The organism is Enterococcus sp. PLH-Efm8 (genome assembly GCF_053011625.1).
Window position 1 is genome coordinate 1 of the sequence record NZ_CP172568.1, and the last position, 115,343, is coordinate 115,343.

At 39.1% G+C, this 115,343-nt stretch carries 117 protein-coding genes (1 of these 117 running past the window's edge); 100 read left to right on the forward strand and 17 right to left on the reverse strand.

Going from position 1 to position 115,343, the window contains the following annotated elements; translation table 11 throughout:
- From dnaA to ACIFUW_RS00070, 14 genes are all read left to right on the forward strand, one after another.
- Entirely contained in the window at positions 1–1,335 is a 1,335-nt protein-coding gene (gene dnaA / locus ACIFUW_RS00005; RefSeq protein WP_002288360.1) for a chromosomal replication initiator protein DnaA, read from the forward strand.
- Between the two features lie 197 nt (positions 1,336–1,532).
- On the forward strand, positions 1,533–2,663 hold the full coding sequence (gene dnaN / locus ACIFUW_RS00010; RefSeq protein ID WP_002288361.1) for a DNA polymerase III subunit beta: 1,131 nt from the start codon (positions 1,533–1,535) through the stop codon (positions 2,661–2,663).
- A gap of 228 nt (positions 2,664–2,891) precedes the next feature.
- Positions 2,892–3,134 (forward strand): S4 domain-containing protein YaaA, encoded by a 243-nt coding sequence (gene yaaA / locus ACIFUW_RS00015; RefSeq protein ID WP_002295251.1) that lies wholly within the window; start codon positions 2,892–2,894, stop codon positions 3,132–3,134.
- Complete coding sequence (gene recF, locus ACIFUW_RS00020) at positions 3,121–4,245, forward strand: DNA replication/repair protein RecF (RefSeq protein WP_002288363.1); 1,125 nt, start codon at positions 3,121–3,123, stop codon at positions 4,243–4,245. The genes yaaA and recF overlap by 14 nt, the downstream gene beginning before the upstream one ends.
- Positions 4,242–6,188 (forward strand): DNA topoisomerase (ATP-hydrolyzing) subunit B, encoded by a 1,947-nt coding sequence (gyrB, locus tag ACIFUW_RS00025; RefSeq protein WP_002288364.1) that lies wholly within the window; start codon positions 4,242–4,244, stop codon positions 6,186–6,188. Before recF ends, gyrB begins: the two co-directional genes overlap by 4 nt.
- A 19-nt stretch (positions 6,189–6,207) precedes the next feature.
- Positions 6,208–8,679 carry a DNA gyrase subunit A gene (gyrA, locus tag ACIFUW_RS00030; protein ID WP_002321575.1) on the forward strand — a complete coding sequence of 824 codons (2,472 nt, stop codon included), beginning with the start codon at positions 6,208–6,210 and terminating at the stop codon, positions 8,677–8,679.
- 235 nt (positions 8,680–8,914) lie between these two features.
- Positions 8,915–9,214, forward strand: a complete 300-nt coding sequence (gene rpsF / locus ACIFUW_RS00035) for a 30S ribosomal protein S6 (protein ID WP_002288366.1) — start codon at positions 8,915–8,917, stop codon at positions 9,212–9,214.
- Positions 9,215–9,263: 49 nt separating this feature from the next.
- Complete coding sequence (gene ssb / locus ACIFUW_RS00040; RefSeq protein ID WP_002288368.1) at positions 9,264–9,776, forward strand: single-stranded DNA-binding protein; 513 nt, start codon at positions 9,264–9,266, stop codon at positions 9,774–9,776.
- A 25-nt stretch (positions 9,777–9,801) separates the two neighbouring features.
- Complete coding sequence (gene rpsR, locus ACIFUW_RS00045; protein ID WP_002288370.1) at positions 9,802–10,038, forward strand: 30S ribosomal protein S18; 237 nt, start codon at positions 9,802–9,804, stop codon at positions 10,036–10,038.
- 142 nt (positions 10,039–10,180) lie between these two features.
- Complete coding sequence (locus ACIFUW_RS00050; RefSeq protein WP_002288371.1) at positions 10,181–12,154, forward strand: DHH family phosphoesterase; 1,974 nt, start codon at positions 10,181–10,183, stop codon at positions 12,152–12,154.
- Between the two features lie 5 nt (positions 12,155–12,159).
- Positions 12,160–12,612: a 50S ribosomal protein L9 gene (gene rplI, locus ACIFUW_RS00055; RefSeq protein WP_002288372.1), complete on the forward strand. Its 453-nt coding sequence runs from the start codon at positions 12,160–12,162 to the stop codon at positions 12,610–12,612.
- 273 nt (positions 12,613–12,885) lie between these two features.
- Positions 12,886–14,253, forward strand: coding sequence for a replicative DNA helicase (dnaB, locus tag ACIFUW_RS00060; protein ID WP_002288373.1), 1,368 nt, complete (start codon positions 12,886–12,888; stop codon positions 14,251–14,253).
- Between the two features lie 779 nt (positions 14,254–15,032).
- Positions 15,033–16,325 (forward strand): adenylosuccinate synthase, encoded by a 1,293-nt coding sequence (locus ACIFUW_RS00065; RefSeq protein WP_002288375.1) that lies wholly within the window; start codon positions 15,033–15,035, stop codon positions 16,323–16,325.
- A gap of 786 nt (positions 16,326–17,111) precedes the next feature.
- Complete coding sequence (locus ACIFUW_RS00070; protein ID WP_002288377.1) at positions 17,112–17,975, forward strand: DegV family protein; 864 nt, start codon at positions 17,112–17,114, stop codon at positions 17,973–17,975.
- A gap of 128 nt (positions 17,976–18,103) precedes the next feature.
- Here the strand turns inward: ACIFUW_RS00070 and ACIFUW_RS00075 are convergent, their stop codons facing one another.
- Positions 18,104–19,726, reverse strand: coding sequence for an ABC-F family ATP-binding cassette domain-containing protein (locus ACIFUW_RS00075; RefSeq protein ID WP_002288381.1), 1,623 nt, complete (start codon positions 19,724–19,726; stop codon positions 18,104–18,106).
- A gap of 248 nt (positions 19,727–19,974) precedes the next feature.
- Between ACIFUW_RS00075 and ACIFUW_RS00080 the strand changes: the two genes are divergently transcribed.
- Positions 19,975–20,496, forward strand: a complete 522-nt coding sequence (locus ACIFUW_RS00080) for an HdeD family acid-resistance protein (protein ID WP_169040268.1) — start codon at positions 19,975–19,977, stop codon at positions 20,494–20,496.
- A gap of 185 nt (positions 20,497–20,681) precedes the next feature.
- Here the strand turns inward: ACIFUW_RS00080 and spxB are convergent, their stop codons facing one another.
- Positions 20,682–22,412, reverse strand: a complete 1,731-nt coding sequence (gene spxB, locus ACIFUW_RS00085; protein ID WP_002288384.1) for a pyruvate oxidase — start codon at positions 22,410–22,412, stop codon at positions 20,682–20,684.
- Positions 22,413–22,576: 164 nt separating this feature from the next.
- On the opposite strand from spxB, the gene ACIFUW_RS00090 reads away from it, so the two are divergent.
- Positions 22,577–23,395, forward strand: coding sequence for a ZIP family metal transporter (locus ACIFUW_RS00090; RefSeq protein WP_002294342.1), 819 nt, complete (start codon positions 22,577–22,579; stop codon positions 23,393–23,395).
- 102 nt (positions 23,396–23,497) lie between these two features.
- Here ACIFUW_RS00090 and ACIFUW_RS00095 read toward each other — a convergent pair whose 3' ends face one another.
- Positions 23,498–23,695: a hypothetical protein gene (locus ACIFUW_RS00095; RefSeq protein WP_002294340.1), complete on the reverse strand. Its 198-nt coding sequence runs from the start codon at positions 23,693–23,695 to the stop codon at positions 23,498–23,500.
- A gap of 168 nt (positions 23,696–23,863) precedes the next feature.
- Here ACIFUW_RS00095 and ACIFUW_RS00100 point away from each other — a divergent pair, with 168 nt between their 5' ends.
- Both ACIFUW_RS00100 and ACIFUW_RS00105 read left to right on the forward strand, forming a co-directional pair.
- Positions 23,864–24,442, forward strand: a complete 579-nt coding sequence (locus ACIFUW_RS00100) for a TMEM175 family protein (protein WP_002288651.1) — start codon at positions 23,864–23,866, stop codon at positions 24,440–24,442.
- 94 nt (positions 24,443–24,536) lie between these two features.
- Complete coding sequence (locus ACIFUW_RS00105; RefSeq protein ID WP_002294338.1) at positions 24,537–24,674, forward strand: hypothetical protein; 138 nt, start codon at positions 24,537–24,539, stop codon at positions 24,672–24,674.
- An 811-nt stretch (positions 24,675–25,485) separates the two neighbouring features.
- On the opposite strand, the gene ACIFUW_RS00110 is transcribed toward ACIFUW_RS00105, so the two are convergent.
- Positions 25,486–25,989, reverse strand: a complete 504-nt coding sequence (locus tag ACIFUW_RS00110) for a VanZ family protein (RefSeq protein ID WP_002288650.1) — start codon at positions 25,987–25,989, stop codon at positions 25,486–25,488.
- A gap of 358 nt (positions 25,990–26,347) precedes the next feature.
- On the opposite strand from ACIFUW_RS00110, the gene ACIFUW_RS00115 reads away from it, so the two are divergent.
- From ACIFUW_RS00115 to ACIFUW_RS00140, 6 genes are all read left to right on the forward strand, one after another.
- Positions 26,348–27,373: an FUSC family protein gene (locus ACIFUW_RS00115; RefSeq protein WP_002288649.1), complete on the forward strand. Its 1,026-nt coding sequence runs from the start codon at positions 26,348–26,350 to the stop codon at positions 27,371–27,373.
- A 322-nt stretch (positions 27,374–27,695) separates the two neighbouring features.
- Complete coding sequence (locus ACIFUW_RS00120) at positions 27,696–28,574, forward strand: acyltransferase domain-containing protein (protein WP_002321472.1); 879 nt, start codon at positions 27,696–27,698, stop codon at positions 28,572–28,574.
- 475 nt (positions 28,575–29,049) lie between these two features.
- Positions 29,050–29,166, forward strand: a complete 117-nt coding sequence (locus ACIFUW_RS00125; RefSeq protein WP_002288644.1) for a putative metal homeostasis protein — start codon at positions 29,050–29,052, stop codon at positions 29,164–29,166.
- A gap of 927 nt (positions 29,167–30,093) precedes the next feature.
- Positions 30,094–30,432: a hypothetical protein gene (locus tag ACIFUW_RS00130; RefSeq protein WP_002288643.1), complete on the forward strand. Its 339-nt coding sequence runs from the start codon at positions 30,094–30,096 to the stop codon at positions 30,430–30,432.
- Positions 30,433–30,525: 93 nt separating this feature from the next.
- Positions 30,526–30,756, forward strand: coding sequence for a DUF6568 family protein (locus tag ACIFUW_RS00135; protein ID WP_002288642.1), 231 nt, complete (start codon positions 30,526–30,528; stop codon positions 30,754–30,756).
- Positions 30,757–31,155: 399 nt separating this feature from the next.
- On the forward strand, positions 31,156–31,527 hold the full coding sequence (locus ACIFUW_RS00140) for a hypothetical protein (RefSeq protein ID WP_002288640.1): 372 nt from the start codon (positions 31,156–31,158) through the stop codon (positions 31,525–31,527).
- Between the two features lie 273 nt (positions 31,528–31,800).
- Here ACIFUW_RS00140 and ACIFUW_RS00145 read toward each other — a convergent pair whose 3' ends face one another.
- Positions 31,801–32,493, reverse strand: coding sequence for an HAD family hydrolase (locus ACIFUW_RS00145; RefSeq protein WP_002288638.1), 693 nt, complete (start codon positions 32,491–32,493; stop codon positions 31,801–31,803).
- Between the two features lie 2 nt (positions 32,494–32,495).
- A complete protein-coding gene (locus tag ACIFUW_RS00150; RefSeq protein WP_002288637.1) occupies positions 32,496–33,281 on the reverse strand; it encodes a DeoR/GlpR family DNA-binding transcription regulator in 786 nt (261 codons plus the stop codon).
- Positions 33,282–33,517: 236 nt separating this feature from the next.
- On the opposite strand from ACIFUW_RS00150, the gene lacG reads away from it, so the two are divergent.
- The 4 genes from lacG to ACIFUW_RS00170 are packed head-to-tail and all read left to right on the forward strand — an operon-like array spanning position 33,518 to position 38,591.
- The gene (gene lacG / locus ACIFUW_RS00155; RefSeq protein WP_002288636.1) at positions 33,518–34,918 is read left to right on the forward strand and encodes a 6-phospho-beta-galactosidase; all 1,401 of its coding nucleotides are present in this window, start codon (positions 33,518–33,520) and stop codon (positions 34,916–34,918) included.
- A 24-nt stretch (positions 34,919–34,942) separates the two neighbouring features.
- Positions 34,943–35,260 carry a PTS lactose/cellobiose transporter subunit IIA gene (locus tag ACIFUW_RS00160; protein WP_002288635.1) on the forward strand — a complete coding sequence of 106 codons (318 nt, stop codon included), beginning with the start codon at positions 34,943–34,945 and terminating at the stop codon, positions 35,258–35,260.
- A gap of 12 nt (positions 35,261–35,272) precedes the next feature.
- The gene (locus ACIFUW_RS00165) at positions 35,273–36,946 is read left to right on the forward strand and encodes a PTS lactose transporter subunit IIBC (protein WP_125278137.1); all 1,674 of its coding nucleotides are present in this window, start codon (positions 35,273–35,275) and stop codon (positions 36,944–36,946) included.
- Between the two features lie 13 nt (positions 36,947–36,959).
- Positions 36,960–38,591, forward strand: a complete 1,632-nt coding sequence (locus ACIFUW_RS00170) for a glycoside hydrolase family 53 protein (protein WP_002288633.1) — start codon at positions 36,960–36,962, stop codon at positions 38,589–38,591.
- Positions 38,592–39,081: 490 nt separating this feature from the next.
- On the opposite strand, the gene guaA is transcribed toward ACIFUW_RS00170, so the two are convergent.
- Positions 39,082–40,647 carry a glutamine-hydrolyzing GMP synthase gene (gene guaA / locus ACIFUW_RS00175; protein WP_002288629.1) on the reverse strand — a complete coding sequence of 522 codons (1,566 nt, stop codon included), beginning with the start codon at positions 40,645–40,647 and terminating at the stop codon, positions 39,082–39,084.
- Between the two features lie 58 nt (positions 40,648–40,705).
- Complete coding sequence (gene coaA / locus ACIFUW_RS00180) at positions 40,706–41,629, reverse strand: type I pantothenate kinase (protein ID WP_002288627.1); 924 nt, start codon at positions 41,627–41,629, stop codon at positions 40,706–40,708.
- 195 nt (positions 41,630–41,824) lie between these two features.
- Here coaA and ACIFUW_RS00185 point away from each other — a divergent pair, with 195 nt between their 5' ends.
- From ACIFUW_RS00185 to deoD, 12 genes are all read left to right on the forward strand, one after another.
- A complete protein-coding gene (locus ACIFUW_RS00185; RefSeq protein ID WP_002304012.1) occupies positions 41,825–42,430 on the forward strand; it encodes a class I SAM-dependent methyltransferase in 606 nt (201 codons plus the stop codon).
- Positions 42,431–42,737: 307 nt separating this feature from the next.
- Positions 42,738–43,754, forward strand: a complete 1,017-nt coding sequence (locus tag ACIFUW_RS00190) for a LacI family DNA-binding transcriptional regulator (RefSeq protein WP_002294322.1) — start codon at positions 42,738–42,740, stop codon at positions 43,752–43,754.
- A 140-nt stretch (positions 43,755–43,894) separates the two neighbouring features.
- Positions 43,895–45,196: a pyrimidine-nucleoside phosphorylase gene (locus ACIFUW_RS00195; protein WP_002289207.1), complete on the forward strand. Its 1,302-nt coding sequence runs from the start codon at positions 43,895–43,897 to the stop codon at positions 45,194–45,196.
- A 45-nt stretch (positions 45,197–45,241) separates the two neighbouring features.
- Complete coding sequence (deoC, locus tag ACIFUW_RS00200; protein ID WP_002289206.1) at positions 45,242–45,904, forward strand: deoxyribose-phosphate aldolase; 663 nt, start codon at positions 45,242–45,244, stop codon at positions 45,902–45,904.
- 20 nt (positions 45,905–45,924) lie between these two features.
- Complete coding sequence (locus tag ACIFUW_RS00205; RefSeq protein WP_002289205.1) at positions 45,925–46,323, forward strand: cytidine deaminase; 399 nt, start codon at positions 45,925–45,927, stop codon at positions 46,321–46,323.
- Between the two features lie 65 nt (positions 46,324–46,388).
- The gene (locus tag ACIFUW_RS00210; RefSeq protein WP_002289203.1) at positions 46,389–47,471 is read left to right on the forward strand and encodes a BMP family lipoprotein; all 1,083 of its coding nucleotides are present in this window, start codon (positions 46,389–46,391) and stop codon (positions 47,469–47,471) included.
- 211 nt (positions 47,472–47,682) lie between these two features.
- Positions 47,683–49,245: an ABC transporter ATP-binding protein gene (locus tag ACIFUW_RS00215; protein ID WP_002289202.1), complete on the forward strand. Its 1,563-nt coding sequence runs from the start codon at positions 47,683–47,685 to the stop codon at positions 49,243–49,245.
- Entirely contained in the window at positions 49,238–50,371 is a 1,134-nt protein-coding gene (locus ACIFUW_RS00220) for an ABC transporter permease (protein ID WP_002289201.1), read from the forward strand. The genes ACIFUW_RS00215 and ACIFUW_RS00220 overlap by 8 nt, the downstream gene beginning before the upstream one ends.
- Positions 50,371–51,327 (forward strand): ABC transporter permease, encoded by a 957-nt coding sequence (locus ACIFUW_RS00225; protein WP_002289200.1) that lies wholly within the window; start codon positions 50,371–50,373, stop codon positions 51,325–51,327. The genes ACIFUW_RS00220 and ACIFUW_RS00225 overlap by 1 nt, the downstream gene beginning before the upstream one ends.
- A 98-nt stretch (positions 51,328–51,425) precedes the next feature.
- Positions 51,426–52,592, forward strand: coding sequence for a phosphopentomutase (gene deoB / locus ACIFUW_RS00230; RefSeq protein WP_002289199.1), 1,167 nt, complete (start codon positions 51,426–51,428; stop codon positions 52,590–52,592).
- A gap of 23 nt (positions 52,593–52,615) precedes the next feature.
- On the forward strand, positions 52,616–53,434 hold the full coding sequence (locus ACIFUW_RS00235) for a purine-nucleoside phosphorylase (RefSeq protein ID WP_002289198.1): 819 nt from the start codon (positions 52,616–52,618) through the stop codon (positions 53,432–53,434).
- Between the two features lie 16 nt (positions 53,435–53,450).
- Positions 53,451–54,158, forward strand: coding sequence for a purine-nucleoside phosphorylase (gene deoD, locus ACIFUW_RS00240; protein WP_002289197.1), 708 nt, complete (start codon positions 53,451–53,453; stop codon positions 54,156–54,158).
- Between the two features lie 297 nt (positions 54,159–54,455).
- Here the strand turns inward: deoD and gpmA are convergent, their stop codons facing one another.
- From gpmA to rpiA, 3 genes are all read right to left on the reverse strand, one after another.
- Positions 54,456–55,142: a 2,3-diphosphoglycerate-dependent phosphoglycerate mutase gene (gene gpmA, locus ACIFUW_RS00245; protein ID WP_002294321.1), complete on the reverse strand. Its 687-nt coding sequence runs from the start codon at positions 55,140–55,142 to the stop codon at positions 54,456–54,458.
- Between the two features lie 171 nt (positions 55,143–55,313).
- Positions 55,314–55,895 (reverse strand): recombinase family protein, encoded by a 582-nt coding sequence (locus ACIFUW_RS00250; RefSeq protein WP_002294320.1) that lies wholly within the window; start codon positions 55,893–55,895, stop codon positions 55,314–55,316.
- A gap of 132 nt (positions 55,896–56,027) precedes the next feature.
- Complete coding sequence (rpiA, locus tag ACIFUW_RS00255) at positions 56,028–56,711, reverse strand: ribose-5-phosphate isomerase RpiA (RefSeq protein ID WP_002296865.1); 684 nt, start codon at positions 56,709–56,711, stop codon at positions 56,028–56,030.
- A 318-nt stretch (positions 56,712–57,029) separates the two neighbouring features.
- Here rpiA and rpsL point away from each other — a divergent pair, with 318 nt between their 5' ends.
- The 37 genes from rpsL (at position 57,030) to truA (ending at position 79,732) form a co-directional block, all read left to right on the forward strand.
- Positions 57,030–57,443 (forward strand): 30S ribosomal protein S12, encoded by a 414-nt coding sequence (rpsL, locus tag ACIFUW_RS00260; RefSeq protein ID WP_002294318.1) that lies wholly within the window; start codon positions 57,030–57,032, stop codon positions 57,441–57,443.
- 83 nt (positions 57,444–57,526) lie between these two features.
- A complete protein-coding gene (gene rpsG, locus ACIFUW_RS00265) occupies positions 57,527–57,997 on the forward strand; it encodes a 30S ribosomal protein S7 (RefSeq protein ID WP_002290440.1) in 471 nt (156 codons plus the stop codon).
- Between the two features lie 93 nt (positions 57,998–58,090).
- Entirely contained in the window at positions 58,091–60,178 is a 2,088-nt protein-coding gene (fusA, locus tag ACIFUW_RS00270) for an elongation factor G (RefSeq protein ID WP_002294317.1), read from the forward strand.
- Positions 60,179–60,349: 171 nt separating this feature from the next.
- Entirely contained in the window at positions 60,350–61,537 is a 1,188-nt protein-coding gene (gene tuf, locus ACIFUW_RS00275; RefSeq protein ID WP_002290442.1) for an elongation factor Tu, read from the forward strand.
- A gap of 406 nt (positions 61,538–61,943) precedes the next feature.
- The gene (gene rpsJ / locus ACIFUW_RS00280; protein ID WP_002290443.1) at positions 61,944–62,252 is read left to right on the forward strand and encodes a 30S ribosomal protein S10; all 309 of its coding nucleotides are present in this window, start codon (positions 61,944–61,946) and stop codon (positions 62,250–62,252) included.
- Positions 62,253–62,282: 30 nt separating this feature from the next.
- The gene (rplC, locus tag ACIFUW_RS00285; protein WP_002290445.1) at positions 62,283–62,912 is read left to right on the forward strand and encodes a 50S ribosomal protein L3; all 630 of its coding nucleotides are present in this window, start codon (positions 62,283–62,285) and stop codon (positions 62,910–62,912) included.
- A gap of 27 nt (positions 62,913–62,939) precedes the next feature.
- Positions 62,940–63,563, forward strand: a complete 624-nt coding sequence (gene rplD / locus ACIFUW_RS00290; RefSeq protein WP_002290446.1) for a 50S ribosomal protein L4 — start codon at positions 62,940–62,942, stop codon at positions 63,561–63,563.
- Positions 63,563–63,853 carry a 50S ribosomal protein L23 gene (gene rplW, locus ACIFUW_RS00295; RefSeq protein WP_002290449.1) on the forward strand — a complete coding sequence of 97 codons (291 nt, stop codon included), beginning with the start codon at positions 63,563–63,565 and terminating at the stop codon, positions 63,851–63,853. Before rplD ends, rplW begins: the two co-directional genes overlap by 1 nt.
- 38 nt (positions 63,854–63,891) lie before the next feature.
- The gene (gene rplB, locus ACIFUW_RS00300) at positions 63,892–64,725 is read left to right on the forward strand and encodes a 50S ribosomal protein L2 (RefSeq protein ID WP_002290451.1); all 834 of its coding nucleotides are present in this window, start codon (positions 63,892–63,894) and stop codon (positions 64,723–64,725) included.
- 42 nt (positions 64,726–64,767) lie between these two features.
- Positions 64,768–65,046 carry a 30S ribosomal protein S19 gene (gene rpsS / locus ACIFUW_RS00305; protein WP_002288655.1) on the forward strand — a complete coding sequence of 93 codons (279 nt, stop codon included), beginning with the start codon at positions 64,768–64,770 and terminating at the stop codon, positions 65,044–65,046.
- A 22-nt stretch (positions 65,047–65,068) separates the two neighbouring features.
- Complete coding sequence (gene rplV, locus ACIFUW_RS00310; protein ID WP_002288657.1) at positions 65,069–65,416, forward strand: 50S ribosomal protein L22; 348 nt, start codon at positions 65,069–65,071, stop codon at positions 65,414–65,416.
- Positions 65,417–65,429: 13 nt separating this feature from the next.
- Entirely contained in the window at positions 65,430–66,086 is a 657-nt protein-coding gene (gene rpsC / locus ACIFUW_RS00315) for a 30S ribosomal protein S3 (RefSeq protein ID WP_002288659.1), read from the forward strand.
- Positions 66,087–66,088: 2 nt separating this feature from the next.
- Complete coding sequence (gene rplP / locus ACIFUW_RS00320; RefSeq protein WP_002288661.1) at positions 66,089–66,523, forward strand: 50S ribosomal protein L16; 435 nt, start codon at positions 66,089–66,091, stop codon at positions 66,521–66,523.
- A complete protein-coding gene (gene rpmC, locus ACIFUW_RS00325) occupies positions 66,513–66,701 on the forward strand; it encodes a 50S ribosomal protein L29 (RefSeq protein WP_002288664.1) in 189 nt (62 codons plus the stop codon). Before rplP ends, rpmC begins: the two co-directional genes overlap by 11 nt.
- Positions 66,702–66,725: 24 nt before the next feature.
- A complete protein-coding gene (gene rpsQ / locus ACIFUW_RS00330) occupies positions 66,726–66,992 on the forward strand; it encodes a 30S ribosomal protein S17 (RefSeq protein WP_002288668.1) in 267 nt (88 codons plus the stop codon).
- Between the two features lie 57 nt (positions 66,993–67,049).
- On the forward strand, positions 67,050–67,418 hold the full coding sequence (rplN, locus tag ACIFUW_RS00335; protein ID WP_002288669.1) for a 50S ribosomal protein L14: 369 nt from the start codon (positions 67,050–67,052) through the stop codon (positions 67,416–67,418).
- A gap of 36 nt (positions 67,419–67,454) precedes the next feature.
- On the forward strand, positions 67,455–67,763 hold the full coding sequence (rplX, locus tag ACIFUW_RS00340) for a 50S ribosomal protein L24 (protein ID WP_002288670.1): 309 nt from the start codon (positions 67,455–67,457) through the stop codon (positions 67,761–67,763).
- Positions 67,764–67,790: 27 nt separating this feature from the next.
- The gene (rplE, locus tag ACIFUW_RS00345; protein ID WP_002288671.1) at positions 67,791–68,330 is read left to right on the forward strand and encodes a 50S ribosomal protein L5; all 540 of its coding nucleotides are present in this window, start codon (positions 67,791–67,793) and stop codon (positions 68,328–68,330) included.
- Positions 68,331–68,348: 18 nt separating this feature from the next.
- Entirely contained in the window at positions 68,349–68,534 is a 186-nt protein-coding gene (locus ACIFUW_RS00350; protein ID WP_002288673.1) for a type Z 30S ribosomal protein S14, read from the forward strand.
- 35 nt (positions 68,535–68,569) lie between these two features.
- A complete protein-coding gene (gene rpsH, locus ACIFUW_RS00355; protein ID WP_002288675.1) occupies positions 68,570–68,968 on the forward strand; it encodes a 30S ribosomal protein S8 in 399 nt (132 codons plus the stop codon).
- 31 nt (positions 68,969–68,999) lie between these two features.
- Positions 69,000–69,536: a 50S ribosomal protein L6 gene (rplF, locus tag ACIFUW_RS00360; protein ID WP_002288677.1), complete on the forward strand. Its 537-nt coding sequence runs from the start codon at positions 69,000–69,002 to the stop codon at positions 69,534–69,536.
- 160 nt (positions 69,537–69,696) lie between these two features.
- Positions 69,697–70,053, forward strand: coding sequence for a 50S ribosomal protein L18 (gene rplR / locus ACIFUW_RS00365; protein ID WP_002288679.1), 357 nt, complete (start codon positions 69,697–69,699; stop codon positions 70,051–70,053).
- Positions 70,054–70,073: 20 nt separating this feature from the next.
- A complete protein-coding gene (gene rpsE / locus ACIFUW_RS00370; protein ID WP_002288681.1) occupies positions 70,074–70,574 on the forward strand; it encodes a 30S ribosomal protein S5 in 501 nt (166 codons plus the stop codon).
- A gap of 14 nt (positions 70,575–70,588) precedes the next feature.
- Complete coding sequence (gene rpmD, locus ACIFUW_RS00375) at positions 70,589–70,768, forward strand: 50S ribosomal protein L30 (protein WP_002288686.1); 180 nt, start codon at positions 70,589–70,591, stop codon at positions 70,766–70,768.
- Positions 70,769–70,811: 43 nt separating this feature from the next.
- Positions 70,812–71,252 carry a 50S ribosomal protein L15 gene (gene rplO, locus ACIFUW_RS00380; RefSeq protein ID WP_002288687.1) on the forward strand — a complete coding sequence of 147 codons (441 nt, stop codon included), beginning with the start codon at positions 70,812–70,814 and terminating at the stop codon, positions 71,250–71,252.
- Positions 71,252–72,547, forward strand: a complete 1,296-nt coding sequence (gene secY / locus ACIFUW_RS00385; protein ID WP_002288688.1) for a preprotein translocase subunit SecY — start codon at positions 71,252–71,254, stop codon at positions 72,545–72,547. Before rplO ends, secY begins: the two co-directional genes overlap by 1 nt.
- Before the next feature lie 61 nt (positions 72,548–72,608).
- Entirely contained in the window at positions 72,609–73,256 is a 648-nt protein-coding gene (locus tag ACIFUW_RS00390) for an adenylate kinase (RefSeq protein WP_002288690.1), read from the forward strand.
- Positions 73,257–73,446: 190 nt separating this feature from the next.
- Positions 73,447–73,665, forward strand: coding sequence for a translation initiation factor IF-1 (gene infA, locus ACIFUW_RS00395; RefSeq protein WP_002288695.1), 219 nt, complete (start codon positions 73,447–73,449; stop codon positions 73,663–73,665).
- Between the two features lie 32 nt (positions 73,666–73,697).
- Positions 73,698–73,814, forward strand: coding sequence for a 50S ribosomal protein L36 (gene rpmJ / locus ACIFUW_RS00400; protein WP_002288710.1), 117 nt, complete (start codon positions 73,698–73,700; stop codon positions 73,812–73,814).
- Positions 73,815–73,831: 17 nt separating this feature from the next.
- A complete protein-coding gene (gene rpsM, locus ACIFUW_RS00405) occupies positions 73,832–74,197 on the forward strand; it encodes a 30S ribosomal protein S13 (protein ID WP_002288713.1) in 366 nt (121 codons plus the stop codon).
- A 27-nt stretch (positions 74,198–74,224) separates the two neighbouring features.
- Positions 74,225–74,614 carry a 30S ribosomal protein S11 gene (rpsK, locus tag ACIFUW_RS00410; protein ID WP_002288714.1) on the forward strand — a complete coding sequence of 130 codons (390 nt, stop codon included), beginning with the start codon at positions 74,225–74,227 and terminating at the stop codon, positions 74,612–74,614.
- Positions 74,615–74,693: 79 nt separating this feature from the next.
- On the forward strand, positions 74,694–75,632 hold the full coding sequence (locus tag ACIFUW_RS00415; protein WP_002288715.1) for a DNA-directed RNA polymerase subunit alpha: 939 nt from the start codon (positions 74,694–74,696) through the stop codon (positions 75,630–75,632).
- A 27-nt stretch (positions 75,633–75,659) separates the two neighbouring features.
- Positions 75,660–76,040: a 50S ribosomal protein L17 gene (gene rplQ / locus ACIFUW_RS00420; protein WP_002288716.1), complete on the forward strand. Its 381-nt coding sequence runs from the start codon at positions 75,660–75,662 to the stop codon at positions 76,038–76,040.
- 271 nt (positions 76,041–76,311) lie between these two features.
- Positions 76,312–77,151: an energy-coupling factor ABC transporter ATP-binding protein gene (locus ACIFUW_RS00425; RefSeq protein ID WP_002288720.1), complete on the forward strand. Its 840-nt coding sequence runs from the start codon at positions 76,312–76,314 to the stop codon at positions 77,149–77,151.
- Complete coding sequence (locus tag ACIFUW_RS00430; RefSeq protein WP_002288722.1) at positions 77,127–77,996, forward strand: energy-coupling factor ABC transporter ATP-binding protein; 870 nt, start codon at positions 77,127–77,129, stop codon at positions 77,994–77,996. Before ACIFUW_RS00425 ends, ACIFUW_RS00430 begins: the two co-directional genes overlap by 25 nt.
- Entirely contained in the window at positions 77,986–78,783 is a 798-nt protein-coding gene (locus ACIFUW_RS00435) for an energy-coupling factor transporter transmembrane component T family protein (protein ID WP_002288724.1), read from the forward strand. The genes ACIFUW_RS00430 and ACIFUW_RS00435 overlap by 11 nt, the downstream gene beginning before the upstream one ends.
- A gap of 202 nt (positions 78,784–78,985) precedes the next feature.
- Positions 78,986–79,732, forward strand: coding sequence for a tRNA pseudouridine(38-40) synthase TruA (truA, locus tag ACIFUW_RS00440; protein WP_002288727.1), 747 nt, complete (start codon positions 78,986–78,988; stop codon positions 79,730–79,732).
- A gap of 454 nt (positions 79,733–80,186) precedes the next feature.
- Here truA and ACIFUW_RS00445 read toward each other — a convergent pair whose 3' ends face one another.
- Together ACIFUW_RS00445 and rpmB are read right to left on the reverse strand one after the other, a co-directional pair.
- The gene (locus tag ACIFUW_RS00445) at positions 80,187–82,856 is read right to left on the reverse strand and encodes a YfhO family protein (protein ID WP_002288728.1); all 2,670 of its coding nucleotides are present in this window, start codon (positions 82,854–82,856) and stop codon (positions 80,187–80,189) included.
- A gap of 237 nt (positions 82,857–83,093) precedes the next feature.
- Positions 83,094–83,282 carry a 50S ribosomal protein L28 gene (gene rpmB / locus ACIFUW_RS00450; protein WP_002290463.1) on the reverse strand — a complete coding sequence of 63 codons (189 nt, stop codon included), beginning with the start codon at positions 83,280–83,282 and terminating at the stop codon, positions 83,094–83,096.
- A gap of 269 nt (positions 83,283–83,551) precedes the next feature.
- On the opposite strand from rpmB, the gene ACIFUW_RS00455 reads away from it, so the two are divergent.
- The 15 genes from ACIFUW_RS00455 (at position 83,552) to gshAB (ending at position 104,058) form a co-directional block, all read left to right on the forward strand.
- Entirely contained in the window at positions 83,552–83,914 is a 363-nt protein-coding gene (locus tag ACIFUW_RS00455; protein ID WP_002294298.1) for an Asp23/Gls24 family envelope stress response protein, read from the forward strand.
- Between the two features lie 51 nt (positions 83,915–83,965).
- Positions 83,966–85,648: a DAK2 domain-containing protein gene (locus tag ACIFUW_RS00460; RefSeq protein WP_002289723.1), complete on the forward strand. Its 1,683-nt coding sequence runs from the start codon at positions 83,966–83,968 to the stop codon at positions 85,646–85,648.
- A gap of 116 nt (positions 85,649–85,764) precedes the next feature.
- Positions 85,765–87,801 carry an ATP-dependent DNA helicase RecG gene (gene recG, locus ACIFUW_RS00465; RefSeq protein ID WP_002289722.1) on the forward strand — a complete coding sequence of 679 codons (2,037 nt, stop codon included), beginning with the start codon at positions 85,765–85,767 and terminating at the stop codon, positions 87,799–87,801.
- 48 nt (positions 87,802–87,849) lie between these two features.
- Positions 87,850–88,851, forward strand: a complete 1,002-nt coding sequence (gene plsX, locus ACIFUW_RS00470) for a phosphate acyltransferase PlsX (protein ID WP_002289721.1) — start codon at positions 87,850–87,852, stop codon at positions 88,849–88,851.
- 121 nt (positions 88,852–88,972) lie between these two features.
- A complete protein-coding gene (gene acpP, locus ACIFUW_RS00475) occupies positions 88,973–89,215 on the forward strand; it encodes an acyl carrier protein (protein WP_002294295.1) in 243 nt (80 codons plus the stop codon).
- 267 nt (positions 89,216–89,482) lie between these two features.
- Positions 89,483–90,487 (forward strand): ABC transporter ATP-binding protein, encoded by a 1,005-nt coding sequence (locus ACIFUW_RS00480; protein ID WP_002287889.1) that lies wholly within the window; start codon positions 89,483–89,485, stop codon positions 90,485–90,487.
- Positions 90,488–91,432, forward strand: coding sequence for an ABC transporter ATP-binding protein (locus ACIFUW_RS00485; RefSeq protein ID WP_002287891.1), 945 nt, complete (start codon positions 90,488–90,490; stop codon positions 91,430–91,432).
- Positions 91,432–92,394 carry an oligopeptide ABC transporter permease gene (gene opp4B, locus ACIFUW_RS00490; RefSeq protein WP_002287892.1) on the forward strand — a complete coding sequence of 321 codons (963 nt, stop codon included), beginning with the start codon at positions 91,432–91,434 and terminating at the stop codon, positions 92,392–92,394. The genes ACIFUW_RS00485 and opp4B overlap by 1 nt, the downstream gene beginning before the upstream one ends.
- A 26-nt stretch (positions 92,395–92,420) precedes the next feature.
- On the forward strand, positions 92,421–93,335 hold the full coding sequence (locus ACIFUW_RS00495) for an ABC transporter permease (RefSeq protein ID WP_002287893.1): 915 nt from the start codon (positions 92,421–92,423) through the stop codon (positions 93,333–93,335).
- A 25-nt stretch (positions 93,336–93,360) separates the two neighbouring features.
- On the forward strand, positions 93,361–95,142 hold the full coding sequence (locus ACIFUW_RS00500) for an oligopeptide ABC transporter substrate-binding protein (RefSeq protein WP_002287894.1): 1,782 nt from the start codon (positions 93,361–93,363) through the stop codon (positions 95,140–95,142).
- Positions 95,143–95,489: 347 nt separating this feature from the next.
- Complete coding sequence (rnc, locus tag ACIFUW_RS00505) at positions 95,490–96,176, forward strand: ribonuclease III (RefSeq protein WP_002287896.1); 687 nt, start codon at positions 95,490–95,492, stop codon at positions 96,174–96,176.
- Between the two features lie 19 nt (positions 96,177–96,195).
- Positions 96,196–99,777: a chromosome segregation protein SMC gene (gene smc, locus ACIFUW_RS00510; protein WP_002296872.1), complete on the forward strand. Its 3,582-nt coding sequence runs from the start codon at positions 96,196–96,198 to the stop codon at positions 99,775–99,777.
- Between the two features lie 8 nt (positions 99,778–99,785).
- Positions 99,786–100,595: a Cof-type HAD-IIB family hydrolase gene (locus ACIFUW_RS00515; RefSeq protein ID WP_002287898.1), complete on the forward strand. Its 810-nt coding sequence runs from the start codon at positions 99,786–99,788 to the stop codon at positions 100,593–100,595.
- Positions 100,596–100,605: 10 nt separating this feature from the next.
- The gene (gene ftsY, locus ACIFUW_RS00520; RefSeq protein WP_002287900.1) at positions 100,606–101,604 is read left to right on the forward strand and encodes a signal recognition particle-docking protein FtsY; all 999 of its coding nucleotides are present in this window, start codon (positions 100,606–100,608) and stop codon (positions 101,602–101,604) included.
- A 186-nt stretch (positions 101,605–101,790) separates the two neighbouring features.
- Positions 101,791–104,058, forward strand: a complete 2,268-nt coding sequence (gene gshAB / locus ACIFUW_RS00525) for a bifunctional glutamate--cysteine ligase GshA/glutathione synthetase GshB (RefSeq protein WP_002287901.1) — start codon at positions 101,791–101,793, stop codon at positions 104,056–104,058.
- A gap of 88 nt (positions 104,059–104,146) precedes the next feature.
- Here the strand turns inward: gshAB and ACIFUW_RS00530 are convergent, their stop codons facing one another.
- Positions 104,147–104,599, reverse strand: coding sequence for a YueI family protein (locus tag ACIFUW_RS00530; RefSeq protein ID WP_002287902.1), 453 nt, complete (start codon positions 104,597–104,599; stop codon positions 104,147–104,149).
- A 149-nt stretch (positions 104,600–104,748) separates the two neighbouring features.
- Here ACIFUW_RS00530 and ACIFUW_RS00535 point away from each other — a divergent pair, with 149 nt between their 5' ends.
- From ACIFUW_RS00535 to ACIFUW_RS00550, 4 genes are read left to right on the forward strand one after another with little or no spacing between them, the layout of a single operon-like run.
- A complete protein-coding gene (locus tag ACIFUW_RS00535) occupies positions 104,749–105,699 on the forward strand; it encodes an ABC transporter permease (protein WP_002287905.1) in 951 nt (316 codons plus the stop codon).
- Positions 105,692–106,651, forward strand: coding sequence for an iron chelate uptake ABC transporter family permease subunit (locus ACIFUW_RS00540; protein ID WP_002287906.1), 960 nt, complete (start codon positions 105,692–105,694; stop codon positions 106,649–106,651). Before ACIFUW_RS00535 ends, ACIFUW_RS00540 begins: the two co-directional genes overlap by 8 nt.
- Entirely contained in the window at positions 106,648–107,403 is a 756-nt protein-coding gene (locus ACIFUW_RS00545; RefSeq protein ID WP_002303137.1) for an iron ABC transporter ATP-binding protein, read from the forward strand. Before ACIFUW_RS00540 ends, ACIFUW_RS00545 begins: the two co-directional genes overlap by 4 nt.
- A 22-nt stretch (positions 107,404–107,425) precedes the next feature.
- The gene (locus tag ACIFUW_RS00550; protein ID WP_002287908.1) at positions 107,426–108,379 is read left to right on the forward strand and encodes a siderophore ABC transporter substrate-binding protein; all 954 of its coding nucleotides are present in this window, start codon (positions 107,426–107,428) and stop codon (positions 108,377–108,379) included.
- Positions 108,380–109,022: 643 nt separating this feature from the next.
- Here ACIFUW_RS00550 and ACIFUW_RS00555 read toward each other — a convergent pair.
- A complete protein-coding gene (locus ACIFUW_RS00555; RefSeq protein WP_002287909.1) occupies positions 109,023–109,319 on the reverse strand; it encodes a phenylalanyl-tRNA synthetase subunit alpha in 297 nt (98 codons plus the stop codon).
- 354 nt (positions 109,320–109,673) lie between these two features.
- Here ACIFUW_RS00555 and ACIFUW_RS00560 point away from each other — a divergent pair, with 354 nt between their 5' ends.
- From ACIFUW_RS00560 to ACIFUW_RS00575, 4 genes are all read left to right on the forward strand, one after another.
- On the forward strand, positions 109,674–110,030 hold the full coding sequence (locus ACIFUW_RS00560; protein WP_002287910.1) for an iron-sulfur cluster biosynthesis family protein: 357 nt from the start codon (positions 109,674–109,676) through the stop codon (positions 110,028–110,030).
- Between the two features lie 9 nt (positions 110,031–110,039).
- The gene (locus ACIFUW_RS00565; protein ID WP_002287911.1) at positions 110,040–110,939 is read left to right on the forward strand and encodes a metallophosphoesterase; all 900 of its coding nucleotides are present in this window, start codon (positions 110,040–110,042) and stop codon (positions 110,937–110,939) included.
- Positions 110,940–111,306: 367 nt separating this feature from the next.
- A complete protein-coding gene (locus tag ACIFUW_RS00570) occupies positions 111,307–112,485 on the forward strand; it encodes an IS256-like element ISEf1 family transposase (protein ID WP_000997695.1) in 1,179 nt (392 codons plus the stop codon).
- 124 nt (positions 112,486–112,609) lie between these two features.
- A complete protein-coding gene (locus tag ACIFUW_RS00575) occupies positions 112,610–113,566 on the forward strand; it encodes a hypothetical protein (RefSeq protein ID WP_002326835.1) in 957 nt (318 codons plus the stop codon).
- Between the two features lie 53 nt (positions 113,567–113,619).
- Here ACIFUW_RS00575 and ACIFUW_RS00580 read toward each other — a convergent pair whose 3' ends face one another.
- Together ACIFUW_RS00580 and ACIFUW_RS00585 are read right to left on the reverse strand one after the other, a co-directional pair.
- Positions 113,620–114,573: an IS30 family transposase gene (locus ACIFUW_RS00580; RefSeq protein ID WP_000222572.1), complete on the reverse strand. Its 954-nt coding sequence runs from the start codon at positions 114,571–114,573 to the stop codon at positions 113,620–113,622.
- Positions 114,574–114,725: 152 nt separating this feature from the next.
- A protein-coding gene (locus ACIFUW_RS00585) for an MIP/aquaporin family protein (protein WP_002290500.1) crosses the window boundary here: on the reverse strand, positions 114,726–115,343 show its 3' portion. The gene runs 117 nt beyond the window's last position; only the last 618 of its 735 coding nucleotides appear in the window; its start codon lies beyond the right edge, outside the window — the gene reads right to left on this strand; it ends in the stop codon at positions 114,726–114,728.

A 115,343-nucleotide genomic window follows, 5' to 3' on the forward strand; every position in this document is an offset into this window, starting at 1 on the left:
ATGGTATCCCTCGATGCTTTATGGAATGAATTAAAAGCAACATACCAAAAGGATTTATCGCCTGCTAGCTATAATACATGGATCGAAACAGCGAACCCTCGAACCCTTGATCAAAACCAGCTCGTTGTTGAGGTTCCTAGCAAGATTCATAAAGAATATTGGGAAAAAAACCTGGCGACAAAAATCGTTGAAGTCGGTTATATGTTATCAGGAAATGAGATTATCCCTCGCTTTATTACTGGCGAAGAAGCAGAGCAAGAAGAAGTTATAGAAGAAAAAAATCCAAAAGTTGTGGCACCTAGTCCGCTAAAAAAAGCCATGCTGAACCCTAAATATACCTTTGATACGTTTGTCATTGGTAAAGGAAACCAGATGGCTCATGCAGCAGCGCTCGTTGTAGCAGAAGATCCAGGTTCTATTTATAACCCGCTCTTCTTTTATGGAGGCGTGGGACTTGGTAAGACTCACTTGATGCATGCAATTGGTCATCAAATGCTGCAAAGTCAGCCTAATGCCAAAGTAAAATATGTAAGCAGTGAAACTTTTGCTAATGATTTCATCAATTCGATCCAAAACAAAACAGCAGAAGAGTTCCGTCAAGAATATCGAAATGTTGATTTACTGCTAGTGGATGACATTCAATTTTTTGCAGAAAAAGAAGCTACGCAAGAAGAGTTTTTCCATACTTTCAATGCCTTGTACAATGAAGGGAAACAAATCGTACTAACCAGTGATCGGTTGCCAAACGAGATTCCGAAACTGCAAGAACGCCTTGTTTCTCGCTTTGCATGGGGGCTGTCTGTTGATATTACACCGCCGGATCTTGAAACAAGAACAGCGATTTTACGTAAAAAAGCGGCGGCTGAACGTCTAGAGATCCCAGATGACACACTAAGCTACATCGCAGGACAAATTGATTCTAACATTCGTGAATTAGAAGGTGCGCTTGTTCGAGTGCAAGCTTTTGCTGCGATGAATAGTGAAGATATTTCGACTAGTCTAGCTGCAGACGCACTGAAAACGTTAAAATCAGGAAAAGGACATCCTCAATTGTCAATCCTGCAGATCCAAGAAGAAGTGGCAAAGTATTATCACATCCAATTGAAAGATCTCAAAGGAAAGAAACGCGTCAAATCTATTGTTGTTCCTAGACAAATCGCTATGTATTTGGCACGTGAGCTCACAGATAATTCTTTACCGAAAATCGGAGCTGAATTCGGTGGCAAGGATCATACAACGGTTATCCATGCTCATGAAAAAATCCAGCAGCTGATGGATTCTAGTGTCAGTATGCAAAATGAAGTATCAGAAATCAAAAACTTTTTACTAAATTAATTTGTCGATTCTATCAACTGAAAATAGCATGTGGATAAAAGAAAAAAACGTTCAAAAGTTATACACACTTTTTCCACAGCTGTTTTTTCGTTTCTCTCTTACGTTTTTTGAGTTTTCCACAGAATCAACATGCCCTATTACTTTTATTATTCTTTTTAACTAATAATAAATAAACAAACATTCAAAGGAGATACATCATGAAAGTTACTTTAAACCGAGCTAGCTTTATGCAGGAATTGCAAACTGTTCAACGAGCTATTTCAAGCAAAACCACGATCCCTATTTTGACAGGTGTAAAAATCACACTGACACAAGAAGGTTTGACTTTGACGGGGAGCAACGCTGATATATCAATTGAAACTTTTTTGTCTGTTGAAAACGAAAAAGCAAATATGCAAATCGAATCTACTGGTTCCATTGTTTTACAAGCACGTTTCTTTAGCGAAATCATTCGGAGACTTCCTGAAGAAACATTTACTTTAGAAGTTTTAGAAAATAAACAAGTAGCGATCACTTCTGGAAAAGCGAATTTTATCGTAAATGGATTAGATGCAGATAACTATCCTCATCTTCCTGTTGTCGAAAGCCATAACCAGATGAAATTACCTGTACACGTATTGACTAAACTAATCAACGAAACAGTTTTTGCTGTCTCACAACATGAGAGTCGTCCAATCTTGACAGGTGTGCATTTCATTTTATCTGATAATTCTTTATTAGCTGTAGCTACTGATTCTCACCGTCTAAGTCAACGCGTGATTCCAGTAGAACAAGCGGCTGATCATTTTGATATTGTTATTCCTGGAAAAAGTTTGATCGAATTATCTCGCTCATTAACAAATGAAGAAGAAATCGTCGAAATCAGCATTATGGAAAACCAAGTGTTGTTCAAAACAGAAACGATGTATTTCTATTCCCGTTTGCTAGAAGGAAACTATCCAGATACCAATCGTTTGATTCCTTCAAGTTTTAATACAGAGGTTGAATTTTCTGTTCCTAGCTTTTTAGCGGCGATCGAACGGGCTTCTTTACTTTCTCATGAAGGCCGTAACAACATCGTTCGTTTATCTATTCGTCCAGATGCGGTTGTTTTATACGGAAATTCGCCAGAAATCGGGAAAGTAGAAGAAAGCTTGAGTTATACAGCAAGCAGTGGCGATCCATTAGATATTTCTTTCAATCCGGATTATATGAAAGCAGCGTTGCGTGCATTTGGAGATATGAGCATCAAAGTGAAATTTATCTCTGCTATTCGTCCATTTACATTGGAACCAACGGAAGATGGCGTTCAATTTATTCAGCTGATTACTCCTGTACGTACAAATTAACAATGATTTTCAATGTTCTTGAAAATTTAATTGAAAAGAAATAGAAAAAATAAAATTTTAAACAGAAGGCCCTAAAATCTCTTTTAAGGCTTTCTGTTTATTTTTGTTTAAATCACCTTTTTTAGATTAAATCGTCTTATATGGAAAAATATATGGATAAATTTGTTTTATTGCGAAAAAAAAGGTATAATAGAGTATACTTTTAATAATGAAAATGAGGGATGGGCATTGAAACAACAAGTCATTCTAAATACGGAATTCATGACGTTGGGCCAAATGTTGAAAGAAGTCACAGTTATCGGTAGTGGCGGACAAGCAAAATGGTATTTGGCAGAAAACACTGTGTTAGTCGATGGCGAACCAGAAAATCGTCGTGGACGCAAACTTTATCCCGGCATGATGGTTGAAGTTCCAGAAGTAGGAACTTTTTTTATGGTAAAAAAAGGAAACGACGATAATGAGGCTGAATAAGCTGTATTTAAAAAATTATCGAAATTACGAAGAGCTGAACATCGAATTTTCCAAGAACCTCGTCATCTTTTTAGGAGAAAATGCGCAAGGAAAAACGAATCTTTTGGAAAGTATCTACGTATTAGCTATGACGCGAAGTCATCGGACAAGTAGTGAGCAGGAATTGATTGGCTGGACTGACGATCAGGCGATGATTCAAGGAGAGATCACAAAAGGTTCATCCACTCTTCCATTAGAAATCTTATTATCTAAAAAAGGCCGAAAAACCAAGATCAACCATATCGAACAGAAAAAGTTAAGTACTTACGTGGGACAAATGAATGTCATTTTATTTGCACCAGAAGATCTTTCTTTAGTAAAAGGCAGCCCGCAGATCAGGCGGAAGTTTTTAGATATGGAATTAGGCCAGATCAATCCAATCTATCTTTATGATCTTGTCCAATACCAAGCAATTTTGAAACAAAGAAACCAGTACTTGAAGCAATTGAATGAAAAAAAACAAACTGATTTGCTTTATTTGGATATTTTGTCCGAACAACTAGCAGCGTTTGGCAGCAAAGTATTGAAAGCAAGAGCACAGTTCGTCAAGCGATTGGAGTTTTGGGCTAATTCTTTGCATCAGCAAATCACCCATCAAAAAGAGCAGCTGGAAATCGAGTATCTCACCGCAGTCGATTCTTTAGAAACACATACGCAAGAGCAAATCCAAGAACAATTTCTCGCACTTTTGAACCAAAATAAAAAGAAAGACCTTTTTCGGGGAACAACGACAGTTGGTCCTCATCGTGACGATCTTTCCTTTTTTATTAATCAGAAAAATGTGCAGACTTATGGATCGCAAGGACAGCAAAGAACAACTGCACTAAGTGTCAAATTAGCAGAAATCGATTTGATTAAAGAAGAGACAGGGGAATATCCAATCCTTTTGTTAGATGATGTGATGAGCGAGCTGGATGATAATCGTCAACTCCATCTGCTAGAAACAATCGAAGGAAAAGTTCAAACGTTCTTAACAACAACGACACTTGACCATGTAAAAAATAAAATGACTGTTGAACCTGAGATTTTTTATGTTCAACAAGGGAAACTAAAAGGAGAAGAAACTGAATGACAGAAGAAAGAAGTTTAGTAGAACGCGCTAAAGAGTATGATGCCAGTCAGATTCAAGTACTTGAAGGACTTGAAGCCGTTCGTAAACGACCTGGCATGTATATCGGTTCGACTAGTTCTGAGGGTCTGCATCACCTTGTTTGGGAAATTGTCGATAATTCGATCGATGAAGTATTAGCAGGTTTTGCAACGAAAATCCATGTGATTATTGAAAAAGACAACAGTATCACCGTTATTGACGACGGTCGGGGGATACCTGTAGATATCCAGGCAAAAACTGGACGTCCTGCAGTTGAAACGGTCTTTACTGTTTTACATGCTGGAGGAAAATTCGGCGGTGGTGGGTACAAAGTTTCTGGTGGACTTCACGGAGTAGGATCTTCTGTTGTAAACGCGCTTTCTACACAGCTTGATGTCAAAGTATACAAAGAAGGAAATGTGTACTATCAAGAATATCGTCGTGGAGCTGTAGTGGACGACTTAAAGATTATCGAACAAACGGATCGCCATGGAACAACGGTTCACTTTACGCCAGACCCTGAAATTTTTACAGAGACAACTGAGTTTGATTTTTCAAAATTGGCTACCCGGATCCGTGAACTTGCTTTCTTGAACCGCGGGATGCGTATATCGATTGAAGACAAACGAGAAGAAGAACCAGTCATCAATGAATACCATTATGACGGCGGGATCAAAAGTTATGTCGAATACTTGAATGCAAACAAAACCGTGATTTTTCCAGAACCTGTATATTTGGAAGGTGAACAGCAAGATATCGCAGTTGAAGTCTCTATGCAATATACAGACGGCTACCATTCCAATATCATGAGTTTTGCCAACAATATCCATACGTATGAAGGTGGAACACATGAATCAGGATTCAAGACTGCTTTAACTCGTGTGATAAATGATTATGCCCGAAAACAAAAGCTGATGAAAGAAAATGACGACAACTTGACCGGTGAAGACGTGCGAGAAGGATTGACAGCTGTTATTTCTATCAAGCATCCTGACCCTCAATTCGAAGGACAAACAAAAACAAAATTGGGCAATTCCGAAGTACGGACAGTCACTGATCGGTTATTTAGCGAACATTTCATGAAATTCTTGCTGGAAAACCCAAGTGTGGGCCGGCAAATTGTTGAAAAAGGATTACTAGCTTCCAGAGCTCGTCTAGCAGCGAAACGTGCGCGTGAAGTAACGAGACGTAAAGGTGCTTTAGAGATTAGTAATCTGCCAGGAAAATTAGCGGACTGCTCTAGCAACGATCCTGAAAAATGCGAATTGTTCATCGTCGAAGGAGATTCGGCCGGCGGATCAGCTAAGCAAGGTCGTAATCGAGAGTTTCAAGCCATCTTGCCTATTCGTGGGAAAATCTTGAATGTTGAAAAAGCAAGCATGGACAAGATCTTGGCAAATGAAGAGATCCGGTCTTTATTTACTGCTATGGGTACAGGGTTTGGAGAAGATTTTGATGTATCGAAAGCTCGCTACCACAAATTAGTTATCATGACTGATGCCGATGTCGACGGCGCGCATATCCGTACATTGCTGCTGACTCTTTTTTATCGTTACATGCGTCCTATTGTTGAAGCTGGATACGTCTATATTGCTCAGCCACCTTTATACGGGGTAAAACAAGGGAAGAATATTACGTATGTACAACCAGGAAAAAATGCAGAAGAAGAGTTGAAACAAGTCGTTGCTTCACTTCCTGCCTCACCAAAACCAAGCGTTCAGCGTTATAAAGGACTTGGAGAAATGGATGATCATCAACTATGGGAAACAACTATGGACCCAAGCAATCGGATGATGGCCCGCGTCAGTGTGGACGATGCTATTGCAGCAGATCAGATATTTGAAATGTTGATGGGGGATCGAGTAGAACCCCGTCGTGCATTCATCGAGGAAAATGCACACTATGTGAAGAACTTAGATATTTAATCATGAAGGAGGAAAAAGAATGAGTGAAGAAATCAGAGAAAACATCCATGATGTCAATCTAACCAGCGAAATGAAAGACTCCTTCATCGATTATGCGATGAGTGTTATTGTCGCACGTGCACTTCCTGATGTCAGAGATGGTCTGAAACCCGTTCATCGCCGTATTTTATACGGCATGAACGAATTAGGTGTAACACCGGATAAAGCCCATAAAAAATCTGCCAGAATCGTCGGAGATGTCATGGGTAAATACCATCCTCATGGAGACATTGCGATCTATGAGTCAATGGTACGGATGGCACAGCCATTCAGCTACCGTTATATGCTAGTGGATGGTCATGGAAACTTTGGTTCTGTTGACGGTGACGGTGCCGCCGCTATGCGTTATACCGAAGCACGGATGAGCAAAATCGCTACAGAAATGCTGCGTGATATCAATAAGAACACTGTTGATTTCCAAAGCAACTATGATGATACAGAAAAAGAACCAGTTGTACTACCTGCTCGCTTCCCGAATCTTTTAGTGAACGGAACAACGGGGATCGCCGTAGGTATGGCCACGAATATCCCACCTCATAACTTGTCTGAGGTAGTAGCGGCTATCGATTTGCTGATGGATAATCCTGATGTGACGACCAATGAATTGATGGAAGTATTACCTGGACCAGATTTTCCAACAGGTGGTTTGGTTATGGGGAAATCAGGAATCCGAAGAGCGTATGAAACAGGTAAGGGTTCTATTACCGTACGTGCAAAAGTTGAGATTACTGAGATGCCAAATGGTAAAGAACGGATCATCGTGACAGAATTGCCTTATATGGTCAATAAAGCAAAATTGATCGAACGGATTTCTGAACTGCACAGAGACAAGCGTATCGAAGGGATCACAGATTTGCGGGACGAATCTTCCCGTGAAGGTATGCGGATCGTCATTGACATCCGTCGTGACGCCAGCGCATCCGTTATCTTGAATAACTTATATAAATTGACATCCTTGCAAAATTCATTTGGATTCAATATGTTGGCGATCGAAAAAGGTGTGCCGAAAGTTTTGAGCTTGAAACAAATCCTTGAAAACTATATCGAACATCAACGCGAAGTCATCACACGACGGACGGTCTTTGAAAAAGAAAAAGCAGAAGCAAGAGCACACATCTTAGAAGGTTTGCGTATTGCTTTGGATCATATCGATGAAATCATTGCGATTATCCGCGGGTCTAAATCAGATGACGAGGCAAAAGCAACAATGATCGAACGGTTCGATTTATCCGATCGCCAGTCTCAAGCTATTTTAGATATGCGTTTACGCCGATTGACCGGTTTGGAACGGGAAAAAATCGAAAATGAATACCAAGAACTCTTAAAACTGATTGAAGATTTAACTGACATTCTGGCAAGACCAGAACGTGTTACAGAAATCATCAAGAATGAATTAGCAGACTTGAATCAACGATTTGGTGATAAACGACGCACAGAATTACTAGTCGGTGAGGTCTTAAGTCTGGAAGATGAAGATTTAATCGAAGAAGAAGAAATCGTTATTACATTGACAAACAATGGTTACATCAAACGTTTGGCAAATAATGAATTCAGAGCTCAACGAAGGGGTGGACGTGGTGTCCAAGGAATGGGTATCCACAATGACGACTTCGTCAAAAATCTGGTTTCTTGTTCTACCCATGATACATTGTTATTCTTTACGAATAACGGAAAAGTGTATCGGGCAAAAGGATACGAAATTCCAGAATACGGGCGTACAGCCAAAGGAATCCCAATCATCAATTTACTAGGTATCGATTCGAGTGAAAGCATCCAGGCAATCATTGCGGTGACGGGAGAAGCAGAAGAAGGCCACTATCTCTTCTTTACGACGCGTCAAGGTACAGTAAAACGTACTTCTGTCACTGCTTTTGCTAACATCCGAAGTAATGGTCTGATCGCAATTGGTTTGAAAGAAGACGATGAGCTCGTCAATGTGCTACTGACAGATGGTCAATCTAATATCATTATTGGAACACATAACGGCTACTCTGTCACTTTCAAAGAAGAAGCAGTCCGCGATATGGGACGTACAGCTTCCGGGGTCAGAGGGATACGCCTGCGTGAGGAAGATTATGTCGTTGGGGCAGCCTTAATGAAGGAAAATCAAGAAGTATTAGTGATCACAGAAAAAGGTTACGGAAAACGGACAAAAGTATCGGAATATCCAGTGAAAGGCCGCGGAGGTAAAGGGATCAAAACGGCGAACATCACTGAAAAAAATGGTCCACTAGCTGGATTGACCACTGTTTCTGGAGATGAAGACATCATGCTGATTACAGATAAAGGTGTCATTATCCGTTTCAACGTATCGACTGTTTCTCAAACTGGACGTTCAACATTAGGCGTACGTTTGATGAAGATGGAAGCTGATACGAAAGTTGTCACGATGGCAGCAGTCGAACCAGAAGCTGCAGAACAAACAGTTGAAGAACAAGGATCAGAAGAATAACCATCAAGACTAAGTGTGTAAGCTAGCAAGAATAACCGATTAAAAAATCTGGTTATTCCTGCTGGCTTTTTTGATTAGTTGAATTTCTCTTAAAATATTCGAAACTGTTCATTCTGTATTGCTTTTGACCAAAATAGAGTGTATAATTAGAGCTTGTGAGTAGTCTAATTAATTAGATAACTCTCCTTGCTCTTAGGAACCTAAGAGCCGAAAGTCCACAGGGAGGTGAATATCAATGGAAAACACGAAATATGAAATCATGTACATTATTCGTCCAAACATTGATGAAGAAGCAAAAACTGCTTTAATCGAACGTTTCGATGCAATCTTGAAAGATAACGGAGCAGAAGTTATCGAATCAAAAGATTGGGAAAAACGCCGTTTCGCTTATGAAATGAACGGTTACCGTGAAGGTATCTATCACATCGTTAAAGTATCTTCTCCATCATCAGCAAATGCTGTCAATGAATTTGACCGTCTTGCTAAAATCAACGACGATATCATTCGTCACATGATTGTTAAAGAAGAAGCTTAATTGTTGTTTCATGTGAAACAATAGAAAACGATGAGAGGAGATGACTATTTTGATTAATAATGTTGTATTAGTTGGACGTCTGACGAAAGATCCAGATTTGCGTTACACAGCAAGTGGTACGGCAGTCGCAACATTTACTTTGGCTGTGAATCGTAATTTTACAAACCAAAGCGGCAATCGCGAGGCTGATTTTATCAACTGTGTGATTTGGCGCAAATCAGCAGAAACTTTAGCAAACTATGCTCGTAAAGGAACACTTTTAGGTGTTACTGGACGTATCCAAACTCGTTCTTATGATAATCAGCAAGGACAACGTGTATACGTGACAGAAGTAGTAGCTGACAACTTCCAATTGCTGGAAAGTCGTTCTGCATCTGAAAATCGCCAACAAAGCGGCGGATTCCAAAGTTCTGGTCAATCAGCTGGCGGATTTGGCGGAAACAATAACTCTAATCAAACATCTCAATCATCCAACGGTATGCCTGATTTCGACCGTGATACTTCTGACCCATTCGGCTCAAGTTCAACGATCGACATTTCAGACGATGATTTACCATTCTAAACGAATTTGATAGGAGGGAAATAGAATGGCACAACAAAGAAGAGGCGGACGTAAACGTCGTAAAGTAGACTACATTGCTGCTAACCATATTGAATATATCGATTATAAAGATATCGAATTACTAAAAAGATTTATTTCAGAACGCGGTAAAATCTTGCCACGTCGTGTAACTGGTACAGGCGCTAAAAACCAACGTAAAATTACTGTTGCAATCAAACGCGCTCGTATCATGGGCTTGCTACCTTTCGTTAGCGAAGACTAATAAATCCTAGGAATTGAATGACTGATCCTTTTGATCAGCTATTCAATTCCTTTTTTTCTGTAAAAATAACCTCTATTCGTTTAGTCGCTCGAATGACGAAAGTTATGGTAAAATCAAATTAGTCATATATGGGAGGAAAATTATGGAAAATAAAAACAATCATTTATCCCCGAAACCTCTCTTCCTTATCCTGTTTATATTAATCGAAGTATTGGTAGTCTTAATTTTACCATTTCGTTTTGTTAGCGCTTCGGTCATTCTATTGATGAATTTATGGGGTGTTCGCTATTGGTTGAAAATGAAACGTTGGCTTATTTTAAATAAACGTGAAAAAATCCAGCAGGCTTCGACTGTAGCTGAAACCAATCTAGCTTATGTCTCAGAAGTCATGCCTGTAGGAGTGATTGCTTATCAGCCATCAAGCCAAAAAATCGAATGGCTCAATCCATTAGCATTGAAAATCAAAGATCAAAGTGGATTAACAGAGGAAGAATTGCTAGATACTTTTTTTACTGCAAAAGAAAAAAAGAAAAACCAAGTCTATCTAGCAGATAAAACATTTCAGTTTGATATGGATACAGTAAAGGGTGTTGTTTATTTTAATGATATTACCCAAAACCAGTTGTTAAAACTCCATCAGACGAACAGTCAGCCGGTGATTGGTATTTTATCTATTGATAACTATGCAGATGCCATTGATAAATTAGATGACAAAGAGATTTCTTATTTGAACTCTTTCGTCACTACACTAGTTTCTGACTGGATGAATGAATACCATGTCTTTTTCAAAAGAATCAACGCAGAACGGTTTTTCTTCGTAGCACAGATGATCGATCTGAAAAAGATGATGGATAAAAAATTTGATTTGCTGGATCGCTTTCGAGCAGAAGCTGAAAAACAGAGCTCGCCTATCACCCTTAGTATGGGGATTGCTTATGGCTCAAGAACCCTCGATGAAATCGGTGGAGAAGCTCAGAATAATTTAGATGTTGCTTTAGTCCGTGGAGGCGACCAAGTTGTCGTGAAAGAGGTAAAAGAAGGAGCAAAACCTGTTTATTATGGGGGGAAATCTGCTAAGAATGTCAAACGCACGCGTGTTCGTTCTCGAGCGATGAGTACCGCTTTGCGTCGGATTTTTGATGAAACAGGCGATGTGTTTATCATGGGGCACAAGTTTCCGGATATGGATGCTTTAGGCTCTGCTTTTGGTGTCAGTTGTCTGGCACGCTTCAACCAGAAAAAAGCTTACATCGTTATCAATGAGAACGAGATCATTCCAGATGTAGAACGGTGTCTTGAAGAAATCCATAAGCATCCTGAATTAGAAATGCAACTAATCTCTCCAGAACGTGCCATAGAGCTGAAAAAAGAAGAGGACCTCCTCGTGATGGTGGATTACCATAAACCTTCTCTATCGATCTCTCAGGGCCTATATGAGCAATTTGATAAGATTGTGATCATTGATCACCATCGTCGTGGGGAAGAGTTTCCAAGTAAACCTCTGCTGACTTATATTGAATCTTCAGCTTCTTCAGCTTCAGAGCTAGTTTCTGAGCTGATCCAATACCAAAGCAGCAAAACAAATCGCTTAGATCGTTTTGAGGCCACATTATTGCTTGCAGGGATGGTTGTAGATACAAATAGTTTCAATGTCCGTACAACTGCACGAACTTTTGACGTTGCCAGCTATTTAAGGTCTTGTGGAGCAGACGCATCCTTAGTACAATATTTATTGAGCTCGGATTTAGCGACATACTTGGAGATCAGCAATTTGATTGCTGGAAGCGACTATGTGACTTCTGATATTGTTGTGGCGGCAGGGACAGACGAAAAAGAGTATAATAGTGTTATAGCAGCAAAAACAGCAGATACATTGCTTTCGATGATCAATATCAATGCAGCTTTCGTCATTACAAAGCGGACAGACGGCTTGATTGGGATCAGTGCCAGAAGTACCGGCACGATCAACGTCCAAATCATCATGGAATCCTTAGGTGGCGGAGGACACTTCACAAACGCAGCTACTCAACTGGAAAATACGACAGTTGAGGAAACAAAACAGAAGCTATTTGCTGCAATCAAAGAAAATATGAATCAAATATATGATAAGGAGTAATCCAAATGAAAGTAATTTTTTTACAAGATGTAAAAGGAAAAGGTAAAAAAGGGGACATCAAAGAAGTTCCAGCAGGTTATGCACAAAATTATCTAATCAAAAATAACTTGGCAAAAGAAGCAACGAAAAGCAGTATCAGTCAGTTAGCAGGACAAAAGAAAGCACAAGAAAAACACGAAGCTGAAATCTTGGAAGAAGCTAAAAAGTTAAAAGAATTCTTGGAAAAAGAAGATACTGTAGTCGAATTGAAGGCGAAAGCAGGGGAAGACAGCCGTTTGTTTGGTTCGATCCCTTCAAAACAAATTGCTGAAGGGTTAAACAAACAATACAAAATCAAATTAGATAAACGAAAAATCGAATTAGAAAATCCGATCCGTTCACTAGGCTACACAAACGTACCTGTTAAGCTTCATCATGAGGTGACGGCTACGATCAAAGTTCATGTCGTACAAGAATAACAAATCTTGATAGCGATGTTCAGCTGGTAAGTATAACCAGAAGGAAAAAAGACAAACCGAAATTTATCTGAGAAAACAGCTGCAGCAATGAAAGCAAAAGCTGCAAATCGATTTCAGATTGATTTCGGTTTCTTTTTTGGGAACAGCAAAATAGCATAAAGAAAACGAGTATAATAAAAGAGAACTATTTTTTTATTACACTTTCGGTACGAATGATGACTTTTCTCTCATTTTCTTGTAAAATGAAGCAATTGAAGACAAGGAGCGATACGTATGAATGAAGTGTGGCAGGATCGAATCCCACCGCAAAATATTGAAGCTGAACAAGCGGTTTTAGGCTCTGTTTTTCTTGACGCAGAAACGATCATTGATGCCATGGAGTACATAGAGCCAAAAGACTTTTATCGTCGTGGCCATCAAATTATTTTTGAGACAATGATCGAGTTAAATGATCGTAATGAAGCGATTGACGTGGTTACTGTCAAAGACCGGCTGGAACAAGCCAATTTGTTAGAAGATGCCGGTGGTTTAAGTTATCTCTCAGACTTGGCATTAGCAGTTCCGACAGCAGCAAATATCGTCTACTATGCGAAAATCGTTGAAGAAAAATCATTGCTGCGTACATTGATCCAGACAGCAACAGGAATCGTTACGAAAGGATTCGAGCAAGGAGAAGAAGTTCAAACAATTTTAGATGATGCCGAACGCAGTATCTTGGAGGTTTCGGAAAAAAGAAATCGAAGCGGCTTTTTATCTATTGCTGAAGTACTGAACTCCACGATTGAAAATATCGATCGACTAGCTCAAAACAATGAAGAAATCACAGGTCTACCAACTGGCTATCAAGGTCTGGATAAAATGACAGCAGGTTTCCAGCCCGAAGAACTAATCATTCTTGCTGCACGTCCAGCGGTAGGTAAAACAGCGTTTGCATTGAATATTGCTCAAAATGTAGGAACAAAAACAGATCGTTCTGTTGCGATATTTAGTTTGGAAATGGGGGCAGAATCTCTTGTAAATCGGATGCTTTGTGCAGAAGGTTCGATTGAGGCCAGCCATTTACGTACAGGTCAGCTTTCGGAAGAAGAATGGTCGAATCTGATCGTTGCGATGGGGAGTCTTTCTCGAGCAAATATTTTTATCGATGATACACCAGGGATCAAAATCTCTGAAATCCGTGCGAAATGTCGGAAACTAGCGCAAGAAAAAGGCAATCTAGGCTTGATATTGATCGATTATTTGCAGTTGATTGAAGGTAACGGTAAAGAGAACCGTCAACAAGAAGTATCAGATATCTCTCGCCAACTGAAAAAACTGGCGAAAGAGCTGAAAGTACCTGTCATTGCTCTTTCACAGTTATCTCGTGGAGTAGAACAGCGACAAGACAAACGACCAGTGCTAAGTGATATTCGTGAATCCGGATCAATTGAACAAGATGCGGACATCGTAGCCTTCTTGTATCGAGATGATTATTATGAAAGAGAAGGCGGAGATGACGATGATGGAAACGAGCCAAAAAATGACAACGTCATCGAAGTCATCATCGAGAAGAACCGAAGCGGTGCACGAGGAACAGTTGAACTACTGTTTATCAAAGAATACAATAAGTTTTCGTCGCTTTCGCCAAGAGAAGAATTTTAAAGAAGAGGTTGTGAGCCTTGAGCAATCCCGAGAGCTCTCGTAAGAAGATGCAAGGAGTAACCGCAGGAACGACTAGAGTACTTAATTTAAACAGATCTCCAAAGGGATTGTGACAAAAGTCTTGTCACAGTCCCTTTTTCCGAATAAACGGTGTTCAATCAGCTGACCCTTGGTATTAGCTCAGCAAACGTCAAAATATGAGGAACTATTTTGACGTTTGTTTCTCTAATACTCAGGTCAAAACGCTGATCTTACGACCTCTTTTCCTTAAACGGTGTTCTCCTGCCAACTCCTCGGTCACAAGTCACAATATCATCAAACATGAGAAGCAGTTTTTTGAAATTGCTCCTTGTGACTCAGAGTTAAACGGCAGGCTCACAACCTCTTTCTTAAACGGTGTTCAAAAGCTTGCATCTGCGGTAATACGCCCAATCAAACGAAAAATATGAGAAGCTATTTTTGTTTGGCTGTTCTTATTACTTGATGCAGGACAGCTTTTTCACAACCTCTGATTCACGGTGTTCCAAAAGTAGCTTCTTCGAAAAATAAGTCGAAATTTCACAAAAATTTGAGAAGCAATTTTCGTACATTCCTTCTTATTTCTTGAAGCTGACCACTTCTGTTACAACCTCTTTTTTAATAACCATTCTAAAAAGATAAAGTTCGTTTTTTAAGCGTTTTTATAAAATAAAAATAAAAATCATTCGATTTTATTTGAAATATGTATCTATTATTGATACAATGGTTCAGGATTAAATAATATAGAACGAGGTGTTCACATGTCATCTGTAGTAGTAGTAGGTACGCAATGGGGCGATGAAGGGAAAGGAAAAATCACAGACTTTCTCAGTGAAAATGCTGAAGTGATTGCACGGTACCAAGGTGGCGACAATGCAGGGCACACAATTAAGTTTAACGGTGTGACTTATAAACTGCATTTGATTCCTTCTGGGATTTTTTATAAAGACAAGATCAGTGTGATCGGAAACGGCGTTGTAGTCAATCCTAAATCATTGGTTAAAGAATTAGCTTATTTACATGAAAAAGGTGTAGAAACAAGTAATTTGCGTATTTCTGACCGCGCGCACGTAATCTTGCCTTATCATATCAAATTGGACCAATTACAAGAAGATGCTAAGGGCGAAAATAAGATTGGTACAACGATTAAAGGAATCGGACCTGCCTATATGGATAAAGCAGCTCGTGTAGGTATCCGTATTGCAGACTTATTAGATAAAGAAATTTTTGAAGAACGTCTTCGTTTGAATCTAGATGACAAAAACCGTCAATTTGTAAAAATGTTTGATTCAGAACCACTTGATTTTGACGATATTTTTGAAGAATATTATGAATACGGACAACAAATCAAACAATACGTCACAGATACTTCCGTTATCTTGAATGATGCTTTGGATGCAGGCAAACGCGTGTTGTTTGAAGGCGCACAAGGTGTAATGCTGGATATCGACCAGGGAACTTATCCTTTTGTTACTTCTTCTAACCCAGTAGCCGGTGGGGTAACAATCGGAAGCGGTGTAGGGCCTTCAAAAATCAATAAAGTTGTCGGCGTCTGCAAAGCCTATACGTCACGTGTCGGTGATGGACCATTTCCAACTGAATTATTTGATGAAACAGGAGAACAAATCCGCGAAGTAGGACGAGAATACGGTACGACAACTGGTCGTCCGCGTCGTGTAGGCTGGTTTGATTCTGTAGTTATGCGCCATTCTAAACGAGTTTCAGGTATTACCAACCTATCTTTAAACTCGATCGATGTATTAAGTGGATTGGAAACAGTAAAAATTTGTACGGCTTATGAATTAGATGGCGAACTAATCTACCACTATCCAGCAAGCTTGAAAGAGTTGAACCGCTGCAAACCAATCTATGAAGAATTGCCAGGCTGGTCAGAAGACATTACAGGATGCAAAACACTTGCAGAACTGCCAGAAAACGCACGTAACTATGTACGTCGTATCTCAGAGCTTGTTGGTGTACGTATCTCAACATTTTCTGTCGGACCTGATAGAACACAAACAAACATCTTAGAAAGCGTCTGGGCGCAAATCTAAGGATAAAAACGACGACTGAATCAGGACGTTCTTACCAGAGCGAGTCGAAGTGTTTATCTATACGATAATAATAACTTGAAGAGGTAGTGAAAGAGACGTTTAGCCTTATTGCCGATAGGCTGTCTCTTGAACACTGTTTATTCAGAATAAGGGACTGTGACAAAAACCGTGTCACAGTCCCTTTTTCCGAACAAACGGTGTTCAAAAGCTTGCATCTACGGCACTAAGCCCAATCAGATGAAAAATATGGAGTGCTATTTTTATCTGATTGTTCTTACTGCTTGATGCAGAGCAGCTTTTTCACAACCTCTCCACTAAACGGTGTTCTCCTGCCAACTCCTCGGTCACAAGTCACAATATTCAACAAACATGAGAAGCTGTTTTTTGAAATTGTTCCTTGTGACTCGGAGCTAAACGGCAGGCTCACAACCTCTTGGTAAACGGTGTTCAATCAGCTGACCCTCGGTATTAGCTCAAAAAACGGCAAAATATGAGGAACTATTTTTTCCGTTTTTTTCTCTAATACTCAGGTCAAAACGCTGATTTCACAACCTCTGATTCACGGTGTTCCAGAAGTAGCTTCTACGGAAATAAGCCGAAATTTCACAAAAATTTGAGAAGCAATTTTCGTAAATTCCTTCTTATTTCTTGAAGCTGACCACTTCTGTCACAACCTCTTATTTTGATTAGAACTTGCGAAAATAAACCGGTTAAAGTGTGTCTAGCGCAAGAGATTTGCTATAATAGACGATAAGGGTAAAATGTAACGAGAAGGGGTTGAAAAATGTGTATCAAATTGTAACAGATTCTTGTTGTGATCTGCCATACCATGTATTAGCAAAAGAAAAAGTTGATTTTTTATCAATGAATCTCCAATTGAATGATCAAGAGTTAGTAGATGACCTCGGAAAGACATTCAATTATGACCGCTACATGAATCAGCTGAAAAATGGTGCGATGCCTACGACATCACAAATCAATGTTGGCCGATATTTAGAATTTTTCCGTTCTTATGCGGAAAAACAGATTCCTGTTTTATATGTGGCTTTTTCCAGTGGATTAAGCGGCTCTTACAGTAGTGCGCTTCAAGCGGTTGAATTGCTGAAGGAAGAATATGAAGACCCTGAGATCTATGTTTTTGATACAAAAGCTGCAAGTATTGGGGAAGGGCTTTTAGTATTGGAAGCTGTAAGATTGAAAAAAGAAGGTAAAAGCATCGAAGAAACCCTAGAGTGGCTGGAAAGTAATTATTTGAAAGTCCATTCATGGGTAACAGTAGACGATCTGAAATATCTAGAACGAGGCGGTAGGATTTCCAAAGCAAGTGCTACTCTTGGCAGTCTATTGAGTGTAAAGCCTATTATTACGGTGGATAAAGAAGGAAGGCTGACGAATGTTGACAAAGTTCGAGGAAGAAACAAGTCGATCCAGACAATCGTCAATGAGACGGTAAAAACAATCGTTGCACCACTTGATCAAATCGTTTATGTGGCTTACGCTGGGGATCTAGAGAGCGCGGAGAAGGCAAAACGGCTTTTGGAAGAGCAGATAAAGATGAAAGATGTGAAGCTTTATCCCTTAGGACCAACGATCGCCAGTCACACAGGCTATGGCTGTATCGCGATTTTTTCGATGGGAATCAGTCGATAAAAGCAGTAACTCATTCTGTAAAAAAGCCCAGAAATTGATTGTAACAAAAACAGCGACTCTTAAAAGATAGATGAGCATCCTATCTCTTAGAGGTCGCTGTTTTTTTATTTTTTAAGCTAAATAGGCCATTATGCCCATAACTCGTTCAATTGTTTTTGAATATCTGCATTTTCCAAAAATTCATCATATGTCGTATCAGCTCGATCGATCACACCTTTATCCGAAACGGCAATGATGCGGTTTGCCAATGTTTGGATAAATTGATGGTCATGTGACGCAAATAAGATTGAGCCAGTAAATGCCATCAAGCCGTCATTCAATGCTGTGATTGATTCTAAGTCTAAATGGTTCGTTGGATCATCTAATACAAGTACGTTAGCTTTCGAAAGCATCATTTTTGAAAGCATGCAACGGACTTTCTCTCCACCAGATAAAACATTCACTGGTTTCAATACTTCTTCACCAGAAAACAACATTCTTCCTAAGAAGCTTCTTAAGAAGGTGTTATCATCTTCTTCTTTACTTGCATATTGACGCAACCAGTCTAAAATCGTTAGATCAGTATCGAATTCTTTCGTTGTATCCTTTGGTAAATAAGAATTACTTGTTGTCACACCCCAACGTACTGTTCCAGTATCTGGCGTAATTTCACCCATGATAACTTTGAATAGCGTTGTTGTTGTTATATCATTTTCTGCGACGAAAGCGACCTTGTCTTCTTTGCTCAAATTAAAAGATATATCATCTAAAATTTTCTTTCCATCAATCGTTACACTTACATTTTCTACCTGCAATAAGTCGTTTCCAATCTCACGTTCAGGTTTGAATCCAACGAATGGATAACGTCTAGAAGAAGGTTGGATATCGTCTAAAGTAATTTTTTCAAGCATTTTTTTACGTGAAGTTGCTTGTTTTGATTTTGATGCATTCGCACTAAAGCGGGCAATAAATTCTTGGAGTTCTTTGATTTGTTCTTCTTTTTTGGCATTTGCGTTTGCTTGAAGTTTAGCCGCTAGTTGACTAGATTCCAACCAAAAATCATAATTTCCTACATAAAGTTTGATTTTACCAAAATCTAGATCCGCCATATGTGTACATACTTTGTTCAAAAAGTGACGGTCATGGGATACAACGATCACAGTATTTTCAAAATTGATCAAAAATTCTTCCAGCCAATTGATCGATTGGATATCCAGACCGTTTGTTGGTTCGTCTAGCAAAAGAACATCAGGTTTACCAAATAGTGTTTGTGCTAATAACACTTTTACCTTTTGTCCACCAGTTAATTCACTCATTTGCTGATGGTGCAATTCTTCAGGGATGTTCAGACCTTGCAGTAAAACAGCTGCTTCTGGTTCAGCTTCCCATCCATTAAGCTCAGCAAATTCTCCTTCTAATTCAGCTGCTCGAATACCATCTTCGTCAGTGAAATCCTCTTTCATGTAAATCGCATCTTTTTCTTTCAGCACTTCATACAGACGCTTGTGTCCCATGATGACTGTTTCAAGTACAGTATAGTCTTCATAGTCGTAATGGTTCTGTTTCAATACGGCCATCCGTTCATCTGGTCCCATAGTAACGGAACCTGTGGAAGGCTGCAGATCCCCTGATAACACTTTAAGGAACGTTGATTTACCTGCACCATTTGCACCAATCAAGCCATAGCAGTTTCCGGGGGTAAATTTAATATTCACATCATCAAATAGTTTGCGGTCTGAAAAGTGCAAACTCACATCATTTACAGTAATCAATTTTTTTCCTCACTTTTATCATTATTAGTTTTGACAAGTCTTATAGAATTATATAGGGGAAAGGTAAAAGATTCAAGGCAATCGAACATTCTTTGTGTTTCACGTGAAACAGAATGAAAAAAATAAAAATAAAAGCGGAGCGAAAATAGCTACTATAGGATTTATTAGTTTGCAACAGCATAATTTTTGACGTTATTTATAAGAGGGAGTACTATAAAACTGTAAAAGAAATGAAAGAAGGATTGAAAATGGATGAAAAAAGAACCATCGACTGGGGCTCATTGATTTTGGGAATTTTATTTGTACTTGTCTCATTGTTATCATTTCAAGACCCTGTCGGAAATTTAGTTGCAATTGTAGTAGTCTTTGCGATTTTTGCCTTTATTAAAGGGATATTTGAACTGTTTGTACGGAACAGATTAAAAGAGCTAACAGGATATAAAGGAAAGATGCCCTTAATAATCGGGATCATCGATATTCTAGTTGGCGTCTTTTTCTTATTCAATATTGGTGCAGGAGTCGCAGCATTGCCTTTTGTTTTTGCAGTATGGTTTATTGCTGATTCAGTTTTAGCGTTATTTACTGCTGACTTGGCAAGAGGAGTAAGTGAAGGATATTATTGGTTTACGATCATCGTCAATATTTTAGGAATTTTATTAGGAATTTTCTTATTGTTTAATCCAATTTCTTCTGTGTTGACATTAAGCTTTTTAGTTGGATTCTATTTTATGTTATTTGGTATCACACATATCGTCTATGCATTTAGATAAGTAAAATCAAACAAATAAAAAAGCCGGCTTCCGATTACAGTTTTACTGTTGTAATTGGAAGCCGGCTTTTTTATCATGGACAAATATGCACGAGGTGATTTTTAGGTGTCGAGACAAATTTATGCAAAAATGTGAGAAGCTATATACACAAATTTTATCTTAATACTCGAAGCATAGCGCAGTTGTCACAACCTCTTTTCATATAATTCATTCAATACTGGCAAATCATGGACTTCATATTTTTCTTTGAATGCTTGGATTTCTTCTTCAGAATATTTTCTTGGATCTAAATGCAGATCTTCTACTGGCAATGGGCGCTTGTTATTGATCTTCACATCGATTACTACAGGACGATCTGATTTTGCAGCTGCATCAAAGGCAAATCGAAGTTGCGAGTATTCTGTGACTGTAAAGCTATTTGCCCCGAGCGCTTCTCCAACTTTACCGAAATCTGCATCTTCTAAAAATACACCAAATTTCTTTTGTTCCGTATCTTCTTGTTCTGCTTCGATGAAACCAAAAGAATCATTCGAAAAGACAACATTAATAATTGGAAGCTGATATTTGACTTGTGTAATGATATCTTGCATGACCATAGCAAACCCGCCATCACCACTTAAGGTAAATACTTGTTTTTCTGGGTAGCTTAGTTGTGCGGCAATTCCTCCTGGCACACCATTACCCATAGTTGCGAACCATCCAGATGTCGTATGTTTTTGTTTACCGTTCATATTCAATAAACGAATAGAATGGATAGTCGTGTTACCGACATCTGTGACGAAAATCGCATCGTCTTCAGCAATACGATTGATTTCTTTATAGACAGCCTCTGGACGAATCGGTTCTTCCTCTCGATCTTCAAAAGATTTCAACCAATTTACCCATTTTTCTTTATTTTCTTGATTTGCTAGGTACCAGCTATCAGCAGGGCGAGCATCCCCTAACTCGACAAGTCTTTGCAAAGCTGTGTTTGCATCACCGAGGATCGACAAAGATGTTTCATGGCGTCGTCCAAATTTTGACGCATCGATATCGATTTGGATAAATTCAGCAGTTGGATTAAAAAATGCACGTCCAAATGGGAAGTCGCTACCGACAAATAAGATCAGATCGGCTTCTGCCAATGCTTCATTTCCGGGTTTAGTAGCGACACGTCCAGCAAAACCAAGAAAGTTTTCATAATCATCAGGAATAATTCCTTTTGCTAGAACGGAAGCGACAACAGGAACTGAAAAATGTTCTGAGAATTCTTTGATTTGCGGAAATCCGTTTCGCGTTCCTTGACCAACATAAAGAACTGGTTTTTTTGCTTTTTCAAGATAAGGCAAAGCAGCTAGCAAATCTTTTTCTTCTGGTAATATCACACTTGTTTTGTGAGTGTGAGCGGTGGAGAAAGGTTGTTCGTCAATTTCTTCAAAACCAAGATCAACAGGGATAGTCACGATAGCCACGCCTTTATGCTCATAGGCGGCTTTAATGGCTTCATCTACTACATGCGGAAGACTTTGTGGTGTCATGACTGTACGATTGTATACGCTAACATCTGCGAAAATAGGATTTTCATTTAGTTCCTGGAAAGAGTTATAGTTCATGGATGTAGAAGCAACTTGTCCTAAGAACGCTACTAGAGGCACATGGTCCATCTGTGCATCATACAAACCATTGATCAAATGTGTCGCACCAGGTCCTGCAGAGCCGAAGACAGCGCCGACTTTCCCCGTTAATTTTGCATCTGCAGCGGCTGCGAGTGCGCCGACTTCTTCATGACGAACTTGAATGTAGTTGATTTCGGTTTTTTCTTGATATAGCGCATCCATAATTGAATTGAAAGATCCTCCGGGAATGCCGTAAATATGGTCGATACCCCAGCTTTCAAGAACTTTTACCATTGCGATTCCTGCATTGATTTTTGACATGGTGTTTCACTCCTTTAGCAATGATGATACATAAATTTTTTGTATCTAGAGTATAGAACTTTTTATCGAAAATCCCAACTAATTCGTCTTTTCACAAAAATGTAGTCATGTTTTTGGGAATATGCTAGAGTAGTACATAGATAGATTCAAGAGAGGGGAATGGCATGGTTGAATGGCTATTGAGACTTGAACCTTGGCAGCAAGCACTTGCTGGGACAGCTTTTACTTATTTTATGACAGCTCTTGGTGCCGGGTTGGTTTTTTTCTTTAAAGAAATCAAAAAAGAAGTGCTAAACTTGATGTTAGGATTTGCTTCTGGTGTCATGATTGCTGCAAGTTTTTGGTCTTTGTTAGATCCGGCTATTACAAAAGCAGAAGAAAATGGAGATATTGCTTGGCTAGTTGTAAGTATTGGGTTTGGTTTAGGCGGTGTGTTTTTATATATGGCAGATAAAACACTGCCCCATATGCATTTTGGACCACAACATGAAGCAGAAGGATTGCCTACCCATTTAAAACGGACGATCTTGCTTGTTTTTTCTATTACATTGCATAACATTCCTGAAGGTTTAGCCGTGGGGGTAGCATTCGGTGCAGCAGCAACTGCGGATAATCCGACAGCCGCTATATTAGCCGCTGTTTCGGTGGCGCTAGGTATTGGTATCCAAAACTTCCCAGAAGGAGCAGCTGTATCAATCCCGTTGCGACAAGAAGGTCTGAGTCGTAAAAAGGCCTTTGTTTACGGACAAGCTTCTGGAATCGTTGAACCAATTGCTGGAGTGATTGGAGCGCTACTAGTAACGAAAGTGGAGCTGCTGCTTCCTTATGCACTTGCTTTTGCCGCAGGAGCAATGATTTATGTCGTGGTGGAAGAATTGATCCCTGAAGCACAGCAGACATTGTCCAGCAAACGTCATTTTGCAGTTTTTGGCGTCATGAGTGGATTTATCATTATGATGATTTTGGATGTGGCATTAGGATAAATAAAAAAAATATATATGATATATCAAATAGGGCCGCGAACTTATATCGCGACCCTATTTTTTTAGTAAGTTATATCATAATGAAGTGAATGGTATCATACATTAATAATAGTTTTTTCTATGTGTATTTCCTTTGATCCAGCGAACAAGCCAGATGATAAGTGCGATTGGGATTAGAACTTTGACCGCAAACCATAAAAGCCCGCTTAGGACACTGACAAAAAGACTGATGACGAAGCTAGCTGCAATTAGCACTAAAAGAACCATGAAGATATTTAAGAACATATTTTTTTGACGCATACAAAACCCTCCTCTTGTTCATTCTTTACTATAGAAAAAGTATAACAGGGATTGTTTAAAAACACCTCCAACTGAAGACTGATTTTTACTTCATCTACTTAAATGATCAAACAATTGCTTTTTCTCTGGTTTATCATCTAAAATAGAGCGGAAAAGGAGGAGAATATCATGCCTAAAAATCGTCTTGAAGCATTTACAGATGCTGTAATCGCGATTATCATGACTATTTTAGTTTTAGAACTTCATGAACCTAACGGAGACACGTGGGAGGCGCTCGCTGCATTAGGTTACCGATTTTTTATCTATATTGTCAGTTTTATCATTTTAGCGATTTATTGGAACAATCATCATCATTTATTTCAAGTTGTACATAAGATAAATGGACGGGTCTTATGGGCGAACAGTTTCTTTGTTTTTGCGCTTTCGCTTTTTCCGTTTGCAACTTCATGGATCAGTGAGTACATCAATAGCCTGGCTCCAGAAATGACTTATGGTTTTGTTACCTTGACCGCTAATATTGCGTATTATATCTTGGCAAAAGAACTTGTCAAAGCAAATAAAGGCCACGAGAAAGCATTGAAGGCGATGTTGAATAATTACAAGAAATCGTATCTATCGATTGGTTTGAATGTGTTAGGAATTGTCTTAGGGTATTTAGTAGCGCCAGTAGCCGTGCTGATCGCAAACATCGTGATTCTAGCTGCTTGGATCATCCCAAGTCGTACCATCGAATCACAATATCGGTAAAATGATCCGTGTTTAAAATTTAAGAGAAAAATATAGAAAAAATAAATAAACGATCAAATATCCGAGTGATACTAGTATTCAAAGAGGGATGCAGATGGATCAAAAAAGAATTCATGTAGGACTGATTACTAGTTTTGTCACGATGCTTATTTATTTGGATCAAGGTCATTTGACTTGGACAGTAGTTGGTGTCGTAGGATTTTTGACATTATTCACAGCAATAAAAAAATAAACATCTTTATGTAATCTGATGTTCTATCTATTTAAGAAAAGCATGTTTACAGCAGTATGATTCTGTTGTAAACGTGTTTTTATTTGTGGAAAATTTAATTTTTAGAAAAGTGTATCGAAAAATAGATAGTTAGTTTTTCCACAGTGGATAACTTCGTAAGAGATAAAAATAAAAAATTAGTCAAAGAAGGGCGTATAGATTTCTTTTGATAGGAGATATACAACAGAAATGAATAAATATTAACGTGTTTTCAAACAGTATAAAACGGTGTGGTTTTTGGAATAAAAAAATAACATATCTCATTTTACACTTTTGTTATTTTATACTTAAAAAATAACGACACAGAAAATACCGTGTCTCAGATTTCTCTACTACTTCTAAAAACTACTGTTTTTTTCCTTTGAAATGCCTTCAAAAAGTAGGATCAGGCAGAATATACTGGCAGAATCAAGGAGAAGGGAGCCTAAATAAGGAGAAAAACCATAGAAAATATAAAGTAATTACTTATAAAACAAGCTTTTTATAGAAAAATAATATACCTGAGTAGGGTATAAATTAAGACGGAATTCCTTTCTAGATTGAGATATTGACTAGGAAGAATGTTAAGATTTTAAGCCTTTAAGCTAAAAAAAACCCTTTTTGTTAAATAAGGGGAATATAGCCTGTCAGTTTCAAACTGCAAGTCGTCCTGCTGCAATAATATAGTAGATTAGAGATGAAAATAGATTTTTTTAAACCAATGACTGAATAAAAAGACCGTCATAGATACACATTGGAATGTGTCTATTACGGTCTTTTTTTACGAACGATTTTATTGAAGACGGACAGTTCGGGTCAAAAATAAAAAAGCTACGATCAGAAATAAGAATAAAATGTATCCCAAAATAATGGCTAGACGGTCTAACTTATTTGTCGATAGATGTTTGTTTAGAAGTTGATAGGCCCATAAACCTATCAGTCCTCCTGTTGTATTAGTTATCAAATCAGTGATGTCCGCTACGCCAATACCGAATAGGAATTGAATCAATTCTGCCAAGAAGCTTACAAGGAAAATAATCCCTAATTTTTTAGAAAAAGAAAGTCTCTTGAAATTGACATTCAAAAGCACCCCAAAAGGAAAAAAGACAATCAAGTTATAAGTGGTCTCACGTAATACCGTCGTATTTTCAAAAGAAAAAGTAGAAAAAGGGACGAGATTGACATTGCTGTAAGAATAAGTGAGAAATTGTGGAAGATTAAATGATAGCTTGAATAAAATCAACCATAATAGAAAGAATAAATAAATCCCTAATAAAAATTTTGATACATACCGCATAGACATCTCCTCCATTTAAAAAGTATACCATCGAAAACCGCTGAAAAATCATAAAAAAGTATGAAGTTTAAGGACCAACGTAGTTATCGTACGAAAATTAGAAGCTTTTTTTTGTTGGGAATCCGGTTTCTTTAACAAAGCTAAGATAGCGAGTTGCTTGGAAAAGTTGCTATCTTTTTTCTGTCAAAACGACTCGGAATGTTCGTTTTTTGTTCTAATTTCTCCAAGTTGTTTACTTTTTGATACTAAGTTTATGAAAAATCAAGAAATAGTTGTTATACTAGGTAATGCTGACAAACGGGATTGGCATTTCATCTTGGTTCAGCTTTTTTTCCAATTACTAGGAAGGAGGGATAGATTGTTCAAGACTTATTTTCGTTTCAATAAAATACAAGATAATCCTTTTCGTATCATGAATCTGATGCTACTTATCTTTATTGTATTATGGTTAGGTTACATAAATCATGATTTTTTGATTTCAAGTTTTTCATCATTAGGGATCTTTACTTTTTTCTATTATCAAAACATACCGATGAAATATTTGCTGAAACGTATGTTTCTGATCGGTTGCGGACTGTTGGTTGCTTTCGTTTTGGGGATCTTATCGACTTATGTTTTATGGCTTGAACCATTTGCCGTAGCTTTGGTTGCTTTTTCCAGCAGATTCGTGTTGCGATTATTCCATATTTCTAAACCAGGTGGCTTGTTTTTTGCGATGCTTTCTGCCATGGGAACGAGCATGCAGCTGCCAATCGCTCAATTACCGATCGTCTCACTTTATTTTTTTATGGGTGTCGTTTTTGCCCTGATTGCGGCAGTGATTACAAAATTACTGGATTCACGGCCTGAGCAGACAATTGAAAAAGCAACTTTAAAAGAAAGATTTCACGAAGAGCCTTTAGTGATCATTGATTCTGTTTTCTACAGCGCTGCCTTATTTCTTTCCGTTTATGTCAGTCACGGCTTGAATCTGCATAATCCTTATTGGTTGACCTTGTCATGTGCATCGATTTTGCTAGCAGAAAACTTGGATGCGATGAAGCATCGACAAGTCCAATATCTGATTGGATCGATGGGTGGGTTATGTGTGTCGGCATTCTTGTCATTTGTGCCGTTTACGCAGTTGCAGACCATTTTTCTGATCACTTTTCTATATGGAATCGCACAATTTCTAGTTGCTAGAAATTATGCAGTTGCTAATATTTTTCTTAATCCGATGGCGTTGATGCTATCTACACTTATTCGTGGAGCATACTTGATTTCTTTGATCGAATATCGTTTTTTAGGGATCGTCATAGGAAGTTTCATCGGTTTAGGTGTTGCGTGGGTAATGACGGTTGGTTTGCAACATTATTTAACGGTTGTTCGTCAAAAATTAGAATAGAAGGACAAATATATGTGCCAAAAGAGGTTATGACAAGATTTTTGTCACAACCTCTAATTCAAGGTGTTCAAAAGCCAGATTCTCAGCATTAAGTCAAATTCACACAAAAATGTGGAAAGGAACTTTCAAAAAAATTTTATATTTATTCTATCAAAAAATTTTGTTTATGATGGTAACTGAATAAACTTTCCTGAGATGGTCAATGCTTTCCTTGAAAGTCTTACAGATATTCTTTCTTCATAGAAAGTTTAAGTTTTATAGTTAGTGTACAATAAAAGTATGTTTATACCATATGGTGTCCGGATAATCAGTCATTTAAACAATGAGGTTCAAAGATATGAAAAGGGGAAATTTGATGAAGAAAATAAGCAATGAAATCCAAATTCTGGCAGAAACTTTAACTCTTCCCAAAGTCGTTATAGAGCAAATGATTGTACAAGCAAAAAACATCCTTGATGAGGTGTTTGAGCAATATAGTCATGAACTAATGGATCCTAATAAAGCAAAGGCGACTGCAAAGAAAATAGACAAAGTCTATGAAGAGGAACCTTTTGCAGCATTAGCTATTTATCTATATGCAGCTTCTCAAAGTTGGAAAAAAATTTATCAACCATTGAAGATTCCAAGAACTATCTATTTGGCAACAATGAATGCTTTTACTAGATTTATTCATGAACATTTCCAAGTAACAGGAAGCTATCGCTTTGACCGTGGTTTTTGGATTTGGCATTACACTAGTGGCTTGATCTTTCGGATTGGTGAATTGGAGTACGAAATGACATATTTTCCGAAAGGGTACACGGATCTAAGATTAGAAGGAAAGCAGTGCCTTTCTCTTCATATTCCTTCCGATGCAGATTTATCTCAGAATAAGATAAGAGATAGTTACGAAAGTGCCATTCGTTTTTTTGAACTTTATTTTCCTGATTACCATTACCAAGTGATGTACACAGATACTTGGTTACTATCACCCAATCTTACTAAATGGTTGAAAAAAGAGTCAAAAATCTGTCTTTTTGCAGCCGATTATCGATTATTATCAGTTGATGAACAGGACGATAGTGGAGTCCCTTGGATCTTTGGACGAGTAGATGCCCAAATACATGATTATCCAGAAAGTACGAGTTTACAGCGACAAGCAAAAGAGCAATTGCTTGCAGGCGAGCACATTGGCTCTGGCTTAGGTATTCTTACTTCATAAGTTTAGTACTTCGAAATAGTTTAAAAGAGCGTGAGACAAAAGTAAAGAACACTTTTGTCTCACGCTCTAAACACGTATAAACGGCGGAAGCAGAAGCAACTCCTTCGGAAATAAGCTGAAATTCACAAAAATTTGAAAAGCAATTTTCGTGAATTTCTTCTTGTTTCTTGGAGTTAAACGCTTCTGTCCCAGCCTCTTTTTTAGTGTTCTATCGAACACACAGTACGTTCAATAGGTAAACTAGCTATAACAATAGATATTAAAGTTAACGGACAAGAGGGCCTTTTTTAGGTAGCTAAAACGTAATAATGAAAATTTATTTCCAGAGATAGGAGTCAATCAGCTAGTCTGATCGACTGTTTTAACAAGTTGACTTTCATTTTAACTTTTGATACCATTTAAAACACAAATCGTAATTGTTTCGATTTGTGTTTTTTAGCATGACTACAATCAAAGAAGAAAGTGGGTCGTCCATATGGAAAAAACAGATATCTCAAGTGCATACCGCCGCTTGAAAAGCCCAAATATCAAAACACGAAAACGTGCGCTGAAGATCATCAAAGATGTGAAACGGAATAGTGGGAAAAGGTAAGAAGAAGGAAACTTAATTAAAAAAATAGCCGAAAAACGTTTTTCGGCTATTTTCAATAATCGGTTTTTGTGTAAGGTTTCCGAAAGAACTGCTGTTGATTTTCCATTTTTAACATATGATAAATTGGTAGAATCTTTCTTTTCAAATTGATACCATTCCCTAATTCCAGTTATATAGTTAACTACAGAACCACAAAGCACGTACGTTTATAAAAGTATTATCTGTAGTTATTTTTCAATTCCCTTTCAACCTCTTATTTTGACCAGTAGTATTGATCACTTTACCTTTTAACACCTTTGTTCGTTTTTGAAACATTTTTAGTCAAGAATGGAAACGTAACTACATAATCAAAGGTTTTGCGAAATATTTCATGAAATATTTCATGTAGAAGCGAGCAATACGGTTGCAAATAACCATTATCGTTTAATAAGCAGTTACGAAAGCTCCCAATATCTCTAACGTTCAGCTCACTCCATTTCTTTTCTTCAAAAAAATCAGTGATTCGTATCTCTTTCTATTTGTCGAAAAAGTTAACTTTAAAAAGTAACGCCGAAAAAATATGCAAAAAAATAAAAAAGCAGTTACTATTGCTAGAATAACATCAAGGAATAATAAGTTTTGGTTTTCAGATAATAGTCGATAAGTTGTGTATTGGAATTTTAGATACAGTAATAAAGTATTTTTCATGAAATTTTGTGAGAATCACTATTACAAGTATCTTTAATAAAATTAATGGTTAAGGAGGAACTTAAAGTAGAATGTAAATGAATAGTTGTAGTCAGTCGATTGTGATACTAGACTCAAAGTTGCAGGAATAAGTTTTTCAATTTGTGATTGGAAGATAAAAAATGAAAAAGAAGGGCTTTTTTTTATACTTTGTTGATTGTAGTGTTTATTTTCCCTCTGTTTAGCCAAGTAACATTTTCTATGACTCAACCAGTTTCAAGTGAGGAACATGATAACCTTTTTCGTGCTACAGAAGAGTTTAAGAAATATCAGGAAAATATTGTTCCGGAGACTCCATTAGCTAGTGAGCCAATTACTGATATTGATGGAAACCAAATAGGATGGTATATACAGTACGAAGTTATGGTGGTAAATAATGACTCAATAGTAAAAAATACAGTAGGCTTAGAGCTAACACCGATTGAAAAGGTGAGTTCATTGTTAACGTATATTTATACTGATGAAAGTGACGAGACTGAGATCATTTTAACGGATTACTCAAAAATTGCTACTGATAAAAAGTATATATTGTGGATGTAGACACTAGTGAAATACTTTATGATATAGAAATTGATGAAAATTTACTAGATGTAGCACAAGAAATCGATCATCAAAAGCAGGAAGCTATTCGATATGCTGGTAGAAAAGGGAAAAGAAAATATTTATTACGTGAATGTAGCAAAAGTTAGAGAAGATGAAAATGAGTGGAAAGAATTCAAGAGTCGCTACTCAATTAACTCGACTCCGACATTTACAGTTTACAGAGAAGGATCGATAGAAAAAACTGTTTTTTGGACTAAAGAAAGTGGAATGTCTTTAGCTGAAGTAGAAGAGTTTTTGGATTATGTTAGTATGCAACAGTAAGGGAGTTCTTATTATGAAAAATTTTGACACATATTATGTTATTGTTTTTTCGATATCTTTGCTGTTAATATTACTAACTTTAATGCAGTATAAAGAGTATCCAGAGTATTTTATTTTAACTTTTGTATATTTAGTAAGTAGCTACACACTTCTATATAAATTCAGAAGTTCTTCTAGAGTTTCTAAAGTTTGTTTCTTAATTAGCTTATTGATTCTATAATATTTTTGATTTATATAGGAAATTAAAAATATTATAGAATCAACACTCAGAGAACGGGTTGGTTTTTAATAGATTTAATAAGTACTGATAATGAAATTTCTCCTGGTTGGGAAAACGAAGTTGGTTACCCTGTAGAAGAATTTTTTCAAGATTACTTTGCGGAGTATGCCGATAGGATAATGAGAGATTACGTAACAGATAAAACTCAAGAAGTCATCAATCAATCCCAGTCATTAAATGAATTATCTGATAAGGCGAAAGAAGAAGCAGTTGCCATTATTTCTTCAGGGATTAGTGACTATATTGATATGAGTGGTGAAATCAATTATGGCGATAAAGACAAAATTGTACGCATGATAAAAGCTTTTATCAAAACTTTTGATGTGAAGGCAGATCTTAAGTTTAATGATACTTACCTAGTAGGAAAATTAATTAATATCCTTGGGACAGAGAAAGATACGGAAACGTTTATTTCCTCTTTGTCTATGTTGTTTACAGATAAGCATTTTTCAACTCAGCTTGGTGGAGAGGAACTAGTGGAAATCTTTTAACCATTACGCCCAGCATTAATAAAAGTATATCAAAAAAGTACTCCTGATGATTTTTAAGATTGGTTTGAGAAATAATGTGAAAACACTATTTTTAATGTTAATTATAGATAGAGATGAACGCGTCATATGGTTAAAAGAATGAAAAAGTCAAAGATACACTGCTATATTTCACTAAGGATATAGCAGTGTATCTTTCATGTCGTTTCACTGGCAGTTTTTTATAAAAGGAGGTGTGCATTTCAGTTGCTTTTCTTTGGTAGTTAGTTGAATCGTTTAAGAATTAACGGATGTGGCAGACAGGTGCTCTGTCCAAAAACCAGTAAAATCTTTGATGGTTCCATCTTTATTTAGCTGTGCCTGTTCAAATACTGTTTTGTTTTTACCGAATGGATCAATTGCAATAATTGTTCCGATCCCCGCACGTTTGGCAGCAAGTAATCCTGAGTAAGCATCTTCGATAACAAGACAATCAGCCGGAGCTAAGCTCAGTTTGTCTGCCGCTTTAAGAAAAATATCCGGTTGCGGTTTCCCAGGGAAAGAGCCGTCGTCATAGACAATCTTGTCCCAGTCAAACCAGCGGGCTAAATCGAAAATATCAAAATAAAAAGCAACATTCTCTTTGACAGTAGCCGTGGCAATCGTTAATGGAATCTGTTGGTCAGTCAGCTGGTCAAGAGTCGCTTCAAGCCCTTTTGTCAACTGAAGCTCGTTTTCATTTTGCAAGCAAAGCATACGATAATAGCTTTCTTTTTCTTCTGACAATACGGCGATCTCAGAGGCGGTCAAATGCTCTGAAATGAAATGTTTCAAAATCTCCGTATTCGTCCGACCATGAATATTTTTTAAAATATCCTCGTCTGATAAACCATCTTTTGTATGATCATGTATCATATGCAGCCAAGCAGCTTCATGCAGATGAGAGTCCAAAAACATTGTTCCGTTGAAATCAAATATAATCCCTTTCATAGTTACGCTCCTATAGTGGTATTTTCGGTTGAATCAGCAATTTGCAGATCGACATATTGTGCATAGTGCTCTTGAACCTCCCGCGAGATCTGGCGATCCGTAATGAGCAGATCGAAATCATGCAAATTATAAAACACATAAAAATCATCTCGATTGAATTTTTTATTATCAACGAGTAGATATTTCTTACGGGAATTATTTAGAGCGATCTGCTGTGCTTCTCCTTCTTCGGTACTGTAAGTAGAGATCGCTTCGTTGTGAACGCCATTTGAACTGATAAATGCTTTTGTAAACTTTAGTCTTCTTAAATTGTCGTTGGTGATCGGTCCGACAAATGCGCCGGTATTTTTCCGGAAATCACCGCCAATCAGTAGAATTTCTGGTCCATCTGCTTGAGCAAGAATATCAAAAACTGGATAATTATTTGTAATGATCCGAATTTTCTTGTTCAGTAAATGCGTCGCCAATAGTTCGATTGTTGTACCTGGTCCTAAGAAAATCGTTTCTCCCTCGTGAATCAAGGAGGCTGCTGTGGCAGCAATTTCTTTTTTTTCTTGAATCTGCAGAGTGGCTTTTTCAGTGTGAGAAAGTTCTTGATCTAAAGTGTAGGAAAGACTTTGAGCCCCTCCATGGACACGCAGCAGCTTGCCCGATTTTTCTAATTCATCTAAATCTCTGCGAACGGTCATATCAGAAACATCTAATTGATTGATGATTTCATTAACGGTAAGGATTCCTTTTTTATTGACCATTTCTACGATAGTAAGCAATCTTTCTTTTTTCAACATTGTCTTCACCTCTAATTTAAGGATAATCTATCATATAAACGGACAACAGTCAATCTAATTCGAACAAAAGTAAACATTTAGGGTGGTTTTTATGTTTGTTACAATAGATTTTATTGCTGTTTTCTGGTTTTTATGATTATTTGTGTTTGTTTTTGTTGACAAATGTTTTGGATGCGTTTACAATGCAATCAGTTAGAAAGAGCGAAAACTGATTATAGATTTGAGGAGAGATGTACATGCTTAAATTACCAGAAGATTTTATTTTTGGCGGAGCCACAGCAGCCTATCAGGTTGAAGGAGCCACTAAGGAAGGTGGCAAAGGCGCTGTTGCTTGGGATGACTTTTTAGAGGAACAAGGGCGATTCAGTCCCGATCCGGCAAGTGATTTTTATCATCAATATGCAAAGGACATTGAATTGTGTGAACGTTTTGGTGTAAATGGTCTAAGATTATCCATTGCTTGGAGCCGCATTTTTCCTGATGGAGCTGGGAAACCAAATCCAGAAGGAATCGCTTTTTATCATCGTGTGTTCGAAGAATGTAAGAAAAGAAACGTAACGCCGTTTGTGACGTTGCATCATTTTGATACCCCTAAACGTTTGTTTGACCATGGAGATTTTTTGAATCGAGAAACAATAGAAGCATTTGTTTCCTATGCCATTTTTTGTTTTCATGAATTCAAAGAAGTCAAGGTGTGGAGTACCTTTAATGAAATCTATCCAGTTGCAACCAATCAATATTTGTTAGGTGTTTTCCCACCAGGAATCAAATATGATTTTACAAAGATCGTCGCCTGTCTTCATAATATGATGGTTGCTCATGCCCGTGTAGTGAACTATTTCAAAGAAAACGAACTTCCGGGTGAAATTGGTGTAGTTCACTCATTAGAGACGAAATATGCGGCAACAGACGCGCCGGAAGATAAGCATGCTGCCTTTTTAGACGATGCATTGTCGATCCGTTTCTTATTAGATGCTACCTATTTAGGCTATTATTCAACTGAAACCTTGACTGCTCTTGATGAGATATGTGAAGCAAATCAGGCCAGCTATCATTTTCCTGAAGAAGATTTCGTTGAATTGAAAAAAGCATCCACGCGTAATGACTACTTAGGGATCAATCACTACCAATGCCATTTTGTCAAAGCTTACGATGGAGAAAATGCAATCCATCATAACGGTACGGGTGAAAAAGGGACCTCTGTTTATAAAGTGAAGGGAATCGGAGAACGTATTTATAAAGAAGGAATTCCTCGAACTGATTGGGACTGGCTGATTTATCCAGAAGGTCTATATGACTTGTTGCTGCGAATTAAAAGCGATTACCCACATTACAACAAAATCTATATCACTGAGAACGGGATGGGGTATAAAGATCAGTTTGAAGATGGCATTATTATGGATCAGCCGAGAATCGACTATTTGAGAGTCTATTTGGAATCCTTAAGCAAGGCGATAACAGCCGGGGTAAATGTGAAGGGGTATTTTTTGTGGTCGCTTATGGATCTTTTCTCATGGACAAATGGGTATAACAAAAGGTATGGCTTGTTTTATGTTGATTTTGAAACCCAGAAGCGTTACCCAAAAGAATCAGCTTACTGGTACAAGTTGGTCAGTGAAACCAAAACGATTATTTAATAAGTGATAATGGAGGAAGAAAAGATGAATAAAGAGGAATTACAAATGCTTGGTTTTGAGATCGTTGCATATTCAGGCGACGCTCGCAGTACATTATTGAAATTATTGAAAGAAGTAAGACAAGGAAACTTTGAACATGTTGATTCGGCGTTGAAAGAAGCCGACGAAAATTTAACCCTTGCACATAATTCGCAAACAAAAATTTTAGCGGAAGAAGCATCTGGGAAAGAGATGGAGATGGGATTCATTTTTATCCATGGGCAGGATCATTTAATGACCACTTTATTGCTGAGAGATCTGATTCAAGACTTTATTGTACTGTACAGACAGAATCAAGGATAGGAGAAGAACGCTATGGATGGAATCATTAAACAAATCGAAAAAGGGAAAGCATTTTTTGAAAAAATCTCACGTAATAGTTATTTAGGAGCCGTTCGTGACGGATTTTTAACAGCGATGCCAGCTATTTTATTTTCAAGCATTTTCATTTTGATTGCTGCGGTTCCTGAGATTTTTGGTTACCAATGGCCTGAATCTGTCTCCACATGGCTATGGAAAGTCTATAATTATTCGATGGGTGTTGTAGGGTTACTCGTTTCAGCAACCACTGCTCGCTGCTTGGCTGATTCGATGAATCGTCGCTTACCGAAAAACAAAGTAATCAACACCACCTCTGTGATGCTGGCCTCTGTGGTAAGTTTCCTGTTGTTAAGCGTCTCTCCGATTGAAGGTGGATTTTCAACGGAATATATGGGGACAAAGGGACTACTGGCTTCCTTTGTCGCTGCATTTTTAACAGTTAATTTATATAAGTTTTGTGTGCTGAAAGATATTACCATTAAAATGCCTAAAGAAGTTCCTGGAACGATTTCGCAAACCTTCCGAGATATTTTTCCTTTCTCTTTTTCAGTATTTGCGGCCGTTTTAATTGATTTAGGCATTCGACAAATCTTCCAAATCTCATTTGCAGAAGCAATCATTACGGTGCTGCAGCCGCTATTTACAGCAGCTGACGGGTACTTAGGAATCGCTATTATCTGGGGAGCGATGGCGCTGTTTTGGTTTGTCGGTGTTCATGGACCGTCGATCGTGGAGCCGGCAATTGCGGCAATTATCTATGCCAATGTGGAAACCAATCTGCAATTGTTCAATTCCGGTGAACAAGCTTCTAAAGTACTGACGGTGGGTTTAGGGAATTTTGTAGGAACTATGGGAGGAACTGGGGCAACATTGGTTGTTCCTTTTATCTTCCTACTCTTTGCTAAGTCTAAGCAGTTGAAGGCAGTTGGGAAAGCTTCCTTTATTCCAGTAAGTTTCGCTGTCAACGAACCATTGCTATTTGCGGCACCCATGATTTTGAACCCTTATTTTTTTATTCCATTTTTGTTAACACCTGTTGTAAACGTTTGCCTGTTCAAGTTTTTTGTCGATGTATTGGGCATGAACAGCTTTATGTACGTTTTGCCTTGGGCAACTCCAGCACCGATCGGTTTGGTTCTAGGAACGGGCATGGGTATCTTAGCTTTTGTTCTAGCAGCGGTTCTAATCGTCGTTGACTTCCTGATCTATCTACCATTTTGCAAAGCATACGATGCTGTCTTAGTAGAGAAAGAAGCACAAAAAGCAGAGGTGATCGCAACCGAGGAAGGTGCTTCTGCCGATGTACGTGAGGAAGTACCTGTGGCAGCGAGTCAAGTTATCAGCGATGCAAATAAAGAAATCAATGTGTTGGTACTTTGTGCTGGCGCAGGGACAAGTGCGATGTTAGCTAATGCTTTAAAAAAAGGTGCATCTGAATCGAAAGCACCGATCAGTGCAATGGCGGGTGCTTATGGTTCTCATTACGAAATGCTGCAGGATTTTGATATGGTGGTCTTAGCACCGCAAGTCAATTCTTACTATGATGATATCAAAGAAGACACCGATCGCTTAGGAATCAAGCTGGTTGCGACAAAAGGAGCAGAATATATCGGATTAACGAGAGATCCTGAAAAAGCTGTTCAGTTTATTCTGAACCAATTTCAATAAAGGAGGAGCCATAATGAAAATGGGAATTTGGTTGCGTAAAGCTGTTTTATTTGCAGCTGTGTTAGGGGCTTTGGGGGCTGTTTCAAAAACTGTTGAAGCATCTGCCAGCGAATTTATTCGCGGAGCAGATATTTCGATCCTGTCAGATATGGAAAAATCTGGTGCAAAATATTATGAAGACGATATTTCAAAAGATGCCTTAGAGATTTTAAAAAATAATGGTGTCAACTATGTTCGACTGCGTTTGTGGCAGGATCCTTATAATAGTAATGGAGAAAGTTATGGAGCAGGGACAAATGATCTGGAAACGACGATTGACCTTGCAAAACGAGCAAAAAATCTGGGACTTAAGGTGCTGCTGGATTTTCACTACAGTGATTTTTGGGTTGATCCTGGGAAACAGAATCTTCCTAAAGCATGGCAAGGTCTGACCTTTGAAGAAATGAATACGGCATTGTACGACTATACAAAGAACGTTCTGTCGGAAATGAAGCAGCTGGACGTTTATCCTGATATGGTTCAGATCGGCAATGAACTGAATAGCGGAATGCTCTGGCCTTATGGCAAGTCTTGGGGAGAAGGCGGGGGAGAATTTGATCGATTGGCTGCTTTTTTGAAGTCTGGTATCCAAGCTGTTCGAGACACTCAACCTAAAACAACTCCAGTAATGCTCCACTTAGCTGATGGTGGCGATACAGGAGCATTTACTTGGTGGTTTGATGAAATCACGAGTCGAGGTGTGTCATTTGATTTAATTGGAGTGTCGTATTATCCGTATTGGCACGGTTCAATGAATGAACTTCAAACCAATATGAATGCGATCAGCCAACGGTATGGTAAAGAAGTGATCGTAGTTGAAACAGCTTATGGGCATACAACAGCGAATGCCGATACTATGCCAAATGCTTTTGGTGAAGCCGAAGCAGCTGCGGGGGGATATGAACCAACACCGACAGGACAAGCAGAGTATTTGCTGGATCTTGCCGATCGGATTCAGGCAGTACCGAATAATCGCGGGGCGGGCTTCTTCTATTGGGAACCTCTTTGGTACAACGGAAATGTGAGTTGGGCAACACAAGCAGGTATGAATTATCTCAGTGTTCAATCCACTATGGGAAACGAATGGGACAACCAAGCGATGTTTGATTTTGCTGGAAACGCCTTGCCAAGCTTGCGTGCGTTTAAACAAGCAGGGGCGCAAATAAATCTAGTTAAAAATGCAAGTTTCGAAAGCGATGGACCAACGACCAGTCCTTCCAATTGGCAAACCTGGTTTCAACAAGGAACCGCTAAGGGTACGATCAAAACGGAAGCGGGCACTTTTTTTGGGGACTACAAACTAACTTTTTGGCAGGATCAAGCATACGAGGCATCAGCTTATCAAAATGTTAGTGGCATAAGCAAAGGAACTTACACATTGAGTGCCTATGTAATGTCTGGGGGAGAGTTTGATACTAATCAGTTATATATCAAAAATTATGGTGGAGCGGAACTAAATACTGCGGTTGTTAAAACAAGTGAATGGACAAAAATTACAATCAAAGACATTCCAATTACAACAGGTGTTTGTGAAATTGGGGTTTATAGCAAGGCTTCAGGAAATGCTTGGACGAACGTTGATTTTGTTTCATTGGTGAAACAATAGACTGCGGATCGTTTCGATTCAAGATCGGAGGTTCCCTTCAGCCACATCGTTAGCGTAGAAGGCAGGAATCGAACCTGCACCTCGCCTTTGCCAAAAATAACCAGAAACGATTTCCAGTCATTTTTACCAAAACGAGTAAAGCACCAGACTTCATCTACACTTTGTATTATGCTAAAGAGAGTTCAACGATTTCGTAAGAAGCAATGAAAAAATTGCAAAAAGTTGTGCAGATAACATAAAGTTTGTTTAAGAAAGGGTAACCTTAGAATTCCGTCGTGAATATGATTTGAGCACTTAGATGGATAGAAAAAAGTTCTCGGAAAACAGTTCGTTTTTCGAGAACTTCTTTTTATGATAAGAATGAAACAAATTAACTTATATTATAGTCTCTTTTGGTAGGGAACCATCTTATTTTTAATGAAAATCAAGCATTTTAGCTATTGAAGAATGTTGATTTATAGGGATTCCCCCTCCATATTATGTTGGCTCTTTATTCCCACTCCACTGTTGCTGGTGGTTTAGAAGTGATGTCATACACGATACGGTTGACGTGGGCTACTTCGTTTACGATACGTACAGAGATTTTTTGCAAGACTTCCCATGGGATACGGGCAAAGTCAGCGGTCATTCCGTCGATTGAAGTTACAGCACGGATACCGACTGTGTAGTCGTAAGTACGTCCGTCACCCATAACACCGACAGAGCGGATCCCTGGAAGAACAGTGAAATATTGCCAGATATCACGGTCAAGTCCAGCAGCTGCGATTTCTTCACGCAAGATAGCATCAGATTCGCGTACGATTTCTAGCTTGTCTTCAGTGATTTCGCCAAGAACACGAATACCAAGACCAGGACCAGGGAATGGCTGACGCCAAACGATTGAATCAGGCATGCCTAACTGAGTCCCTAATTCACGGACTTCGTCTTTGAATAATGTGTTTAATGGTTCGATCAATTCAAATTGCATATCTTCTGGCAGTCCACCTACATTATGGTGAGATTTGATCGTCTGTGCTGTTTCTGTACCAGATTCGATAACGTCAGTATACAACGTTCCTTGTGCTAGGAAAGAGACGCCTTCTTCACCAGCAAGTTTTGTTGCTTCGTCATCAAAAACATATACGAATTCATTCCCAATGATTTTACGTTTTTGTTCTGGGTCAGATACACCTTTCAACTTGTCTAAGAAGCGATCTCTTGCATTGACTTTGATGATGTTCAAGCCGAATTTTCCGCCTAGACTTTCCATTACTTGTTCCGCTTCGCCTTTGCGTAGCAGACCGTGGTCAACAAAGATAGATGTCAATTGGTCACCGATCGCTTTTTGTAAAAGAACCCCAACGACACTAGAATCAACGCCACCTGAAAGACCAAGCAAGACTTTTTTGTCACCAACTTGTTCACGGATTTTTTCTACTTGCATATCGATAAAGTTATCCATTGTCCAGTTACCTTCACAGTGACAAACATCAAAGGCAAAGTGGCGCAGCAATTCGATTCCGTATTCGGAATGACGTACTTCTGCATGGAATTGGATACCATAAAAATTACGTGTTGTGTCTTGGATAGAAGCAATCGGACAATCTTTGCTTGTTCCGACTGTTTCAAAGCCTTCAGGAACTTTAGTTACCAAGTCACCATGGCTCATCCATACTGTTTGTTGTTTTGGTGTTTCTTTAAACAAGACAGCTTGATCGCTTGTTACTTCTAACAAGGCTTTCCCATATTCGCGGTTTTTAGCAGGCTCTACGGAACCGCCAAGTTTGTACGTGATCAATTGCATACCATAGCAAATCCCTAATACAGGAATACCTAAATTGAAGATCTCAGGATCGATCCCAAATGCATTCTCATCATATACACTGTTTGGTCCGCCAGAAAGAATGATTCCCTTTGGATTCATCGCTTTTACTTCTTCTGCAGTAATGCGGTGGCTCAATAATTCGGAAAAGACTCCAAGATCACGAATACGTCTTGTGATCAATTGGTTATACTGACTACCGTAGTCTAATACGATAATCTTTTCAACGTTCGTCATATCGGCAACGTTTGTCAAATTTATTACCCCTATCCCTTTAAATTTTATCTCAAAATAGTCAAACTATTTTAAAATGCTAATATTTTCGCATGAAAATCGAATCGATGATATGATTTTCAGTTTTATGGAGAATTATATCGGCTCTTCCTCGTGTAGGCAAGATATATTCCTGTAAATTTTTCAAATTCACATTTTTCCATACATCTTTTGCCATTTTAAAGGCTTCTTCACGATCTCCGATAGCAAAACGATAATAATAATTCTCTGGATTTTGGAAAGCCGTATCCAGTAACGCACCAAAACGATCCAAATACCATTTTTCGATCAGCACGGGATCGGCATCGACATAGACAGAAAAATCAAAAAAGTCGCTGACGTAGATTTGCTGATTCGCAGGTAATTGAAGCGTATTGATCCCCTCAACGATCAAGATATCAGGCTGCTGGATCAATTCGTACTTGTCTGGAATGATATCATACACATCATGTGAGTAAACAGGTACTTTTATCTCTTCCTGACCAGATTTTACACGGTTCAAGAAATCGATCAGCATCTCCATATCATAACTTTCAGGAAATCCTTTACGGTCCATGATTCCACGCTCTTTTAATATACGATTTGGATAAAGAAATCCGTCAGTCGTGATCAGCTGAACGTTTCTTCGTTTGAAGGTACGAGACAAAATCGTCTGCAGCAGTCTGGCTGTTGTACTTTTTCCAACGGCTACACTTCCGGCGATCCCGATAATAAAAGGCGGTACTTCTACGTATTTATGAAGAAATAAACCTTTACTCAAGAACAAAGATTCAAATTCTTTCATATAAAGATAAATCAGATGAGCAAGAGGTACATAGATATCTCGAACATCCTGCATGGAAATGCGGTCATTCAAACTTTTGATATTATCTAGTTCATCTTGTGTCAAAGGTGCTTGCCCATTACGATAAAATTCTCGCCATTCTTCTCTTGCCACACGGTAGTAGTTCATTGGATCATTCATATTAGCCTCCTGCGTTCTCCCATCAATGGAACTATTTTAACACAAAATAAACGCAAACCCCACCACTTAAGAGAGATTGCCGATCTTTTTGTATAATCTTTATAATAGAAAGAAACGGAGTCTTATTCTTGACTTGCGCACGGATACATAAAAGGATAGACTGTTGTCATGAAAGAAATGAGAAGGATGGAAGACATGACAAATCATTACTATTCTGAACGCCCAGATACGGCGCACGATTTTGAACAATGGGCTTTTGAGTTAAAAGGCAGAACCTTTCAATTTGTAACAGATTCTGGTGTATTTTCACGTGAAACAGTGGATTATGGTTCACGTGTCCTGATTGATGCTTTCGATTGGGAAGAGTTACCTGATGAAGGAAAGATCTTAGATGTGGGATGCGGGTATGGACCGATTGGGTTAGCTTTGGCATTTGCGACACAGCGGTTTGTTGAAATGGTCGACATTAATGAACGAGCGGTAAGTCTAGCGCAAGGAAACGCAAAGCGTAACCAAATCGAACATGTTGATATCCATCAATCGAATATCTATGAAGCAGTTCATGAAGAAACCTATGCAGCTATCGTAAGCAATCCGCCGATCCGTGCTGGAAAAAAAGTTGTACATGAAATTTTGACAGGCGCATATCCTCGGTTGAAGAAGGGCGGTACACTGACAATTGTGATCCAGAAGAAACAAGGAGCGCCGAGTGCGCAAAAGAAAATGGAAGAAACATTTGGTAATGCAGAAATCGTCACAAAAGATAAAGGATATTATATCATCAAAAGTGTGAAAGAATAACTAGCTGAAAAATAGTGGAGCGACGAAAGAGTGGAACTGGGCGTGCATGTACGGGTACGTATCAGTTCTTTTTTTGTTGAGAAGTTTTTAAAAACAAAGAACTATTTTTTCTTCAAAAAGAAATAGTAGGAACAGAGTCGTTGTTTTTTACGATAAAATAAATAAGATACAGAACTTGTATAGAAGGCTGCCAAGTCGGTAGATAAAGGAGGTTTTTATCAAAAAACATACTTTCCTTTTTTCTCTATTCTTTTCTTGGGGGTTTTGGTACACTGATAGGGAATTTAGATAGAAGGGAGCCAATAGGATGAAGCTGACCATCAGAGATATCGCAGAAATGGCAGGCGTATCAGTAACAACTGTCTCACAGATTTTGAATAACAAAGGAAGCAGATTTAGTGATAAGACAAGAAAAAAAGTGTTGTCGATCGTGAATGAACATCATTATAAGCCCGATTATTTCGCTTCAAATGTGATCAATCGACATTCAAAGACCATCGGAATGATCGTCCCTGATGTCACTGATTTCTTCTTCTCCAAACTGATCGAAGGTGTAGAGAGCTATTTGAATCCTTTGGGCTATGTGATCATGTTATGCAATTCTCGTCATAGCCAAGAAAATGAGATCAAGTATTTACAAGAGCTTTCCCACCGCTCAGTGGACGGAATCTTGCTGGCCACACCAAATATTTTACCTGAGAAATATGCATTAGACAGCGGTTTTTATCAAAAAATGCCAATCATTTTAATCGATCGCGGATTGAATCGTCGGGATAACGGACGGCTTATCGTAAAGGAATATGAGGGCGCCTATCAAGCTGTTTCGCTGTTTATTGAAAATGGCCATACGAAGATCGGCATGCTGAAGGAAACCACTGGATACTATCAATTAGAAGAACGTTTCAACGGATATCGTCATGCGCTGAAAGATCATGGCCTGCCTTTTAATGGGAAATTTGTTGAACATGGAGAGTTGACTGTCCAAGGTGGATATACTGCATCAAAAAAATTACTCAAACATAAAGATATCACGGCTATTTTTTGCGGGAATGATGCCATGGCGATCGGATGCTATCAGGCGATCGATGAATTGGGCAAAAAAATCCCAGAAGATATCTCAGTCATAGGATTCGATGGATTAAAGCTGTCAGAATACATGATTCCGCAATTGACGACAGTGCAGCAGCCAAGTTTTGATATTGGATTTTATGCTGCACGTTTCCTGATCGATACGATCGAATTTCCTCAAAGAAAAGTTCCGAACAAAGTGTTCGAAACAAAATTAATTATTCGTGAGAGCGTAAAAGTATTGACAAAGGGCTAACTCGGCGGTATATTGCTTATGTAAGCATTTACAAAGGCTAGTTAGTGCTTTTTTTATTTTTAGTAAACCAGTTTACTAAAGTGGTTTACCTTTCCTAAAAATAATGTATAATACCGAATGAAGACAAGGAGGATCAGGCAATGCGAATGGTGGATCTGATTGAAAAAAAGAGGGATGGAAACGAGCTGTCGAAAGAGGAAATCGAGTACATCGTCACGAACTATACGAATGGAAAGATTCCAGATTATCAAGTCAGTGCATTATTGATGGCAATTTTTTATCAAGACATGACAAATGAAGAAATCACGAACTTAACATTGGCGATTGCTAATTCTGGTGATGTCATCGATTTGAGTTCTCTTGAAGGAATAAAGGTAGATAAGCATTCGACAGGTGGCGTTGGTGACACGACCACATTGATTTTAGCCCCCCTAGTAGCTAGTGTCGGAGTGACAGTGGCTAAAATGTCTGGACGCGGTCTAGGTTACACAGGTGGTACACTAGACAAGCTAGAAGCAATTCCCGGATTTCAGATCGAGCTTTCGGATGAAGAATTTGTACGCATTGTTAATGAAAGTAAAGTAGCGGTAATTGGTCAATCAGGAAACTTGGCACCGGCGGACAAAAAATTGTATGCCTTGCGTGACGTCACAGCGACCGTTGATTCTCTTCCGCTGATTGCCAGTTCGATTATGAGTAAAAAAATCGCGGCAGGAGCAGATGCAATCGTTTTGGATGTGACCACTGGAGACGGTGCTTTCATGAAGAACATCGAAGATGCAAGACGTCTGGCAAAGACCATGACGAGCATTGGGAAACTGGCTAACCGAGAAACAGTGGCGGTTATCTCAGATATGTCAGAACCTCTTGGCGAAGCTATCGGAAATAGTCTAGAAGTTGTCGAGGCAATCGAAACATTACAAGGAAATGGTCCAGAAGATCTAGTAGAAATGTGCTACGCCTTAGGAAGCCAAATGGTTGTTCTTGCTGGCAAAGCTAAGACAACCGATGAAGCAAGAACGTTGCTTCAAGAAGCTCTGGAATCAGGTAAAGCGTTAGCAAAATTCAAAGAAATGATCCAAAATCAAGGGGGAGACCCAGCGATCGTGGAACATCCAGAACGAATTTTGACTGCACGCTACACAATGGAGCTTCCTGCTAAACAAAGCGGAGTTGTGTCAAAAATCGTGGCAAATGAATTAGGAATTGCTGCAATGATGCTAGGTGCTGGGCGTAAAACCAAAGAAGAAGATATTGATCACGCTGTTGGATTGAAACTGCATAAAAAAATTGGTGACACTGTGACAAAAGGTGAGTCACTATTGACGATCTATAGTAACGACGAAGAAATCACTTCTGTCATTGAATTATTATATAAAAATATTGAAATTGGTGAATCGGCAATGAAGCCAACGTTGATTCATGACATCATCACAGAATAAAGGAAAAAAGCGGACTTTACCGTTTTAAAGAAAAGGGGAAAAGAAATGGAACTAAACCGAATGATCGACCATACTATTTTGAAAGCAGACGCATCTAAAGAAGCTGTGATGCAAATTATCGAAGAAGCAAAAAAATACCATTTTTATTCTGTCTGCATCAATCCAGCATGGGTTGCGCTAGCGAAAGAACAATTACAAGGTGAGCCAGTAGCCGTATGTACAGTAATCGGGTTTCCTCTAGGAGCAAACACACCCGAGACAAAAGCATTTGAAACAACAGATGCCATCAATAACGGTGCAGATGAAGTCGATATGGTCATCAATATCGGTGCTTTGAAATCAAAGGATGATCAACAAGTCCAAAAAGATATCGAAGCAGTTGTTGAAGCAGCAAAAGATCGTGCGCTTGTCAAAGTTATTATTGAAACATCGTTATTAGATAGAGAAGAAATCATCCGAGCTTGCGAAATAGCAAAAGCTGCAGGCGCTGATTTTGTCAAAACATCAACTGGTTTCTCAACAGGCGGAGCAAAGGTAGAGGATGTCCGTTTGATGCGTGAAACTGTAGGACCAGAAATGGGTGTCAAAGCTTCCGGCGGTATCCATAACGAAGAAGAAGCAATGGCAATGATCGAAGCTGGTGCTACAAGAATCGGAACAAGCGCAGGAGTAGCAATCGTATCTGGTTCAACTGGTGAAGGCTATTAATTTTTTCAAAGGAGAAGCTCATGGCAGAACTCAAACAAGAATGGATCAACACAGCTATTGAAGCGTTAGATAAAGCCTATGTTCCTTATTCCCATTTTCCGGTAGGCGCTTGTCTCGTAACGGAATCAGGCAAGATTTATCAAGGCATCAACATTGAGAATGCATCATTTGGATTAACGAATTGTGCCGAGCGCACAGCTTTTTTCAAAGCAGTATCTGAAGGAGAAAAAACATTTACGCATCTAGTCGTAGCGGGGCACACCCCCGATCCTATCTCTCCTTGTGGTGCATGTCGACAAGTAATGGCAGAATTCTGTTCCCCTGATATGCCGGTTACGCTAGTAGGAGACAATGGTGTGACGAAGGCAACGACCGTTCGTGCACTGCTGCCTTATGCATTTACTGAAAAAGATCTATAACTCATGTTCATTCAGTCAGCTGACTGTTGAAAAATAAAACAATTATTTTAGGAGGCTTTACAGAAATGAAAAAAGCAAAATTATTTGGTTTAGGTGCTGTCGCACTAGCAGCAGGGTTATTTTTAGGTGCATGCGGCAACAACGGCTCTACTGATTCATCCGGTGGCAAAAGCTCATCAGACACAACAACTGCAGCATTGATCACAGACACAGGTGGTGTAGACGACCGTTCATTCAACCAGTCAGCTTGGGAAGGACTAGAAAAATGGGGGAAAGATCAAGGACTTTCACGAGGAAATGATGGCTTCCAATATTTCCAATCTTCAAATGAATCAGATTACATCCCAAATATTGACCAAGCATTGAATGCTGGATTCAAAACGATTTTTGGTATTGGTTATAAACTAAAACCAGCGATCCAAGAACAAGCAACAAACAATACAGGTACGAACTTTGTTATTATCGATGATGTCATCGATGGATTAGATAACGTTGTATCTGCAACTTTCAAAGACAACGAAGCTTCTTATCTTGCAGGTGTTGCAGCAGCTTATACGACTGAAACAAACGTAGTCGGCTTTATCGGCGGTGTAAAAGGTGAAGTAATCGATCGTTTTGATGCTGGATTCAAAGCCGGTGTTGATGCAGGTGCGAAAGAATTAGGAAAAGAAATCAAAGTATTGAATCAATATGCTGGTGACTTCTCTGCTCCAGATAAAGGACGTTCAATTGCTCAAGGTATGTATGCACAAAACGCAGATATCATCTTCCATGCTTCAGGCGGTACAGGTAACGGTGTATTCCAAGAAGCAAAATCATTGAACGAATCAGGCGACAAAAAAGTTTGGGTTATCGGTGTTGACCGCGACCAATCAGACGAAGGCGAATACACATTAAACGGCGAAAAGAAAAACTTCACATTGACATCTACACTGAAAGCAGTTGGAACAGTAGTAGAAGATTTGGCACAAAAATCAGCGGACGGTAAATTCCCTGGCGGCGAACACACTGTTTATGGATTGAAAGAAGACGGTGTTGGTCTAACAGAAGGACAACTTTCTGACGAAGCGAAAAAAGCAGTTGATGAAGCAAAAGAAAAAATCATTTCAGGTGACGTAAAAGTTCCAGAAACTCCTGAAGAAAACTAAAACCATTTCTATAGCCTTGTTAGACACATGTTTGACAAGGCTATGGTTTGATTAGAACAAGAATTGTTCATTTATCCAAGCTGCCTTGTGACAGTTTGGATAAGGGAACAACTCCCTGAAGTAATGTTTGTTTCAAAAGAAGAACGCTCACTAAGCGTGAATCTTAGTCAATCGTTGCCCTAGATAGAAATCGTTAGGATGTGAAAAAAAGGTGGTTCAAGAAAATATTGTCATAGAAATGCAGAATATTACCAAAGAATTTGGAACATTCAAGGCAAATGACAACATCAATTTACAAGTAAAGGCAGGAGAAATTCATGCGTTGCTTGGAGAAAACGGTGCTGGCAAATCTACATTGATGAACGTGCTTTCCGGATTATTAGAGCCGACATCAGGGAAAATTTTGATGCGTGGGAAAGAAGTAAAGATCACAAGTCCGACCAAAGCCAACCAATTAGGGATTGGGATGGTCCATCAGCACTTTATGCTTGTTGATGCCTTTACTGTAACAGAAAACATCGTGTTGGGAAGCGAGCCTAGTCGCGCAGGGATGCTTGACCATAAAAAAGCACGAAAAGAGATCCAAAAAGTTTCTGAACAGTATGGATTGTCAGTCAACCCAGATGCTTACGTTCGTGATATTTCAGTTGGAATGGAACAACGGGTAGAAATTTTAAAAACACTTTACCGAGGAGCAGATGTACTGATTTTTGATGAGCCGACAGCTGTATTGACCCCTCAAGAAATTGATGAATTAATCGTGATCATGAAGGAATTAGTCAAAGAAGGCAAGTCGATCATTTTGATTACGCATAAGTTAGATGAAATCAAAGCAGTAGCTGACCGCTGTACAGTTATCCGCCGTGGAAAAGGAATCGGTACAGTCAACGTTAAAGACGTAACCTCACAACAATTAGCCGATATGATGGTTGGAAGAACGGTTTCATTCAAAACGATGAAAAAAGAAGCGAAGCCTCAAGAAGTCGTTTTGTCTATTGAAAATCTAGTGGTGAAAGAAAATCGTGGATTAGAAGCCGTGAAAAACTTGAACTTAGAGGTTCGTGCTGGCGAAGTACTTGGTATCGCTGGAATCGATGGAAACGGGCAGTCGGAGTTGATCCAAGCTTTGACTGGTTTGCGAAAGGCAGAAAGCGGACATATCAAGCTAAAAGGGGAAGACATCACTAATAAAAAACCCCGAAAAATCACTGAACATGGTGTAGGACACGTGCCAGAAGACCGTCATAAATACGGGTTAGTCCTAGATATGACATTATCTGAAAATATCGCACTACAAACCTATCATCAAAAACCTTACAGTAAAAACGGCATGCTGAATTATTCAGTAATGAATGAACATGCCAGAGAATTGATCGAAGAATATGATGTTCGAACAACGAATGAACTTGTTCCCGCAAAAGCTTTATCAGGCGGAAATCAGCAAAAAGCAATTATCGCTCGTGAAGTCGACCGAGATCCTGATCTGTTGATTGTTGCAAATCCAACTCGTGGACTGGATGTAGGTGCGATCGAATTTATTCATAAACGTCTGATCGAACAAAGGGACAAATACAAAGCAGTGTTACTGATCAGTTTCGAATTAGAAGAAATTTTAAATGTTTCGGATCGTATTGCTGTTATCCATGAAGGAGAAATTGTCGGTATCGTTGATCCGAAAGAAACATCTGAAAATGAATTAGGTCTATTGATGGCGGGCTATACCTTAGAAGAAGCACGAAAAGAGTTAGAAAAGGGGGCTGGCGCACATGAATGATCGCAGCGAAAAATTCCGTAATTTATTAGTGCCTGTACTTTCAGTTGTTTTAGGATTGATCTTAGGCGCGATATTGATGGCTGCTTTTGGTTTTCAGCCCATCCAAGGTTATTCTTCTATGCTAGATGCAGCCCTTGGTTCGCAAAGAGGGATAGGTGAAACGTTAAGGCAAGCAACGCCGTTGATTTTTACAGCATTAGGTTTTTCTGTAGCTAACTCAGCTGGGTTTTTCAATATTGGGCTTTCTGGACAAGCACTTTGCGGGTGGATCGTCAGTGTCTGGGTGGCACTTGCGTTTCCAGATCTGCCAAAAGTTGTTTTGCTTCCGTTATGCGTGATCTTAGGTGCCTTAGCTGGTGCGATGGCAGCGGCTGTTCCAGGTTTACTTCGAGCATTTTTTGGAACAAGTGAAGTGATCGTAACAATCATGATGAACTATATCTTATTATACGTAAGCACATTTGCTTTACATGAAGTGATGCCTGAAAGCTATCGCTCAAGTTTGGACTCTTCCAATATGATCAGTCAAAATGCCTCACTGCGGTTACCATGGTTAACACAAGCTTTTGGCGGCTCTCGCGTAAACTCAGGATTATTTTTAGCAATCATCGCGCTTATTTTCGTTTGGCTGCTGATGAAGAAAACGACTTTAGGATTTGAAATCCGTTCTGTTGGATTGAATCCTTTTGCTTCTGAGTATGCAGGAATGAGTAGTAAACGTACGATCGTTTTGTCGATGGTCATTTCTGGCGCTTTGGCAGGGCTTGGCGGTGTGGTTGAAGGATTAGGAACGTATCAAAACTTCTTTGTTCAAACGACTTCGCTATCTATTGGATTTGACGGAATGGCTGTTTCCTTGCTTGGTTCTGGATCAGCAATCGGTATTCTTTTATCAGCGATCTTGTTCAGTATTTTGAAGATCGGTGGACTTGGCATGCAGACAGGAGCAGGTGTTCCGTTTGAGATCGTCAATGTATCGATTGCTTTGATTATCTTCTTTGTCGGGATCAACTTCCTGATTCGTTTCGTCATGGCTAAAGTCTTCCAAGGGAAAAAACAAGAAGAGATCGTTGCGACAATAGAATCGAAACCAACGAATCAAAACCATGAAGGGGGCGAACTATAATGTCGACTATCGAATTAATTGCCTTGATCCTTACTTCTACACTGGTTTATTCAACACCGCTAATTCTAACGTCACTAGGCGGAACTTTTTCTGAACGAAGCGGGATCGTAAACGTAGGGCTAGAGGGAATCATGGTCATGGGTGCTTTTAGTTCCATCGTTTTCAACTTGACGATGAGTCCATCACTTGGTTCTATGACACCATGGATCGCTATTTTAGTGGGTGGCGTCGTAGGTATCCTATTTTCTCTGATTCACGCAGTAGCAACAGTCAGTTTGCGTGCTGACCATATTATCAGCGGGACAGTAATTAATCTGATGGCACCTGCTTTAGGTGTTTTCTTGATCAAAGCATGGTATGGTAAAGGTCAAACTGATAACATCACGCAGAATCTGGGGTATTTTTCTTTCCCAGGATTAGCAGATATTCCGGTCATTGGACCAATTTTCTTTAAAAATACATTCTTACCTGCTTATTGTGCTATTTTGATTGCTGTCCTAGCTTGGGTGATCATCTTCAAGACGAAATTCGGCTTGCGCCTCCGTTCAGTTGGTGAAAATCCTCAAGCTGCCGACACATTAGGTATCAATGTATATGCTATGCGTTATTCAGGCGTACTGATTTCTGGCTTGTTAGGCGGTATGGGCGGTGCTGTTTTTGCTCAGTCGATTTCCGGTAACTTTTCAGCTGGTACGATCGTTGGACAAGGGTTCATCTCCATGGCTGCTATGATCTTTGGTAAGTGGAATCCTTTAGGGGCAATGGGTGCCTCATTGTTCTTTGGTTTTGCTCAAAGCTTGAGTATCATTGGCGCACAATTACCAGTTATTTCTTCGATTCCGCCAGTATTGCTGCAAATTGCTCCATATTTGCTGACAATCATTGTGCTGGTTGTTTTCTTAGGGAAAGCTTCTGGTCCAAAAGCAAACGGGAAGAACTATATCAAATCAAAATAATCTTTTAGCGAATAAAAAGGGTGGGTTACGGGAAGTGTTTTTCGTCTCGCCCTTTTTGTTTTAAAGGCAATAAAAATAAAAAGAAAGAAGGAATAATCATGTTTAAACGCGTACATCTGATCGTCATGGATTCAGTAGGAATTGGAGAAGCACCAGATGCCGATAAGTTCGGTGATGTTGGTTCTGATACATTAGGACACATTGCGAAAGAAGCAGGATTGAACGTTCCACATTTAGAGCAGCTTGGTTTAGGAACGATCCGTCCTCTTGAAGGTGTGGAATCAGTGAAAGATCATCAAGGCTATGCGACGAAATTAGAAGAAGTTTCTGTAGGGAAAGATACGATGACAGGCCACTGGGAAATCATGGGATTGAATATCAAAACTCCATTTCGTGTGTTTCCTAATGGATTCCCTGATGATCTGATCAAACAAATCGAAGAATTTTCTGGCCGTAAAGTCGTATGTAACAAACCTTATAGCGGAACAGCTGTTATTGACGATTACGGTGAACACCAAATGAAAACAGGCGATTTAATTGTATATACTTCTGCCGATCCTGTCCTTCAGATCGCGGCACATGAAGAAATCATTCCTTTAGAAGAATTATATCGGATTTGCCAATTCGTTCGTGATATAACAAAAGATGATCCGTATATGATTGGCCGAATCATTGCACGTCCGTACGTGGGTGAACCAGGAGACTTCACACGAACAAGCAATCGCCATGATTATGCGTTGAATCCATTCGGACACACAGTCCTTGATTCTTTGAAAGAAGCAGGAAAGGACGTGATTGCTGTTGGAAAGATCAACGATATTTTCAACGGACAAGGAATCACTGAATCTGTCCGCACGAAAAGCAATATGGATGGCGTTGACCAGCTGCTGAAAGTTATGAAAAACGATTTTTCAGGAATCAGCTTTACCAATTTAGTAGATTTTGATGCATTATACGGTCATCGTCGGGATGTAGTCGGCTATGCGCATGCGATTGAAGAATTTGACTTACGAATTCCAGAATTGCTTGAAGCGATGGAAGAAGACGACTTGCTAATGATTACAGCCGATCACGGAAACGATCCGACGTTTACTGGTACCGATCATACGCGAGAATATGTACCGTTATTGGTTTACAGTAAAAAAATGAAAGAACAAGGGGCATTGCCTCAAGGATATTATTCAGATATTTCAGCAACGATTGCTGAGAACTTTAGTGTTTCTTCGACTGAAAATGGCGAAAGCTTCTTGAAATTATTAAAATAATCTTTTTAAATAGGAGAAAGCAAATGACCAAGTTAAGCGAGATGTTACAAGAAACGACCCAGTTTATCCTTGATAAAGGAGTAAAAGAAATTGATTTTGGTTTGATTCTAGGTTCAGGATTAGGTGAATTAGCAGATGAAATCGAAGATGCTGTAATGATTTCTTATGATGAGATCCCGTTCTTTCCTGTTTCGACAGTAGTTGGGCATGCAGGAAAGCTAGTTTATGGGTCTCTGGCAGGCAAGAAAGTGTTAGCCATGCAAGGGAGATTCCACTACTATGAAGGTCATTCCATGCAAACAGTGACCTATCCAGTACGTGTGATGGCCGGACTAGGGGCCCATTCAGTCATTGTGACTAATGCATGTGGTGGTGTCAACGAATCATTTGTACCAGGAGATTTGATGCTGATTACCGATCATATCAATTTTACTGGTGAAAATCCTTTGATCGGTCCGAATGAAGATGCAATGGGCCCTAGATTTCCAGATATGAGTCAAGCTTATACGCCTGACTATCAAGCAACAGCAAAAGCAGCAGCAGAAAAACTAGGTTTGGATCTTAAAGAAGGCGTATATATGGGCTATTCTGGACCAACTTATGAAACGCCTGCGGAGATCCGAATGTCTCGGACAATAGGAGCCGATGCAGTAGGGATGTCGACTGTTCCAGAAGTCATCGTAGCAGCTCACAGCGGATTAAAAGTGTTAGGAATCTCTTGTATTACCAACTTAGCAGCAGGTATGCAAGCGAATCTGAGCCATGAAGAAGTTGTAGAAACAACTCAGAGAGTCAAACAATCTTTTAAAGCATTGGTTAAAGAAACATTGACATTATTGTAATAGGAGGAACAATAAAATGAGTGTGCATATTGAAGCGAAAGAAGGCGAGATCGCCGATAAGATTTTACTTCCGGGAGATCCTTTGCGAGCTAAATATATTGCGGAGACTTTTTTGGAAGATCCAGTTTGTTACAATCAGGTACGCGGTATGTTAGGCTTTACCGGCAAATATAAAGGAGAACGTATTTCTGTTCAAGGAACAGGAATGGGAATGCCATCAGCCACCATCTATGCCCATGAATTGATCCAGTCGTATGGTGTAAAGAAATTGATTCGAGTAGGTACATGCGGTGCATTGTCAAAAGACGTCCATGTTCGTGATTTAGTACTAGCACAAGGTGCAGCGACCAGTTCTTCGATGATCGAAAAAAATTTCCAAGCCTTTCATTTTCCTCCAATCAGTGATTTCAATCTATTACTGAAAGCATATGAGATAGCTAAAGAAAAGGGCTATACGGTTCATGTAGGAAATGTTCTTTCGGAAGATTCTTTCTACAAAGATGATTTGACAGAGACGTTCCAATTAGCTGAACTTGGCGTTTTAGGAGTGGAAATGGAAGCAGCGGCTCTTTATTACTTAGGCGCGAAATACCATGTGCAGACATTAAGTTTGATGACCGTTAGCGACCATTTGATCACCGGTGAAGAAACAACAGCTGCAGAACGTCAATCTACGTTCAATGAAATGATCGAAGTAGGATTGGAAACAGCGATAGCAGAATAAGAAGGAAATGAAAAAGCTGCCCTGCATTAAGTAATAAGAACATCCAAGCAAAAATAGCTCCTCATGTTTTTGACTTGGCTGGACTTATTATTGCAAATGTAAGCTTTTGAACACCGTTTACCAAGAGGTTGTGAATCTGCCGTTTAACTCTGAGTCACAAGGAACAATTTCAAAAAACAGCTTTTCATGTTTGATGAATATTGTGACTTGTGACCGAGAAGTTGGCAGGAGAAAACCGTTTATACGAAAAAAGGGACTGTGACAAATCGTGTCACAGTCCCTTTTTTATAGTGTTTTTTATAGGTAGTATTTTTTAGCAACTGTTAAGTCATCATTTAATTCATAAACAAGTGGTTGACCTGTTGGAATTTCAAGATCCATGATGTCTTCGTCAGAGATACCTTCGATATGTTTAGCTAGGGCGCGTAATGAGTTACCATGTGCAGCTACTAAAACAGTTTTGTTGTCTAGTAATGCTGGAGCAATTTCATCTTGCCAGAATGGCAAAGCGCGTTCTAATGTCACTTTCAAGTTTTCTCCACCAGGAATATCGCGTTTGTCTAACATTGCGTAACGACGGTCATTTGCTGCAGAACCTTCGTCAGTTTCTTCCATTAATGGAGGAAGAGTATCGTAAGAACGACGCCAGATGTGCACTTGTTCGTCGCCGTATTTTTCAGCTGTTTCTTTTTTGTTCAAACCTTGTAATTTACCATAGTGACGTTCGTTTAAGCGCCATGATTTGATTTGTGGTACCCAAAGTTGATCTGAATATTCTAAGATCAAGTTACATGTTTTGATTGCACGAGTTAAAACAGAAGTGTAAGCAACATCAAATTCGATTCCAGCTTCTTTGATTTTGCGTCCGCCTTCTTTTGCTTCTTCGATTCCTTCTGGTGCTAGATTTACATCAGCCCAACCAGTAAATTGGTTCAATGCATTCCATTCACTAAGACCGTGACGAGAAAAAACTAATTTTGGCATGTTTAGCTCTCCTTTTAAGATAGGTTTATATTTCTGAAATTTTCAGTTCTGTTTTATTGTACAATTTTTTGGAAGAGATTTCCATCGAAAAATTAGATAAGATTCTATGAGAAAACAAGTAGAGAATATAAAAAAACGAACAGTGCCCACGCAACTGTTCGTTTTTAGGTATTAGATGCATAATTGCTCGATTTCTTTTTCAGGTAAATTGATATATTTATAACATGTTCCAACTGAAACACCGCATTTTGAAGAAATAAATTGGATCGTTTCTTTTTTTTCATAATAGAGACGTCGGATTTTTTTGATCGTTTTTGCATCGATTTTTGGTCTTCCGCCGATTTTTCCTTTTTTACGAGCTTCATCTAATCCAACTAATGTACGTTCTTTGATCAATGCGCACTCCATGTTTGCTAGGTTTTCCATTAATTGGAAATAGATTTTTCCCATTTCGCGCGTATCGATTCCTTCATCAAGACTAATCAAGTGCAGCCCGCGATCTTTGAATAATTGCGTGAGTTCTGTTAATTGCCGCGTAGATTTGCCTAATCGATGAAGTTGGCAAATGACTAGTGCATCGCCTTGTTGCATGTCAGCGATCACTGACTCCAAATGAACAGCAGTAGAATCATTTTGTTCCACTTCATATGTCTCATGGAAAATTTCTTGACAACCAAAGTCAGATAATTGATCAACCTGAGTTGTTAAATCAACGTCATTTATGGTTGTGCGTGCATAACCAATAATTTTCATGGTGATTCCTTTCTAGCAGTGATTTTCTAACTGGATATAACAGTAAAAATGTAGCATAAAGTACGTCAAAAAGATAGTTTTTTCGCAAATTTTCCGCTGTCTTTTTTTATTGGATGATCAAGCAGTTTTTCTTTATTTACGACGGATTGCGTCAAGAATCTCAACGCCTTTTTCTGAGCCGACAACTACTTTAGAAACCATGTTTAGGAAAAGCCCATGTTCTACTACCCCAACAAGTTCATCTAAATAGGTAGCTAAGCTTTCTGGCTGTTCGATGACTTCTAGATGCAGATCAATGATGTAATGACCACCATCTGTGGTTAAGACTTCTCCGTTTTCGTCTGTACGCAAGACGGGTTGGAATCTTTTTTCTTCAAAAATATGAAGTAGCTGTTGGGAGCCATAAGGGATCACTTCAACTGGGAGTGGGAACTTCCCAAGTTTATCGACTAATTTAGAAGAATCAACGATCCAAATCGTTTCTTTTGAGTACGTAGCGACTATTTTCTCGAAAAGCAAAGCAGCGCCGCCGCCTTTGATCCCTTGAAAATCAGCACTGATTTCATCAGCACCGTCTATTGTCAAATCGACTACGGGGACTTCATCAATACTCTTTAACGGTATTCCTAATTTTTCCGCTTGTTCTTTTGTCGCATTTGAAGTAGTAACTCCTGTGATACGTAAACCTTCTTCACGCATACGGCGACCAATCTCTTCTACCATATAATAGGCGGTTGAACCGGTCCCGAGACCTACGATCATCCCGTCCTTTACGAATTTCGCGGCTTCAATGCCAGCTAATTGTTTTAAATTCATCTTTGCGTCCACCTTTTTTTAGTTTGAGCATCGTGCTTTCCTCACTATTTTAGCGTGATTTACGGTAAAAAGATACCATTCTTTTTTATTCCAATAAAGCTTTTTCAAAAAAAATTGCATCTCTTGTTGACATGTTTTTTCATTCGTGATATTCTAACAAAGGTGCTTTATCTACAGGTTTCTGTGAAGAAACGTGCTGACTGTTTATCAAAGCATATTTGATAAGGATGCAGACATTGCATTTATTTTTTATCACAAAAAAAGAACCACCTGGATGTGTGGAACTAGACGCAAATCGTGGGAAGGAGGAAACAAGGAATGCCTACAATTAACCAATTAGTACGTAAACCTCGTAAATCAAAGGTGGAAAAATCTAATTCACCTGCTTTGAACAAAGGATATAACAGCTTTAAGAAAACTCAAACTAACGTAAACTCACCTCAAAAACGTGGGGTAGCAACTCGTGTGGGTACAATGACACCTAAAAAACCGAACTCAGCTTTACGTAAATATGCACGTGTTCGTTTGTCAAACTTAATTGAAGTTACTGCTTATATCCCAGGGATTGGTCATAACTTACAAGAACACAGTGTTGTATTATTACGCGGTGGTCGTGTAAAAGACTTACCAGGGGTACGTTACCATATCGTTCGCGGTGCTTTAGATACTGCTGGTGTTAACGACCGTAAACAAAGCCGTTCTAAATACGGAACTAAAAAACCTAAAGCTTAATTTTAATTATTAAACAAATGAAACTTGCTTCTACTATATAGAAGTAATTACTATGAACAATATTTCGGAAGGAGGAGTTACGGATGCCACGTAAAGGTCCTGTTGCAAAACGTGATGTTTTACCAGATCCTATTTATAACTCAAAATTAGTAACTCGCTTGATCAACCGTGTAATGGTTGACGGAAAACGCGGGATTGCAGCTAACATTATCTATAATGCCTTTGACTTGATCAAAGAATCTACAGGTAACGATCCATTAGAAGTGTTTGAACAAGCAATGAAAAACGTTCAACCTGTTCTTGAAGTTAAAGCACGTCGTGTTGGGGGTTCAAACTACCAAGTACCAGTTGAAGTTCGCCCTGAACGCCGCGTTACTCTAGGTCTTCGTTGGGTAGTAAACTACGCTCGCTTGCGCGGTGAACACACAATGGAAGAACGCTTAGCAAAAGAAATCATGGATGCTGCAAACAACACAGGTGCTTCTGTTAAAAAACGTGAAGACACTCATAAAATGGCTGATGCCAACCGTGCGTTTGCTCACTATCGCTGGTAAGATTCTCTCTGTTTGGTCGGCTTTTATAAGTCGACCTCAGATAGTGTCCTTATTTTTAGCAACTAGATAGTAAAGAGAGGAGAAACAAGGAGAATGACCAGAGAATTTTCTTTACAAAACACTCGTAATATCGGTATCATGGCCCACATCGATGCTGGTAAAACGACTGCTACTGAACGTATCTTGTACTATACTGGTAAAATCCATAAAATTGGTGAAACTCATGAAGGAGCTTCACAAATGGACTGGATGGAACAAGAACAAGAACGTGGTATTACGATCACTTCTGCTGCTACTACAGCACAATGGAAGGGTCACCGAATCAACATCATCGACACACCAGGACACGTAGACTTCACAGTTGAAGTTGAACGTTCATTGCGTGTACTTGATGGTGCTGTAACTGTTCTTGATGCACAATCAGGTGTTGAACCTCAAACTGAAACAGTTTGGCGTCAAGCAACAACTTATGGTGTACCTCGTATCGTATTTGCAAACAAAATGGACAAGATCGGTGCTGACTTCTTATATTCAGTATCAACTTTACATGACCGTTTGCAAGCAAACGCTCACCCAATCCAATTACCAATTGGTGCGGAAGACGACTTCACAGGAATTATCGACCTTGTAACAATGAAGGCTGAAATGTATACAAACGATCTTGGAACAGAGATCGAAGAAACAGAAATTCCTGAAGAATACCGCGAATTAGCTGAAGAATGGCGCGAAAAATTGGTTGAAGCTGTAGCTGAAACTGATGAAGAACTTACTTTGAAATACTTAGAAGGTGAAGAAATCACTGAAGCTGAGTTAAAAGAAGGTATCCGCCGCGCAACAGTTAACGTAGAATTCTACCCAGTACTATGTGGTTCAGCATTTAAGAACAAAGGGGTTCAATTACTATTGGACGCTGTTCTTGATTACTTGCCATCACCGTTAGATATCCCAGCTATCAAAGGGATTGACCCTAAAACTGATGAAGAAGTAGAACGTCCTGCAGACGACAGCGCTCCTTTCTCAGCTTTAGCATTTAAAGTTATGACTGACCCATTCGTAGGTCGTTTAACTTTCTTCCGTGTGTACTCTGGTGTTTTACAATCAGGTTCATACGTACAAAACGCAACAAAAGGCAAACGTGAACGTGTTGGTCGTATCCTACAGATGCATGCCAACTCTCGTTCAGAAATCTCTGAAGTTTACGCTGGAGATATCGCTGCTGCTGTTGGTTTGAAAGACACAACTACTGGGGACACACTATGTGATGAAAAGAGTCTAGTTATTCTTGAATCCATGGAATTCCCAGAACCAGTTATCCAAGTCGCTATTGAACCTAAATCAAAAGCTGACCAAGATAAAATGGGTGTGGCTTTACAAAAACTATCTGAAGAAGATCCTACTTTCCGTGCTGAAACAAACGTGGAAACAGGCGAAACAATCATCGCTGGTATGGGTGAACTTCACTTAGATATCATCGTTGACCGTATGCGTCGTGAATTCAAAGTTGAAGCTAACGTAGGTGCGCCTCAAGTATCTTACCGTGAAACTTTCCGTGCTGGCACTCAAGCCGAAGGTAAGTTTGTACGTCAGTCTGGTGGTAAAGGTCAATACGGTCACGTATGGATTGAATTTACACCAAATGAAGAAGGTGCTGGTTTCGAATTTGAAAATGCGATCGTCGGTGGGGTTGTTCCTCGTGAATACATTCCAGCTGTTGAAACTGGTTTGAAAGATGCTATGGAAAATGGTGTCTTAGCTGGCTATCCATTAGTAGATATCAAAGCTAAACTTTACGATGGTTCATACCATGATGTCGATTCAAATGAAACTGCCTTCCGTGTTGCTGCTTCTATGGCATTACGTGCAGCAGCTAAGAAAGCTAATCCAGTAATCCTTGAACCAATCATGGCTGTAGAAGTTGTTATCCCTGAAGATTATTTAGGTGATGTTATGGGTCACGTAACTGCTCGTCGTGGACGTGTTGAAGGTATGGAAGCTCGCGCTGGCGGCCAACAAGTTGTTCGTGCGATGGTTCCACTTGCTGAAATGTTTGGTTATGCTACAACTCTTCGTTCTGCTACTCAAGGTCGTGGTACATTTACAATGACATTTGACCACTACGAAGATGTACCAAAATCAGTACAAGAAGAAATCATTAAGAAAAACGGCGGAAAAGCTGAATAATTTCTTGAAACCGGATAGTCCTGCAAAGAGATTATCCAAAGAGACTATATTTTTAATATAGTTTCGTGTAAAATAATTATCGATGATATGGGCATGTGGTGTACCTTGTGTACATCATATACCTATCAGACAAATAAAAAATATATTGTATTTTTAGGAGGACATTTTAAAATGGCAAAAGAAAAATTTGACCGTTCTAAACCACACGTTAACATTGGTACTATCGGACACGTTGACCATGGTAAAACTACATTAACAGCTGCAATCACAACTGTACTATCTAAGAAAAACGGCGGCCAAGCTATGGCTTACGATCAAATCGATGGTGCTCCAGAAGAACGCGAACGCGGAATCACAATCTCAACAGCTCACGTTGAGTATGAAACAGATACACGCCACTACGCTCACGTTGACTGCCCAGGACACGCGGATTACGTTAAAAACATGATCACTGGTGCTGCTCAAATGGACGGAGCTATCTTGGTAGTTTCTGCTGCTGACGGCCCAATGCCTCAAACTCGTGAACACATCCTATTGTCTCGTCAAGTTGGTGTTCCTTACATCGTTGTATTCTTGAACAAAGTAGACATGGTTGATGACGAAGAATTACTAGAATTAGTTGAAATGGAAGTTCGTGACCTATTAACAGAATACGAATTCCCTGGTGACGATGTTCCTGTAGTTGCTGGATCAGCTTTGAAAGCTCTAGAAGGCGACGCTTCATACGAAGAAAAAATTCTTGAATTAATGGCTGCAGTTGACGAATACATCCCAACTCCAGAACGTGACAACGACAAACCATTCATGATGCCAGTTGAAGACGTGTTCTCAATTACTGGACGTGGTACTGTTGCTACAGGTCGTGTTGAACGTGGACAAGTTCGCGTTGGTGACGAAGTTGAAGTTGTTGGTATTGCTGAAGAAACTTCAAAAACAACAGTTACTGGTGTTGAAATGTTCCGTAAATTGTTAGACTACGCTGAAGCTGGAGACAACATTGGTGCTTTACTACGTGGTGTTGCACGTGAAGACATCCAACGTGGACAAGTTTTAGCTAAACCAGGTACAATCACACCTCATACAAAATTCTCTGCAGAAGTATACGTGTTGACAAAAGAAGAAGGTGGACGTCATACTCCATTCTTCACTAACTACCGTCCACAATTCTACTTCCGTACAACTGACGTAACAGGTGTTGTTGAATTACCAGAAGGAACTGAAATGGTTATGCCTGGCGACAACGTAACAATGGAAGTTGAATTAATCCACCCAATCGCTATCGAAAACGGTACTAAATTCTCAATCCGTGAAGGCGGACGTACAGTTGGTGCCGGTGTCGTTACAGAAATCAAAGCTTAATTCACTTAAGTTTTAAAGTAAAGCAACATTTATTCGGACGTAATCGCTCGGAACGAAGGTCTTAGGATCTTTGTTCCGAGCTTTTTTATTTATTGCAGGATCAGGAAAAAAGACAGGAGTATTATAAATAGAAGAAACACGAAATAAAAGAGTCAGTATTTTCTAAATGAAACTTTATGAAAACAAAATGTTTTTTACAAGAAAAAGCCTTGCTTTGTGAGTTTATATATATTATAATGACAAAGGTGCGTTTACTTTAGTGAATTGCACAGACGTAATCAGAATGATTTCGTCGGCTAAGAAACGAGAGGTTGCGACACGCCCGGACGCTTTGCCACGAACGAGCGTGACGGAAATTTTCGTGGAGCTATGTCTACTTTTCAAAATAGGCGAAGGAGGGAACAAGATGGCAAAACAAAAAATTCGTATCCGTTTAAAAGCGTATGAACACCGTATTTTAGATCAATCAGCGGATAAAATCGTGGAAACTGCAAAAAGAACTGGAGCTAGCGTGTCTGGTCCAATTCCATTACCAACTGAACGCAGTCTTTACACAATCATCCGTGCGACTCATAAATACAAAGATTCACGCGAACAATTCGAAATGCGTACACACAAACGTCTTATCGACATTGTGAACCCAACACCAAAAACTGTTGATGCTTTGATGAAGCTAGACTTACCATCTGGTGTAAACATCGAAATCAAATTATAAAACTAAAACAAAAATAATGGAGGTGTACTCATGACCAAAGGAATCTTAGGGAAAAAAGTGGGAATGACACAAATCTTCACTGAATCTGGTGAATTAATTCCAGTAACTGTTGTAGAAGCTACTCCAAACGTAGTACTACAAGTGAAAACAATGGAAACGGATGGCTACGAAGCTATTCAAGTTGGTTACCAAGATATGCGTGAAGTTTTATCAAACAAACCTGCGAAAGGTCATGTTGCAAAAGCAAACACGGCTCCTAAGCGCTTCATTCGTGAATTCAAAAATGTTGAGCTAGGAGAATATGAAGTAGGAAAAGAAATTACAGTAGATGTTTTCCAAGCAGGAGACATTATTGATGTAACAGGTACTACGAAAGGTAAAGGATTCCAAGGGGTTATCAAACGCCACGGACAAAGCCGCGGACCAATGGCTCACGGTTCTCGTTACCATCGTCGTCCTGGGTCAATGGGTCCAGTTGCACCTAACCGTGTATTTAAAAACAAACGTCTTGCTGGCCGTATGGGTGGCAACCGCGTAACTATCCAAAACTTGGAAGTTGTACGTGTCGATGCAGAAAGAAATGTTATCTTGATCAAAGGTAATGTTCCTGGAGCTAAAAAATCTTTAATTACTATCAAATCAGCTGTGAAAGCTAAATAATTGTAGGAAGAAAGGAGGAACTAAGGAATGCCGAATGTAGCATTATTCAAACAAGATGGAAGCCAAAACGGTGAAATCACACTTAACGAAGAAATCTTCGGAATTGAACCTAATGAAAGTGTTGTTTACGATGCAATCGTAATGCAACGTGCGTCATTAAGACAAGGAACACACGCGGTTAAAAACCGTAGCGCTGTTCGCGGCGGCGGACGTAAACCATGGCGTCAAAAAGGAACAGGTCGTGCACGTCAAGGATCTATCCGCTCACCACAATGGCGTGGAGGTGGCGTAGTCTTTGGACCAACACCACGTTCTTACAGCTACAAACTTCCTAAAAAAGTTCGTCGTTTAGCAATGAAATCTGTATTGTCAGAAAAAGTTGCTGAAAACAACTTGGTAGCAATCGAAGGCTTGAACTTCGACGCACCAAAAACAAAAGAATTCAAACAAGTTCTTGCTAACTTATCTATCGACTCTAAAGTATTGGTTGTTCTAGAAAAAGGTAACGACTTTGCTGCTTTATCAGCACGTAACTTACCAAACGTTTCTGTAGTAACTTCTGATAATGTGAGTGTGCTAGACGTTGTATCAAATACAAAAGTGTTAGCAACACAAACTGCTCTTACTCAAATTGAGGAGGTGCTTGCATAATGAACTTACTAGACGTAATCAAACGCCCAGTGATCACTGAAAAATCAATGCTTGCCATGGATGACAAGAAATACACTTTTGAAGTGGACACTCGCGCAAACAAAACTTTAGTAAAACAAGCGGTAGAAGCTGCTTTTGACGTTAAAGTCAAAAACGTGAACATCGTGAACGTACGTGCGAAATTCAAACGTATGGGCAAATATGCAGGATATACAAAAAAACGTCGCAAAGCGATCGTTACATTGACTGAAGATTCAAAAGAAATCCAATTATTCGAAGCTGCTGAATAAGCACTAATAGATAACTCATTAAATTAGGAGGGAAAAACGTGGCGATTAAAAAGTACAAACCTACCTCAAATGGTCGTCGTAACATGACAGGTTCTGATTTTGCTGAAATCACAACATCAACACCTGAAAAATCATTGTTACAACCATTGAAAAACCATGCTGGACGTAACAACAACGGCCGCATCACTGTACGTCATCAAGGTGGCGGACACAAACGCCAATATCGCGTGATCGACTTCAAACGTAACAAAGATAACGTTGTTGCAACTGTTCAAACGATCGAATATGATCCAAACCGTTCAGCTAACATCGCGTTAGTACACTATGAAGATGGAGTGAAAGCTTACATCTTAGCACCTAAAGGACTAGAAGTGGGTATGAAACTTGTTTCAGGTCCAGAAGCAGATATCAAAGTCGGAAATGCTCTTCCATTAGAAAACATTCCAGTTGGTACTGTTATCCACAACATTGAAATGAAACCTGGTAAAGGTGGACAATTGATCCGTTCTGCTGGTACAAGTGCTCAAGTACTTGGTAAAGAAGGCAAATACGTATTGATCCGCTTGAACTCTGGTGAAGTTCGTATGATCTTAGCTGCATGCCGTGCTACAATCGGTTCTGTAGGTAACGAACAACACGAATTAATCAACATCGGTAAAGCTGGACGCTCTCGTTGGATGCGTAAACGCCCAACTGTACGTGGTAGCGTAATGAACCCTAATGATCACCCACACGGTGGTGGTGAAGGTAAAGCTCCTATCGGACGTAAAGCACCAGTTTCTCCTTGGGGTCAACCAGCTCTTGGTTACAAAACTCGTAACAAAAAAGCTAAATCAGACAAACTTATTGTTCGTCGTCGCAAAAATAAATAATTACTTTGACCATGTGTCGCACATTTTGAGAGGAGGTTCACCATGGGTCGTAGTTTAAAGAAAGGACCTTTTGTCGATGAGCATTTAATGAAAAAAGTTGAAGCTCAAGCAGGGGTTGAAAAGAAAAAAGTTATCAAAACTTGGTCACGCCGTTCAACAGTTTTCCCAAGTTTTGTTGGATATACCATCGCAGTTTATGATGGACGTAAACATGTACCAGTTTACATCCAAGAAGACATGGTAGGACACAAATTAGGTGAATTTGCACCTACAAGAACTTATCGTGGACATGCTGCTGACGATAAGAAAACGAAACGCTAATTTGAGGGGAGGATAAATCCAAATGGCAGAACAAATCACATCAGCTAAAGCAACTGCAAAAACAGTTCGCACTTCACCTCGAAAAGCCCGTTTAGTAATTGACCTTATCAGAGGTAAAAGTGTCGCAGATGCAATTTCAATCTTGAAATTCACACCAAACAAATCTGCTGGAATCATTGAAAAAGTATTGATGTCAGCAGTTGCGAATGCAGAAAATAACTTTGACTTAGATGTTGAAAACTTGGTAGTAAGCGAAGCTTTTGTTAACGAAGGACCTACAATGAAACGTTTCCGTCCTCGTGCAAAAGGATCAGCTTCTCCAATCAACAAACGTACAAGTCATATCACGGTAGTCGTATCAGAAAAATAAGGAGGGATAATCAGTGGGTCAAAAAGTACATCCAATTGGAATGCGTGTAGGCATCATCCGCGACTGGGATGCTAAATGGTATGCTGAAAAAGAGTATGCTGAGTTCTTACACGAAGATTTAAGAATCCGTAAATTTATTTCAACTAAACTTGCTGATGCTGCTGTATCAACAGTTGAAATCGAACGCGCAACAGGTCGCGTAAACATTTCAATTCACACAGCTAAACCAGGTATGGTTATTGGTAAAGGCGGTTCTGAAGTCGAAAGCCTAAGAAAAGAATTAAACAAATTAACTGGTAAAAGAATCCATATCAATATCGTGGAAATCAAAAAACCAGATCTAGATGCAAAATTAGTAGGTGAAGGAATCGCACGTCAATTAGAAAACCGTGTTGCTTTCCGTCGCGCTCAAAAACAAGCCATCCAACGCTCAATGCGTGCTGGCGCTCAAGGGATCAAAACTCAAGTATCTGGTCGTCTAAACGGAGCAGATATCGCTCGTTCAGAAGGATACTCAGAAGGAACTGTTCCTCTTCATACTTTACGTGCGGACATTGATTACGCATGGGAAGAAGCAGATACAACATACGGAAAACTAGGAGTTAAAGTGTGGATCTATCGTGGAGAAATTCTTCCAACTAAAAAAAACACTGAGAAAGGAGGGAAATAATCATGTTAGTACCTAAACGTGTAAAACACCGTCGTGAATTCCGCGGAAAAATGCGCGGGGAAGCTAAAGGCGGAAAAGAAGTAGCATTCGGTGAATACGGTTTGCAAGCTGTTGATTCACATTGGATCACAAACCGCCAAATCGAAGCTGCTCGTATCGCAATGACTCGTTACATGAAACGTGGTGGGAAAGTATGGATTAAAATTTTCCCTCACAAATCTTATACTGCCAAAGCAATTGGGGTACGTATGGGTTCTGGTAAAGGGGCACCTGAAGGATGGGTTGCACCAGTAAAACGTGGTAAAATCATGTTTGAAATCGCAGGCGTTCCTGAAGAAGTAGCTCGTGAAGCGTTACGTCTAGCTTCTCACAAATTACCAATGAAAACTAAGATCGTAAAACGTGAGGAAATGGGTGGTGAATCGAATGAAGGTTAAAGAAATCAGAGAATTAACCACTGCCGAAATGCTTGATCAAGAAAAACAATTAAAAGAAGAATTGTTTAATCTTAGATTCCAATTAGCAACAGGTCAATTAGAAAACACTGCACGTATTAAAGAAGTACGTAAATCGATTGCACGCATCAAAACTGTGTTGCGTGAACAAGCTAAGTAATTATGGAAGGAGGCCATTAAGCGTATGACTGAAGGAAGAAATCAACGCAAAGTTTATCAAGGTCGCGTGGTTTCAGACAAAATGGATAAAACAATTACCGTTGCTGTCGAAACAAAGAAAAACCACCCTATCTATGGCAAACGCATGAACTATTCTAAGAAATACAAAGTGCATGATGAAAACAACACAGCAAAAGTTGGCGACATCGTGAGAATTATGGAAACTCGTCCATTATCAGCTACAAAACGTTTCCGTTTGTTGGAAGTAGTCGAAGAAGCAGTTATTATCTAATAACACGAGATTTTCCTATATAGATTGAATGCAAAATCTGAAAGGAGGATACACAACGTGATCCAAGCAGAAAGTCGTTTAAAAGTCGCTGATAACTCAGGCGCACGTGAAATTTTGACGATCAAAGTCCTTGGTGGATCTGGTCGTAAAACTGCTAACATCGGTGATGTGATCGTTGCTACGGTTAAACAAGCAACGCCAGGTGGGGTTGTCAAAAAAGGTGACGTCGTTAAAGCCGTTATCGTTCGAACAAAATCAGGAGCTCGTCGTACAGACGGTTCATATATTAAATTTGATGAAAATGCTGCAGTGATTATTCGTGATGATAAAAGCCCTCGTGGAACACGTATCTTTGGGCCAGTTGCACGTGAACTACGTGAAAACAACTTCATGAAGATCGTTTCACTAGCACCAGAAGTTTTATAATCTTGAGACACTTATCAAAGGAGGTGCGAAACAGTTATGTTTGTTAAAAAAGGCGATAAAGTTAAAGTTATCACTGGAAAAGACAAAAACAAAGAAGGCGTTGTACTAGCAGCGTTCCCGAAAAAAGATAAAGTTATTGTCGAAGGTGTAAATGTCGTTAAAAAACACCAAAAACCTTCTCAAGCTGCTCCTCAAGGTGGAATTGTTGAGATGGAAGCGCCAATTCATGTTTCTAACGTGATGGTGGTTGACTCTACTGGTGTAGCTGGCCGAGTTGGCTACAAAGAAGTAGACGGCAAAAAAGTCCGTGTTTCTAAAAAAACCGGTGAAGTTTTAGATAAATAAAAGTTTAAGGAAGGAGGGTCTTACTGAATGAACCGCCTAAAAGAAAAATATCTTAAAGAAGTAACTCCATCATTGATGGAAAAATTTAACTATAGCTCTGTTATGCAAACACCTAAAGTTGAAAAAATCGTCATCAACATGGGTGTTGGTGATGCGGTATCAAACGCTAAAAACTTAGATAAAGCAGTTGAAGAATTAACTTTGATCACTGGTCAAAAACCAATGATTACAAAAGCTAAAAAATCAATCGCTGGATTCCGTTTACGTGAAGGAATGCCAATTGGTGCAAAAGTTACATTGCGCGGAGAAAGAATGTACGAATTCTTAGACAAATTGGTTTCTGTTTCACTACCACGTGTACGTGACTTCCATGGTGTAAGTAAAAAAGCCTTTGACGGTCGTGGAAACTATACTTTAGGTATTAAAGAACAATTGATCTTCCCAGAAGTAGATTATGATTTAGTAGATAAAGTACGTGGTATGGACATCGTTATTGTAACAACAGCAAACTCTGATGAAGAATCTCGTGAGTTGTTGACACAATTAGGCATGCCATTCCAAAAATAATTAAAGGAGGCGAACTACGTGGCTAAAAAATCAATGATTGCTAAAAACAAACGTCCTGCAAAATTTTCAACACAAGCTTATACTCGTTGCGAACGTTGCGGACGTCCACATTCAGTTTATCGTAAGTTCCATCTTTGCCGTATTTGCTTCCGCGAACTTGCCTATAAAGGTCAAATTCCCGGCGTGAAGAAAGCTAGCTGGTAAAAAGTAAATTCGCATAAGAAGGAGGTAAAAGATCAATGGTCATGACAGATCCAATTGCAGATTTTCTAACTCGTATCCGTAACGCAAACATGGTTAAACATGAGTCTTTAGAAGTACCTGCATCAAAAATTAAACGTGACATCGCTGAAATCTTGAAACGTGAAGGTTTCGTTCGTGATGTTGAATACATCGAAGATGACAAACAAGGCGTGATCCGTGTTTTCCTAAAATTTGGTAAAAACGGCGAACGTGTTATCACAAACTTAAAACGTATCTCTAAACCAGGTTTGCGTGCTTATGTCAAAGCTGACGAAGTACCAAAAGTATTGAACGGTTTAGGTATCGCAATCATTTCGACTTCTGAAGGTGTTGTCACTGATAAAGAAGCTCGTGAAAAAAATATCGGCGGCGAAGTTATCGCTTACGTATGGTAATCAAGTAGAATCTACAAGGAGGTGTCTTTAAGTGAGCCGTATCGGAAATAAAGTCGTTGTTATCCCTGAAGGAGTAACAGTTACTCAAGACGGAAACAACGTTACAGTTAAAGGACCAAAAGGTGAATTGACTCGTACTTTTTCAGCAGATATCAAAATGAATATCGAAGGAAACGAAGTAACTTTCACTCGTCCAAACGACAGTAAAGAAATGAAAACAATTCATGGAACAACTCGTGCGAACTTCAACAACATGGTTGTAGGTGTCAGCGAAGGTTTCCAAAAAGCGTTAGAACTAATCGGGGTTGGGTACCGTGCACAATTACAAGGATCAAAACTTGTATTGAACGTTGGTTACTCACATCCAGTAGAAATCACACCACCAGCTGGAGTAACTGTTGAAGTACCAGCTAACACACAAGTAATTGTTAAAGGTGCGAACAAAGAAGAAGTTGGCGAATTAGCTGCAAACATTCGTGGAACTCGTCCTCCAGAACCTTATAAAGGTAAAGGTATTCGTTATGTTGGCGAATATGTACGCCGTAAAGAAGGTAAAACTGGTAAATAATCGTTTAGAAAAATTGCATAGAAGCCAGCAGCAGGAAAAAGGCATTTGGCTGAAGTTTACCTTCAAAAAAATACATTTTTACTTGTGCCGCAGCTTCTATTTTTCGAAACGTATTTACTGCTTGAAATAGTAGTACAATAAAAATAAAGAGGTGACAATTGTGATTACAAAACCAGATAAGAACAAAACACGTCAAAAGAGACATCGTCGTGTACGTAACAATATCTCTGGTACTGCTGAGCGCCCACGCTTGAACGTTTTTCGTTCTAACAAAAACATCTACGCTCAAATTATTGATGACGTAGCGGGTGTAACGCTAGCAAGTGCCTCTACCTTGGATAAAGAAATTTCAGGTGGAACAAAAACAGAAGCAGCACAAGCTGTCGGTAAACTAGTTGCTGAACGTGCAGCTGAAAAAGGCATTAAAGTAGTAGTCTTTGACCGTGGTGGATACCTTTACCATGGCCGTGTGCAAGCTTTAGCTGAAGCTGCTCGCGAAAATGGACTAGAATTTTAGAAGAAGGAGGAATACCATTCATGGTTTATATCGATCCAAAACATTTGGAATTAGAAGACCGCGTTGTTGCAATTAACCGTGTAACAAAAGTTGTTAAAGGTGGACGTCGTCTACGTTTTGCTGCTTTAGTTGTTGTCGGTGACAAAAACGGACACGTAGGATTTGGTACAGGTAAAGCTCAAGAAGTTCCTGAAGCAATCCGTAAAGCAATTGAAGATGCGAAGAAAAACTTAGTTGAAGTACCTATGGTTGGTTCAACAATCCCACACGAAGTAATCGGTGCTTTTAGTGGTGGTAGAATCCTAATGAAACCTGCTGTAGAAGGTTCTGGGGTTGCTGCTGGTGGACCAGTTCGTGCCGTATTAGAATTAGCTGGGGTAGCAGATATCACTTCTAAATCTTTAGGCTCAAATACACCAATCAACGTTGTTCGCGCAACAGTTGAAGGTTTGAAACAATTGAAACGTGCAGAAGAAGTTGCAGAACTTCGCGGCAAATCAGTTGAAGAATTAATCGGATAAGGAGGACAACAATAATGGCTGAATTAAAAGTTACTTTAAAACGCAGTATTATCGGACGTCCTCAAAACCAACGCGATACAGTTAAAGCGTTAGGTCTTACAAAGATTAACAGTTCAGTGGTTAAGCCTTCTAATGAAGCAATTAAAGGCATGATCAATACTGTTTCTCACCTAGTGGACGTTGAAGAAATTTAATTTAGAAAAATCATAACTAGAACATTAAGGAGGTGCCAAACCTATGAAACTTCATGAATTAAAACCTGCTGAAGGTTCACGCCAAGTACGTAACCGTGTTGGTCGTGGTACTTCATCTGGTAACGGAAAAACTGCCGGACGCGGACAAAAAGGACAAAAAGCTCGTTCAGGCGGCGGTGTGCGTTTAGGATTTGAAGGGGGACAAACACCATTGTTCCGTCGTTTACCAAAACGAGGATTCACAAACGTGAACCGTAAAGACTATGCAGTCATTAATCTTGATGTATTGAACCGCTTTGAAGACGGAGCTGAAGTAACTCCTGTTGCTTTAGTTGAAGCTGGAATCGTGAAAAACGAAAAAGCTGGAATCAAAGTATTAGCTAATGGGGAACTAAACAAGAAATTAACTGTGAAAGCAGCAAAATTCTCTAAAGCAGCTCAAGAAGCAATTGAAGCGGCTGGTGGATCAATCGAGGTGATCTAATGTTTAGACTATTAAAAGATGCTTTTAAAGTAAAAGACATTAGATCGAAAATCCTATTTACTGTATTTGTGTTGTTTGTATTTCGCCTAGGTGCACATATTACTGTACCAGGCGTAAATGCTGCTTCATTGCAAAACCTTTCTTCTTTGCCATTTTTCAACATGTTGAACTTGGTAAGTGGTAGTGCGATGCAAAACTTTTCCATTTTCTCAATGGGGGTTTCACCATACATTACTGCTTCTATCGTCATTCAGCTTCTTCAAATGGACATCGTGCCTCGATTTGTTGAATGGTCGAAACAAGGGGAAGTTGGTCGTAAAAAACTGAATCAAGCGACTCGATATCTGACATTAGTATTGGCATTTATCCAATCTGTCGGTATCACTGCTGGATTCAATCAATACGCTCAATTAGGTTTCGTGAATAATCCTAACGTAGCAACTTACGTAACGATCGGTTTGATTCTAACAGCCGGTACGATGTTTGTTACTTGGCTAGGAGAACAGATCACAGAAAAAGGTATCGGAAATGGCGTATCAATGATCATTTTTGCAGGTATCATTTCTAGATTGCCTGAAAGTATCAGAGAAATTTATGAAGATTACTTTATAAATATTGATCCTTCAGACATATGGAAATCTGCTATTTTTGTGGCCATTTTACTAGTAGCGGTCTTGTTGATCGTGACATTCGTAACATTTTTCCAACAAGCTGAACGCAAGATCCCGATCCAATATACGAAACGCGTAGCTGGCGCGCCTACAAGCAGCTATCTGCCGTTGAAAGTAAATGCAGCTGGAGTTATTCCAGTTATCTTTGCTAGTTCGTTTATTGCTACGCCAAATGCTGTTTTACAAGCATTGAGCGGTAGATTCGGTTCTGAAAACTGGTACAAAGTGATGATGGAGATCTTTAACTATAATACAGCACCTGGTGCTACGATTTATACGATTCTGATCGTTGCCTTCACTTTCTTCTACGCCTTTGTTCAAGTAAACCCTGAGAAATTAGCGGAAAACTTGCAAAAGCAAGGAAGTTATATACCAAGCGTACGCCCTGGTAAGGGGACTGAAGAGTATGTCTCAAGATTACTGATGCGTTTAAGTACAGTTGGTGCAGTCTTCCTTGGTTTAGTGGCATTGCTTCCAATCATTGCTCAAATGGTTTGGGATCTTCCACAATCAATCGGATTAGGCGGTACAAGCTTACTGATCGTTATCGGTGTAGCTTTAGAAACTGCGAAACAGTTAGAAGGCTTAATGCTGAAACGTAAATATGTTGGATTCATTGAGTAAGAAAGCGTGTTGAGGTTTCCCCTCAACACACGTTCTCACACATTTATTAGGAGGGAAAACAATGAACCTCATTTTAATGGGGCTGCCAGGCGCAGGTAAAGGAACACAAGCTGAAAAAATCATTGATGCTTATGGTATTCCGCACATCTCAACAGGAGATATGTTCCGCGCAGCGATGCAAAACGAAACAGCTCTTGGCCTGGAAGCAAAGTCTTATATGGATAAAGGTGCATTAGTTCCTGATGAAGTAACAAATGGAATCGTGAAAGAGCGACTAGCTGAACCAGATACAGAGAAAGGCTTCTTATTAGATGGCTTTCCACGTACGCTAGATCAAGCAAAAGCTCTGGACGCAATGCTAAAAGATTTGAATAAAAAAATTGATGCTGTCATCGATATCCATGTTGGTGAAGAAATCTTGGTCGAACGTCTAGCCGGCCGATTTATCTGCAGCAATTGTGGAGCAACTTACCATAAAATTTTCAACCCTACAAAAGTTGAAGACACATGTGATCGTTGCGGTGGGCATGAATTCTATCAAAGAGAAGATGATAAACCTGAGACGGTTAAAAATCGTCTGGCTATCAACATCAAAAATAGTGAACCAATCTTGGCTTATTATAAAGAACAAGGTTTGCTAAACACTATTGATGGTGCTCGTGAAATCGATGCTGTATTTGCAGATGTACAAAAAATCATTGAAAAATAGCACGATTGCCCGTAGCCGACTTGCATTATGCAGTTACTCTTGTCAAGTTCAATAAATTATGATAGAATATGTCAGTCCGACTTCTAGAGAATCCTCTAGATGATCCATTTTGAGAATTTTGAGGTGGGAACTGCAGTTTCCGCCATTTTATCGTGTGAAAATGCGAAACAAGTACAAGGAGGTACTGTGCGTGGCAAAAGAAGATATGATTGAAGTCGAAGGTACAGTCGTCGAAACTTTGCCGAATGCAATGTTTAAAGTTGAACTAGAAAACGGACACCAAGTTCTTGCTACTGTTTCAGGTAAAATTCGTATGCATTACATCCGTATCTTACCTGGTGACAAAGTAACGGTTGAATTGTCTCCATACGATCTTAACCGTGGCCGTATTACTTATCGCTTTAAATAATTGTACTCCGTAAAACTACAGGAGGTATTATCATGAAAGTAAGACCATCAGTAAAACCAATGTGCGAACATTGTAAAGTAATTCGTCGTAAAGGACGCGTTATGGTGATTTGCCCAGCAAATCCAAAACATAAACAACGTCAAGGATAATTGGAGGTGCTATAAATATGGCTCGTATTGCAGGAGTAGATATTCCTCGTGATAAACGTGTAGTAGTTTCACTTACTTATATCTATGGTATTGGTAACACTACTGCTAAAAAGATCTTAGCTGATGCTGGTGTATCTGAAGATGTTCGCGTTCGTGAATTAACGAATGAACAAACAGATGCTATCCGTGCAGAAGTAGATAAATTAAAAGTTGAAGGGGATCTTCGTCGTGAAGTGAACTTGAACATCAAACGTTTGATGGAAATCGGTTCTTACCGTGGAATCCGTCATCGCCGTGGATTGCCTGTTCGTGGACAAAACACGAAAAACAATGCACGTACTCGTAAAGGCCCAGCTCGCGCTATCGCTGGCAAGAAAAAATAATTCTTAAGTGAAGGAGGTTAAAACTTCATGGCAGCAAAAAAAGTGAATCGTAAACGCCGTGTGAAGAAGAATATAGAAGCAGGTATTGCACATATCCATTCTACATTCAATAACACTATCATCATGATCACTGATACTCACGGAAATGCATTAGCGTGGTCATCAGCTGGTTCATTAGGTTTCAAAGGAAGCAAAAAATCAACTCCTTTTGCCGCTCAAATGGCAGCAGAAACTGCTACAAAAGCAGCAATGGAACACGGATTAAAGACTGTTGAAGTAACAGTTAAAGGACCTGGTTCTGGACGTGAAGCAGCAATTCGTTCATTACAAGCTACAGGTTTAGAAGTGACTGCAATTCGTGACGTGACTCCAGTTCCTCATAATGGTGCCCGCCCTCCAAAACGCCGTCGTGTTTAATGAGTGCCGCTCATTTTGAGTTTTATCAGTAACGTCATTGAACAAGACACTTTTCGTTTTGAAAGGGGTAAAGATAAGAATGATTGAGTTCGAAAAACCAAGAATCGCAAAAATTGATGAAGAAAAAGATTATGGCAAGTTCATCGTTGAACCTCTTGAAAGAGGGTATGGGACTACTTTAGGGAATTCCCTACGTCGTATTTTATTATCTTCTTTGCCAGGTGCTGCCATCACTAATATTCAAATCGATGGTGTACTGCATGAATTCTCTACCATCAAAGGTGTTAGAGAAGACGTCACTCAAATCATCTTGAACATTAAAGGCTTAGCGCTGAAAATGTATGGCCAAGAAGAAAAAACCCTTGAAATCGATATTACCGGACCTGCTACAGTAACTGCTGGCGATATTATCGTTGATAGTGATGTAGAAATTCTTAACAAAGATATGTACATCTGTAGTGTCTCTGAAGGAGCTACGTTCCATGCTCGCTTAACAGTGAAACCTGGACGTGGTTATGTTCAAGCAGATGAAAATAAAAAAGAAGATATGCCAATTGGCGTTCTTCCAGTCGATTCAATCTACACACCTGTTCGTCGTGTGAACTATCAAGTTGAGAACACACGTGTTGGACACCGTGAAGATTTTGATAAATTGACGATGGAGATTTGGACAGATGGTTCAATTGAACCGTTGGAAGCAATGAGTTTGTCTGCGAAAATCATGACTGAACATTTGGATATTTTTGTGAACTTAACTGATGAAGCAAAAAATGCTGAAATCATGGTCGAAAAAGAAGAAACACAAAAAGAAAAAATGTTGGAAATGACGATCGAAGAGTTAGACTTGTCTGTTCGCTCTTACAATTGTTTGAAACGTGCAGGAATCAATACTGTACAAGAACTTACAAATAAATCTGAGCCTGAAATGATCAAAGTCCGTAACTTAGGACGTAAATCATTAGAAGAAGTTAAAGCAAAATTGCACGACTTAGGTTTAGGTTTACGTAAAGAAGATTAAAACCTTTTACGAAGGAGGGAAACCAACGTGAGTTATCGTAAACTAGGACGCACATCTAGCCAACGTAAAGCGATGTTGCGTGATTTAACAACTGATTTATTAATCAACGAACGTATTGTGACTACTGAAGCTCGTGCGAAAGAAGTTCGCTCAACTGCAGAAAAAATGATCACTTTAGGTAAACGCGGAGATTTGCATGCACGTCGTCAAGCTGCGGCTTTCGTACGTAATGAAGTTGCCAGCGTGCGTGAAGAAAATGAGGACATCGTCATTGAATCAGCTTTACAAAAACTGTTCAACGATATTGCACCTCGTTACGCAGAACGTCAAGGCGGATACACACGCATTTTGAAGACAGAACCAAGACGCGGTGATGGTGCACCAATGGTTGTCTTAGAACTTGTCTAAAATCACACTAATAACATCACTTTATAGATGATTCTTTTAGAGTGTTATGATGTTGGAAGATATTTTTCCGAGTCTAGCTCAGCGCTGCTCCTCAAGCGAATATCGCTTGGGGAGTAAGCACTCATCATAAAGTGTTTTTTTATACCTTCAATTACCTGTCATGACAGATATGTTTGAAGGCATAAAAAAACATTTTAAGCGAGAAATAATTGAAAATTTTGTCTTTTTTTGATAGTGTTAGTAGGAACTTTAGGATGAAGAAGGAGTAATCATGGAGCCAATTATTGAATTAGAAAAGATAAATTATAAATACCAGCCAGATGATCTTCGCCCCGCATTGAAAGATGTCTCCTTTACAATTGATAAAGGTGAGTGGATCGCTATTATTGGACACAATGGTTCAGGAAAATCGACACTTGCCAAAACGATCAATGGATTGCTTCTGCCAGAATCAGGGATCGTGAAAGTGGGAAATCAAATATTGGATGAAGAAAATATTTGGACGATCCGACAGATGGTTGGAATGGTTTTTCAAAATCCAGACAATCAGTTTGTTGGTTCGACAGTAGAAGATGACGTTGCTTTTGGTCTTGAAAATCAAGGGATTCCCAGAGAAGAAATGCTAGTGCGTGTGAAAGATGCACTTGAGAAAGTTAGAATGGCTGAGTTTGCTTCACGCGAGCCTGCTCGTTTATCAGGAGGGCAAAAACAACGTGTTGCCATTGCCGGCGTGGTTGCCTTACGACCTGATATCATTATTTTAGATGAAGCAACCAGTATGCTAGATCCAGAAGGTCGTGAAGAAGTGATCTCTACGATCAAGAAGATCAAAGAAGAAAGTCAATTGACCGTTATATCTATCACTCATGATATTGATGAAGCAGCTAATGCCAATCGGATACTAGTGATGAGACAAGGCGAACTTGTCCGTGAAGGTACACCAAAAGAAATTTTTTCTGCTGGTCCTGAACTGATCGACTTAGGTCTAGATCTACCATTTCCTGAAAAACTGAAGAGCGCACTGAAAGAACGTGGGGTTGATGTGCCCAGTGAATATATGACAGAAGAAAGGATGGTGGATTGGTTATGGACATCCGTTTTGAACAAGTAGACTTCACTTATCAGCCGAATACACCATTTGAACAAAGAGCCTTATTTGACATCAATATGACGATCAAAGAAAACAGTTATACTGCATTAGTAGGGCATACCGGAAGCGGGAAATCAACCTTACTTCAGCATTTGAATGCGCTTGTTAAGCCAACAAGCGGTACAGTCCATATTGGAGAACGAGATATTCAGCCGGATACGGATAATAAGAATTTAAAGCCCATCCGAAAAAAAGTTGGCATCGTCTTTCAGTTTCCAGAAGCACAGCTATTCGAAGAAACGGTAGCAAAAGACATTGCTTTCGGTCCTAAAAACTTTGGTGTCAGCGAAGAAGAAGCACTAGTCCTAGCAAAAGAAACATTAGAACAAGTTGGGCTGGATGAAAGCTATTTGGAACGTTCGCCATTTGAACTTTCAGGAGGGCAAATGCGTAGAGTAGCAATCGCTGGTGTGCTTGCCATGAGGCCGGAAGTACTTGTATTGGATGAACCAACGGCAGGACTTGATCCCCAGGGCAGAAAAGAAATGATGGAGATGTTTTGGCGTCTTCATAAGGAACAGCAGATCACTATTGTATTAGTTACGCATTTAATGGATGATGTAGCCAATTTTGCAGATTATGTCTATGTGTTGGAAAAGGGACGAATCGTTAATAGCGGGGAGCCGCAAGAGGTCTTTCAAAACATTGAATGGCTAAAAGAAAAACAACTAGGCGTACCTACTGCCACCGAGTTTGCAGAAGAATTAATGGCTAAAGGGATGAACTTTGCTACCTTGCCTTTGACAGCTGAAGAATTAGCAGACGCTATCGTCCATTATGCTGGAGGAAATGCCCATGATGAATAAATTGATATTTGGTCGTTATATGCCTGGAGATTCCTTGATCCATCGATTGGATCCCCGAGCTAAATTATTAGCCAGTTTTTATTTTATCGGAATCATTTTTTTAGCAAATAATTGGGAAACGTACCTTTTGTTGGCATTTTTCACATTACTTTCTGTCTTCTTGTCAAAAGTAGATTTGAAATTTTTTATCCGAGGCATTCGCCCATTGATCTGGCTAATCCTCTTCACTGTAGCTTTGCAGGTCTTGTTTACAAGTGGCGGAGAAACTTATTGGAGTTGGGGTGTTTTCCATATCACTGAATTTGGTGTGATGAACGGCCTCTTTATTTTCTGTCGATTCGTGTTGATCATTTTTATGTCGACTCTACTCACGCTTACTACACCGCCTTTGGAATTATCGGATGCGATTGAGTACTTGCTTCGTCCATTGAAAGCCGTACGGTTCCCAGTCCACGAAATTTCATTGATGCTGTCGATTGCTCTTCGTTTTGTGCCTACATTGATGGACGAAACAGAAAAGATCATGAACGCTCAGCGCGCTCGCGGTGTTGATTTTGGTGAAGGAAACCTAGTTCAGAAAATGAAAGCAGTCATTCCTTTGCTGATTCCTTTATTTGTCAGCAGCTTCAACCGTGCGGAAGATCTTGCGACTGCTATGGAAGCAAGAGGCTACAAAGGTGGGGAAGGAAGAACGAAATATCGTGTATTGCATTGGCATAATAGAGACACGATGGTTATCATTGCTTTTGTATTATTAACTGTGCTACTGATCTTTTTAAGAGGATAAACGTTCAGTGGGCCGCTATCTATTCTTTTCTTGCTGATCTGTTTGCAAGAAAGGATGCAAGCAGTGTATGACAAGAAATATTAGGGTCTGTGGCAGACTAAGGTCACAGGCCTCTTTCTTTTATCTGAAAAGAAAGAACGAAAAAATTTTATAGAAAAATCATTATTCCAGATAACCTTTTAGGAACAAAGGAGAGAAAAACATGGTACGTTACAAAGCAATCATTGCGTACGACGGAACAAATTTTAATGGATTCCAAAAACAGCCAAATGGGCGTACTGTTCAAGAAGAAGTAGAAAAAACATTACAAAAAATGGCAAATGGAAAAGAAATCACGGTCTTTGGTTCGGGAAGGACAGATGCCGGAGTACATGCGATCGGGCAAGTAATCCATTTTGATTATCCAGAGGAGCGTCCGTTAGAACGAATGCGTTTCGCGCTAGATACCCAGTCACCAGAGGATATTGCTGTAAGACAAGTAGAAATTGTTTCAGAAGACTTCCACGCAAGATATTTGGTCAAAGAAAAGACGTATCAATTTCGAGTGGATATAGGGAAACCACGCAGTCCTTTTCGACGCCATTATGCAAGTTATTTTCCTTACCCACTTGATTTGGAAAAAATTCAGCGGGCGCTTCCTGATTTATTAGGGACTCACGATTTCACCTCTTTTTGTGCATCAGGAAGCTCGATAGAGGATAAAATACGTACGATCTACGAGGCTAAGATGGAGGTAAATGAAACAAAAGACGAATTGTTGTTTACATTTAGGGGAAATGGCTTCTTGTATAAGATGATACGGATCTTAGTAGGAACGCTTTTGAAAATTGGCAATGGCCGATTGCCTGAAGATAGTATCCCAGATATTATTGCGAAAAAAGATCGTAATGCAGCAGGACCTACAGCACACCCTGAAGGACTTTATTTGTATGAAGTGAAATATGAATAAGAGGTTATGATAGAAGTGGTCAGCTTCAAGAAATAAGAAGGTATTTACGAAAATTACTTCTCAAAATTTTGCAAAATTTCGGCTTATTTTCGAAGAAGCTACTTCTGGAACACCGTTTAAGGAAGAGGTCGTGAAATCAGCGTTTTGACCTGAGTATTAGAGAAACAAACGGGAAAATAGCTCCTCATATTTTGCCGTTTGTTGAGCTAATACCGAAGGTCAGCTGATTGAACACCGTTTAAGAAAGAGGTCGTGAGCCTGTCATTTAACTCTGAGTCACAAAGAGCAATTTCAAAAAACAGCTTCTCATCTTTGATGAATATCGTGACTTGTGGACGAGGCGTTGATAAGTGAATCATCTTTTTGTTACCTATTTTTTCTGTAACCAAAAAACGATGGAACGTTGTTTTGATTGCCCTTGGTGCGGACAGTCTGAACAGGTTCCATCGTTTCTTTATTTTCTACGTCTTCTTCTGTGTGTGTTTCGTGGTTGTTCTTCTATTGCTGGATCAATCGTGCCATAAAAGGGGCGATTGCGGTCAAGGTACCAGACATAAAGAATAAACAATGCAATACATAGGACAAAAAGGATTGCACCTATCGTAAATCCTTCAGGCAAGTAACTGAAAGTGACAGTATGTTTACCTGCTGGAACTTTTATCATCAAGAATGCGTCTTTGAAATTGCTGACCTTGACTGGTTTCCCATCAATTTTAGCTTTCCATCCTTTGTCATAAGGAATAGTTGTCACCAACATGGAATCTTCAGCGGTATTTACAGTCCCAGAAGCTTTTCTGCCAGTGGCTTCCATTTCGACACCTTTTTCTTTGATCTGATTCATTGCGGCTTGATAGGCTACAACATCTAGACCAACGACTTTAGGCTCCATGAAACTTATTTCTTTCGTCCCATAAAAACTTGCAGTAAATGTCACTGTTGTCTCTTGAGGATAATAGCCAAGATCATAGTATTGACCAGAAATGTTGATTTGCGTTTTTCGCGATGTACCATTGACAGTGATCGTCGCACTAGAACTTTCTAATTGCGCAAAATTGGTTGGGAACAAACTTAAGTAAGCTTGTGTATTTGCAGGCACATGGACTTCCCAAGTGAGCTCTTTTGGCTGGTTATCTGCTGTTTCTGAGTAAGTGACGCCAGTCGTTGTCTTTGTGATCGTCGTATTCAACTGATTCTTCAAAGTAGGTGTATAGAATGTAAAATACTGTTCATTTAGACCAGACAATGTATTGATCAAGTTTGTCTGACTGGTCAAATTATCTGTCACTGGCTGCTCAACATCATTAACGGACAACGGTGCAGTAAATGCTAGTGGCAATGCATTGACATTCTGATACAGTGTATAGTCGCCGCTTTGACCAGCTTGGCGGAAGCCATATTTACTGAACGTGCTTTCGTTTTTAGAAATGTTATATTTGATTCCTGTAAACCCATCCATCAGCAAAGTATTATTGTTATAACGGATATTCAAATTTGTCCCTCTTGAACGGAAACCTAATTTATCCAGGTAAGAGGAAGAATTACGATTTCTTATAGAAGAAAACAAACTGATACCACTGTAACCATAGTTGATCGAATCGTTTGCAGATACTGGATCCAGATTTTCCAAGCGGTAAAACGAGTCGGAATCTTTTTTTGTTTCATTTACAAGAGCTTTCAAGTCAGGATAAGGATCAGTATATAAACTGCGGGAAGCATAATTCCAATCATCAAGAATGCCATGGATCATACTGTTCGTATTGACCAGTGCTTCAGCAGACATGATCAATAATAACAATATACTCAGATGATTGAATGAAAGTTTTTTATGCTGATAAAATCCCACAGCAAAAGCATAAATCCCTAAGAAAACCACTGTCAATACAAAGGAAGTCATCGTCACATAGGTGTAGCTTCCTTCAGGTTTGATGCCCCATGCCACCGCAAAGAGAGCAGCTACGACCAAAATGATTCCTAACAACAGCCCACGATCGTCTTGTTCTATCTTTTCCCATCCTTTTCCTGCAAGCAGGAGCACTAAGAAAGAGAACAGATAGGCATAACGGAATAAAAACATATTCGGTGCATGCATACCATGCCAGAACAAATTCAATGGAACAAGATAAAAACTTGCGATAAGTATGGCGAAAAGACTGCCGTACAAAAATTTATTTTTCAACGGTACTTTCCGACTGGCAAAATAAAACAGACAGAGGACTAATGGTAGCAGACCTGCGTAAACGAACGGAATCGATCCGTATTTTGTCGTGTCATAAACACCAATCATATTTTTCATGATTAGATCCAGATAAGAAGTCGCTTCTGTTTTCAACGTAGTGATCTGACTCAGTGCCTCGCCATTTGACCGAAGATCCAGCACTGCTGGCAATACAATGATCATTGAAGCGCCGCCTGCCAGTAAAGAAGTGATACCATAAGGAACAATCGTTTTTTTATATTCTGACCAGTTTGTCAATAGACGGGCGATAAAATATAAGAAAGAAAATACGCCAATCATAAAACCCATATAAAAACTGGATAAAAACAAGAGTAAATAACTGATAAATAAAAGTTTCGGCCGTTTAAGATCCATAACACGATGAATCCCCAAAATCACTAATGGAAGATAAAAAAATGCATCCAGCCACATGATGATCTCCGAATGTGCAGTGATAAATGAGATCAATGCGTAACTGACGCTAAGTGCAACATGCCCCCAGCGAGGAATCTTGAACGTACGTGCAAGAAACCAAAAAGCCAATCCGGCACAGCCGACCTTAAGCAAAGTCAGAACATACAGTGCATCTGGCATCATCTGGTTTGGAAAAAAGAACACCAGTGGCGTGAAGATCCCGCCTAGATAGTAAGAAATTAAAGATAAATAATTCAATCCTAGAGAAGCATTCCATGTATAAAAAATACTTTGCTTTCCAAGAAGAACATTTCGGAAGCTGGCATGAAAATTAGAAAACTGTGAAAAGGCATCACTTGCCAAAATACTTCTGCTGCTTCCAGGATAGATTCCGATACTTAGATAAACAAGTGCTAAAATCAAAAACGGAATCAGGAAACTAGCTGCTGCGTAGCGTCCGTTTTCTCTAAAGAATGACTTTAAATTTTTTTTCATATTTATTTTCCACCAAATTTCTATGAAGTTGTATTCAGTTTATCATATCCTTGTTTTTCTCTGCTTAAAAAGAGTCTAGTTTTCACAAAAAAATAAAATTTAGAATAAATAACTTCATAATTTGTTCGTATAACAAAAATAAACGCAAAAAAAGGGTAGGAATCAAAAGTCCCACCCTTAAAAATTTTTATTAAATAAAAAACCGTTCACTATCTGAACGGTCCAAGTATCATTCAATTAAACGCGTTCAACTTTTCCTGATTTCAAAGCACGAGTTGACACCCAAACTTTTTTAGGTTTTCCGTCGACCATAACGCGAACTTTTTGTAAGTTAGGTTTAACAGTACGTTTTGTTGAGTTCATAGCGTGTGAACGGTTGTTTCCACTTTTTGTCTTGCGACCTGTAAAGTAACAAACTTTTGCCATGGTAATTTCCTCCTTTGCCTTGATTTGGAGCAATAGAATAATTCAGCTCATACCAGACTAACATATCATATAGAATGGGAATTTGCAAGTACATTTTCATAGATACAATTGACAATTGAGAAGAATAATTGTAAATTAAACAAGGTTATACCTGAAATTTTGCAAGGTTTTTGAGTACTTTGGGTAACTGCCTTTTATTTCAAGTTGCGCTATGATAAAATATGATAGAAGAAAAATGGGAGTTTTTTACCCGTTAAGGAGGCTCATTCATGGCTGTAAAAATTCAAACGTCAGCTGGAACCATTGAAATTACCAATGATGTAATTGCAACAGTTGTTGGTGGCGCCGCGACAGATGTGTTCGGTGTTGTAGGAATGGCCAGCAAAAATCAAATTAAAGATAATATTACTGAGATTTTGCGTAAAGAAAATTACTCAAGAGGAGTAGTTGTCCGCCAAGAAGATAATGGTATTGCTGTAGATGTTTATACGATTATCAGCTATGGTACGAAAATCTCTGAAGTTTCCCGCAACGTCCAAGAAAAAGTGAAATACAATCTAGAGGCATTATTAGGCGTAACTGCCAATTCAGTTAATGTCTTTGTACAAGGTGTTCGTGTACTGCCAGACTAGGCAGGAGACTGGCTGGTAACTCAGCAGTCGATCTGAAGGAGGATTATCTAGGTGAGTGTAACAGAAATAAGTGCAAGCCAGTTCCAGGAAATGGTCCAGGCAGGTGCGAATCGTCTGCAAGTAAATGCAGAATACGTCAATTCATTAAATGTATTCCCTGTGCCAGATGGCGATACGGGAACAAATATGAATCTATCTATGACTAGTGGAGCTAAGGCAGTAGTAGATTCAACCTCAGAAAAAGTAGGAGAATTAGCAGCAATGCTTTCAAAAGGATTGCTGATGGGTGCGCGCGGAAATTCCGGCGTTATTTTGTCTCAATTGTTTCGTGGATTTTCTAAGCAAATTCCAGATGTTGTCTCATTAAATGCTTCTGATCTTGCTGCAGCCTTCACTCATGGAGTTGAAACTGCGTATAAAGCAGTAATGAAACCAGTAGAAGGAACGATTTTGACAGTAGCTAGAGAAGCAGCGAAAGCTGGAGAAAAGAAAGCAAAAAGTACTGATGATGTCGTTGAAGTAATGACAGCTGTTGTAAAAGGAGCAAAGCGTGCTTTAGCTAAAACTCCAGACTTGCTTCCAGTCCTAAAAGAAGTCGGTGTCGTAGACAGTGGAGGGCAAGGACTGCTGTTTGTTTATGAGGGCTTTTTAAGTGCATTGAATGGAGAATTCCAAGCGGATGAAACATATGAACCTTCTCCAGCAGAAATGGATGATATGGTCAATGCAGAACATCATCGCAGTGTCCAAGGTCAAATGGCGACAGAAGATATCCATTTTGGTTACTGTACAGAAATCATGGTAAAAATCGGAGAAGGACCTACAGTCGATAGTACATTCGATTACGAAGAATTCCGTAACTATTTAGATGGTATAGGAGATTCTTTACTTGTGGTCAATGATGACGAGATCATCAAAGTCCACGTGCATACAGAAAACCCAGGAGAAGTCTTGAATTATGGACAAAAATTCGGTTCATTAGTCAAAATCAAAGTCGACAACATGCGCTTGCAGCATGAGACGATTTTGGAACACGATGAAGAAGTGAACGAGTTTGCGAAAAAAGAAATACCACGTATCCCGTATGGTATCGTAGCGATCGCTGCTGGTAAAGGCGTCCAAGAGCTGTTTGAAAGTTTAGGCGCTAATTATGTTATCAGTGGTGGACAAACAATGAATCCAAGTACGGAAGACATTGTTAAAGCGATTCAAGAAGTAAACGCAGATAAAGTGATTGTCTTGCCAAACAATAAGAACATCTTCATGGCAGCTGATCAAGCAGCAGAAGTAGCAGATATCCCAGTAGCAGTTGTTCCTTCAAGAACGATTTCCCAAGGATTGACAGCTATGCTTTCATTCAATGATCAAGCTTCTTTAGAAGAAAACAAAGAAACGATGACAGAAATGTTGTCTAGCGTTGTGAGCGGTCAAGTCACTCACGCGATCAGAGATACCTCAATTGACGGTGTAGAGATCAAAGAAGGAGACTTTTTGGGCATGATCGATGGAAAAATCCTGATCTCTAACCCAGATATCACAGCAACAGCGTTAAGTACACTAGAACAAATGATCAATGAGGACACAGAGATCGTAACGATCTTGGCAGGTGATGAAGGAACAGTTGAACAAGCAAATGAATTTGCTGAGAAACTAACAGAAAAACATCCTGATTTGGAAATCGAGATCCACCAAGGAGATCAGCCTGTCTATCCTTATCTATTTTCTGCTGAATAATTTCTGTGTCAGAATATCTTTCTAACACAGTATTCATTCATAAAAGGCCTTCGGTTAGTGATCAGGTATGATCGCTGACCAAGTCCTTTTTTTGTTAAAGGAGGGAGGAAAAATTTATGCGTTCTTTAGATGATCCAATCACTATGCTGGCAGGAGTCGGAGAAAAAAGAGCAGCTAGTCTTGCCAGCTTGGGCATCCAAACGATTGAAGACTTACTGACTTATTATCCTTTTCGCTACGAAGATATTCAGGAAAGAAATCTAAACGAGATCCAGGATCAAGAAAAGGTTACTTTGAAAGGAATCGTAGTCTCGCCTCCTGTGATGAATCGATTTGGTTATAAAAAAAGCCGATTGCAATTTCGTATGATGCAAGAACATGATGTGTTCAACGTTTCTTTTTTTAATCAACCTTATCTAAAAGAAAAAGTCATTTTATCGGAGGAAATCGCCGTATACGGTAAATGGGATGCAAAGCGTAAAGCCTTGAACGGGATGAAGATTTTAGGTTCTCAAACAATGGATGACTTTTCGCCGATATATCACGTCAACAAATCAATTCGTCAAACGACATTAGTTGATCTAATCAAAAAAGGGTTTCAAGAATACGGCACATTGATTGAAGAAAATCTGCCAAACAACCTTGTGGAGAAATATCGACTGCTTGACCGAGCTTCTGCTGTAAGAAGTATGCATTTTCCAAAAGACCACGAAGAAAACCATCAAGCCAAACGACGTGTCGTTTTTGAAGAGTTCTTTTTATTTCAAATGCGTCTTCAAGGATTGAAAAAAGCAGAAAAAGCAGAAACGAATGGTTTGGAGATCCTTTATGATGTCCAAAAATTGAAACAATTTACTCAAAAGCTACCTTTTGAACTGACAAATGCACAAAAACGTGTAACGAATGAAATCTGTCGGGATCTTCGCAGTCCGCAGCATATGCAGCGACTTTTGCAGGGAGATGTAGGTAGCGGAAAAACAGTGGTTGCCGCGATTGCGTTATACGCTACCGTTACAGCAGGTTTCCAAGGTGCGTTGATGGTGCCTACAGAAATCTTGGCACAACAACATATGGAAAGCTTGCAACAGCTGTTTGATCCCAATGAAGTAACCATCGCATTGATTACGGGGTCAACGAAAGCAAAAGAACGACGTGAGCTCCTTGAAAAACTAGAGCAAGGGGAAATTAACGTCGTGATCGGCACACATGCATTGATCCAAGATGGAGTCGAATTTCAGAATTTAGGTCTAGTTATTACGGATGAGCAGCACCGTTTTGGCGTGAACCAGCGGAAAGTACTTCGTGAAAAAGGCTGGCGACCAGATGTCTTATTTATGACAGCGACTCCGATTCCTAGAACATTAGCTATTACAGCATATGGTGAGATGGATGTATCTATCATTGATGAACTTCCAGCTGGACGTATCCCGATCGAAACACGCTGGGTAAGAACACCTCAATTGGACAGTGTACTGGATTGGACGAAAAAAGAACTGGCAAGAGGACATCAAATGTATGTCATCTGTCCGCTGATTGAAGAATCAGAAGCATTAGATGTAAAAAATGCAGTGGAAATCTATGAAAAACTTCGTGAACTATTTGCACCAAAATATGAAGTTGGCTTGTTACATGGTAAAATGAAGAATCAGGAAAAAGAAGTAATCATGGAAGCCTTCAAAGACAACCAGATGCAGATATTAGTTTCGACTACTGTAATTGAAGTAGGGGTAAACGTGCCGAACGCGACCGTCATGCTGATCATGGATGCGGATCGATTTGGATTGGCACAGCTGCACCAACTTCGTGGACGTGTTGGACGCGGAAGTGATGCTTCCTACTGTATCTTAGTTGCTAATCCTAAAAATGAACTAGGTGTGGAACGGATGAAAATCATGACAGAGACCACCAATGGTTTTGTACTAAGCGAAAAAGATCTGGAATTACGTGGTCCTGGTGAAGTATTTGGCTTCCGTCAATCTGGTCTGCCTCAATTTGCGATTGCTGACTTGGTGACGGATGGAAATGTTTTGGAGGTAGCCAGAGAAGAGGCTGCAGCCCTTTGGCAAATAAAGGATTGGCAGATGCTTCCTGAGTATCAGCCTTTAGCGCAAAGCCTCCAAATAGAAAATCAGGATAATCGTTATTTCGATTAGCAGACTGTGCTATACTTTATACTGATGACGGAAAAAGGAGTGGAAACAATGAAAATTGCCGTAGATGCAATGGGCGGAGATCACGCACCTCAAGCAATTGTAGAAGGCGTGGCTTTAGCGCAGCAAGATTTTCCAGAAGTAGAATTCTTACTTTACGGAAAAGAAGCAGAAATCAAGAAATACTTAACAAATGAAAAAAACATCACGATTATCCATACAGACGAAAAAATCAATAGTGATGATGAGCCAGTAAAAGCAATTCGACGAAAAAAGACTGCATCAATGGTCCTTGCTGCACAAGCAGTGAAAAACGGTGAAGCAGATGCTGTATTTTCAGCAGGGAATACAGGCGCGCTACTAGCAGCAGGGTTGTTCATCGTAGGACGTATCAAAAATATCGAACGCCCTGGCTTGATGTCTACCTTGCCAGTAGTAGGGAAAGAAGGTGCCGGTTTCGATATGCTGGATCTTGGCGCTAACGCAGAAAACAAACCAGAACATTTGTTGCAATACGGTATTTTAGGTTCTTTTTATGCACGTAAAGTCCGAGGTATCGGACGTCCTCGTGTCGCACTCTTAAACAACGGAACAGAAGCAACAAAAGGTAGTGAAGTGACGAAAAAAGCCTATGAACTCCTTCAGAATGAAACAAGCTTGAATTTTATTGGAAACGTAGAAGCTCGTGAGCTACTCAATGGTGTGGCTGATGTAGTGGTCACAGATGGATTTACAGGCAACGCTGTTTTGAAATCTATTGAAGGAACAGCAATGAATATGATGAATCTATTAAAATCTGCTATTCTAAATGAAGGGATCAAAGGAAAAATGGGCGCTATGCTTTTAAAAGACGGCTTACGTTCTTTGAAAGCAGAAATGGATTATTCCAAACATGGCGGTGCCGTTTTGTTTGGCTTGAAAGCACCAGTCATTAAAACTCATGGAGCAACAGGCCCCGATGCTGTTCGCTATACGATCCGCCAAATCCACACAATGCTTGAGACAGATGTAGTTGGACAATTAGTCGAACAATTTGAAAAAAGCGAAGAATAGTATTTGGATATCTGAAGCGATCCGTTCCATTGAAAAAAAGGTGGACATTCCTGAAAAATGCCAGTAAAATTAGCCATGGTGTAGGTAATTGACAAGTGTATGATTCTTGGAGGTGAAAAAGTTGACTCGCGAAGAAGTATTTAACAAAGTAGCGAAAATTATTTCAAATCATTTTGAGATAGATACCGATAAAGTGACGGATGAATTGAACATCAAAGATGATTTAAAAGCTGATTCAATTAGTATTATGGAATTCGTTTTAGAGCTTGAAGATGAATTCGGTACGGAAATTTCAGATGAAGACGCTGAACAAATTGAAACAGTCGGTGGCGCAGTAGATTATATCAGCAGCCATCTTAAATAATTTCAAATAAAAGCAAAGAAGGATAAAAAGCTGCATGCAGCTTTTTATCCTTCTTTTTTTAATCTTTTTGACACGTAAAAGTCATTTTTCTGATAATTCTGGCGATAAACAGAAATTATGTTGCAAAGTAAAGCGGTTTTCTATATAATTATTAATAATTCATTACACAAAGATAAGAATAACCTTTGTTATAAAACGATTTATTCTGTGTAATGTCCTTTTTTATTAAGAAAAACTTCCATTTAGGAAGCAGAGAGGGGTATTCGATTGTCCGATAACCAATTATTAGAAGTTCAGAACCTACATACAGGATTCCGACTCAAAGATGACTATTACGATGCAGTAGATGACGTTTCATTTACTTTAGACAAAAACGAGATTTTAGCAATCGTTGGGGAATCTGGGTGCGGGAAAAGTACCTTGGCTACTACGATTATGGGATTACTTGATCCTAATAACACAAAAATTACAGGTGAGATTTTATATAACGATCTGAATTTAATCGACCTGAACGAAACGCTCTATAATAAAATCCGCGGAAATGATATCGGAATGATTTTCCAAGATCCGTTGTCTGCATTAAATCCTCTCATGAGAATCGAAGACCAGATCAAAGAAGGACTTTCCTATCACACAAAGATGAATGCAGAACAGCGTCAAGCTCGTGCACTAGAATTGCTAGAACAAGTAGGGATTCCTAATCCTGCGAGAGTTGGACGCCAATATCCCCATGAACTATCAGGCGGTATGAGACAACGTGTCATCATCGCAATCGCAATCGCCTGCAAACCTCCAATCGTCATTGCAGATGAACCGACGACAGCCCTAGATGTAACCATCCAAGCACAGATTCTTGATTTACTGAAAGACCTTCAGGAAGAAACAAAAACAGGGATCATCTTGATCACTCATGACTTAGGAGTCGTAGCAGAAATGGCTGATCGAGTGGCAGTGATGTATGGCGGACAGTTCGTTGAAGTAGCAGGTGTAAAAGAACTGTTTGATCATCCTAAGCATCCTTATACACGCTCTTTACTGAACTCTATACCACAAGAAGGAAATCATGATGCAGAACTCCATGTGATCGAAGGTGTCGTTCCTTCTCTGAAAAACATGCCTCGTAAAGGTTGTCGGTTTGCACCACGTATTCCATGGATACCAGCAAGCGATCATGAAGAAGAGCCTATCCTTCATGAAGTCGCACCGAACCACTTGGTACGTTGCTCCTGCTATAAGCATTTCCACTTTAGAGACGAAAAAGGAGAGGTGTAGATGACAGAATTAATCACAATCAAAGACCTGAAAGTTCATTACCCTATTCGCAGTGGATTCTTCAATCGAGTAACGGATCATGTATATGCTGTAGATGGTGTGGATTTTATTATCGAAAAAGGAAAGACATATGGTTTAGTGGGAGAGTCTGGCTCTGGAAAATCTACTACGGGAAAAGCCGTTGTGGGATTAGAAAAGGTAACAGCCGGACAAATCATGTATGAAGGAAAAGATGTAACGAAGCGAAGCAACCGCAAAAAAATGGGTTATAACAAGGATGTGCAGATGATCTTCCAAGATTCAATGTCCAGTTTGAATCCTAAAAAGCGAGTGTTGGATATCATTGCTGAACCCATCCGAAATTTTGAACGGTTAAGCGATCAAGAAGAAAAGAAAAAGGTAAAAGGACTGCTAGATATCGTTGGGATGCCGGAAGATGCGCTATATAAATATCCTCATGAATTTTCAGGCGGACAACGTCAACGTCTAGGAGTAGCCCGTGCTGTTGCTACCAATCCAAAACTGATCGTAGCCGATGAACCTGTATCTGCTCTGGATCTATCTGTTCAAGCGCAAGTATTGAATTTCATGAAACGAATCCAGCAAGAATACGGCCTCAGCTATTTATTCATTTCACATGATTTAGGTGTAGTAAAACACATGTGCGACAATATCGCAATTATGTACAAAGGTCGATTTGTAGAAATCGGTACAAGAGAAGACATTTATAATGACCCGCGACATATCTATACGAAACGTCTGCTTTCAGCTATTCCGCAAATCGATGTAGAAAATAGGGAAAGCCACAAAGAAAATCGACGAAGAGTAGAACAAGAGTATATCCAAAACCAAAAAGAATACTATGATGCGACTGGTCGAGTCTACGATTTGCGTACGATCACAACTACACACAAAGTGGCGTTGAAAGATGGAGGTGCAAGCTAATGTGGAAAACGATTCTGCGACGTGTTTTATTGATGATCCCGCAAGTTATTATTTTAAGTGTTCTGATCTTCTTATTAGCCCAAGCGATGCCGGGGGATCCATTTACCGGTTTGATCAATCCAAATCAGGATCCGGCAGTGATCGAACAGATGCGACAAGCAGCTGGCTTGAATGACCCATGGTATGTCCAGTACTTCCGTTGGATCGGAAATGCTTTGCAAGGCGATTTTGGTCAAAGTTTCTTATACAAACGCTCTGTTGCTGACTTGATCGGCGAACGGATCATCAACACTTTATATCTATCGATCTTGACAGTTGTCCTTACTTATTTGATTGCTGTGCCTCTGGGGATGCTTGCTGGCCGGTATCAAAATTCAATCTTGGATAAGATTGTCGTAATCTACAACTTCTTTAGTTTTGCTGTTCCTTTATTTATCTTCGGCTTGATCATGCTATTTGTTTTTGGTTATCGTTTAGGCTGGTTCCCAACAAGTGGATCACAAACACTAGGTTTGCAAGGTGGATTTATCACTCAATGGATAGACCGTTTGAAATATATTCTGTTACCATCAATTACCCAAGCATTTTTGGCGACTGCCGTCACAATCCAATATCTGCGAAGTGAAGTAATCGATTCGAAATCGCTCGATTTTGTCAGAACAGCCCGTTCCAAAGGGGTACCGACGAATAAAGTATTCAGTCGACATATTTTCCGAAATGCAGCGTTGCCGATGGCTTCTCAAATGGGGTATGAAATCACTTCGTTGATTGCTGGTTCTGTAGTTATCGAAAAGATTTTTGGTTATCCGGGAGTCGGAAAACTATTTATTGATTCCATCGGCCAACGGGACTATACCGTGATCACATCCTTAGTATTGATTTTAGGAATCGCGACGCTAGTGGGGACATTACTTTCAGATATCATCATGAGTATCGTTGACCCGCGTATTCGGATTCAATAAAACCAATCAGAAAGGAGAATGGATCGATGAGTGAAAAAAACAATACAGCAGTTCAAGAAAGTATTCCTCCTATGGGGATACGAATGATTGCTCGAGAATTTAAAAAAGATAAAATTGCTATTTTTTCATTAGGTTTGCTAGTGGTTTTATTATTAGTGATCTTTATCGGTGCGATGCTGACCGATCAAGACAAAGTGATGTATGTTAGTATCTTCGACAAATACGCTGCACCAGGAACAGTTTCGACACAAGGACAAAAGTTCATTCTGGGAGCAGATGAAGGCGGACGTGATGTATTAGGACAATTGATCATAGGTGCTAGAAACTCTGTTACGATCGGATTTGCGATCACGATCCTTACTTCGATCATCGGGGTTGGATTAGGGATCATCTCTGGCTACTACGGAGGGATCATTGACAACATCTTGATGCGGATCGTTGATTTTATCATGATTCTACCGATCATGCTGATCATTATCGTCTTCGTATCGATTATTTCCAGATACAATGTCTGGTCCTTTATATTCATCATGAGTGCATTTTATTGGGTAGCTAAAGCCCGATTATTCCGAAGCAAGACATTATCTGAAGCAAGAAGAGATTATGTCAGTGCCTCAAAAACAATGGGAACCAATGATTTTAAAATCATGTTCCGCGAAATCATGCCGAATCTAAGTTCATTAATCATTACTAATTTGACGATGAACTTTGCGGCAAACATCGGTATCGAGACAACTTTGACTTTCTTAGGTTTCGGCTTGCCGGCAAATGTACCTAGTTTAGGTACATTGATCGGTTATGCAAGTAACGGAGAAGTCTTAGTGAATCGGCAATGGATCTGGTTACCCGCATCAATCCTTATTTTAGTTTTGATGTTGAGTATCAATTATGTTGGACAAGCATTCAAGCGTTCTGCAGATGCGCGCCAACGGTTAGGCTAGTATAGAAGCGAAGGGGGAAATAGGAATGAAGAAAACGATTTTTGGATTTGCAGCGCTGATGTCTGCTGTCGTTCTTGCAGCATGCGGGGGCGGAGGTACAGATACCTCTGGAAACAACTCTGGAGGCAACGGCAATAACAAAGAGGAATTAACTTTTCCAATTGCAACAAAAAATAATGATGATGCAATCGAAGACGGCGAATTAGAAGCTGCGGTCGCAACGGACAGTCAGTTTAAAGGATTGTTCCAGTGGGAGTTTTACCAAGATTCATATGATGCAGCTTTTATGGCTCCTTCTCATGAACCGCTATTTGCAAACGATGACGATTTCAGAATCACAGACGACGGAGCTGCAACGCTTGATCTAGATGAAGATACGAAAAAAGCGACAATCAAAGTAAAAGACAACGTCAAATGGTCAGATGGTGAAGATGTAACGGCGGACGATGTGATTTTCCCTTACGAAATCATTGGGAATAAAGATTACACTGGTATCCGTTATGACGACACTTTCCGTAACATCGTAGGTATGGAAGAATATCATGATGGAAGTGCCGACACAATCTCCGGAATCAAAAAAATAGACGACAAAACAGTTGAAATCGAATATAAAGAAGTAAACCCAAGCATGCTTCAATCGGGTGGTGGTATCTGGTCATATGCAGCACCAAAACATACGTTAGAAGGTGTAGCAATCAAAGATATGGAATCAAGCGATCAAGTACGTAAAAATCCAGTGACTTTTGGCCCTTATTACATGAGTAATATCGTTGCAGGAGAATCAGTAGAATACTTGCCAAACGAGCACTACTGGAATGGTACGCCTAAATTGAAAAAGATCACGATGAAATCTGTACCGATGGCAAGTGCAACTGAAGCATTGAACTCTAAATTATATGATATGATTTTCCAAATGCCAACAGATACTTACGATACCTATAAAGAAATTGCTGGCTATACAAACTTAGGCCGTGAACAAACTTCTTATACTTATCTAGGATTCAAGTTAGGTAAATGGAATGCAGATACAAAGAGTGTGGAATACAATCCAGATTCAAAAATGGCTGATAAATCATTACGTCAAGCAATGGGCTATGCATTAGATAATAATGCAGTAGGTGAACGTTTCTATGCAGGTTTGAGAAGCAATGCGACTTCATTGATTCCTCCAGTATTCCAGTCATACCATGATGATGAGATGAAAGGATTCACACAAGATCTAGACAAAGCGAAAAAACTATTAGATGATGCTGGCTACAAAGATGTGGATGACGATGGTTTAAGAGAAGACAAAGATGGAAATAAACTAACAATCAACTTTGCTTCGATGTCCGGTGGGGAAACAGCGCAACCATTGGCAGATTACTATATCCAACAATGGAAAGAAATTGGTTTGGATGTCCAATACACAACAGGTCGTCTGATCGAATTCAATTCTTTCTATGATAAATTAGAAAACGATGATCCTGAAATTGATGTTTACCAAGCTGCTTGGAATACAGGAACTGATCCAAATCCAAGTGGACTATGGGGACCAAATGCTGCGTTCAACTACACTCGTTATGAATCAGAAGAAAATACAAAATTGATCAACGATATCAGTTCAAGCAAAGCATTTGATGAAGAGTACCAAAAAGAAGCATATCAAAAATGGCAACAATATGCATTTGAAGAAGCATTTGCGATTCCAACGTTGTTCCGTAATGAAGTATTGCCAGTCAACGACCGTGTCAAAGACTGGGATTGGTCTTATGATGTACCAAACCCATGGGCAAATGTTTCTGTTACAGCAGATTCACGTTCATAATCACTAAAAATGACCGAAAAAGGGCGATGTCCTTTTTCGGTTTTTTGATATTTTTCTGTTTATTTCTCTAATATTCAGGTCAAGGCGCTGATTTCATGACTTCTCCAATAAACGGTGTTCAAAGTCCAGTTTCTCGGTATTAAGTCAAATTTATGCAAAAATATGGAAAGCCATTTTCACAAAATTTTTTCTTCATACTCGAAACTAAACGAATTTTTCACAACTTCTCGTCAATCACTAGGATTATTAAAGCTTTACTTACCTTTTGACCGAACCATTTCAAATTTGACAAAAAACCAGTATAATAAGGAAGTATCGAAAAAATATCCATAAAAGGAATGTGGAAAATGGACAACCAGCTGACAAAAGAACTAAAAGAAAACTATAACATCGTTTTTCACGATCTAAATTTGCTTGAACAAGCTTTTACCCATTCATCCTATGTGAATGAGCATCGCAATCTGCAATTATCGGATAATGAGCGACTTGAATTTTTAGGAGATGCCGTTTTAGAACTGATGGTTTCTCAGTATTTATTCCGTTTATATCCTCATTTGCCAGAAGGAAAATTGACAAAAACACGAGCTGCGATCGTTCGCGAAGACAGCTTGTCGAAATTTGCCAAAGAATGTCACTTTGATCAATATGTTTTGTTGGGCAAGGGAGAAGAGAATTCAGGAGGACGTACGCGACCAGCATTGCTTTGCGACCTATTCGAAGCTTTTTTAGGCGCGTTATATCTTGACCAGGGATTCGACACGACCCATGCATTCATCGAAAAAGTGATTTTTCCTAAAGTCAAAGCAGGTGCTTTTTCACATGAGATGGATCATAAAACAAAACTACAAGAAGTCTTGCAAAAATCAGGTGATGTATCAATCGAATACCGATTGATCAATGAAGAAGGTCCAGCTCATGAACGAGTATTTTGGATCGAAGTTTATGTAGATGATCAATTGATTGGCACTGGACAAGGGAAATCGAAAAAATTAGCAGAACAAGCTGCGGCGGAAAATGCATTGGCAGCACTGTAAAAGTAAGTGAGGGAAAGCTTTGTATTTGAAACGAATTGAAATAGCCGGTTTTAAATCATTTGCAGACAAGACAGTCATTGATTTTGAAAATAGCGTCACAGCAGTGGTTGGACCAAATGGCAGCGGAAAAAGCAATATTACAGAGGCTATCCGCTGGGTATTAGGAGAACAATCTGCTAAAAGTCTGCGAGGCGGAAAAATGCCGGATATCATCTTTGCCGGTTCCGATACCCGTAAGCAGCTGAATATTGCAGAAGTCACAGTGATTTTAGACAATAGTGATCATTATCTGCCATTGGAGTACAATGAGATCAGTGTAACCCGCCGTTATCGACGGACTGGGGAAAGCGAGTTTTTCATCAATAAACAAAGCTGCAGATTAAAAGATATCCAAGAATTGTTCTTAGATTCTGGATTAGGAAAAGAATCGTTCTCAATCATTTCTCAAGGAAAAGTAGAAGCGATTTTCAGTAGTAAACCGGAAGACCGTCGTGGGATCTTTGAAGAAGCAGCTGGTGTCTTGAAATACAAGCAGCGGAAAAAGAAAGCAGAACAGAAGCTTTTTGAAACAGAAGACAACCTCAGCCGCGTCCAAGACATCATCCACGAATTGGAAGAACAGTTAACTCCTTTGGCCGCCCAGAGTGAGGCAGCAAAGGAGTTTTTACGGCTAAAAGAAACACTGACTCAAACCGATGTCTCTTTGATGGTTGCTGAAATCAAGACAGCAAAAAAAGATTGGGACAACAAACAAGCACAGCTTGCGAAATTCAATCTAGAATTAGGCAAACTATCTGAGTCGATCCAAGAACAAGAATCCATTTTGGCGAAGCAGCGTAAAGAAAATGCGCAAGCCGATCGTCTGATCGAAAAAAATCAGCAAGTATTATTAGATCTTTCGGAAAAACTGAAGCAGACAGAAGGACAAAAAGATGTTTTGCAGGAGCGGACAAAGCATACACAAAAAAGCTCGCAAGAATATCAAACTTCATTAGCAGAAGCACAAAAAAAGGTTAAACATTTTGAAAAGCTTCAAGAAAGCTTGATGAAAGCAGCAGCAGAAAAAGAAACAGAGATCCAAAAAGCTGAAGCAAATCTCATAAAAACACAGCAAGAATTAGAAAAATACCAAAAATCAACGAAAGAATTATTGGCAGAATTAAGAGATCAATATGTTGATTTGATGCAAGAACAAGCAGCTGTAGGAAACGAACTGAAGTATCTAGAACGTCAATATATACAAGAAACAGCAAAAAGCAAGCAGACGTTAGCCAAGCAATCGGAAGTAGAAGCATCAGTAGACCGATTGATCTTACAAAAAGAAGAATTGACACAAAAGCAGGCGCAGCTAAAATCATCTTTAACTGAAACAAAAGAGAAGTTAGAAATGATCCAACAAAACGGGAAAAAGTTCCAAGAAGCATTAGCAAAAGAACAGCCTAAAATGTATCAATTAATGAATCAAGTCCAGCAGCTACGTGCTCGTAAGAAAAGCCTTCAAGAAATCCAAGAAAACTATTTTGGTTTTTACCAAGGGGTTCGATTGGTCTTGCAGCATAAACAGCAGCTTTCGGGTATTGTCGGAGCAGTGGCTGAACTGATCGATGTTCCTGCAGATTTCACGTTAGCTATCGAAGCAGCTTTAGGTGGGGCAGCCCAGCATGTCATCGTTGAAAATGAAAAAGATGCTCGGCAAGCCATCACGTATTTGAAACAGCAAAGAGGAGGAAGAGCAACATTCCTTCCACTGACGACAATCAAACCAAGACAATTACCGGCTCATATATTGACACAAGCAGCAGCTGTAGAAGGGTTTATAGGGATTGCCAGTGAACAAGTCAGTTATCCCGATCAAATCCAAACTGTGGTTCAAAACCTGCTAGGAACGATCCTTTTAGCCAAAGACTTAACTAGTGCCAATGCAATCGCGCAAACGATCCGCTATCAATATCGAGTGGTTTCCTTAGAAGGTGATGTGATGAATGCCGGAGGATCCATGACAGGTGGAGCGAATAAACGAGGAAACCAAGGCAGTTTGTTTGTACAAAATCAAGAATTGAAACAGTTGACTAGTGAATTTGAAGAAGCAGATAAACAACTCCAAGCACAAGAAAAAAAAGTTCAGGAGCTGCAACAAGAAACAGCTCGTTTAGCCGAAGAACAAGAAGTTTTGCGTACACGAGGCGAACAATTACGTTTTGAAGAACAAGAAGCGACAAATCAGCTACAAAACATCATAAATGAACTTGAACGTTTTGAAAAAGAAAAGCAAATCTCAACTTTTGAGACACGTGAACTGCAGCAGTTTATCGAAGATTACGAAAAGCAAACGAACGAATTGAAAGACAAACAAACAGATCTTGAATCGCAACGACAAAAAATCGACGAAGAAATCAAATCGTTAAGTCAAGAAAGCGACCAGATGGAAGCCAGAAGAGCACAAGTACAAAGTCAAAAAGCACAAGAACAAGCAGATCTTGCTGTCTTGAAAGAGCAGTTTAATCATCTGCAGATCCAGCTCCGCGGTGCCCGAGTCCAAAAAGCAGAGGCAACCGAACGTCAAGAAGCGATAGAAAAGCAGTTGGCGACATTGACAGCAGACTTTTCTGATCATGAAGTCACAGAAGAAAGTTTGGAAAAACAAATTAACGAATTATCTGCTCAGCGAGAAACATTAAAAGCCGAGTTGGCAAAAGCCAAAGAGCAGCGAGATAGAAGGCAAAAGGAGATCGATAAGCTTGAAGCAGTCTTGGCAGAGCGTAATCGTGAGCAAAAAGCACGACTGTCGGAACAATCCAAATTAGAAGTCCAAAAAGACCGAGCTGAAATGATTTTAGATAATCATTTGACCTATCTGCAGTCAGAATATCAGCTGACATTTGAGAAAGCTTCCCAAGACTATCAAGAAACAACCGATATCGAAGACAGTAGAACAAAGGTTTCATCCTTAAAAGAACAGATTGAAAAACTGGGACCAGTAAACTTAAATTCAATCGAACAATACGAACAAGTCAGTGAAAGACATACATTCTTAGCAACACAGCGAGATGATCTGTTAGCAGCGAAAAACCAATTGTTTGAAACGATGGATGAGATGGATGATGAAGTGCGGACAAGATTCAAAGAAGTATTTGAAGCTATCCGTCAAGAATTCAAAATTGTCTTTCCAAATATGTTTGGCGGCGGTAAAGCTGAATTAGTACTGACGGAACCAACTGATTTGCTGAAAACAGGTATTGAGATTGAAGTACAACCTCCTGGCAAAAAACTGCAAAGTCTAAGTTTGCTTTCTGGAGGAGAACGAGCACTTACAGCCATCGCGTTGCTCTTTTCCATTATCCGTGTCTGTCCTGTTCCGTTTTGTATCTTAGATGAGGTAGAAGCAGCGTTAGATGAAGCCAACGTGAAACGTTTTGGTCGTTACTTGAGCGATTTCCAAGATGACACACAATTTATCGTAGTCACACACCGCAAAGGAACGATGGTCGCAGCAGATGTACTGTACGGAGTGACGATGCAGGAATCCGGTGTATCAAAAATCGTTTCTGTACGGATGGAAGATATCAATGAAGAGGCGAAAATCAACGAAACGAAAGTGTAGGAACGAAAATGATCAAATTAGTAGCAATCGATTTGGACGGTACATTATTAAATGAACAAAAGCTGATTTCAGATGAGAATAAACAAGCATTAGCACAAGCAAAACAGCAAGGGGTCAAGATCGTTCTATGTACAGGACGCCCCTTAGCTGCGATGGCGCATTATCTGCAAGAATTAGGACTGGTAGATGAAGGTGACTACAGCATCACTTTCAACGGCGGTTTGGTACAAAAAAATGATACTGGTGAAATCATGGAAAAGAAAGTGATGGAAGTATCAGATATCCAACGCTTATACAAACTGGCTCAGCAATTGGATCTGCCACTAGATGTTTTGTCTGACAATGTGGTTTTACAGCTGCCTAGTGCCCCAAGGAAGCAATCCTTGTACAATGTGTTGAATAAGCTGCTGCAATTCCAACCAGCGGATATAAGCGATATTACAGATGAATTTGTGCTTAATAAGGCAGTAATCGCTTATGACCAAGAAGAATTAGATCCTAAAATCAAAGAAATACCAGCAGAATTCCATGAAATGTATGAGATCATCAAAACAAGAAGTATGCTTTTGGAATTTATGCCAAAAGGTGTTACAAAAGCTTATGGTATTTCTTTATTGGCAAAAGATCTTGGTTTGAAACAAGAAGAAATCATGGCGATCGGTGATGAGGAAAATGATTTACCGATGATCCAATATGCTGGACTAGGCGTAGCGATGGAGAATGCTGTGCCTTTCGTCAAAGAAGCAGCAGATTTCGTGACAGCCAGCAATGAAGAAAATGGCGTAGCCAAAGTGATCCAAAAATTTGTATTAGAGTAGGGGGAGTCAAATGGGATTTTTTGATAAAATCAAGCGTGCTTTTACTGGCGAAGAGAAAACAGAAGAAGTTGAAGTACAGGAGAAGTACGACAAGGGTTTAGAAAAGACGCGTAAAACATTTGGTGAACGGATGAATGAGTTGTTTGCCAATTTTCGAACAGTCGATGAAGACTTTTTTGAAGAATTAGAAGAAACACTTATCGGTGCAGATGTAGGTTTTGAAACAGCGATACGAATCACCGAAGCATTACGTCAAGAAGTGAAACTCAGAAATGCGAAAAAATCGGCAGAAGTCCAAAATGCGATCATCGAGAAACTTGTGGATCTCTATGAAGCGGAAGGAATCAATGAAGTAAATGAACTAAATATCCAAGAAGACGGACTAACAGTTATTTTGTTTGTCGGTGTTAATGGTGTAGGGAAAACAACAAGTATTGGTAAACTTGCCCATCAGTTCAAAAACGAAGGTAAAAAAGTATTGATGGCAGCAGCAGATACCTTCCGCGCTGGAGCAATCGACCAGTTAGTTGTCTGGGGCGAACGCGCTGGTGTTGAAGTTGTTCGTGGCAATGCAGGAGGCGATCCAGCAGCTGTCGTATTCGATGCTTTGGAAAGAGCAAAGACAGAGCAGGCAGATGTTTTACTAGTTGATACTGCAGGCCGACTGCAAAATAAAGTGAACTTGATGAACGAATTAGAAAAAATAAAACGAGTAATCCAGCGGGAATTACCAGAAGCACCCCAAGAAACACTTCTTGTATTAGATGCAACCACTGGTCAAAACGCGATGGTTCAAGCAAAACAATTCAAAGAAACAACAGATGTGACCGGTCTTGTTTTGACAAAATTAGATGGTACAGCAAAGGGCGGTATCGTACTTGCTATCCGTAATGAATTGCATTTACCAGTGAAATTGGTCGGTCTTGGTGAAGGAATCGATGACTTGGAGCCGTTTGATCCAAATGATTTTGTCGTTGGATTGTTCAAAGGATTACTAAAAGAAGAATAACCCATGTCTAAAAAGCAGGAGCTGTGACAAAAGTTGCAGCTCCTTGTTTGAATGATTGTTTTTAACATAGCTGTGTTTTTGATGCCTTCATTTTTATACTTATTTGTAAGCGGTTCTCAAACAATTTCGTTCTTTTTCTTAGACTTTTTGATTATAATTAGATTCATATGAATTGGAGGTCACTTAATGATGAATTTTAAGCAATTATTATTGCATGTCAATGCGCGCCCTTTTATCGACCAAGCTCGATTTGGTATAGAACGGGAAGGACAGCGGGTTGATCTTGCAGGAAATCTAGCAAAAACCGATCATCCAGCAATCTTTGGCGATCGATCCTATCACCCCTATATCCAAACAGATTTTAGCGAAACACAAACAGAGATGATCACCCCTGTTACCGATTCTATTCCCGAATTATTTCAGTATCTCGCTGCTGTTTATGATGTGACTGCTCGTTCTATACCGAAAGAAGAGATGATCTGGCCATTAAGTATGCCACCTGCCTTACCGGAAAAAGACGAAGAGATCATTATTGCAAAATTAAAAAATTTCGAAGATGTCTTGTATCGACGTTATTTAGCAAAAGAATACGGGAAGCGAAAACAGATGGTAAGCGGTATTCATTTCAATTTTGAATTTGGCGATGAGTTGCTAAGAACATTGTTCAGCCATCAGGAAGAATTTCAAGATTTTTCCGAATTCAAAACAGAACTTTATTTGAAAACAGCGAGAAACTTTATGCGCTATCGCTGGATGATCACTTATTTATTCGGTGCTTCACCAATGAGTGAGAAGAACTACTTTTTAGATGAATCACATCCGCAAGAACCTGTTCGCAGTATTCGCAACAGTGCGCTGGGCTATACGAATCATCCAAATGTGAAAGTTTCCTATGCTTCTATGAAACAGTATTTAGCAGATATCGAGCGAATGATCGAAGAAGGGAAACTTTCGGAGGAGAAAGAATTTTATACACCGCTTCGTTTCCGAGGCGGAAAGAAAGTCGCAGATTTAGCAACAACAGGTGTTCGTTATATTGAATTGCGGAATATCGATTTGAATCCTTATGCAAGATTGGGTATCAATCCAGAGCAAGTTCGGTTCTTACAATTATTCCTGATGTACATGTTATGGACAGAAGAAAAAGAAGACTGTGACCAATGGGTAGCAGAAGGTACGACTCGAAATAACAAAGTAGCACTAGAACAACCATCAGATCAAACAGAATTTCATCAAGAAGGTAGAGAAATTCTTGAAGGAATGAAGCAAATGCTGGTTGAATTGGATTGGTTGGATTCTCTTTATTTAGTAGAGGAAGCATTGACTCAAATGGATCATCCTGAACAAACGTTAGCAGCGAAACTCTATCAAGAAGCACAGCTATCGAGTCAGCAAGAAGTTGCTGTGGCATTGGGACATCAATATTATAAAGAAAGCCATGAACGTCCCTATCAGTTGGCCGGTTTTCGCGAAATGGAACTTTCTACTCAGATATTTATGTTCGATGCCATCCAAAAAGGTGTCCAAGTCAAAGTATTAGATGAGTCGGATCAATTTTTGCGTCTGCAATTCCAAGACCATGTAGAATATGTGAAAAATGCAAACATGACAAGTAAGGACAGCTATATCGTCCCACTTATCATGGAAAACAAAACAGTAACGAAAAAAGTCTTAAAAGAAGCTGGGTTCCGGGTACCAGGAGGCGCAGAATTTTCATCCATGGAAGAAGCGGTAAAAGCTTATCCGAGATTTGCCGAGCAGGCATTTGTGATCAAACCTAAATCAACCAATTACGGGTTAGGTATCACGATTTTCAAGGAAGGAGCTAGTCTGGAAGATTATCAAGCAGGTTTAGCCATTGCTTTTCGTGAAGACAGTTCGGTTTTAGTAGAAGAATTTATGCCGGGAACGGAATATCGTTTCTTTGTGATCGACGGAGAAGTCCAAGCCATCATGTTGCGAGTCCCTGCTAATGTTATTGGTGACAGTATCCGAACAGTGAAAGAACTTGTTGAAGAAAAAAATAGTGACCCTTTGCGTGGAACGAATCATCGTGCACCTTTAGAATTGATCCAATTAGGTGAATTAGAACAATTGATGTTGAAAGAACAAGGGTTGACGATCGAATCAGTTCCCCAAGCCAATCAAATTGTTTATCTAAGGGAGAACTCAAATATCAGTACAGGTGGTGATTCGATCGATATGACTGATGAATTTTCTGAAGCTTACAAAAAAATCGCCGTTTCTGCGGTAGAAGCACTAGGAGCTAAGATTAGTGGTATCGATTTGATTATACCAGATAAAGAAATCGATCCTACAACTGATAAAAAAGCATATGGGATCATCGAAGCAAATTTCAATCCAGCCATGCATATGCATGTTTATCCTTTTGCAGGAAAAGGCAGAAGATTGACGATGAATGTATTGAAATTGTTATATCCTGAAGTATTTTAAAAGAAAAAGCTTTTGACAGATTGTCCTATTTGATGTCAATCTGATCAAAAGCTTTTTTTGCATGTAAAAATTTATGTGTTTTTTCGTTTTAAAATAAACGATCCCAGAAGCTTTTTTTCTTTTTTGGTTTTTCTTTTTCAGCTGGCGAAGAGTTTTCTTCTGGGTATTTTTTTTCGATATCAATCACAGGTTCATTTACTGCTTCTTTTGCTGTTAAGAGCAATCCGAATTCCTCAGGATTTGCAGTGACGTAATCGTTGACTACAGTGAAACGGCTATTGTTTTTCGTTGCTAGCTGGATATATTGGTTTTGGACAGAAAGGGGTAGAGCCCCATTCAAGAGTATGGAAGCATCTGGATGTTTTTTGAGTTCTTTTAAAAAGTTTTCTTTGTTTTTTGGTTGGATCATTTCAGCAACAGTCATACTAAGATAGCAGCGTTCCCTGAATGTCCCTAAATATTTATGCTGTTCTTCAGGGTTCACTAAAGGTGTACCATAAAGTCCCTTATCCAAATGGCTTTTTACATCATCTTGTGCCATAAAAAATACCCTCCTTCTTCTCTTTGTCTTTCTTACGATTATAGCATATTCCCAATAATACCTAAAACATATGAAAAAGCGGTTGCTTTTGTTCAACGATTCACTTAAAATAAGAATGAAAATCATTCTCAATTAGAAAGGTGGATTGGATGCGCTACGGACGACTAGTAGCATTATTAGTTATTTTAAGTAGTATTTCATTGTTCATCGGAGTATCGAATGTACAATTGTCAGAACTGCTCCAGTTAGATGGGCAAAGCTTACAAATCTTGCTAGTGACTCGTTTGCCACGAACGATTTGTTTGATCCTTGTGGGAGCGACCAGTAGTATTTGTGGGTTGATCATGCAACATTTGACCCAAAATAAATTTGTTTCACCAACGACTGCGGGCACGATGGATAGTGCGCGTTTAGGTATTTTAGTGGCTATGATTTTCCTACCTGGTGCATCCTTGATTGTCCGATCCTTGACAGCATTTTGCTTTGCTTTTGCAGGAACATTGCTTTTTTTATCCCTTACGCGATTGTTCCTCCAGAAAAATCAATTGATGCTTCCGTTGATTGGAGTCATGTTAGGGAATATCATTGGTTCAGTTGCTACTTTTTTTGCTTATCAATTCCAGTTGGTACAAAATATGACTTCATGGCTTCAAGGGAATTTTGCGACTGTGATACGAGGAAATTATGAGTTATTGTATGCTGTTGTTCCATTGTTGCTCTTGGTTTGGCTATTTGCTTACCGATTTACGATCATTGGTCTGGGCGAATCGTTTGCAGTAAATCTGGGAATAGATTACCAGAAGATGCAGTTTTTAGGCATTGGCTTAGTATCATTGGCTAGTGCAGTCATGTTGATCATGGTAGGAAGCATTCCTTTTATCGGAGTGATCATTCCGAATCTTGTCTCTAGAATATATGGAGATCAAGTGCACAAAACAATTGGCGTAACTGCTTTAGCAGGTAGTTTGTTCTTAGTATTTTGCGATCTTGTCGCTCGCGTGTTGATTTTTCCTTATGAAATACCAGTCAGTGTGATCGTTGGAATCATCGGTGGGGCTATCTTCCTTTATCTTCTGATAAGGGGACGACGATATGCTTAAAAAAAAGCCATCTATTTTTATTGGTATGCTTGTTCTTGTTTTATTTGTTACAGGAATGTACTTGACGATCCATACATATGGAAACTGGCATTTTGCATGTGCATTGAGGAGTAAGAAAATTTTTGCATTTATCCTTGTCTCGCTAGCTGTCAGCAGTGCCACAATCAGCTTTCAGACAATTACGCATAACCAGTTTTTGACTCCTTCAGTATTGGGACTTGAGTCGTTATATGTCCTTGTCCAAACGGTCCTTTTCTTCTTTATCGGAGGAGTGACGATGCTTCAGCAGACAGGTACAGTTTTTTTCTTATTGAACGTTGGGCTGATGGTCGGGCTGAGTCTATTGTTATTTTTCTTTCTTTTGAAAAAAATGAGAGCGAATCTTTTTTTATTACTGATGTCAGGGATGATTTTAGGTACGCTTTTTGGTAGTGTCAGTACCTTTTTACAAGTCATCATGGATCCGAATGAATATGATTTGCTTCAAGGCAGATTATTTGCAAGCTTTGGCAATATCCAGAGTCAGTATCTTTTGCCTGCTTCTTTGATCATTATCGGCTGCTGGTACCTGTTATTTCGATATCGACATGTGCTAGACGTTTTCCATCTCGGAAATGAACAAGCAGTAAACCTCGGGATAGACACAGATCGTTTTGAATTTTTGATTTTATGTTGTGTCAGTCTTTTGACAGGGACATCAACGGCTCTTGTGGGTCCAGTTACTTTTTTAGGGTTTATTGTCGCAAATATCAGTTATCGTGTCTTTTCTACTTATCGTCATGGTCAGCTATTTATCGGAAGCTTTCTGGTAGCTATGCTGTTTCTGACAGGAGGACAGCTCGCAGTAGAGCAGATTTTCGGCTGGAATACAACAGTGAGTGTCGTCGTTGAATTTGTCGGAGGAATTTATTTTGTCACAAAATTGATTCGCGAAAGGAAGAGTATCCTATGATTGATTTACAAAAGGTCAATAAACTGTACCATGGAAAATCAGTGGTTAAAGATGTACAGTTAACGATTCCTGAAAAGAAGTTGACTGCTTTTATCGGTCCAAATGGTGCTGGAAAGTCAACGGTGTTGTCGATGATCAGTCGTTTGATACCAAAAGATACAGGTGAAATCTATTTAGACCATAACGAAGTAAAGGCTTGGAAATCCAATGAATTAGCCAAAAAATTATCGATCCTACGACAATCGAATGAAATAAATGTCCAAATCACCGTGAAAGAATTAGTAGAATTTGGACGATTTCCTTATACGAAAGGAAAATTGACGACAAAAGACGAGGAAATCGTTCAGGAATCACTGGAACACATTGGGTTAGAAGAAATAGCGGATCAATCGATTGACACTCTTTCAGGCGGTCAACTCCAACGTGCGTATATTGCAATGGTGCTAGCGCAAGACACGGATTATATTTTACTGGATGAACCTTTGAACAATCTAGATATGAATTTTGCGGTTCAAATCATGCAGATTTTAAAAAATTTAGTACAAGAAATCGGGAAAACAATTGTTATTGTTCTTCATGATATCAACTTTGCTGCAAGTTATGCAGACGAAATTGTTGCAATGAAAGATGGACAGTTATTTACGCAAGGAACGACCCAAGAAATGATAAAAAAAGATGTATTGGATGAATTATACGAAATGGACATACGGATTTGTGAGATTGAAGGCCGCAGATTCTGTCTTTATTTCTAAAACTAACATTAGGAGAGAAGAGATGAAAAAATTAGTAGTAGGTATCTTGATTCTAGCATCATTTGGTTTAGCAGCATGTGGAAATAGCAACAACACCAGTCAGGCAGACACAAAAAAAAGCAGCACACAAACTGAAACTACATTGACGATAACAGATAGTAATGGAGACCAAATCGAGGTGCCAAATAATCCAGAAAAAGTCGTCGTATTCGACAATGGTTCTTTAGATACGATGGATGCTCTTGGTGTTGGAGATAAGGTAGTTGGAGCAGCTACAAGCAGCCTTCCTGAGTATCTTTCATCCTATAAAAAAGTAGAATCAGCAGGTGGAATAAAAGAACCAGACTTAGAAAAAATTAATCAGCTTCAGCCAGATCTAATCATCATTTCTGGCCGACAAAGAGATTTTCAAAAAGATCTAAGTCAAATTGCTCCGACCATTTTCCTTTCTTTAGATGCGAAAAATCCATGGGAATCTTTCCAGCAAAATGTCACTGCTTTAGGGGAGATCTTTGGTAAGCAAGAAGAAGCTAAAACTCAATTAGAGGAATTATCTAGTGCAATCGATCAGACGAAAAAGAAAGCAGAAGCTACTGACAAAAAAGCACTAGTCACACTTGTGAATGAAGGGCAATTATCAGCCTACGGATCTGGTTCTAGATTCGGTTTCATCCATGATTTATTTGGCTTTGAACAAGCAGATGATCAAATCGAAGCATCCACTCACGGTCAAAGTGTTTCTTATGAATATGTGCTGGAAAAAAATCCGGATATCTTATTTGTAGTAGACAGAACAAAAGCTATTGGTGGAGACGACAGCAAAGATGATATTTCTGCCAATGAACTGGTAGCACAAACGAATGCTGGTAAAAATCAGCAGATCATCTCCCTTGAACCAGATGTCTGGTATTTAAGCGGGGGCGGTTTAGAATCAATGAAACTGATGATCGAAGATGTGAATCAAGCATTTAAATAGCATAAATAACAGAGGATTAAACTCTCATACTATGTAACAATAATGTTTCTTACATTCTTAAATAGCAAGAGCCTATCCTCAAAGAAGTTATCAAAAACCATCCGTAAAATCGTATTGATGATTTTACGGATGGTTTTTATTTATTTGAGAAATCTTTTTTCAACGTGAATTCATTATCTACATCATACGGGTTGATTCTAGAATGGGGAGTGGCAAAAAATAGTGTGATCCATTTTTTCAGCATCAAGATCGCCTCCTTTGATTTGAATCAAAGGTACAAAGCGAAACTTAGATAAAACTTAAATTTAGATATTTTTATTTTGTACCGATCTCTTCTTTAAACGATGTTCCATCTGCTGCTTCTCGGCAATAAGTCCACTAGACTAGAAAATATGAGAAGCTATTTTCTGTCCAGCGTTCTTATTACTCAAAACAAATCGCAGTTGTCACAATCTCTTCTAAACGATGTTCCATCTGCTGCTTCTCGGCAATAAGCCCACTAGACTAGAAAATATGAGAAGCTATTTTCTGTCCAGCGTTCTTATTACTCAAAGCAAATCGCAGTTGTCACAATCTCTTCTAAACAATGTTCAATCAGCTGACCTTCGGTATTAGCTCAAAGCACTGATTTCACAACCTCTATTTAGGCATGTGTCTCAGCAAGCGGTTGATAGTTGATGATCTGCATTTTTCGATAAAAATCGGCGGGAAGCTTACTCCACCGTTTTAGTAATTGATAGAAATAACTCTCTTCTGCTTTGATTTTATACTCGCTTAATATCAATCCAAAACTATTCGTTTTTTTTGAAGCTAATTTTTTATAAATATCCAATGCTTTGGTTTTATCTTCATTGACAAAGAGTGTTTTTACTTCAATATAAGAACCCTCGATATTTTGTGTTTCTTCGATAAAATAGATGTTTTTTATATATTCCTTCATAGTGATTCCTCCAAAGAAGTCTTTTATTTGATAAGTTTACTCTACCGAAGAGTTGTTAATAATCCGTGAACAAAAAGTAATTCTTTTTCCAATAGTTGTTAAAGGTTTTTTATTTTTTATAGTATTTTTTGTTATTTAAGAAAGGAATAAGGTTAAACAAATAACAGGTTGCTTTTTGGGTCTTTTTCCGTTCAAGAAACTGAACGAAGAAAAGGGAAAGTTGTCTCTTTTGTGATAAGAGAAATCATAATAAACGAATGACTTACTTTCCAATAAATTGAGAACAGTCAGAACCAGACAAATTAGTTGCATCTGATGAATAAAGTGATTATTCTATGACATGAGGTGATACAGATGAAATTAGAAGTGACAAAAGAAGCACAAGAAGTATTGAAGAATAAATTAGAAGCAGACGATCAACTTTTATTAGATATCGAAAACGGTGACGGTCCATTTGCAGAAAGCCAAGTCAGTTGCCAATTGGATACGGCATTTCGATTGATCATTGTCAAAAAAGATACACAAACAGATCTAAGTCTTTATTCTGTAGTGGCTGATACACCAGTTGGACCAATCAAAATCAAAGACAGTGCAATACTTTACATGGATGATCCATCCACACTTGCTTTAGAACCAACTTATAATAGTTTACAATTAAAAGGACCAAGCGGCTTGAGAAAAGGCAACTTGCAAGTTGTTCGAAAAGACTAGAGGGATAAAATGGGAAAATTGGCGATCATCAGCGACCTACATGTGGACATCAATAAATTCGGCGAATCAGAGCTGATGCAGCTTTGGCAAGTTTTGCAAAAGCACAAGATCACTCGGCTTCATCTAGCCGGAGATACGGCTAATAAAGTAGACCGTTGCCTAGCTGTTGTCGAATTTTTCGTCAATAAAGGATTATCTACGACATTTCATTTCGGCAATCACGAGTTGGCAGATGTGCCCAATGAACAGATGATGGACCATTTTCCAGACCCACATTTTTTAAATGAACGGTATATTGCTTTAAATGAGCAGACCGTTCTTTTAGGGATGAATGGCTGGTACGACTATCAGTTTTCCGAATTGAAAGATTACGAGGCAATCGTACGAATGAAGCGTTTGTATTGGTATGATCGGTTCATCCAGCGTGGGAAAACAGATCTCGAGGTCAATGCAGAAATGCTTGCAGCTGCAAAAAATTTGCTAGACCAGCTGGAAGCAAAAAAACTTGAGGTGATTTTATCCACTCATTTCGTTCCTAAACGGGCATTTATCATGTATCAATCTGCTCCTTATGAGCGTTGGAACAAATTAAATGCATTTTTAGGATCAGAATCATTCGGAGAATTACTTGACCGTTATTCAAATATCAAACAAGTAGTTTTTGGCCATACGCATCGTCGCTTTGAAGATAAATCCATCGGTCACACGATTTACAGCTGCAGACCTTTTGGTTATTATTATGAATGGCAGCTGACCCGAGATTTTGTCTTGAAAGAACAGTTGCTAGACAGCTATGATCCTATGAAATTACGTGTCCTCTTGCGTGCCCATCACCCAGCTTTTCAGGCCTATCAAACACAACATTTGCAAGAGGAATTTGAACAAGCGATGACAATCGTTCCGTATTGAGACAGCATTAGTAATGTGTAAAAGAAAATACCTTGTAAAACATAAGGATAAGTAAGAGCAGTAGATCCATTTATCGTGGATATGCTGCTTTTTTTGCGGAAAATAATCAGCGAATGTTTATTTGATCGGATGATTTGTAACTCGCAGAGTACTAGATGCAAGCGTGTATTCTTTTTTTGAACGATAATCACAAAAAAAATATAATATACATTTTTTATTTAATTATAATTAATATTGATTGAAGTCTAGGCAGTCAAGTCGAGAGTGTAAAATATTTTGTGTAAATGAAAAAATCCATACAAAAAAGGAAGTCGCTTCTGTAGAATAAAGTTAACGACAACCAATTCACAGAAAAGAGGACTTCCCTATGAATGATTTTACTACAGAAATTGTGCAAACTCTAGTCACTAAAGGCGATTTAAATGAATTATTCCGTTCGCACTTAGAAAAAGCGATAAACACACTCCTACGGACTGAATTAACGGCTTTTTTAGATTACGAAAAATATGATCGCACTGGTTTTAATTCAGGTAATTCGAGAAACGGTTCTTACTTTCGATCAATCAAAACCGAATATGGTGAATTAACATTGGAAATACCTAGAGATCGTAATGGTGAGTTTAAACAACAAACTTTACCAGCCTACAAAAGAACAAACGATACATTGGAAACCACTATTATCCATTTATTCGAAAAAGGTGTTACGATGTCTGAAATTGCTGATTTGATCGAAAAAATGTACGGTCATCACTATACTCCACAAACCATGTCCAACATGACTAAAGTTCTGACTGAAGAAGTAAATGCCTTTAAATCCAGAGCCTTAAATGATAAGTATGTCGCTATTTTTATGGACGCTACTTACATTCCACTAAAACGTCAAACCGTATCCAAAGAAGCGATTTATATTGCCATTGGTATACGAGAAGACGGCACTAAAGAAGTACTGAGTTATGCGATTGCTCCAACTGAATCAACATACGTTTGGAATGAGCTGCTACAGGATATTAACTCCAGAGGAGTTCAAGAAGTCTTGCTTTTTATTACGGACGGCTTAAAAGGCATGAAAGATACTATCCATCAAATTTATCCTAAAGCAAAATATCAGCATTGTTGTATCCATGTATCTCGTAATATCGCTCATAAAGTACGTGTCAAAGACCGAAAAGAAATCTGTGATGACTTTAAGGCTGTTTATCAAGCTAACTCAAAAGAAGAAGCGAATACCTTCTTATCCGGCATGATTGAGAAATGGAAGAAAAACTATCCTAAAGTGACGCAGTCACTCATAGAAAACCAAGACTTATTAACTTTTTATGATTTTCCACCTAGCATTCGTAGAACCATTTACTCAACCAATCTAATCGAGTCTTTCAATAAGCAAATTAAAAGATACAGCCGTAGAAAAGAGCAGTTTCAAAATGAAGAATCACTAGAACGCTTTCTAGTCAGCATTTTTGATACATACAATCAAAAATTTCTAAACAGAAGCCATAAAGGTTTTCAACAGGTAACCGATACATTAGTTTCAATGTTTACTGAGTAACTAATTATTTTGCAGGAGGACAATTTATTTACACAAAATTATTGACGCTCCCAAGTTGACAGGGAATCCTAAAAACATTCGGCTTTTTTTATATAATCTTTTTAACTCAACAGAGATAAGTTTTGTGGAATTGTATACGCTACCTATAATTATAAAAACAGAAAAAATGTTAAAAGATTTAAAACAGTATTATCCTCTGTCTGCTTATGAAAAAAAGAAATTATTCCACTTTTTAGCAATCAACCTGTTGGCTGAACAAGCTGATTCTTTAGATATTGCTAGCAATCAGTCGCTATTTTTTTCGGATATAGGATTTTACCACTTAAAAGGAGTATTAGGAGAAAAATCCGTTATTTTTATCAATAAGACACTCTCTTGGCTTTATCTTCATGATAAATTGGATCAAAAATACTTGAGAAAAAATGAAGATGAAACAATCGAATGGTTGAATGAACGATTCATTGAAAGTTTTGAAAATCAGTTTAATCTGTTGCGAGAAGAGACGAGCCAATTGATCCGAAGAGAGTTAACCAAAATACATTTTAAACTTTTGCATTACACTATTAATAAAGCTGATGAATTTCCACTTGATGTTTCTTTTTTTAGAGAAAACTATCCAGCATTTTATTGCTATTTGATAGAGTATATAAATGATCTAACGTCAAAACGCAAAGAGTTGCTTCAAGATAAATTTTTTCTTTTTTTCAGTTATTTATTATTATTGATCAATCACATACCCATTCAACTGATTTCTGAACCAGTAAAGATCATCATCGATTTTTCTTATGGTGCTGCCTATAATCAATTTATCAAGAAAAATTTAAGCTTGTACATTAATCTGAACACGGAAGTGATAGAGGCAGGAAAGCCTGAGTTCCCGGATGTTATAATCACGAATAGGAATAATCTATATGAAGAAAGTGCATCTCAAGTAGTGGTTTGGCTCGATCCGCCAAGAGCAGTAGACTGGGGGAATCTTACAAAGATTTTGTTGACTATCCAAGAAGAGAAATACAAAGACAGCAAAATTGACAAGCAAATAGACGATTTTCCTGAAGAAATCATCGACAGGATCGAATAGTGAACTTCTTTTAGAAAGTCCGACTGCTTTTTCTAAAAATATTATTTGTCAAATTAAGCGAGACAAAACTTTCCATTTACGTAACTCAAAAAAACTTCTAATGGTGTTTGGTAATTTAGTGATTTTCTAGGGATATGGTTTCTTTTGGACGCAACGGATGAGATGAATCCTTGATTGACTTGGTTGAATTCCATTTCTTTTGGTAGTCCATCTTTTCGGAGGAGTCCGTTTGAATGTTCATTTAATCCCCGTTGGGAAGGCGTTCCTGGGTCTGCGAAATAAATATCAATATCATTCGTATTACTAATACTTTTCCAATTAGAGAATTCTTTTCCACAATCAAAGGTAATTGATTTGAAAAGATTTTTGGGTACGGATTGAAGCCATTCATTAATCGAATTTTCAATATCAACTGCCTTACGGCCTTCTGGTTTCAAGGCGATAATGGCTTTTGAAAGTCGCTCAACGAGTGTGATGACGGCACTTTTATGGTGGATGCCGACAATCGTATCACCCTCTAAATGTCCAAATTCTTCTTCGAAAACGACATAATCTTTTTTACGTTCAGAAATATTTCTTTTGAATGCCTGTTTTCCACGTTTTTCCTTATAACCATTTGGTTTTCGTTTTCCTTGCATCGGTAAATGTAAAACATTGAATTCTCCCGTCTTAAACCGGCGATAGAGGGTACTTACTGAACAAGAGAAGGTTCGCTCTGCACGGCCAATAATGACGTCTGGGGTCCAACCTTCAGTTGATCTTTTTTCAATGTATTCTTTTTCCTCAGCAGGAAAAATGATTTCGGTTCTCCCACAACGTCGCTTATTTTCTTTGTATTGTTCAAAGTATTCAAGTGCTGTTCCACCACATTTGAGAAAGTTATAGACATTGTAAATTGTTTGGCGTCCACGTTTAAGCTGCTTCGCAACGATAGCAACCGGAGTTTCTTGATGAAAATATGCTTCTATCATTACAAGCTCGTTTGGTGTAAGATGGGTATAAGTCATTTATGTTCACTCTCCTTGTATGCTTTAGCGGGTATTACAATTTGAGTGTAACATAAATGGCTTTTTTATTTGTCTCGCTTAATTATACAAACGGCGAAATAAAAAAACTTGGTACGCAATCGCTGTACCAAGTTTTTTTATTTAGCTTTTGATTAAGCCATAAATAATAATTTATATAAGAATACTGCTACGACACCAGCACAGATAGGTGCTACAACTGGTACCCATGCATATCCCCATTGAGAAGAACCTTTATGTTTCAATGGAAGAAGTGCGTGTACAAGACGTGGAGCAAAGTCGCGGGCTGGGTTTAGTCCAGGACCTGTAGGACCACCAAGTGAAGCAACTAATGTCCATACAAGGAAACCAAGTGCTAAGTGAGCTGTACCAAGATTATCTTGGAAGAATGGTGCTTTTGTAATACCTAGGGCACCAAAGAATAAAACGAATGAACCAAAGAATTCATTGACGAAACCATTGAATTTAGAACCAACGCTGTTGATTGTTGAGAATGTACCTAACACATGGTTTACGTCTTCTGTTTGGTCGTAGTAAGGTTTGTAACAAGCTACTACGATCAATTGTCCAATCGCTGCACCAATCAATTGTGCAATGATATAAGGAACAACTTCAGCCCAAGGGAATAGACCATTAGATGCTAAAGCAATTGTAAATGCTGGGTTGATGTGGTTACCGCTGATTCCACCAAAAATCATTGCTGGCATCATAACCCCGAATCCATACCCGACAGCAATCAGCATCCAGTCACT

Coding starts and splice junctions, on each gene's coding strand:
- ACIFUW_RS00455 (WP_002294298.1), top strand. CDS start 83,552: ATGGCTGTAAAAATTCAAACGTCAGCTGGAACCATTGAAATTACCAAT.
- ACIFUW_RS00415 (WP_002288715.1), top strand. CDS start 74,694: ATGATTGAGTTCGAAAAACCAAGAATCGCAAAAATTGATGAAGAAAAA.
- gshAB (WP_002287901.1), top strand. CDS start 101,791: ATGATGAATTTTAAGCAATTATTATTGCATGTCAATGCGCGCCCTTTT.
- ACIFUW_RS00125 (WP_002288644.1), top strand. CDS start 29,050: ATGGAAAAAACAGATATCTCAAGTGCATACCGCCGCTTGAAAAGCCCA.
- dnaA (WP_002288360.1), top strand. CDS start 1: ATGGTATCCCTCGATGCTTTATGGAATGAATTAAAAGCAACATACCAA.
- rpmD (WP_002288686.1), top strand. CDS start 70,589: ATGGCTGAATTAAAAGTTACTTTAAAACGCAGTATTATCGGACGTCCT.
- ACIFUW_RS00570 (WP_000997695.1), top strand. CDS start 111,307: ATGAATGATTTTACTACAGAAATTGTGCAAACTCTAGTCACTAAAGGC.
- spxB (WP_002288384.1), bottom strand. CDS start 22,412: ATGTCAAAAATCAATGCAGGAATCGCAATGGTAAAAGTTCTTGAAAGC.
- rplP (WP_002288661.1), top strand. CDS start 66,089: ATGTTAGTACCTAAACGTGTAAAACACCGTCGTGAATTCCGCGGAAAA.
- rpsR (WP_002288370.1), top strand. CDS start 9,802: ATGGCACAACAAAGAAGAGGCGGACGTAAACGTCGTAAAGTAGACTAC.
- rplD (WP_002290446.1), top strand. CDS start 62,940: ATGCCGAATGTAGCATTATTCAAACAAGATGGAAGCCAAAACGGTGAA.
- ACIFUW_RS00105 (WP_002294338.1), top strand. CDS start 24,537: ATGGATCAAAAAAGAATTCATGTAGGACTGATTACTAGTTTTGTCACG.
- deoD (WP_002289197.1), top strand. CDS start 53,451: ATGAGTGTGCATATTGAAGCGAAAGAAGGCGAGATCGCCGATAAGATT.
- rpsS (WP_002288655.1), top strand. CDS start 64,768: ATGGGTCGTAGTTTAAAGAAAGGACCTTTTGTCGATGAGCATTTAATG.
- ACIFUW_RS00545 (WP_002303137.1), top strand. CDS start 106,648: ATGATTGATTTACAAAAGGTCAATAAACTGTACCATGGAAAATCAGTG.
- rnc (WP_002287896.1), top strand. CDS start 95,490: ATGGACAACCAGCTGACAAAAGAACTAAAAGAAAACTATAACATCGTT.
- plsX (WP_002289721.1), top strand. CDS start 87,850: ATGAAAATTGCCGTAGATGCAATGGGCGGAGATCACGCACCTCAAGCA.
- rpsQ (WP_002288668.1), top strand. CDS start 66,726: ATGACTGAAGGAAGAAATCAACGCAAAGTTTATCAAGGTCGCGTGGTT.
- ACIFUW_RS00100 (WP_002288651.1), top strand. CDS start 23,864: ATGCCTAAAAATCGTCTTGAAGCATTTACAGATGCTGTAATCGCGATT.
- ACIFUW_RS00165 (WP_125278137.1), top strand. CDS start 35,273: ATGGATGGAATCATTAAACAAATCGAAAAAGGGAAAGCATTTTTTGAA.
- deoC (WP_002289206.1), top strand. CDS start 45,242: ATGGAACTAAACCGAATGATCGACCATACTATTTTGAAAGCAGACGCA.
- ACIFUW_RS00120 (WP_002321472.1), top strand. CDS start 27,696: ATGAGGTTCAAAGATATGAAAAGGGGAAATTTGATGAAGAAAATAAGC.
- ACIFUW_RS00135 (WP_002288642.1), top strand. CDS start 30,526: ATGCTGGTAGAAAAGGGAAAAGAAAATATTTATTACGTGAATGTAGCA.
- dnaN (WP_002288361.1), top strand. CDS start 1,533: ATGAAAGTTACTTTAAACCGAGCTAGCTTTATGCAGGAATTGCAAACT.
- rpsG (WP_002290440.1), top strand. CDS start 57,527: ATGCCACGTAAAGGTCCTGTTGCAAAACGTGATGTTTTACCAGATCCT.
- deoB (WP_002289199.1), top strand. CDS start 51,426: ATGTTTAAACGCGTACATCTGATCGTCATGGATTCAGTAGGAATTGGA.
- ACIFUW_RS00580 (WP_000222572.1), bottom strand. CDS start 114,573: ATGACTTATACCCATCTTACACCAAACGAGCTTGTAATGATAGAAGCA.
- rpsJ (WP_002290443.1), top strand. CDS start 61,944: ATGGCAAAACAAAAAATTCGTATCCGTTTAAAAGCGTATGAACACCGT.
- ftsY (WP_002287900.1), top strand. CDS start 100,606: ATGGGATTTTTTGATAAAATCAAGCGTGCTTTTACTGGCGAAGAGAAA.
- rplE (WP_002288671.1), top strand. CDS start 67,791: ATGAACCGCCTAAAAGAAAAATATCTTAAAGAAGTAACTCCATCATTG.
- rplW (WP_002290449.1), top strand. CDS start 63,563: ATGAACTTACTAGACGTAATCAAACGCCCAGTGATCACTGAAAAATCA.
- rpsE (WP_002288681.1), top strand. CDS start 70,074: ATGGTTTATATCGATCCAAAACATTTGGAATTAGAAGACCGCGTTGTT.
- ACIFUW_RS00435 (WP_002288724.1), top strand. CDS start 77,986: ATGATGAATAAATTGATATTTGGTCGTTATATGCCTGGAGATTCCTTG.
- rpsH (WP_002288675.1), top strand. CDS start 68,570: ATGGTCATGACAGATCCAATTGCAGATTTTCTAACTCGTATCCGTAAC.
- ACIFUW_RS00150 (WP_002288637.1), bottom strand. CDS start 33,281: ATGTTGAAAAAAGAAAGATTGCTTACTATCGTAGAAATGGTCAATAAA.
- rpsK (WP_002288714.1), top strand. CDS start 74,225: ATGGCAGCAAAAAAAGTGAATCGTAAACGCCGTGTGAAGAAGAATATA.
- rpmC (WP_002288664.1), top strand. CDS start 66,513: ATGAAGGTTAAAGAAATCAGAGAATTAACCACTGCCGAAATGCTTGAT.
- rplI (WP_002288372.1), top strand. CDS start 12,160: ATGAAAGTAATTTTTTTACAAGATGTAAAAGGAAAAGGTAAAAAAGGG.
- rpiA (WP_002296865.1), bottom strand. CDS start 56,711: ATGAATTTAAAACAATTAGCTGGCATTGAAGCCGCGAAATTCGTAAAG.
- ACIFUW_RS00185 (WP_002304012.1), top strand. CDS start 41,825: ATGACAAATCATTACTATTCTGAACGCCCAGATACGGCGCACGATTTT.
- rpsL (WP_002294318.1), top strand. CDS start 57,030: ATGCCTACAATTAACCAATTAGTACGTAAACCTCGTAAATCAAAGGTG.
- rpsM (WP_002288713.1), top strand. CDS start 73,832: ATGGCTCGTATTGCAGGAGTAGATATTCCTCGTGATAAACGTGTAGTA.
- rpmB (WP_002290463.1), bottom strand. CDS start 83,282: ATGGCAAAAGTTTGTTACTTTACAGGTCGCAAGACAAAAAGTGGAAAC.
- ACIFUW_RS00065 (WP_002288375.1), top strand. CDS start 15,033: ATGTCATCTGTAGTAGTAGTAGGTACGCAATGGGGCGATGAAGGGAAA.
- ACIFUW_RS00110 (WP_002288650.1), bottom strand. CDS start 25,989: ATGCGGTATGTATCAAAATTTTTATTAGGGATTTATTTATTCTTTCTA.
- ACIFUW_RS00430 (WP_002288722.1), top strand. CDS start 77,127: ATGGACATCCGTTTTGAACAAGTAGACTTCACTTATCAGCCGAATACA.
- ACIFUW_RS00495 (WP_002287893.1), top strand. CDS start 92,421: ATGAGTGAAAAAAACAATACAGCAGTTCAAGAAAGTATTCCTCCTATG.
- ACIFUW_RS00225 (WP_002289200.1), top strand. CDS start 50,371: ATGTCGACTATCGAATTAATTGCCTTGATCCTTACTTCTACACTGGTT.
- ACIFUW_RS00445 (WP_002288728.1), bottom strand. CDS start 82,856: ATGAAAAAAAATTTAAAGTCATTCTTTAGAGAAAACGGACGCTACGCA.
- ACIFUW_RS00090 (WP_002294342.1), top strand. CDS start 22,577: ATGGTTGAATGGCTATTGAGACTTGAACCTTGGCAGCAAGCACTTGCT.
- rplX (WP_002288670.1), top strand. CDS start 67,455: ATGTTTGTTAAAAAAGGCGATAAAGTTAAAGTTATCACTGGAAAAGAC.
- gyrB (WP_002288364.1), top strand. CDS start 4,242: ATGACAGAAGAAAGAAGTTTAGTAGAACGCGCTAAAGAGTATGATGCC.
- ACIFUW_RS00535 (WP_002287905.1), top strand. CDS start 104,749: ATGCGCTACGGACGACTAGTAGCATTATTAGTTATTTTAAGTAGTATT.
- ACIFUW_RS00565 (WP_002287911.1), top strand. CDS start 110,040: ATGGGAAAATTGGCGATCATCAGCGACCTACATGTGGACATCAATAAA.
- gyrA (WP_002321575.1), top strand. CDS start 6,208: ATGAGTGAAGAAATCAGAGAAAACATCCATGATGTCAATCTAACCAGC.
- ACIFUW_RS00195 (WP_002289207.1), top strand. CDS start 43,895: ATGCGAATGGTGGATCTGATTGAAAAAAAGAGGGATGGAAACGAGCTG.
- ACIFUW_RS00145 (WP_002288638.1), bottom strand. CDS start 32,493: ATGAAAGGGATTATATTTGATTTCAACGGAACAATGTTTTTGGACTCT.
- ACIFUW_RS00250 (WP_002294320.1), bottom strand. CDS start 55,895: ATGAAAATTATTGGTTATGCACGCACAACCATAAATGACGTTGATTTA.
- recF (WP_002288363.1), top strand. CDS start 3,121: ATGAGGCTGAATAAGCTGTATTTAAAAAATTATCGAAATTACGAAGAG.
- rplC (WP_002290445.1), top strand. CDS start 62,283: ATGACCAAAGGAATCTTAGGGAAAAAAGTGGGAATGACACAAATCTTC.
- coaA (WP_002288627.1), bottom strand. CDS start 41,629: ATGAATGATCCAATGAACTACTACCGTGTGGCAAGAGAAGAATGGCGA.
- ACIFUW_RS00550 (WP_002287908.1), top strand. CDS start 107,426: ATGAAAAAATTAGTAGTAGGTATCTTGATTCTAGCATCATTTGGTTTA.
- ACIFUW_RS00080 (WP_169040268.1), top strand. CDS start 19,975: ATGGATGAAAAAAGAACCATCGACTGGGGCTCATTGATTTTGGGAATT.
- ACIFUW_RS00390 (WP_002288690.1), top strand. CDS start 72,609: ATGAACCTCATTTTAATGGGGCTGCCAGGCGCAGGTAAAGGAACACAA.
- ACIFUW_RS00500 (WP_002287894.1), top strand. CDS start 93,361: ATGAAGAAAACGATTTTTGGATTTGCAGCGCTGATGTCTGCTGTCGTT.
- ACIFUW_RS00425 (WP_002288720.1), top strand. CDS start 76,312: ATGGAGCCAATTATTGAATTAGAAAAGATAAATTATAAATACCAGCCA.
- dnaB (WP_002288373.1), top strand. CDS start 12,886: ATGAATGAAGTGTGGCAGGATCGAATCCCACCGCAAAATATTGAAGCT.
- opp4B (WP_002287892.1), top strand. CDS start 91,432: ATGTGGAAAACGATTCTGCGACGTGTTTTATTGATGATCCCGCAAGTT.
- ACIFUW_RS00190 (WP_002294322.1), top strand. CDS start 42,738: ATGAAGCTGACCATCAGAGATATCGCAGAAATGGCAGGCGTATCAGTA.
- rplV (WP_002288657.1), top strand. CDS start 65,069: ATGGCAGAACAAATCACATCAGCTAAAGCAACTGCAAAAACAGTTCGC.
- ACIFUW_RS00130 (WP_002288643.1), top strand. CDS start 30,094: ATGACTCAACCAGTTTCAAGTGAGGAACATGATAACCTTTTTCGTGCT.
- ACIFUW_RS00210 (WP_002289203.1), top strand. CDS start 46,389: ATGAAAAAAGCAAAATTATTTGGTTTAGGTGCTGTCGCACTAGCAGCA.
- ACIFUW_RS00050 (WP_002288371.1), top strand. CDS start 10,181: ATGGAAAATAAAAACAATCATTTATCCCCGAAACCTCTCTTCCTTATC.
- ACIFUW_RS00560 (WP_002287910.1), top strand. CDS start 109,674: ATGAAATTAGAAGTGACAAAAGAAGCACAAGAAGTATTGAAGAATAAA.
- ACIFUW_RS00170 (WP_002288633.1), top strand. CDS start 36,960: ATGAAAATGGGAATTTGGTTGCGTAAAGCTGTTTTATTTGCAGCTGTG.
- ACIFUW_RS00530 (WP_002287902.1), bottom strand. CDS start 104,599: ATGGCACAAGATGATGTAAAAAGCCATTTGGATAAGGGACTTTATGGT.
- truA (WP_002288727.1), top strand. CDS start 78,986: ATGGTACGTTACAAAGCAATCATTGCGTACGACGGAACAAATTTTAAT.
- ACIFUW_RS00140 (WP_002288640.1), top strand. CDS start 31,156: ATGAGAGATTACGTAACAGATAAAACTCAAGAAGTCATCAATCAATCC.
- gpmA (WP_002294321.1), bottom strand. CDS start 55,142: ATGCCAAAATTAGTTTTTTCTCGTCACGGTCTTAGTGAATGGAATGCA.
- rpsF (WP_002288366.1), top strand. CDS start 8,915: ATGGAAAACACGAAATATGAAATCATGTACATTATTCGTCCAAACATT.
- ACIFUW_RS00515 (WP_002287898.1), top strand. CDS start 99,786: ATGATCAAATTAGTAGCAATCGATTTGGACGGTACATTATTAAATGAA.
- ACIFUW_RS00160 (WP_002288635.1), top strand. CDS start 34,943: ATGAATAAAGAGGAATTACAAATGCTTGGTTTTGAGATCGTTGCATAT.
- ACIFUW_RS00485 (WP_002287891.1), top strand. CDS start 90,488: ATGACAGAATTAATCACAATCAAAGACCTGAAAGTTCATTACCCTATT.
- fusA (WP_002294317.1), top strand. CDS start 58,091: ATGACCAGAGAATTTTCTTTACAAAACACTCGTAATATCGGTATCATG.
- ACIFUW_RS00235 (WP_002289198.1), top strand. CDS start 52,616: ATGACCAAGTTAAGCGAGATGTTACAAGAAACGACCCAGTTTATCCTT.
- ACIFUW_RS00095 (WP_002294340.1), bottom strand. CDS start 23,695: ATGCGTCAAAAAAATATGTTCTTAAATATCTTCATGGTTCTTTTAGTG.
- rpmJ (WP_002288710.1), top strand. CDS start 73,698: ATGAAAGTAAGACCATCAGTAAAACCAATGTGCGAACATTGTAAAGTA.
- tuf (WP_002290442.1), top strand. CDS start 60,350: ATGGCAAAAGAAAAATTTGACCGTTCTAAACCACACGTTAACATTGGT.
- ACIFUW_RS00555 (WP_002287909.1), bottom strand. CDS start 109,319: ATGAAGGAATATATAAAAAACATCTATTTTATCGAAGAAACACAAAAT.
- ACIFUW_RS00540 (WP_002287906.1), top strand. CDS start 105,692: ATGCTTAAAAAAAAGCCATCTATTTTTATTGGTATGCTTGTTCTTGTT.
- recG (WP_002289722.1), top strand. CDS start 85,765: ATGCGTTCTTTAGATGATCCAATCACTATGCTGGCAGGAGTCGGAGAA.
- lacG (WP_002288636.1), top strand. CDS start 33,518: ATGCTTAAATTACCAGAAGATTTTATTTTTGGCGGAGCCACAGCAGCC.
- ACIFUW_RS00205 (WP_002289205.1), top strand. CDS start 45,925: ATGGCAGAACTCAAACAAGAATGGATCAACACAGCTATTGAAGCGTTA.
- rplO (WP_002288687.1), top strand. CDS start 70,812: ATGAAACTTCATGAATTAAAACCTGCTGAAGGTTCACGCCAAGTACGT.
- secY (WP_002288688.1), top strand. CDS start 71,252: ATGTTTAGACTATTAAAAGATGCTTTTAAAGTAAAAGACATTAGATCG.
- ACIFUW_RS00220 (WP_002289201.1), top strand. CDS start 49,238: ATGAATGATCGCAGCGAAAAATTCCGTAATTTATTAGTGCCTGTACTT.